The sequence below is a fragment of the Pseudomonas sp. B26(2017) genome (assembly GCF_002113045.1).
Classification (GTDB): domain Bacteria; phylum Pseudomonadota; class Gammaproteobacteria; order Pseudomonadales; family Pseudomonadaceae; genus Aquipseudomonas.
Window position 1 is genome coordinate 1 of record NZ_NEJJ01000006.1, and the last position, 115,343, is coordinate 115,343.

The 115,343-nt window shown below is 60.5% G+C and carries 101 protein-coding genes, 1 tRNA gene and 1 pseudogene (1 of these 103 running past the window's edge); 57 read left to right on the top strand and 46 right to left on the bottom strand.

The annotated features are described in order from the left end of the window. Positions 1 to 198, top strand: a pseudogene (locus tag CAF79_RS29320) (hypothetical protein); the annotation flags it as partial. A gap of 126 nt (positions 199 to 324) precedes the next feature. Here the strand turns inward: CAF79_RS29320 and tyrS are convergent. Further along, positions 325 to 1,524, bottom strand: a complete 1,200-nt coding sequence (gene tyrS, locus CAF79_RS10325; protein ID WP_085697692.1) for a tyrosine--tRNA ligase — start codon at positions 1,522 to 1,524, stop codon at positions 325 to 327. 210 nt (positions 1,525 to 1,734) lie between these two features. On the opposite strand from tyrS, the gene CAF79_RS10330 reads away from it, so the two are divergent. Continuing rightward, the gene (locus CAF79_RS10330; protein WP_085697693.1) at positions 1,735 to 3,159 is read left to right on the top strand and encodes a peptidoglycan DD-metalloendopeptidase family protein; all 1,425 of its coding nucleotides are present in this window, start codon (positions 1,735 to 1,737) and stop codon (positions 3,157 to 3,159) included. A gap of 3 nt (positions 3,160 to 3,162) precedes the next feature. After that, positions 3,163 to 4,254 (top strand): anhydro-N-acetylmuramic acid kinase, encoded by a 1,092-nt coding sequence (locus tag CAF79_RS10335; protein WP_085697694.1) that lies wholly within the window; start codon positions 3,163 to 3,165, stop codon positions 4,252 to 4,254. Between the two features lie 72 nt (positions 4,255 to 4,326). On the opposite strand, the gene erpA is transcribed toward CAF79_RS10335, so the two are convergent. Beyond that, a complete protein-coding gene (erpA, locus tag CAF79_RS10340) occupies positions 4,327 to 4,677 on the bottom strand; it encodes an iron-sulfur cluster insertion protein ErpA (RefSeq protein WP_003228776.1) in 351 nt (116 codons plus the stop codon). A 168-nt stretch (positions 4,678 to 4,845) separates the two neighbouring features. After that, a complete protein-coding gene (argC, locus tag CAF79_RS10345) occupies positions 4,846 to 5,880 on the bottom strand; it encodes an N-acetyl-gamma-glutamyl-phosphate reductase (RefSeq protein ID WP_011336183.1) in 1,035 nt (344 codons plus the stop codon). A gap of 135 nt (positions 5,881 to 6,015) precedes the next feature. Between argC and hemJ the strand changes: the two genes are divergently transcribed. From hemJ to coq7, 6 genes are all read left to right on the top strand, one after another. After that, positions 6,016 to 6,444: a protoporphyrinogen oxidase HemJ gene (gene hemJ, locus CAF79_RS10350; protein ID WP_085688426.1), complete on the top strand. Its 429-nt coding sequence runs from the start codon at positions 6,016 to 6,018 to the stop codon at positions 6,442 to 6,444. A 33-nt stretch (positions 6,445 to 6,477) separates the two neighbouring features. Beyond that, entirely contained in the window at positions 6,478 to 7,446 is a 969-nt protein-coding gene (locus tag CAF79_RS10355; RefSeq protein WP_085697695.1) for a nitronate monooxygenase family protein, read from the top strand. Between the two features lie 83 nt (positions 7,447 to 7,529). Further along, a complete protein-coding gene (locus CAF79_RS10360; RefSeq protein ID WP_085697696.1) occupies positions 7,530 to 8,480 on the top strand; it encodes a DUF805 domain-containing protein in 951 nt (316 codons plus the stop codon). Between the two features lie 61 nt (positions 8,481 to 8,541). Next, a complete protein-coding gene (locus CAF79_RS10365; protein ID WP_085697697.1) occupies positions 8,542 to 9,330 on the top strand; it encodes an SDR family oxidoreductase in 789 nt (262 codons plus the stop codon). Between the two features lie 80 nt (positions 9,331 to 9,410). Further along, entirely contained in the window at positions 9,411 to 9,749 is a 339-nt protein-coding gene (locus tag CAF79_RS10370) for a histidine triad nucleotide-binding protein (protein ID WP_007956318.1), read from the top strand. A gap of 107 nt (positions 9,750 to 9,856) precedes the next feature. Further along, a complete protein-coding gene (coq7, locus tag CAF79_RS10375) occupies positions 9,857 to 10,504 on the top strand; it encodes a 2-polyprenyl-3-methyl-6-methoxy-1,4-benzoquinone monooxygenase (protein ID WP_007956317.1) in 648 nt (215 codons plus the stop codon). Between the two features lie 61 nt (positions 10,505 to 10,565). Here coq7 and speD read toward each other — a convergent pair whose 3' ends face one another. Then, positions 10,566 to 11,360 carry an adenosylmethionine decarboxylase gene (gene speD, locus CAF79_RS10380; RefSeq protein WP_007956315.1) on the bottom strand — a complete coding sequence of 265 codons (795 nt, stop codon included), beginning with the start codon at positions 11,358 to 11,360 and terminating at the stop codon, positions 10,566 to 10,568. 237 nt (positions 11,361 to 11,597) lie between these two features. Then, entirely contained in the window at positions 11,598 to 12,020 is a 423-nt protein-coding gene (locus tag CAF79_RS10385) for an OsmC family protein (RefSeq protein WP_003228794.1), read from the bottom strand. Positions 12,021 to 12,256: 236 nt separating this feature from the next. Here CAF79_RS10385 and crp point away from each other — a divergent pair, with 236 nt between their 5' ends. Further along, positions 12,257 to 12,901, top strand: a complete 645-nt coding sequence (gene crp / locus CAF79_RS10390) for a cAMP-activated global transcriptional regulator CRP (RefSeq protein WP_011336190.1) — start codon at positions 12,257 to 12,259, stop codon at positions 12,899 to 12,901. A gap of 10 nt (positions 12,902 to 12,911) precedes the next feature. On the opposite strand, the gene CAF79_RS10395 is transcribed toward crp, so the two are convergent. The 4 genes from CAF79_RS10395 to CAF79_RS10410 all read right to left on the bottom strand — a co-directional run bounded on the left by CAF79_RS10395 (position 12,912) and on the right by CAF79_RS10410 (position 16,191). Further along, positions 12,912 to 13,610, bottom strand: coding sequence for a lipoate--protein ligase family protein (locus tag CAF79_RS10395; protein ID WP_085697698.1), 699 nt, complete (start codon positions 13,608 to 13,610; stop codon positions 12,912 to 12,914). 95 nt (positions 13,611 to 13,705) lie between these two features. Beyond that, positions 13,706 to 14,542, bottom strand: coding sequence for an indole-3-glycerol phosphate synthase TrpC (gene trpC, locus CAF79_RS10400; RefSeq protein WP_085697699.1), 837 nt, complete (start codon positions 14,540 to 14,542; stop codon positions 13,706 to 13,708). Continuing rightward, positions 14,539 to 15,588 (bottom strand): anthranilate phosphoribosyltransferase, encoded by a 1,050-nt coding sequence (trpD, locus tag CAF79_RS10405; RefSeq protein ID WP_085697700.1) that lies wholly within the window; start codon positions 15,586 to 15,588, stop codon positions 14,539 to 14,541. The genes trpC and trpD overlap by 4 nt, the downstream gene beginning before the upstream one ends. 9 nt (positions 15,589 to 15,597) lie before the next feature. Then, complete coding sequence (locus CAF79_RS10410) at positions 15,598 to 16,191, bottom strand: aminodeoxychorismate/anthranilate synthase component II (RefSeq protein WP_007956309.1); 594 nt, start codon at positions 16,189 to 16,191, stop codon at positions 15,598 to 15,600. Between the two features lie 402 nt (positions 16,192 to 16,593). On the opposite strand from CAF79_RS10410, the gene estP reads away from it, so the two are divergent. Then, positions 16,594 to 18,504, top strand: coding sequence for an esterase EstP (gene estP / locus CAF79_RS10415; protein ID WP_085697701.1), 1,911 nt, complete (start codon positions 16,594 to 16,596; stop codon positions 18,502 to 18,504). A gap of 70 nt (positions 18,505 to 18,574) precedes the next feature. On the opposite strand, the gene trpE is transcribed toward estP, so the two are convergent. The 10 genes from trpE to CAF79_RS10465 form a co-directional block, all read right to left on the bottom strand. Then, a complete protein-coding gene (gene trpE, locus CAF79_RS10420; protein ID WP_085688441.1) occupies positions 18,575 to 20,053 on the bottom strand; it encodes an anthranilate synthase component I in 1,479 nt (492 codons plus the stop codon). Between the two features lie 71 nt (positions 20,054 to 20,124). Then, on the bottom strand, positions 20,125 to 20,943 hold the full coding sequence (locus CAF79_RS10425) for a phosphoglycolate phosphatase (RefSeq protein ID WP_085697702.1): 819 nt from the start codon (positions 20,941 to 20,943) through the stop codon (positions 20,125 to 20,127). Next, a complete protein-coding gene (gene rpe, locus CAF79_RS10430) occupies positions 20,940 to 21,614 on the bottom strand; it encodes a ribulose-phosphate 3-epimerase (RefSeq protein WP_003228808.1) in 675 nt (224 codons plus the stop codon). Before rpe ends, CAF79_RS10425 begins: the two co-directional genes overlap by 4 nt. A 114-nt stretch (positions 21,615 to 21,728) precedes the next feature. Next, a complete protein-coding gene (locus tag CAF79_RS10435; RefSeq protein WP_085697703.1) occupies positions 21,729 to 22,877 on the bottom strand; it encodes an iron-containing alcohol dehydrogenase in 1,149 nt (382 codons plus the stop codon). Positions 22,878 to 23,082: 205 nt separating this feature from the next. Then, the gene (locus CAF79_RS10440) at positions 23,083 to 23,907 is read right to left on the bottom strand and encodes an ABC transporter permease (protein WP_085697704.1); all 825 of its coding nucleotides are present in this window, start codon (positions 23,905 to 23,907) and stop codon (positions 23,083 to 23,085) included. Positions 23,908 to 23,919: 12 nt separating this feature from the next. Continuing rightward, positions 23,920 to 25,167 carry an ABC transporter permease gene (locus tag CAF79_RS10445; RefSeq protein ID WP_085697705.1) on the bottom strand — a complete coding sequence of 416 codons (1,248 nt, stop codon included), beginning with the start codon at positions 25,165 to 25,167 and terminating at the stop codon, positions 23,920 to 23,922. A gap of 200 nt (positions 25,168 to 25,367) precedes the next feature. After that, positions 25,368 to 26,411 carry an ABC transporter substrate-binding protein gene (locus CAF79_RS10450; protein WP_007959933.1) on the bottom strand — a complete coding sequence of 348 codons (1,044 nt, stop codon included), beginning with the start codon at positions 26,409 to 26,411 and terminating at the stop codon, positions 25,368 to 25,370. Positions 26,412 to 26,459: 48 nt separating this feature from the next. Next, positions 26,460 to 27,584 (bottom strand): ABC transporter ATP-binding protein, encoded by a 1,125-nt coding sequence (locus tag CAF79_RS10455; protein ID WP_007959931.1) that lies wholly within the window; start codon positions 27,582 to 27,584, stop codon positions 26,460 to 26,462. A 284-nt stretch (positions 27,585 to 27,868) separates the two neighbouring features. Beyond that, a complete protein-coding gene (locus CAF79_RS10460; protein ID WP_085697706.1) occupies positions 27,869 to 28,498 on the bottom strand; it encodes a response regulator transcription factor in 630 nt (209 codons plus the stop codon). Beyond that, entirely contained in the window at positions 28,499 to 30,898 is a 2,400-nt protein-coding gene (locus CAF79_RS10465; RefSeq protein ID WP_085697707.1) for a PAS domain S-box protein, read from the bottom strand. Positions 30,899 to 30,971: 73 nt separating this feature from the next. Here CAF79_RS10465 and CAF79_RS10470 point away from each other — a divergent pair, with 73 nt between their 5' ends. Continuing rightward, positions 30,972 to 31,961: an alpha/beta hydrolase family protein gene (locus CAF79_RS10470; protein WP_085697708.1), complete on the top strand. Its 990-nt coding sequence runs from the start codon at positions 30,972 to 30,974 to the stop codon at positions 31,959 to 31,961. 62 nt (positions 31,962 to 32,023) lie between these two features. Here CAF79_RS10470 and CAF79_RS10475 read toward each other — a convergent pair whose 3' ends face one another. From CAF79_RS10475 to CAF79_RS10485, 3 genes are read right to left on the bottom strand one after another with little or no spacing between them, the layout of a single operon-like run. Continuing rightward, positions 32,024 to 32,791, bottom strand: coding sequence for a TerB family tellurite resistance protein (locus CAF79_RS10475; protein WP_085697709.1), 768 nt, complete (start codon positions 32,789 to 32,791; stop codon positions 32,024 to 32,026). 1 nt (position 32,792) lies between these two features. After that, positions 32,793 to 33,464 (bottom strand): N-acetylmuramate alpha-1-phosphate uridylyltransferase MurU, encoded by a 672-nt coding sequence (gene murU, locus CAF79_RS10480; RefSeq protein ID WP_085697710.1) that lies wholly within the window; start codon positions 33,462 to 33,464, stop codon positions 32,793 to 32,795. After that, entirely contained in the window at positions 33,461 to 34,480 is a 1,020-nt protein-coding gene (locus tag CAF79_RS10485; protein ID WP_085697711.1) for an aminoglycoside phosphotransferase family protein, read from the bottom strand. The genes murU and CAF79_RS10485 overlap by 4 nt, the downstream gene beginning before the upstream one ends. A gap of 130 nt (positions 34,481 to 34,610) precedes the next feature. Between CAF79_RS10485 and CAF79_RS10490 the strand changes: the two genes are divergently transcribed. The 11 genes from CAF79_RS10490 to CAF79_RS10540 all read left to right on the top strand — a co-directional run bounded on the left by CAF79_RS10490 (position 34,611) and on the right by CAF79_RS10540 (position 48,782). Continuing rightward, the gene (locus tag CAF79_RS10490; RefSeq protein ID WP_085697712.1) at positions 34,611 to 37,385 is read left to right on the top strand and encodes an LPS-assembly protein LptD; all 2,775 of its coding nucleotides are present in this window, start codon (positions 34,611 to 34,613) and stop codon (positions 37,383 to 37,385) included. Beyond that, positions 37,366 to 38,682: a peptidylprolyl isomerase gene (locus CAF79_RS10495; protein ID WP_139832581.1), complete on the top strand. Its 1,317-nt coding sequence runs from the start codon at positions 37,366 to 37,368 to the stop codon at positions 38,680 to 38,682. Before CAF79_RS10490 ends, CAF79_RS10495 begins: the two co-directional genes overlap by 20 nt. Beyond that, complete coding sequence (gene pdxA / locus CAF79_RS10500; RefSeq protein WP_085697713.1) at positions 38,679 to 39,668, top strand: 4-hydroxythreonine-4-phosphate dehydrogenase PdxA; 990 nt, start codon at positions 38,679 to 38,681, stop codon at positions 39,666 to 39,668. Before CAF79_RS10495 ends, pdxA begins: the two co-directional genes overlap by 4 nt. Further along, positions 39,665 to 40,483 (top strand): 16S rRNA (adenine(1518)-N(6)/adenine(1519)-N(6))-dimethyltransferase RsmA, encoded by an 819-nt coding sequence (gene rsmA / locus CAF79_RS10505; RefSeq protein ID WP_085697714.1) that lies wholly within the window; start codon positions 39,665 to 39,667, stop codon positions 40,481 to 40,483. The genes pdxA and rsmA overlap by 4 nt, the downstream gene beginning before the upstream one ends. Before the next feature lie 116 nt (positions 40,484 to 40,599). Beyond that, complete coding sequence (gene apaG, locus CAF79_RS10510) at positions 40,600 to 40,980, top strand: Co2+/Mg2+ efflux protein ApaG (protein WP_011336209.1); 381 nt, start codon at positions 40,600 to 40,602, stop codon at positions 40,978 to 40,980. Beyond that, positions 40,980 to 41,861, top strand: coding sequence for a symmetrical bis(5'-nucleosyl)-tetraphosphatase (locus CAF79_RS10515; protein WP_085697715.1), 882 nt, complete (start codon positions 40,980 to 40,982; stop codon positions 41,859 to 41,861). The genes apaG and CAF79_RS10515 overlap by 1 nt, the downstream gene beginning before the upstream one ends. 33 nt (positions 41,862 to 41,894) lie before the next feature. Further along, positions 41,895 to 42,224, top strand: coding sequence for a thiosulfate sulfurtransferase GlpE (glpE, locus tag CAF79_RS10520; protein ID WP_085697716.1), 330 nt, complete (start codon positions 41,895 to 41,897; stop codon positions 42,222 to 42,224). Between the two features lie 297 nt (positions 42,225 to 42,521). Next, positions 42,522 to 44,444, top strand: coding sequence for a PrkA family serine protein kinase (locus tag CAF79_RS10525; RefSeq protein ID WP_064599839.1), 1,923 nt, complete (start codon positions 42,522 to 42,524; stop codon positions 44,442 to 44,444). A 205-nt stretch (positions 44,445 to 44,649) separates the two neighbouring features. Continuing rightward, on the top strand, positions 44,650 to 45,921 hold the full coding sequence (locus CAF79_RS10530) for a YeaH/YhbH family protein (RefSeq protein WP_007959907.1): 1,272 nt from the start codon (positions 44,650 to 44,652) through the stop codon (positions 45,919 to 45,921). After that, entirely contained in the window at positions 45,918 to 47,489 is a 1,572-nt protein-coding gene (locus CAF79_RS10535) for a SpoVR family protein (protein WP_085688468.1), read from the top strand. The genes CAF79_RS10530 and CAF79_RS10535 overlap by 4 nt, the downstream gene beginning before the upstream one ends. Before the next feature lie 63 nt (positions 47,490 to 47,552). Continuing rightward, complete coding sequence (locus CAF79_RS10540; RefSeq protein ID WP_085697717.1) at positions 47,553 to 48,782, top strand: multifunctional CCA addition/repair protein; 1,230 nt, start codon at positions 47,553 to 47,555, stop codon at positions 48,780 to 48,782. A 39-nt stretch (positions 48,783 to 48,821) separates the two neighbouring features. On the opposite strand, the gene folK is transcribed toward CAF79_RS10540, so the two are convergent. After that, the gene (gene folK / locus CAF79_RS10545) at positions 48,822 to 49,340 is read right to left on the bottom strand and encodes a 2-amino-4-hydroxy-6-hydroxymethyldihydropteridine diphosphokinase (RefSeq protein WP_085697718.1); all 519 of its coding nucleotides are present in this window, start codon (positions 49,338 to 49,340) and stop codon (positions 48,822 to 48,824) included. After that, positions 49,331 to 49,687: a dihydroneopterin aldolase gene (gene folB / locus CAF79_RS10550; RefSeq protein ID WP_085697719.1), complete on the bottom strand. Its 357-nt coding sequence runs from the start codon at positions 49,685 to 49,687 to the stop codon at positions 49,331 to 49,333. Before folB ends, folK begins: the two co-directional genes overlap by 10 nt. Before the next feature lie 74 nt (positions 49,688 to 49,761). On the opposite strand from folB, the gene plsY reads away from it, so the two are divergent. Next, positions 49,762 to 50,331, top strand: a complete 570-nt coding sequence (plsY, locus tag CAF79_RS10555; protein WP_085697720.1) for a glycerol-3-phosphate 1-O-acyltransferase PlsY — start codon at positions 49,762 to 49,764, stop codon at positions 50,329 to 50,331. A gap of 23 nt (positions 50,332 to 50,354) precedes the next feature. Here the strand turns inward: plsY and tsaD are convergent, their stop codons facing one another. Beyond that, positions 50,355 to 51,380, bottom strand: a complete 1,026-nt coding sequence (gene tsaD, locus CAF79_RS10560; RefSeq protein WP_085697721.1) for a tRNA (adenosine(37)-N6)-threonylcarbamoyltransferase complex transferase subunit TsaD — start codon at positions 51,378 to 51,380, stop codon at positions 50,355 to 50,357. 199 nt (positions 51,381 to 51,579) lie between these two features. On the opposite strand from tsaD, the gene rpsU reads away from it, so the two are divergent. From rpsU to CAF79_RS10635, 15 genes are all read left to right on the top strand, one after another. After that, positions 51,580 to 51,795, top strand: coding sequence for a 30S ribosomal protein S21 (gene rpsU / locus CAF79_RS10565; RefSeq protein WP_002551877.1), 216 nt, complete (start codon positions 51,580 to 51,582; stop codon positions 51,793 to 51,795). A gap of 479 nt (positions 51,796 to 52,274) precedes the next feature. Further along, positions 52,275 to 54,242, top strand: coding sequence for a DNA primase (dnaG, locus tag CAF79_RS10570; protein WP_085697722.1), 1,968 nt, complete (start codon positions 52,275 to 52,277; stop codon positions 54,240 to 54,242). Positions 54,243 to 54,309: 67 nt separating this feature from the next. Beyond that, positions 54,310 to 56,157 carry an RNA polymerase sigma factor RpoD gene (gene rpoD, locus CAF79_RS10575; RefSeq protein WP_085697723.1) on the top strand — a complete coding sequence of 616 codons (1,848 nt, stop codon included), beginning with the start codon at positions 54,310 to 54,312 and terminating at the stop codon, positions 56,155 to 56,157. A gap of 127 nt (positions 56,158 to 56,284) precedes the next feature. Continuing rightward, the gene (locus CAF79_RS10580; RefSeq protein WP_085697724.1) at positions 56,285 to 60,031 is read left to right on the top strand and encodes a bifunctional diguanylate cyclase/phosphodiesterase; all 3,747 of its coding nucleotides are present in this window, start codon (positions 56,285 to 56,287) and stop codon (positions 60,029 to 60,031) included. Between the two features lie 15 nt (positions 60,032 to 60,046). Then, a tRNA-Ile gene (locus CAF79_RS10585) sits at positions 60,047 to 60,123 on the top strand. 56 nt (positions 60,124 to 60,179) lie between these two features. After that, positions 60,180 to 60,641, top strand: a complete 462-nt coding sequence (locus CAF79_RS10590; protein ID WP_007959884.1) for an Lrp/AsnC family transcriptional regulator — start codon at positions 60,180 to 60,182, stop codon at positions 60,639 to 60,641. 146 nt (positions 60,642 to 60,787) lie between these two features. Continuing rightward, complete coding sequence (locus tag CAF79_RS10595) at positions 60,788 to 62,470, top strand: NAD(P)/FAD-dependent oxidoreductase (protein WP_085697725.1); 1,683 nt, start codon at positions 60,788 to 60,790, stop codon at positions 62,468 to 62,470. A gap of 12 nt (positions 62,471 to 62,482) precedes the next feature. Next, positions 62,483 to 63,277, top strand: a complete 795-nt coding sequence (locus tag CAF79_RS10600; protein WP_085697726.1) for a carbon-nitrogen hydrolase family protein — start codon at positions 62,483 to 62,485, stop codon at positions 63,275 to 63,277. Between the two features lie 38 nt (positions 63,278 to 63,315). Continuing rightward, entirely contained in the window at positions 63,316 to 65,742 is a 2,427-nt protein-coding gene (gene pqqF / locus CAF79_RS10605; protein WP_085697727.1) for a pyrroloquinoline quinone biosynthesis protein PqqF, read from the top strand. 159 nt (positions 65,743 to 65,901) lie between these two features. After that, the gene (gene pqqA / locus CAF79_RS10610; protein ID WP_003444522.1) at positions 65,902 to 65,976 is read left to right on the top strand and encodes a pyrroloquinoline quinone precursor peptide PqqA; all 75 of its coding nucleotides are present in this window, start codon (positions 65,902 to 65,904) and stop codon (positions 65,974 to 65,976) included. Between the two features lie 84 nt (positions 65,977 to 66,060). After that, entirely contained in the window at positions 66,061 to 66,972 is a 912-nt protein-coding gene (pqqB, locus tag CAF79_RS10615; protein ID WP_007959878.1) for a pyrroloquinoline quinone biosynthesis protein PqqB, read from the top strand. A gap of 79 nt (positions 66,973 to 67,051) precedes the next feature. Beyond that, on the top strand, positions 67,052 to 67,804 hold the full coding sequence (pqqC, locus tag CAF79_RS10620; RefSeq protein WP_085697728.1) for a pyrroloquinoline-quinone synthase PqqC: 753 nt from the start codon (positions 67,052 to 67,054) through the stop codon (positions 67,802 to 67,804). Then, positions 67,801 to 68,076 carry a pyrroloquinoline quinone biosynthesis peptide chaperone PqqD gene (pqqD, locus tag CAF79_RS10625; protein ID WP_085688496.1) on the top strand — a complete coding sequence of 92 codons (276 nt, stop codon included), beginning with the start codon at positions 67,801 to 67,803 and terminating at the stop codon, positions 68,074 to 68,076. The genes pqqC and pqqD overlap by 4 nt, the downstream gene beginning before the upstream one ends. Positions 68,077 to 68,083: 7 nt before the next feature. Continuing rightward, positions 68,084 to 69,220, top strand: a complete 1,137-nt coding sequence (gene pqqE / locus CAF79_RS10630) for a pyrroloquinoline quinone biosynthesis protein PqqE (protein ID WP_371917918.1) — start codon at positions 68,084 to 68,086, stop codon at positions 69,218 to 69,220. Then, complete coding sequence (locus CAF79_RS10635) at positions 69,186 to 70,994, top strand: S9 family peptidase (RefSeq protein WP_085697730.1); 1,809 nt, start codon at positions 69,186 to 69,188, stop codon at positions 70,992 to 70,994. Before pqqE ends, CAF79_RS10635 begins: the two co-directional genes overlap by 35 nt. Before the next feature lie 3 nt (positions 70,995 to 70,997). Here the strand turns inward: CAF79_RS10635 and CAF79_RS10640 are convergent, their stop codons facing one another. Then, positions 70,998 to 71,156, bottom strand: a complete 159-nt coding sequence (locus tag CAF79_RS10640; protein ID WP_003228885.1) for a YqaE/Pmp3 family membrane protein — start codon at positions 71,154 to 71,156, stop codon at positions 70,998 to 71,000. A gap of 206 nt (positions 71,157 to 71,362) precedes the next feature. Beyond that, complete coding sequence (locus tag CAF79_RS10645) at positions 71,363 to 72,646, bottom strand: aspartate aminotransferase family protein (RefSeq protein ID WP_085697731.1); 1,284 nt, start codon at positions 72,644 to 72,646, stop codon at positions 71,363 to 71,365. Positions 72,647 to 72,815: 169 nt separating this feature from the next. On the opposite strand from CAF79_RS10645, the gene CAF79_RS10650 reads away from it, so the two are divergent. Further along, the gene (locus CAF79_RS10650; protein ID WP_085697732.1) at positions 72,816 to 73,745 is read left to right on the top strand and encodes a LysR family transcriptional regulator; all 930 of its coding nucleotides are present in this window, start codon (positions 72,816 to 72,818) and stop codon (positions 73,743 to 73,745) included. 227 nt (positions 73,746 to 73,972) lie between these two features. Here the strand turns inward: CAF79_RS10650 and CAF79_RS10655 are convergent, their stop codons facing one another. The 11 genes from CAF79_RS10655 to bioB form a co-directional block, all read right to left on the bottom strand. Further along, positions 73,973 to 75,751, bottom strand: a complete 1,779-nt coding sequence (locus CAF79_RS10655; RefSeq protein WP_085697733.1) for an acyl-CoA dehydrogenase C-terminal domain-containing protein — start codon at positions 75,749 to 75,751, stop codon at positions 73,973 to 73,975. Positions 75,752 to 75,935: 184 nt separating this feature from the next. Continuing rightward, the gene (locus CAF79_RS10660; protein WP_085697734.1) at positions 75,936 to 77,732 is read right to left on the bottom strand and encodes an acyl-CoA dehydrogenase C-terminal domain-containing protein; all 1,797 of its coding nucleotides are present in this window, start codon (positions 77,730 to 77,732) and stop codon (positions 75,936 to 75,938) included. Between the two features lie 90 nt (positions 77,733 to 77,822). Beyond that, entirely contained in the window at positions 77,823 to 79,112 is a 1,290-nt protein-coding gene (locus CAF79_RS10665) for a GGDEF domain-containing protein (RefSeq protein ID WP_085697735.1), read from the bottom strand. 209 nt (positions 79,113 to 79,321) lie between these two features. Next, the gene (locus tag CAF79_RS10670) at positions 79,322 to 81,436 is read right to left on the bottom strand and encodes a cytochrome-c peroxidase (RefSeq protein ID WP_085697736.1); all 2,115 of its coding nucleotides are present in this window, start codon (positions 81,434 to 81,436) and stop codon (positions 79,322 to 79,324) included. Positions 81,437 to 81,696: 260 nt separating this feature from the next. Then, the gene (locus tag CAF79_RS10675; protein ID WP_074692190.1) at positions 81,697 to 83,502 is read right to left on the bottom strand and encodes a phenylacyl-CoA dehydrogenase; all 1,806 of its coding nucleotides are present in this window, start codon (positions 83,500 to 83,502) and stop codon (positions 81,697 to 81,699) included. Between the two features lie 275 nt (positions 83,503 to 83,777). Next, entirely contained in the window at positions 83,778 to 84,074 is a 297-nt protein-coding gene (locus CAF79_RS10680) for a pyrroloquinoline quinone biosynthesis protein PqqE (RefSeq protein WP_085697737.1), read from the bottom strand. A gap of 106 nt (positions 84,075 to 84,180) precedes the next feature. Next, the gene (bioD, locus tag CAF79_RS10685; RefSeq protein ID WP_085697738.1) at positions 84,181 to 84,861 is read right to left on the bottom strand and encodes a dethiobiotin synthase; all 681 of its coding nucleotides are present in this window, start codon (positions 84,859 to 84,861) and stop codon (positions 84,181 to 84,183) included. Beyond that, entirely contained in the window at positions 84,858 to 85,664 is an 807-nt protein-coding gene (gene bioC, locus CAF79_RS10690; protein WP_085697739.1) for a malonyl-ACP O-methyltransferase BioC, read from the bottom strand. The genes bioD and bioC overlap by 4 nt, the downstream gene beginning before the upstream one ends. Then, entirely contained in the window at positions 85,657 to 86,388 is a 732-nt protein-coding gene (locus CAF79_RS10695; protein WP_085697740.1) for an alpha/beta fold hydrolase, read from the bottom strand. The genes bioC and CAF79_RS10695 overlap by 8 nt, the downstream gene beginning before the upstream one ends. Beyond that, positions 86,381 to 87,559 (bottom strand): 8-amino-7-oxononanoate synthase, encoded by a 1,179-nt coding sequence (gene bioF, locus CAF79_RS10700; RefSeq protein WP_085697741.1) that lies wholly within the window; start codon positions 87,557 to 87,559, stop codon positions 86,381 to 86,383. Before bioF ends, CAF79_RS10695 begins: the two co-directional genes overlap by 8 nt. A 161-nt stretch (positions 87,560 to 87,720) precedes the next feature. Further along, complete coding sequence (gene bioB, locus CAF79_RS10705) at positions 87,721 to 88,776, bottom strand: biotin synthase BioB (protein WP_007959840.1); 1,056 nt, start codon at positions 88,774 to 88,776, stop codon at positions 87,721 to 87,723. A gap of 91 nt (positions 88,777 to 88,867) precedes the next feature. On the opposite strand from bioB, the gene CAF79_RS10710 reads away from it, so the two are divergent. The 5 genes from CAF79_RS10710 to rarD all read left to right on the top strand — a co-directional run bounded on the left by CAF79_RS10710 (position 88,868) and on the right by rarD (position 94,441). Then, positions 88,868 to 89,605: a ComF family protein gene (locus CAF79_RS10710; protein ID WP_085697742.1), complete on the top strand. Its 738-nt coding sequence runs from the start codon at positions 88,868 to 88,870 to the stop codon at positions 89,603 to 89,605. Between the two features lie 56 nt (positions 89,606 to 89,661). Next, entirely contained in the window at positions 89,662 to 90,426 is a 765-nt protein-coding gene (locus CAF79_RS10715) for a TOBE domain-containing protein (RefSeq protein WP_085697743.1), read from the top strand. Between the two features lie 68 nt (positions 90,427 to 90,494). Then, positions 90,495 to 92,396: a PhoX family phosphatase gene (locus CAF79_RS10720; RefSeq protein WP_085697744.1), complete on the top strand. Its 1,902-nt coding sequence runs from the start codon at positions 90,495 to 90,497 to the stop codon at positions 92,394 to 92,396. 116 nt (positions 92,397 to 92,512) lie between these two features. After that, a complete protein-coding gene (locus CAF79_RS10725) occupies positions 92,513 to 93,487 on the top strand; it encodes a serine/threonine protein kinase (RefSeq protein ID WP_085697745.1) in 975 nt (324 codons plus the stop codon). A 66-nt stretch (positions 93,488 to 93,553) separates the two neighbouring features. Next, positions 93,554 to 94,441, top strand: a complete 888-nt coding sequence (gene rarD, locus CAF79_RS10730) for an EamA family transporter RarD (RefSeq protein ID WP_085697746.1) — start codon at positions 93,554 to 93,556, stop codon at positions 94,439 to 94,441. A 223-nt stretch (positions 94,442 to 94,664) separates the two neighbouring features. Here rarD and CAF79_RS10735 read toward each other — a convergent pair whose 3' ends face one another. Then, positions 94,665 to 95,183 carry a glycine cleavage system protein R gene (locus CAF79_RS10735; protein WP_007959830.1) on the bottom strand — a complete coding sequence of 173 codons (519 nt, stop codon included), beginning with the start codon at positions 95,181 to 95,183 and terminating at the stop codon, positions 94,665 to 94,667. 453 nt (positions 95,184 to 95,636) lie between these two features. On the opposite strand from CAF79_RS10735, the gene CAF79_RS10740 reads away from it, so the two are divergent. Next, positions 95,637 to 97,814, top strand: coding sequence for a malate synthase G (locus tag CAF79_RS10740; RefSeq protein ID WP_085697747.1), 2,178 nt, complete (start codon positions 95,637 to 95,639; stop codon positions 97,812 to 97,814). Between the two features lie 70 nt (positions 97,815 to 97,884). Here the strand turns inward: CAF79_RS10740 and CAF79_RS10745 are convergent, their stop codons facing one another. Further along, positions 97,885 to 98,331: a response regulator gene (locus CAF79_RS10745; protein ID WP_085609066.1), complete on the bottom strand. Its 447-nt coding sequence runs from the start codon at positions 98,329 to 98,331 to the stop codon at positions 97,885 to 97,887. A gap of 254 nt (positions 98,332 to 98,585) precedes the next feature. Here CAF79_RS10745 and CAF79_RS10750 point away from each other — a divergent pair, with 254 nt between their 5' ends. From CAF79_RS10750 to CAF79_RS10785, 8 genes are all read left to right on the top strand, one after another. After that, the gene (locus CAF79_RS10750; protein ID WP_085697748.1) at positions 98,586 to 100,526 is read left to right on the top strand and encodes a putative nucleotidyltransferase substrate binding domain-containing protein; all 1,941 of its coding nucleotides are present in this window, start codon (positions 98,586 to 98,588) and stop codon (positions 100,524 to 100,526) included. Further along, complete coding sequence (locus CAF79_RS10755) at positions 100,523 to 101,230, top strand: PolC-type DNA polymerase III (RefSeq protein WP_085697749.1); 708 nt, start codon at positions 100,523 to 100,525, stop codon at positions 101,228 to 101,230. Before CAF79_RS10750 ends, CAF79_RS10755 begins: the two co-directional genes overlap by 4 nt. 110 nt (positions 101,231 to 101,340) lie before the next feature. Then, entirely contained in the window at positions 101,341 to 101,859 is a 519-nt protein-coding gene (locus tag CAF79_RS10760) for an RNA polymerase sigma factor (RefSeq protein WP_085697750.1), read from the top strand. Continuing rightward, positions 101,856 to 102,827, top strand: a complete 972-nt coding sequence (locus tag CAF79_RS10765) for a FecR family protein (protein ID WP_085697751.1) — start codon at positions 101,856 to 101,858, stop codon at positions 102,825 to 102,827. Before CAF79_RS10760 ends, CAF79_RS10765 begins: the two co-directional genes overlap by 4 nt. A gap of 162 nt (positions 102,828 to 102,989) precedes the next feature. After that, entirely contained in the window at positions 102,990 to 105,428 is a 2,439-nt protein-coding gene (locus CAF79_RS10770; RefSeq protein WP_085697752.1) for a TonB-dependent siderophore receptor, read from the top strand. A 74-nt stretch (positions 105,429 to 105,502) separates the two neighbouring features. After that, positions 105,503 to 106,633: a PepSY domain-containing protein gene (locus tag CAF79_RS10775; protein WP_085697753.1), complete on the top strand. Its 1,131-nt coding sequence runs from the start codon at positions 105,503 to 105,505 to the stop codon at positions 106,631 to 106,633. Next, entirely contained in the window at positions 106,630 to 106,809 is a 180-nt protein-coding gene (locus CAF79_RS10780; RefSeq protein WP_085697754.1) for a hypothetical protein, read from the top strand. The genes CAF79_RS10775 and CAF79_RS10780 overlap by 4 nt, the downstream gene beginning before the upstream one ends. Before the next feature lie 65 nt (positions 106,810 to 106,874). Beyond that, entirely contained in the window at positions 106,875 to 107,504 is a 630-nt protein-coding gene (locus CAF79_RS10785) for a glutathione S-transferase (protein WP_085697755.1), read from the top strand. Positions 107,505 to 107,706: 202 nt separating this feature from the next. On the opposite strand, the gene creD is transcribed toward CAF79_RS10785, so the two are convergent. From creD to CAF79_RS10810, 4 genes are all read right to left on the bottom strand, one after another. Beyond that, on the bottom strand, positions 107,707 to 109,077 hold the full coding sequence (gene creD / locus CAF79_RS10795) for a cell envelope integrity protein CreD (protein WP_085697756.1): 1,371 nt from the start codon (positions 109,075 to 109,077) through the stop codon (positions 107,707 to 107,709). Between the two features lie 82 nt (positions 109,078 to 109,159). Further along, complete coding sequence (gene creC / locus CAF79_RS10800) at positions 109,160 to 110,575, bottom strand: two-component system sensor histidine kinase CreC (protein ID WP_085697757.1); 1,416 nt, start codon at positions 110,573 to 110,575, stop codon at positions 109,160 to 109,162. Further along, positions 110,575 to 111,255 (bottom strand): two-component system response regulator CreB, encoded by a 681-nt coding sequence (gene creB, locus CAF79_RS10805; RefSeq protein WP_085697758.1) that lies wholly within the window; start codon positions 111,253 to 111,255, stop codon positions 110,575 to 110,577. Before creB ends, creC begins: the two co-directional genes overlap by 1 nt. A 232-nt stretch (positions 111,256 to 111,487) precedes the next feature. After that, positions 111,488 to 111,991, bottom strand: coding sequence for an ATP-dependent zinc protease (locus tag CAF79_RS10810; protein ID WP_085697759.1), 504 nt, complete (start codon positions 111,989 to 111,991; stop codon positions 111,488 to 111,490). A 238-nt stretch (positions 111,992 to 112,229) separates the two neighbouring features. Here CAF79_RS10810 and CAF79_RS10815 point away from each other — a divergent pair, with 238 nt between their 5' ends. After that, the gene (locus tag CAF79_RS10815; RefSeq protein ID WP_085697760.1) at positions 112,230 to 113,117 is read left to right on the top strand and encodes an acyltransferase; all 888 of its coding nucleotides are present in this window, start codon (positions 112,230 to 112,232) and stop codon (positions 113,115 to 113,117) included. 1 nt (position 113,118) lies between these two features. On the opposite strand, the gene CAF79_RS10820 is transcribed toward CAF79_RS10815, so the two are convergent. After that, positions 113,119 to 113,676 carry a DUF2780 domain-containing protein gene (locus CAF79_RS10820; RefSeq protein WP_039768021.1) on the bottom strand — a complete coding sequence of 186 codons (558 nt, stop codon included), beginning with the start codon at positions 113,674 to 113,676 and terminating at the stop codon, positions 113,119 to 113,121. 513 nt (positions 113,677 to 114,189) lie between these two features. On the opposite strand from CAF79_RS10820, the gene CAF79_RS10825 reads away from it, so the two are divergent. Next, complete coding sequence (locus CAF79_RS10825) at positions 114,190 to 114,402, top strand: cold-shock protein (protein WP_085697761.1); 213 nt, start codon at positions 114,190 to 114,192, stop codon at positions 114,400 to 114,402. 198 nt (positions 114,403 to 114,600) lie between these two features. Then, a complete protein-coding gene (locus CAF79_RS10830) occupies positions 114,601 to 115,107 on the top strand; it encodes a DUF3757 domain-containing protein (RefSeq protein WP_170929722.1) in 507 nt (168 codons plus the stop codon). Between the two features lie 54 nt (positions 115,108 to 115,161). Here CAF79_RS10830 and fdhA read toward each other — a convergent pair whose 3' ends face one another. Continuing rightward, a protein-coding gene (fdhA, locus tag CAF79_RS10835) for a formaldehyde dehydrogenase, glutathione-independent (protein ID WP_085688554.1) crosses the window boundary here: on the bottom strand, positions 115,162 to 115,343 show its end. It continues 1,018 nt past the right edge of the window; 182 of the gene's 1,200 nt are visible here — the last part of the coding sequence; its start codon lies beyond the right edge, outside the window; it ends in the stop codon at positions 115,162 to 115,164.

The window sequence follows — 115,343 nt, forward strand, 5'->3', positions numbered from 1 at the left end:
GATTATTTTCAGAAGTTTTCGAAGATTTCTTCAACAACTTCAACCACTTGCGCTTCCGATCTCTCGTTAGCGGGAGGCGAATTCTACAGCGTTACACGCTGCTGTCAACACCTCTTTTTCTTCGCTTTCGACCGAGAAGATCGAACCGCTGAAGGCGCCAGCAAACCGGCATTTCCAACGCCTTCCAGGCTTCGATGAACTGAAGCGAGCCACCGTCGAAACTTACTTAACTCATTGAATTTAAAGGAGTTTTCCGTTTCGACTGCGCCGGAAGTGGGCGAATTATACACATCTAAAATTCGCCGTCAACCCCTTATTTCAACTTTACTCAGATTTCAGCGTAATCCGTGCAAAAGCTTTCTTGCCCGCCTGACAAACGTGCGTCGCACCCAGTACGTATATAAAGGAACGATCAACCACCTCGCCATCTACACGCACACCACCGGAAGCCAGCAGATCACGAGCAGCCGCCGAGTTCTTCACCAGACCCGCCTTATTAAGAACAGCAGCAATCGGCATATCCTCAACCGCAGTCAACTCGACCTCTGGCAGGTCATCCGGCAGCTCGCCATCCTTCATACGGTTACCCGCACCACGGTGAGCATTGACTGCAGCCTCTTCACCATGGAAGCGCGCAACAATCTCTTCAGCCAGCTTGATCTTGATATCACGCGGATTAGCACCCGCTTCAACATCGGCGCGGAAAGCGTTTATCTCATCCATCGAACGGAAGCTGAGCAATTCGAAGTAGCGCCACATCAACGCATCGGGAATCGAAACCAGCTTGCTGTACATGACACCCGGTGCTTCCTGGATACCGACGTAGTTGCCCAGCGACTTGGACATCTTCTTCACGCCATCCAGACCTTCAAGCAATGGCATCGTCAGAATGCACTGCGCTTCCTGCCCATAACCACGCTGCAGCTCACGCCCCATCAGCAGGTTGAACTTCTGATCGGTACCACCCAGCTCAACGTCAGCGCGCAATGCTACAGAGTCATAACCCTGAACCAGCGGATAGAGGAATTCATGAATGGCGATCGGCTGGTTAGTGGTGTAGCGCTTGTCAAAGTCATCACGCTCGAGCATACGAGCGACGGTGTATTGCGAAGTCAGACGAATAAAGTCCGCAGGCCCCATCTGATCCATCCAGGTGGAGTTGAACGCGACTTCGGTTTTCGCCGGATCAAGAATCTTGAACACCTGAGTCTTGTAGGTCTCGGCGTTTTCCAGAACCTGCTCACGGGTCAACGGAGGACGCGTGGCGCTCTTGCCGCTCGGGTCACCAATCATCCCGGTGAAATCACCAATAAGGAAAATCACCTGATGCCCCAATTCCTGGAACTGGCGCAGCTTATTAATAAGCACAGTGTGACCAAGGTGCAGATCAGGCGCAGTTGGATCGAAGCCGGCCTTGATTCGCAGCGGCTGGCCACGCTTGAGCTTTTCGATAAGCTCGGACTCGACCAACAGTTCTTCCGCACCACGTTTAATCAGCGCTAGCTGCTCTTCAACCGACTTCATAACAGACCCGCAAGGCTCAGATTCAAAGGGAACCAACCATACAAGATCGCGCACCAAATACAAGTTTTGCCCGGCGCACGGACGTCAATCCACAGACAGGGCGTCCGCAGACTTGCTTCAGAGATGATTTGGTTATATTTTATACAGTTATTTCATCTTCATCATGTCATTCATCTTTTCCAATTCATCTTTTTCAAAGTCAAATTACTTATGACCACTGAACCGTCTAAAGCGCCACCGCTTTACCCGAAGACCCACCTGCTCGCCGCAAGTGGGATCGCCGCCCTTCTCAGTCTGGCGCTCCTGGTGTTTCCATCCAGTGATGTCGAAGCCAAAAAGACAACGCTGAGCCTTGAACTGGAAAGTCCTGCTGAACAACTGACACAAGATCAAGACGCTGCCGACGCAATTCAAGCCACAAATGAGTCCGTAGCTTCCCCTTTCGCTCAGATCGAAAACAGCGCCGAAGAGACCCAGGAAACCGCTCAGGCCGCACCTGCGCCTACGCCGGCCGTCGAAGAAAAGAAGGCTCCAAATCACAGGGAAGTGCTCGTTTCCAAGGGCGATACGCTTTCTACACTGTTCGAGAAAGTCGGCCTTCCGGCCGCGACCGTCCATGAAGTGCTGGCCAGCGATAAACAAGCCAAGCAATTCAGTCAGCTCAAACATGGCCAGAAACTCGAATTCGAATTGAATCCACAGGGCCAACTGACCAACCTGCACACCAAGGTCAGCGACGTTGAAACCATCACCCTGACCAAGAACGACAAGGGTTATGTATTCAACCGCGTTACTGCCAAACCGACTGTCCGCACTGCTTATGTACACGGCGTGATCAACAGCTCGCTGTCGCAGTCCGCCGCCCGCGCAGGTCTGTCCCACAGCCTGACCATGGACATGGCCAGTGTCTTTGGTTACGACGTCGATTTCGCCCAGGATATCCGCCAGGGCGATGAGTTCGATGTGATCTATGAACAGAAAGTGGTCAACGGCAAAGCTGTTGGCAACGGTCCGATCCTGTCCGCCCGCTTCACCAACCGCGGCAAGACTTACACTGCGGTGCGTTACACCAACAAACAGGGCAACAGCAGCTACTACACGGCCGACGGCAACAGCATGCGCAAGGCGTTCATCCGCACACCGGTAGATTTCGCCCGCATCAGCTCGAAATTTTCCATGGGTCGCAAACACCCGATCCTCAACAAGATCCGCGCTCACAAAGGCGTTGACTACGCCGCGCCGCGCGGTACACCAATCAAGGCTGCCGGTGACGGCAAAGTGCTGCTGGCCGGCCGTCGCGGCGGTTACGGCAACACCGTGATCATCCAGCATGGAAACACGTACCGTACGCTGTATGGCCACATGCAGGGTTTCGCCAAGGGCGTGAAGACCGGCGGGACTGTCAAACAAGGCCAGGTGATCGGTTACATCGGCACCACTGGCCTGTCCACCGGTCCGCATCTGCACTATGAGTTCCAGGTCAACGGTGTTCACGTCGATCCATTGGGCCAGAAACTGCCGATGGCCGACCCGATCGCCAAATCCGAACGCGCTCGCTTCCTGGCGCAGAGCCAGCCATTGATGGCTCGCATGGACCAGGAAAAGGCCACCATGCTGGCTTCGAGCAAACGTTAAGTCATGGCTCTGTATATCGGCGTGATGTCCGGCACCAGTCTCGACGGGCTGGACATCGCCCTGATCGAGCAATCCTCGGCGATCAACCTGGTCGCCACGCACTACATCCCTATGCCTGACACCCTGCGCGCCGAGCTGCTTGGCTTGTGCGCCAGCGGCCCTGACGAGATCGCCCGCTCGGCGATTGCCCAGCAAAACTGGGTAAAGCTCGCCGCGCAAGGGATCCACACCCTGCTCGAACAACAACAGCTCAAGCCTGAAGCCATTCGCGCGATCGGCAGCCACGGCCAGACCATTCGCCATGAGCCGGCGCGTGGTTTCACCGTACAGATCGGCAACCCCGCCCTCCTCACTGAACTGACCGGTATCACCGTCGTCAGCGACTTCCGCAGCCGCGATGTGGCCGCGGGCGGCCAGGGCGCTCCTTTGGTGCCAGCCTTTCATGAAGCGTTGTTCGAAGAGCGTACCGGTAACCGCGCAGTCCTGAATGTCGGCGGTTTCAGCAATCTCAGTCTGATCGAGCCGAACAAGCCTGTAGCCGGTTTCGACTGTGGGCCGGGGAATGTGCTGATGGATGCCTGGATTCATCAGCAACGGGGTGAGAACTACGACCGCAACGGGCAGTGGGCAGCCAGCGGCAAGGTTGAACCGACCCTGCTGAAAGCCTTGCTCAGCGATCCGTTTTTCGTGACCCAAGGCCCCAAGAGTACCGGTCGTGAGGTCTTCAACTTGCCCTGGCTGGAGCAGCATCTTTCGCGCCTGCCAGCGTTTCCGGCGGAGAACGTACAAGCAACGCTGCTGGAACTCACCGCACTGACAATCGTCGACTCACTGCAAAGCGCTCAATCCGATACTCGGGAATTGCTGGTCTGCGGTGGCGGTGCTCACAACGCCACACTGATGAATCGCCTGGCCGGGCTGCTACCGAACGCCAAAGTCGCCAGCACATCGACCCACGGCGTCGATCCGGACTGGGTCGAGGCCATGGCCTTCGCCTGGCTGGCCCACTGCTGTCTGGAAGGGATCGCCGGCAATCGCCCGAGCGTTACCGGTGCCAAAGGCCTTCGCGTACTCGGCGCCATCTACCCCAACTGACAAAACCCAGACAACAAAACGCCGCAGAACCGTGAGGCTCTGCGGCGTTTTATTGTGTAGGGTGAAACGCTATCAGATCGAGAACGAGGATCCGCAACCACAAGTAGTGGTGGCATTCGGGTTCTTGATCACGAAACGCGAACCTTCCAGACCTTCCTGGTAATCCACCTCGGCACCCGCCAGGTACTGGAAGCTCATCGGATCGACTACCAGACTGACGCCTTCGCGCTCGACAATGGTATCGTCCTCGGCCACATCTTCATCGAAGGTGAAGCCGTACTGAAACCCTGAACAACCGCCGCCCGTAACGAATACGCGCAGCTTCAAGCGATCATTCCCCTCTTCATCGACCAGGCTCTTCACCTTGTGCGCGGCACCTTGAGTGAATTGCAAAGCCGTGGGGGTGAAGGATTCGACGCTCATGCTGACTATCTCCCGGCGTTACGCCGCCATAATGCGTGATGACGCGCATTATCCGCTTGTCCTAGAAAATCGGTCAACTATTGTTACGGTATATCAATAAACCTGATCAACCGATCAGAATGCAAAAAGGCCCGTCAAACGGGCCTTTTTACCGAGCAAGATCAGCTGTTACGGCAGCATGCCCGCGTGGGACAGACCCAGACGCTCATCCAGCCCGAACAGAATGTTCATGTTCTGCACTGCCTGACCCGACGCACCCTTGACCAGATTGTCGATCACGGAAAGCACCACCACCAGATCGCCATCCTGCGGACGATGAACCGCGATACGGCAGACGTTCGCACCACGCACACTGCGCGTTTCCGGGTGGCTACCAGCCGGCATCACGTCGACGAACGGCTCATTGGCGTAACGCTTTTCGAACAACGCCTGCAGATCCACCGAGCGATCCACCACGGTCGCGTAGAGCGTGGAGTGAATGCCACGGATCATCGGAGTCAGGTGCGGCACAAAGGTCAGACCGACATCCTTGCCTGCGGCACGACGCAGTCCCTGGCGAATTTCCGGCAGGTGGCGGTGACCTTTCACCGCATAAGCCTTCATGCTTTCCGACGTCTCGGAGTACAGCGAGCCTACGGCAGCACCGCGACCGGCACCGCTGACGCCAGACTTGCAGTCGGCGATCAGGTGCGAAGCGTCGGCAATGCCCGCCTCAAGCAACGGCAGGAAACCCAGCTGCGTCGCGGTCGGATAGCAACCCGGCACCGCAATCAGACGCGCCTTCCTGATCTGCTCGCGATTGACTTCCGGCAAGCCGTAAACCGCCTCGTCCAGCAACTCCGGCGCGCCGTGCGGCTGGCCGTACCACTTGGCCCACTCATCGGCGTCCTGCAGACGGAAGTCCGCCGACAGATCTATGACCTTGGTGCCGGCCGCCAGCAATTCACCGGCCAGTGCGTGGGCAACGCCGTGCGGAGTGGCGAAGAACACCACGTCGCAAGCGCCCAGGGTCTTGATGTCCGGCACGCTGAATGCCAGACCGTCATAGTGACCGCGCAGGTTCGGGTACATATCAGCCACGGCCAGACCGGCCTCGGATCGGGAAGTGATTACCACCACTTCTGCCTGCGGATGCTGTGCCAACAGACGCAGCAGTTCGACACCGGTGTAACCCGTGCCGCCGACGATACCGACCTTGACCATAAACCTGCCCTCAACGAACCCACTGGAAAGCCGTCGATAATAGGGGCCGCGCGCCCCTGCGACAACCGTCAAGGTGACGTGCGGACGCTCAAGCCTCTACTATCCGGCCTACCGTGAATTGGGGAATAACCAAAAATGCTCTATCTATGGATCAAAGCGCTTCATATCGTCAGCATCGTGTGCTGGTTTGCCGGCCTCTTCTATCTTCCGCGACTGTTCGTTTATCACGCGCAAAGTGAAGACACGATCAGCAAGGAACGCTTCAGCATCATGGAGCGCAAGCTGTATCGCGGCATCATGGGCCCGGCGATGATCGCCGCGCTGATCTTCGGCGGCTGGCTGATCTACCTGAACCCGGGCATCTTCAGCAGCGGTGGCTGGATCCACGCCAAACTGACCCTGGTCGTGCTGTTGATTGGTTACCACCACATGTGCGGCGCGCAGGTAAAACGTTTTGCCCGTGGCGAGAACACCCGCAGCCATGTCTTTTATCGCTGGTTCAATGAAGTGCCGGTTCTGATATTGCTGGCTATCGTAATTCTGGTCGTGGTCAAGCCGTTCTAACTTCAACAAATACAACTTTCCGGGGTACTTCCGATGTCGCTGCCCGCTCTGCTCGAACAACGTCTGCGTCTGCCTGTGGTGGCAGCGCCGATGTTCCTGATCTCCAATCCTGAACTGGTGCTGGCTTGTTGCCGCAACGGCGTGGTTGGCAGCTTCCCGGCGCTGAACCAACGCGAAAGCAGCGGGTTCAAGGCCTGGCTGGAGCAGATCGAAGCGGGACTGGCGACACTCGAGAACCCGGCGCCTTATGCCGTGAATCTGATTGTTCACAAGAGCAATCCACGCCTTGAGGCGGATCTGAACATCTGCGTCGAGCACAAGGTACCTATCGTCATCACCAGCCTCGGCGCGGTGAAGGAAGTGGTAGACGCCGTGCACAGTTACGGCGGCCTGGTCTTCCATGACGTGACGACCCGCCGCCACGCAGAAAAAGCCGCCGAGGCCGGTGTGGATGGTTTGATCGCCGTCGCAGCCGGCGCCGGTGGGCACGCCGGCACCTGGAGCCCGTTCTCGCTGATCGCCGAGATCCGCGAGTTCTTCGACAAGACCCTGTTGCTTGCAGGATGTTTGAACCATGGGCATGAGATTCTCGCCGCACAACTGCTCGGCGCGGATCTGGCCTACCTCGGCACGCGATTTATCGGCACCACTGAAAGTCATGCGCCTGACGCCTACAAGGAGATGCTGCTGACTGCCAAAGCAGCCGACATCATTCATACTCCTGCCGTGTCCGGTGTTCCGGCCAGTTTCATGCGCCAAAGCCTGGAGGCCGCCGGTTTCGACATGGCAGCCCTGCAAGGCAAGGGTGAAGTCAATTTCGGCGACAAGCTCAAGCCGATCAACGACGAAGCCAAGGCCTGGAAAACCGTGTGGTCAGCGGGCCAGGGCGTAGGGCAGATCGATGATCTGCCAGGCGTGGATCAACTGGTGACGCGTCTCGATGCTGAATACCGCCAGGCCCTGGAGCACGCAGCGCAACTGCCGAAACGCTGGCCGCGCTGAATGAAACCCGGCCGGTCGCTGCCTGACCGGCCTCACACTGACTGCCCCCCTTCAATTTATCTCGCGACAAGGATGCCTCGGCCATGAGCGAACCCCGTTACAAGATCGTTTTCGACGGCGCGCTCCAGCCTGGCGTCGACATCACCACGGCCAAGCTCAACCTGGCCAATCTGTTCAAAAGCGATGTCGCCGCCATCGAGCGCCTGTTCAATGGCCGCACCGTCGCGCTCAAGCGTGATCTTTCGCATAGCGATGCGCAGACTTATCTGCAAGCGCTGAGCAAGACCGGGATCGATGCCCGGATCGAAGCGGAAACGCCCATCGAACTGAATCTGTCGGATGTCCACGAGCAAAGCGCTGCCGTCGCGGAGCCTGATTCGCCTTATGCGCCCCCTCGCGCCGCCGTCGGCGAAAACCTGCCGGCATTTGCGCCGCTGAAGCCGTTCGGTGCTGAAGGCAGGATCGGCCGCTTGCGTTATCTGGCATGGTCGATGGTGTTGAGCCTGGTAACCCTGCCAATCGTCAGCGTGTTCGCGCTAATCGGCCTGGGCCTGGTCAGCGCCGACTCGACGACCGGCCTGATCATCGGCGGTCTCCTCGCCTTCTTCCTGTTTCTGGCCTTCGCGATCATTGGCATCCTGTTCAGCATTCAGCGCTTGCACGATATCGGCTGGTCGGGATGGCTGTGGCTGCTGACCCTCGTTCCATTCGTGGGCAGTTTCTTCCCGCTGGTGATCATGGTCGTGCCGGGCAATACCGGCGCCAACCGCTATGGCCCGCCGCCGCCGCCGAACAGCACGGCAGTCAAAGTGCTGTGTTCGCTGTGGATCGTGTTTATCGGGTTGTTCTTTGTGGGTGGCATGCTGGGCGGGATCACTGCCATCCAGCAGGAATATGAAAGCAGCCTTGAAAGCAGCTACGAGAGCGGTTCGGTGAACACCGATGAAATCGATGTCGAAGTCGAGCCCGCCGCGAATTCGGCAGACGATGCAGCCGAAGCCGCCCTCGCCCCTGTAGACTCTGCGAAAGAATGAACAACGCTCCCCGCCGTGACACCTGCGTCCACGGCGCGGCGCTGTTGCGATGGAGATTTGCATGACCCGTTACGCTCTGATCACCGGCGCCTCCAGTGGCATCGGCCTGGCCATGGCCGAAGCCCTGGCGCGCCGTGGCCGCAGCCTGATTCTGGTGGCCCGACAGCGTGATCAGCTGGAAAGCATCGCGATTGAACTGACTCAACGCTTCGGCGTGGAAGTGCTGTTCCGCGCCTGTGATCTCGGTGAGCCGCTGCGCCTGTCCGGTTTTCTGCTGGAGCTCGAAGAAGGCGACCGGCAGATCGATCTATTGGTCAACTGTGCCGGCATCGGTACTTGCGGCCCGTTCCTTGCCCAGGACTGGATGACCGAACAGGACCTGATCGAAGTGAACATCCTCGCCCTTACCCGCCTCTGCCATGCCATCGGCAACAGCATGGCGTTGCAGGGCGGCGGGCAGATTCTCAATGTCGCGTCGGTGGCGGCTTTCAACCCCGGGCCGTGGATGAGCACCTACTACGCCAGCAAGGCGTATGTCCTGCACTTCTCGGAAGCACTTCGAGTGGAACTGAAGAAATGCGCGGTCAAGGTGTCGGTTCTCTGCCCCGGCCCGACTCGCACCGCGTTCTTCAGCACGGCACAACTGAACAACGACAAGCTCAACGCCAGCAAATTGCTGATGAGTCCCGAGGAAGTCGCGCTGTATACCGTGCGCGCCCTGGAGAAAAACCGCGCGATCATCATTCCCGGACGCCGAAACCGCTGGTTCGCCTTTCTGCCCCGGCTCGGTTCGCGCTGGCTCAATCGCACAATTGTCGGCATGGTCAACAAGGCTTACTGCCCGCGCTGAAGGGCCGGCAGGCAAATGACTGGGCGCGGTGTGCCCTCGTGGGTACACTCAGGCCAGCTTAAACAACGGAGAAAACAGCTGTGGATACTCTGTTCACCAAGATCATCAACCGGGAAATCCCGGCGAAGATCATCTACGAGGACGACCAGGTTCTGGCGTTCCACGACATCGCCCCACAGGCACCGGTGCATTTTCTGGTGATCCCGAAGAAACCGGTGCGCACTCTCAACGACCTGACCGAAGACGACAAGGCACTGGCCGGGCACATCCTGTTTACCGCTCAGCGTCTGGCGCTGGAGCTGGGTTGCGAGGAAGGCTTCCGGGTGGTGATGAACTGCAATGAAATGGGCGGGCAGACTGTCTACCACATTCACATGCACGTGCTCGGTCAACGCCAGATGAACTGGCCTCCGGGCTGATTGAACCCAGAGATCGGTGGGAGCGCCCTGCTCCCACATGACCCAGCGCAAACCTTCCCCGGCCGATTCAGTTAAACTGGCCGCCGAGATTCCTCCCGGAGGTCAGCATGACTACCCAACGTCACTACTCGCCCATTGATCGTCTTCTGCTGCAAGCCGATGCCGCGATGCGTACCTTGCTGCCATTCAGCGGCCAGCCGTACCGTCCGTCGCCGGCAATCGTGCAGCCCGATGTGCAGATGAGCGATGAAGACACCCGCCACGTCGCCGGCCTGATGCGCATCAACCACACCGGTGAAGTCTGCGCCCAGGCGCTGTATCAGGGCCAGGCCCTGACCGCCAAGTTGCCGCAGGTGCGCGAGGCCATGGAGCATGCGGCTGAAGAAGAGATCGATCATCTGGTCTGGTGCGAACAGCGCATTCACCAGTTGGGCAGCCACACCAGCGTGCTCAATCCGCTGTTCTATGGCATGTCGTTCGGCATCGGCGCAGTCGCCGGGTTGATCAGCGACAAGGTCAGCCTCGGATTTGTCGCCGCCACCGAGCATCAAGTCTGCAAACATCTGAACGAGCATCTTGAGCAACTGCCGGCCGAGGACGAAAAATCCCGGGCGATTCTGGAGCAGATGCGTATAGATGAAGAACATCATGCGGAGAGTGCACTGGAGGCCGGTGGTTTCCGTTTCCCGGCGCCGGTGAAGTTCGGCATGAGCCTGCTGGCCAAAGTGATGACCAAGAGCACTTACCGGATCTGAAAAACGCCCACAAAAAAGGCGACTGCCGCAAAGCAGTCGCCTTTTTTTGTGCCCGGATTTCTTAGCTCGGCATATTGCGCGCGTAGAAGATTTCCAGCATTTCGTGTTTCACACGCTCGGTCACCTGAGCGCGTTGCTCGGAAGACAGGTTGCTGGTGGCATCGCCGAACAGGTAGTTGTCCAGTTCGAAGTTCTTCAGCAGCATTTTGGTGTGGAACAGGTTTTCCTGATACACGTTCACGTCGGTCATCTGGTACGCGTCGCGGGTGTCTTCGGAGAGGTAGTTCTGGATCGAGTTGATCTCGTGGTCGATGAAATGCTTGTTGCCTTCAACGTCACGGGTGAAGCCGCGCACACGGTAATCCACGGTCACGATGTCCGAATCGAACTGGTGAATGAGGAAATTGAGTGCTTTGAGCGGTGAAATGACACCACAGGTCGACACGTCGATGTCCACACGGAAAGTCGCGATACCGGCGTCCGGATGGATTTCCGGGTAGGTGTGCACCGTGATGTGGCTCTTGTCGAGGTGGGCCAGGATGATTTCGGGCAACGGGCCCGGGGACTCTTCGATCTGGCTTTCGGTCGGGGTCACCGGCTCTTCCGAGATCAGAATCGTGACGCTGGCACCCTGAGGCTCATAGTTCTGACTCGCAATGTTCAGAATGTTGGCACCAATGATTTCGACAACTTCCGTGAGGATCTGCGTCAGGCGTTCGGCGTTGTACTCTTGATTGATGTACTCGACGTAAGCCTGCTGGTCTTGCGGGGTTTCCGCGTAGCAGATGTCATAGATGTTGAAGCTCAAGGTCTTTGTCAGGTTATTGAACCCGTGGAGCTTGAGTTTGCTTTTCACCGTTAAAAACTCTCTATGTATGCGGCACGGCCGCGTGATCAAGCATGCCCGTCAAGTGCGAACAACGCACCTGCGTAGGACGGTTAACACCTCTTCGCGATGGCGATTTTGGTTATCTGTTCAGGCGGATGACCCGTCGGTTGACTGATCACTGCCCTGAAAAAAGTGGCGCATTATGCAGACGTCAGCGGGGGATCGCCAGAGTCTGCACTGCTTTTATGATAGTTGAGTGTCGGCTCAGCCGAGTTCGACGATTTCGTAGTCGTGGGTGATCGCTACACCGGCCGCGCCGAGCATGATCGAGGCCGAGCAATACTTCTCGGCAGACAGTTCGATAGCGCGCTTGACCTGGGCTTCTTTCAGACCACGCCCCTTGACCACAAAGTGCATGTGGATCTTGGTGAACACTTTCGGATCTTCGGTCGCGCGCTCGGCTTCCAGAAAGGCCTCGCAGCTTTCAACGGCCTGACGGGACTTCTTCAGAATGCTGACCACGTCGAAATTACTGCAACCGCCGACACCCAGCAGGAGCATTTCCATCGGGCGGACACCCAGGTTACGACCACCGGCGTCCGGCGGACCGTCCATGACCACGACATGACCGCTGCCGGATTCGCCGAGGAACATGGCTTCGCCAGCCCATTGGATGCGTGCCTTCATCGCCAAGACTCCACTGTAGAAAAAAGGGTCGCCAGCTTAGCACAGGGCCCAGCCCGGACAGCGAGCAGGTTCCTAGGACAAATGCACCTTTGACGTAGGTGATTTCTCGAAATTTCGACGAAGTGTCTGGTAAGCTGGCGCCAATTCGCTGGCGCCCTAGCCAGACTGTGGAGCGACCGCCTCAGCGCCTCATATAAAAACCAAATATAACCGTGCAGTCTTTTCGGGATACAACCATGGTTGGTATTACCCCCACACCCAAAATCAAGAACCTCGACAAGTTGCTGATGCATTGCCAGCGCCGACGTCATGCGGCCAAGAGCAACATCATCTGCGCCGGGGATCGCTCCGACACGCTGTACTTCATCATCCGCGGCTCGGTCACGATCCTGATCGAGGATGACGACGGCCGCGAGATGATCATCGCGTACCTGAACGCCGGGGACTTCTTCGGTGAGCTGGGCTTGTTCGAAGAAGCCGGCCAGGAACAACAGCGCAGCGCCTGGGTGCGGGCCAAGGTTGAATGCGAAGTCGCGGAAATCAGCTACGCCAAGTTCCGCGAACTGTCGCAACAGGATCCAGACATTCTTTACGTCCTCAGCGGACAAATCGCACAACGCCTGCGCAATACCACGCGCAAGGTCGGCGACCTGGCGTTCTTCGACGTCACCGGCCGTGTCGCTCGCTGTTTGCTCGAGCTGTGCAAACAACCGGACGCCATGACCCACCCCGACGGCATGCAGATCAAGGTGACCCGTCAGGAAATCGGCCGGATTGTCGGTTGCTCGCGAGAGATGGTCGGTCGCGTGCTCAAGGATCTTGAGGAGCGCAACCTGGTGGATGTGAAAGGCAAGACCATGGTGGTCTTCGGCACTCGCTGAGTTCCAAAGCTCAGCCGGCGTAGATCTGCGCCAGCATCAAACGAAAGAGTTCATCGAGACGTGCCAAGGCATGGGGCGCGGGGAATTTTTCATGCAGAGCGATGTGGCTGGCGGCACGTACCCGATGCTCCAGACCACACGCTTCGTTGAAGCGGTTGACCGCCGCGACCATCGACTCACGCTCGTCATCCACCAGCATCGCACCGTGAACCAACCCCACCGGACGCTGACCGCCCTGACTCTGACGCCAGCGCTGGGCGGTGCCGACCATCTTGCGACCGTCGAGATTGACGTTGAAGCGCCCATCGCAGAACGCCCCGTCGATTTCACCCAACGACGAAGTGCCACCCAACTCATCCAGCAACTCGCAGATCGGGTCGCACAACCGCCGATAACCGGTTTCGATGCGGTTCAGATCGCCTTCGCTGCGAGGCGGCGCATAGACCAGTGCAATGTTGATGGTGGAAGCCGATTGCGGAACAGGTTCGCCGCCGGTTTCACGCAACAGCACCGGCCAACCGGCAGCAGCGGAGACTTCGCAGGCGTGATCGAATCCGGGCAAGCGATTCAAACGGCGCGGCATGACCAAAGCACGGTCGCTGGGTTGCCAAAAAAGCAGACCAGATTCGGCATCACCAGCGCAGACTGAGGCCAGAAGATCCTGTTCGGCTTGCAGACCGGCTTCGATGGTCAGGGAGGTGGGGATCATAAGGTTTCCATAGGACGCTGAGTCTGAGGTGAATCTTATGCCGCCTTCGCGGGCAAGCCCGCTCCATCAAGGGCCGGGCGCCTGCGAAGACTCGATCAGTCGAGGGTCGAACCGCTCACCGGGACGCCGCGTTCCGGGAAGAACAGACGCTGCAGTTCGATGCCCGGGCTTTCGGCGCGCATGAACGCTTCGCCGACCAGGAACGCGTAAACATCGCTGATTTCCATCAGTTCGACATCGGCACGATTGAGGATCCCGCTCTCGGTGACCACCAGCCGATCGCGCGGAATGCGTGGCAGCAGGTCGAGGGTGGTTTCCAGACTGACATCAAAGGTGTGCAGATTGCGGTTGTTGACCCCGACCAGTGGCGTGTCGAGGGTTTTCAACGCGCGCTCCAGCTCGTCGCCGTCGTGCACTTCCACCAACACGTCGAGGCCGACGTCTTTGGCGACTGACGCCAGTTCAGCCATTTTCACGTCATCCAGCGCAGCGACGATCAACAGCACGCAATCGGCGCCAAGGGCACGGGCTTCGACGATCTGATACGGATCGATCATGAAGTCCTTGCGGATCACCGGCAGCGAGCACGCGGCGCGGGCCTGTTGCAGGTAAACATCGGCGCCCTGGAAGTAGTCGATATCGGTCAGCACCGACAGGCAGGTCGCCCCGCCCTTCTCGTAACTTTTGGCGATGTCGGCGGGAACGAAGTCCTCGCGGATCACGCCCTTGCTCGGCGATGCCTTCTTGATTTCGGCAATCACTGCCGGTTGTTTCTTCTTGGCCTGCGCCAGCAATGCCTGGGCAAAACCACGGGGTGCATCGGCCGCCTTGGCCAGACTTTCCAGCTCGCTCAGGCTCACACGGGCGCTACGCTCGGCGACTTCCTGAACCTTGCGGGCCAGAATGTTTTCCAGAACCGTCGGTACACTCATCCCTCATTCTCCACTTTGAATACCGCGGTAAAGGCACCCAACTCCTCGAGTTTTTCCCGAGCAAGACCGGTGTGCAGAGCGTCGTGGGCCAGAGCCACGCCCTCTTTCAGACTTGTCGCCAGATCGGCTGCATACAGCGCCGCACCGGCATTGAGCACGATCATTTCGGCAGCCTTCTGACCGTTCTCGGTCTTGCGCTTGCCCAGTGCATCGCGGATCAGCGCCAGCGAGGCTTCCGGGCCTTCGACCGACAGACCGTGCAGGCTCTGGCTCTTCATGCCCAGATCTTCCGGTTCGACCCAATATTCGGTGATTTGATCGTCCTTCAACTCGGCAACAAAGGTGGGTGCCGCCAGACTGAATTCGTCCAGACCATCCTTCGAATGCACCACCAGCACGTGTTTACTGCCAAGACGCTGCAAGACTTCAGCCAACGGCCGGCACAGCGCAGGCGTGAACACGCCCACCACCTGATGTTTCACACCGGCCGGATTCGTAAGCGGGCCGAGCATGTTGAACAAGGTACGCAGGCCGAGATCGCGACGCGGGCCGGCAGCGTACTTCATGGCTTTGTGGTGAGTCTGGGCAAACATGAAACCGATGCCGACGTTGTCGATGCAGCGCGCCACCTGAACCGGGGTCAGGTTGAGGTAGATGCCGGCGGCCTCCAGCAGATCGGCGCTGCCGCTCTTGCCCGACACTGCACGGTTACCGTGTTTGGCCACGGTGCAACCCGCCGCGGCGACCACAAAGGACGATGCGGTCGACACGTTGAAAATGTTCGCGCCGTCACCGCCGGTGCCGACCACGTCGACCACGCGGTCGAGGGTCTGGAGTTCGACCTTGTCCGCCAGCTCGCGCATCACCGACACAGCACCGACGATTTCGTCGATGCTTTCGCTCTTCATGCGCATGGCCATCATGAACGCGCCGATCTGCGCGTCCGTGCATTGGCCGGTCATGATTTCGCGCATCACGTCGCGCATTTCCTCGGTGCTGAGGTCGAGGTGATCGACGATACGGCTCAGGGCTGTCTTGATATTCATGGAAAGTCCTTAGCGCGTGCCGCCAGTTTGTTTGAGGAAGTTGGCGAACAGTTCATGGCCCTGTTCGGTGAGGATCGATTCCGGGTGGAACTGTACGCCCTCGATGTTCAGGGTTTTGTGACGCAGGCCCATGATTTCGTCGACCGAGCCGTCATCGTGCTGAGTCCACGCGGTCAGCTCCAGGCAATCGGGCAACGTTTCGTGTTTGACGATCAGGGAATGATAGCGGGTGACGGTCAGCGGGCGGTTCAGACCGGCAAACACGCCCTTGTCCTCGTGAAATACCGGGCTAGTCTTACCGTGCATCACCTGTCGGGCGCGGACGACATCCCCGCCAAAGGCCTGGCCGATGGACTGGTGGCCGAGGCAGACGCCGAGGATCGGCAGTTTGCCGGCAAAGTGCTTGATGGCTTCGATGGAAATGCCGGCTTCGGTCGGCGTACACGGGCCTGGGGACACAACGATCCGCTCAGGGTTGAGCGCTTCGATTTCGGCGATGGTCAATTCGTCGTTGCGCACCACTTTGACCTCGGCTCCCAGCTCGCCGAGGTATTGCACAACGTTGTAAGTAAAGGAGTCGTAGTTGTCGATCATCAGCAACATGGCGTTTCGAACCTCTTGAATTCTGACTTGAAAACAGCCTTCGGATGACTTGCCAGAGCGCTGCACACTGGCGGACGCGCAGGTCGCATCGGCACAGCGGCATTTCAAAGGGGCAAGGAAGGCAAAGCGATACAGATCCGGCGGGGCCGGCAGAAAAGATTCAGGCGCGCCAACGCCAGCGGGCGTGTGCCTTGATGACTTGATCCAGAAGTTTGCTGGTGATCAACACGGGGAAGGTCTCGTTCATACGTTTCGGCACAGTAACTTAGCTGGGCGGAGCGTGCAATATGGCCGGGGCCGCGGGGGATAAAACAATGGGAGGGTTGACGACCGATGGCAAAACGCCGGAAGTTTTTGGTACTGTCGTTTCGTTCACTACAACAATAAATAAACGGACTGCTCATGATCAAACAGACATTGTTTGTACCGCTCGCCGGATGCCTGCTCGCAATCGCCTGCGCCCAGGCGAACGCCGCACCCAATCCTTATTCGAATTTCGTGGTTTTCGGCGACAGCCTCAGCGACGCGGGAACCTTCACCGACAGCGGCGGCCCCGCCGGATCGGGCAAACGCTTCACCAACCGCACGGGGCCGAACTATCAGGACGGCAGCGGTGAGTTCTATTCGCTCAACGCCACCCAATTGCTCGGCGGCCGCCTCGGCTTCACACCGGACCAGACCGCCGCCTCGTCGTCTACCGTACGTCCCGACCAAGGCTTGCCGGATGGCAATAACTGGGCCGTGGGCGGCTACCGCACCGACCAGATTCTCGACTCGATCACCAGCCAGTCCGCCACTGGCGAACGCACCCGCGCCGGTTACCTGCCGTCGAACGGCTTCCGTGCCGACCCGAATGCCCTGTATTACCTGACCGGGGGCGGCAACGACTTCCTTCAGGGTCGCGTCACCAGTCTTCCTCAGGCGAATGCCGCCGCCGATCGACTGGTCGACAGCGTACGCACACTGCAAGGTGCCGGCGCCCGTTACATCATGGTCTGGCTGTTGCCGGACATCGGCCTGACACCGGCCATCAACGGCTCGCCGCTGCAAGCCTTCACCTCGCAACTCAGCGCCCAGTTCAATACCGAACTGGTCAGCCAGTTGCAGAGCGTCAACGCCAACGTCATTCCGCTGAACGTTCCGGTTCTGCTCAAAGAGGCATTCGCCAATCCGGCGCAGTTCGGCCTGGCCACTGACCAGAACCTGGTCGGCACCTGCTTCAGCGGCAGCGGCTGTACCGAGAACGCCCGATACGGGATCAACAGCGCCACCCCGGACCCGACCAAGCTGATCTACAACGACGCCGTCCACCCGACCGAGGCCGGGCAGCGCCTGATTGCCGATTACGCTTATTCGCTGCTGGCCGCGCCATGGGAAGCAACCCTGTTACCGCAAATGGCTCAAGGCACCTTGCGTTCGCATCAGGACGAATTGCGTAACCAGTGGCTGGCGGATTGGGAAAACTGGCAGGCCGTTGGCCAATGGCGGGCGATTGTCGCCGGTGGCGGCCAGCATCAGGATTTCGATAGCCAGCGCAGCGGCGCCAGCGCCGACGGCAACGGTTACAACCTGAACATCGGCGGCAGCTACCGTCTCAACGACGCGTGGCGCGTGGGCGTGGCGGCGGGTTTCTACAACCAGAAACTCGAGGCCGGCGACAATGATTCGGACTACAAGCTGAACACTTATCTGGGCACCGCGTTCGCCCAGTATCAGCAGAACCGCTGGTGGGGTGATGCCGCAGTGACCGCCGGGCATCTGGATTACGACAGCCTCAAACGCAAATTCCAGCTGGGGGTCAACGAGCGCGGCGAGAAAGGCGATACCGACGGTTATGTTCTGGCCTTCAGCGGACGCGTGGGTTACGACATTGCGCCGCAAGCGAGCAGCCCATGGCATCTGTCTCCGTTCGTCAGTGCCGACTTTGCCAAGGTTGAAGTCGATGGATATTCGGAAAACGGCGCCGACTCCACCGCACTGACGTTCGATGACCAGTCGCGCATTTCCCGGCGTCTCGGCCTCGGGATCCAGGGCAAGTATCAGATCACCTCGCAGACCCAGGTGTTCGGCGAATTCGCCCATGAGCGCGAGTACAACGACGACACCCAGAATGTGACGATGAACCTCAACAGCCTGCCGAACAACCGCTACACCCTGGCCGGCTACGCCCCTCAAACCAACCTGAACCGCCTGAACCTGGGCGTGAGCCACAACCTCACCAAGGACCTGGCATTGCGCGCCAGCTACGACATCCGCAAGGATGACGACTTCACCCAGCAAGGGATCAACGTCGGCGTAGCGCTCGACTTCTGATTCGCAGGCCACAAAAAAACGCGACGCCCTCACAGGCGCCGCGTTTTTTTGTGGCTGAATCATCAATCACTCAGTCCGGGGTTTGCTCGGCCAGCGCAACAGCGCGGAACATTGCCCGGCGCTTGTTGATGGTTTCTTCCCATTCCAGCGCCGGCACCGAGTCAGCGACGATACCGCCACCGGCCTGCACGTGCAGTTCGCCGTTCTTGATCACGGCGGTACGGATCGCAATCGCAGTGTCCATGTTGCCGTTCCAGGCGAAGTAGCCGACCGCACCGCCATACACACCACGCTTGACCGGCTCCAGCTCGTCGATGATTTCCATCGCGCGGATCTTCGGTGCGCCGGACAAGGTACCCGCCGGCAGGATAGCCCGCAGCGCGTCCATCGCCGTCAGCCCGGTTTTCAACTGACCGGTCACGTTGGACACGATGTGCATCACGTTGGAATAACGCTCGATGACCATCTTCTCGGTGAGCTTCACCGAACCGATTTCCGAAACGCGACCGGTGTCGTTGCGTCCGAGGTCGATCAGCATCAGGTGCTCGGCAATCTCCTTGTCGTCCGACAGCAGGTCTTCTTCCAGCGCCACGTCCGCCTCTTCGGTAGCCCCGCGAGGACGGGTGCCGGCAATCGGGCGTACGGTGATCAGGTTGTCTTCGACCCGCACCAGCACTTCCGGCGAACTGCCGACGACATGGAAATCGCCGAAGTTGAAGAAGTACATGTAGGGGGTCGGGTTGAAGCAACGCAGCGCGCGGTACAGATCGATGGGTGCCGCCTTGAAGTCGATCGACATGCGCTGGGACGGCACGACCTGCATGCAGTCACCGGCGAGGATGTATTCCTTGATGGTGTCGACGGCTTTTTCGTAGTCGTCCTGAGTGAAACTGGAGCGGAACACCGGCTCGGCGGCCTGCTGCTTGCTGAAGTCCAGGCCACGGCGCGGGGTGATCGGCTGACGCAGTTTTTCCAGCAGTTGCTGCAATTGCGCCTGGCCCTGCTCGTAGGCATCGGCCTGCGCCGGATCGGCCAGCACGATCGCGTGCATCTTGCCGGCGAGGTTGTCGAACACCACCACCGCATCGGAAACCATCAGCAGGATGTCCGGCACGCCCAGCGGATCCGGGTTCGGGCATTTGCCGAGGCGCTTCTCTACATAGCGCACGCAGTCGTAACCGAAGTAACCCACAAGGCCACCGTTGAAACGCGGCAGACCGGCGATGGTCGGCACGTTGTAGCGGGCCTTGAAGGTTTCAACGAAAGCCAACGGGTCTTCGACGTCGTGGCTTTCGGTCTCGACGCCATCGACGGTGATGCTGACGTGATGATCGTGAACCCGCAGCACGGTGCGGCACGGCAGGCCGATGATCGAGTAACGGCCCCATTTCTCGCCGCCCTGCACCGATTCGAGCAGGTAGGAGTTGGGCTGGTCGGCCAGTTTCAGGTAGATCGACAGCGGCGTGTCGAAGTCGGCCAGGGTTTCACAGGCCAGCGGGATGCGGTTGTAGCCGTCAGCGGCCAGACGCAGGAATTCTTCGCGAATCATAGGGTGCCTCGTGGTGTGAGGTGCAAATCAGTCAGGTGTGCAAACGCGCCGGCAGGCCGGCCAGGAACAAGTCAGGCGCGCCAACGCCAGCGGGCCAGGGCCTTGATGACTTTCATCCAGAGTTTGCGGGTGACCACCACGATGGCGTTTCCAGAAGGGGATTGAGAAGCGTCGGGCAACGTTATCTCAGCGGCCGTATCCAGGCAACCGGGAATTAGCTTGCGCAGATCGTCGATGACCAGCGCCGGGGATTCCTCGGCGATCGGCCGGCCATGGTTGTAGCCGTAACTCAGCGCAACACATTTGACCCCCGCCGCTTTCGCCGCCAGCACGTCGCTGCGCGAATCGCCGACGAACAGCGATTGCGAGGCCGGAATGCCGGACATCTTCATGACAAAGAACAGCGCTGCCGGGTCAGGCTTTTTCTGCGGCAGCGTATCGCCGCCGATGATCCACTTGAAGTAGCGGCCGATCTTCATCTGATCCAGCAGCGGCGCGACGAAGCGCTCCGGCTTGTTGGTGATCAGCGCCATGGCCACGCCCTGCTTGTGCAGCCATTTCAGGGTGTCACGCACGCCGGGATAGACCACGGTCAGTTCATGGCTGGCGCCGTAGGCTTCCATGAATACCTCCAGCGCATGCTCGGCTTCGACGTCATCCACGGTGGAATGATCGATGCCGCCGGCCAAGGCGCGGCGCACCAGCACCGGCGCGCCGTTGCCGACCCACTCGCGCACCGACTCGATACCGGCAGGCTTGCGCCCGAGGGAGAGCAGCATGTTATCCACCGCCGCCGCCAGGTCGGGTACCGAATCGATCAGCGTGCCATCCAGATCGAACATCACCAACCGCGGCAGTTGCCCCGGGAACAGCTGCTCAAAACCGCTCATGGGCGAGCCAGCGCCAGTTCGGAACGCATCTTGTCGATGACTTCCTGATAGTTCGGCGCATTGAAGATCGCCGAGCCGGCCACAAAGGTGTCGGCGCCAGCGGCAGCGATTTCACGGATATTGTTGACGTTGACGCCGCCGTCGATTTCCAGGCGGATGTCACGGCCCGAGGCATCGATGATCGCGCGCGCTTCGCGCAGCTTGTCGAGGGTGCCCGGGATGAATTTCTGCCCGCCGAAGCCCGGGTTGACGCTCATCAACAGGACCATGTCGACTTTGTCGATCACGTACTTGAGCACGTCCAGCGGGGTCGCCGGGTTGAACACCAGGCCGGACTTGCAGCCGCCTTCACGGATCAGTTGCAGCGAACGATCGACGTGCAACGTGGCTTCCGGGTGGAAGGTGATGTAAGTGGCGCCGGCTTCGATGAAGTCGCCGACGATGCGATCCACCGGGCTGACCATCAGGTGCGCGTCGATCGGCGCGGTAATGCCGTACTTGCGCAGTGCGGCGCAGACCATCGGGCCGATGGTCAGGTTCGGCACGTAGTGGTTGTCCATGACATCGAAGTGGACGAAGTCGGCACCGGCGGCCAGAACGTTGTCCACTTCCTCGCCGAGGCGGGCGAAGTCGGCGGAGAGAATCGACGGAGCAATAACGAAGGGCTGCATGACGCACCTTTTCTGAGCTAAATCACGATGGCGCGCATTGTATACCTCAAGTTTCCGCGCGCGCACCGTGACCGCGATGATTGGGTTGTGCCATGACCGGCGGCCGGGCGGTTCTCAGTACGCCGCCCGGTAGATCTTCTCGATGTCGGCGGCGCTGAGCTTGCGCGGGTTGTTGCGCATCAGGCGCTCGATCCCCGCGGCCTCTACGGCCATGGCCGGTATCGCCTCTTCGGGCACGCCGAAACTGCGCAGACCCAGCGGAATTTCTACCGCCGCGCACAGTTCGGTCATCGCCGCGACGGCGCTGTCGGCCGCTTCATTGAAACTCAGATGAGCGGTCTTTACCCCCATGGCTTCGGCAATATCCTGCATCCGTTCGACGCAGGCCATCTTGTTCCAGGTCATCACATACGGCAGCAACAGCGCATTACTGACGCCATGGGCAATGTTGAAACGCCCGCCCAGCGGATACGCCAGCGCATGCACCGCGCCGACCCCGGCGTTGCCGAACGCCATGCCGGCCATCAGGCTGGCGGTGGCCATGTCTTCCCGGGCCTGCAGGTTGGACGGATTGGCGTAGGCCTTGGGTAAGGAGCGGGCGATCAACCTGATGGCGCCGATGGCCAGCGAATCGGTAATCGGCGAGGCATTCAGCGACAGATAGGACTCGATGGCATGCACCAGCGCATCGACGCCACTGGCGGCGGTGACACTGCGCGGGCAGGTCAGGGTCATCTGCGGGCTGACCAGCGCCACGTCCGGCAACAGGTAGTCGCTGACAATGCCCTTCTTCAACTGAGCGACCTTGTCCGAAAGAATCGCTACGTTGGTCACCTCAGAACCTGTGCCGGCCGTGGTCGGGATGGCGATCAGCGGCGGGCCCTTGCGCGGCACCTGATCGACGCCGAACAGATCCTCCAGCGCACCGTGATAACCGGCATACGCCGCGACACTCTTGGCGATGTCGATGGCACTGCCGCCGCCCAGACCGATCAGCCCGTCATGCCCGCCTTCGCGATAGACGCGCATGCAATCCTCGACGATGGCGATTTCCGGATCCGGCAGCACCCGGTCGAAGATTTCGTACTCGCGCTCGCCGATCTGCGCCAGCGCCAGCTCCACCGTGCCGGATTTCACCAGCGCGGCATCGGTGACGATCAGCGGGTTGTCGATGTCCAGCCGCGCGAGCTCGGCCGCCAGCTGCTCGATGGCCCCGGCGCCGGTGATCAGTTTGTGAGCGATCTTGAACGAGGAAAGACTCATCGTGCGCAGCCTCTTATAAATGTGGGAGCTGAGCACAAGCGTAGCTGGGGAATCGGGGTTGTCTGTCATTCAGCGCATGAATGACCAGAGCAGCACTTGTGGGAGCGAGCTTGCTCGCGAAGGCGGCGCCACATGCGCAATCTGTATCGCCTGACACATCGCTTTCGCGAGCAAGCTCGCTCCCACAGGTTTTGGTAGCGGACTCTTAGACTTGAGCAGTACGCAATTTCTCACTCCGCCCACGCAACCACTCCAGCGTCAGCAGCAGAATCACCGAGAAGGCGATCAGCAACGTAGCAGCGGCGGCGATGGTCGGGCTCAGGTTCTCGCGAATCCCGCTGAACATCTGCCGAGGCAACGTCGCCTGCTCGGGACCTGCGAGGAACAGCGTCACCACCACTTCATCGAACGAGGTCGCAAAGGCAAACAGCGCCCCGGAAATCACCCCCGGCGCAATCAGCGGCAAGGTCACCCGACGGAATGTCACCAGCGGCGAGGCTCCGAGACTGGCCGCCGCCCGCACCAGATTGTGGTTGAAGCCCTGCAAGGTCGCCGACACCGTGATGATCACGAACGGCACACCGAGCACCGCGTGCACTACGATCAGCGAGAAGAAACTGTTGCCCAGCCCCAGCGGCGCGAAGAACAGGTAACTGGCCACACCGATGATCACCACCGGCACCACCATCGGCGAAATCACCAGCGCCATCACCAACGGCTTGCCGGGGAAGTCGCCACGGGTCAGGCCGATCGCCGCCAGCGTGCCGAACACCATTGCCAGCACGGTCGCGACCGGGGCCACGATGATGCTGTTCTTCAGCGAACGCATCCATTCCGCCGAAGCGAAGAAGTCCTGATACCACTGCAGCGAAAAGCCCTGCAGCGGATACACCAGAAAACTGCCCGAGTTGAACGACAGCGGCACGATCACCAGCACCGGCAGGATCAGGAACAACAGGATCAAGCCGCAGAGGATCCGCAAGCTGTAGAACCACACCCGCTCGACGGGCGACATATAAGGACTCAGCATTTCAAATTCCCCTTAGCTCAGGCGCAGGCGACTGGCGCCCACCAGCCAGCTGTAGATCAGATAAAGCACCACGGTCGCCAGCAGCAACAGCCCGCCGAGCGCGGTGGCCATGCCCCAGTTGATGCTGGTGTTGGTGTAGAACGCGACGAAGTAGCTGACCATCTGATCGTTCGGGCTGCCCAGCAGCGCCGGGGTGATGTAGTAGCCGATGGCGAGGATGAACACCAGCAGGCAACCGGCGCCGACACCGGCGTAGGTCTGCGGGAAGTACACCCGCCAGAAGCTGGCGAACGGATGACAGCCGAGGGAAATCGCGGCACGCATGTAGGTCGGCGAGATGCCTTTCATCACGCTGTAGATCGGCAGGATCATGAACGGCAGCAGGATGTGCACCATCGAGATGTAGACCCCGGTGCGGTTGAACACCAGTTCCAGCGGTTTATCGATGATGCCCATTGCCATCAGCGCGCTGTTGATCAAACCGCCGGATTGCAGCAACACGATCCACGCGGCGACTCGCACCAGAATCGAAGTCCAGAACGGCAGCAGCACCAGAATCATCAGCAGGTTGCTCTGACGCGACGGCAGGTTGGCCAGCAAGTAGGCCAGCGGATAGGCCAGCACCAGGCAGATCACGGTGATAATCAGGCCCATCCAGAACGTCCGGGCGAAGATATCGAGGTAGATCGCCTGATCCGGGGTCGCCGGGGCAATTTCACCGAGGTCGTCGATGCGGTGGTCCACCGCTGCCAACAGATAGAACGGGGTGATGTTGCTGGTGTTACGCTTCACCGCTTGCCAATAGGCCGGATCGCCCCAACGCTCGTCGAGGCCTTCCAGCGCTTCTTTATAAGAGGCCGGTTCGCTGGCGAATGGCAGCGAGCGGGCAGTTTTGGTCAGCAGGCTGCGATAGCCGGCCAACTCCATGTTCAGGCGCTTGGACAGATCGCCCAGGGTCTGGTTTTTGCGCGCTTCGGCGAGGTCCTCGCTGGCGGCTTTGTAGACCGGTTCTGCGGGCAGGCCTCGGCCGTCCCAGGCAGCAATCGCGGTCACGGTGCGCGGCATGCCGCCGACCACTTCCGGGTTGCCGACGCTTTTATAGAGCAGCGCCACGATCGGCACCAGGAACACCAGCAACAGAAACAGCACCAGCGGCGCGATCAGCGCCTGGGCCTTCCAGCGGTTGACCCGCTCGGCGTGCTTGAGCCGCTGCTTCAAGGTGGGGCTGTTGCCCTCGTTCAGGGGAACGGCGATGGCCATGACGTACTCCGCAAATCTTTGATCGTTACAGAGGCGGTAAACCGTCTCTGTTGTGTTGGAACACCGCAACCTGACTGATCGTTCCCACGCTCTGCGTGGGAATGCCGCCCGGGACGCTCCGCGTCCCTGTGACGCAGAGCGTCACTGGATGCGTTCCCACGCAGAGCGTGGGAACGATCACAGGAGGGCGAGCCCTCTGGTTACTTCGCAGCCCAGGAATTGAAGCGCTGCTCCAGTTGCTCGCCGTTGTCAGCCCAGAAGCTGACGTCGATCTGCACCTGGTTGGCGATGTTTTCCGGGGTGGTCGGCATGTCTTTCAGGATCGCCTTGTCCAGCAACGGCACGGCCTGGGAGTTGGCCGGTCCGTAGGCGATGTTTTCCGAGTAGGTCTTCTGCTGTTGCGGCTGCACCGAGAACGCGATGAACTTCTTCGCCGCTTCGGCGCGCTTGGCGTCCAGACCTTTCGGGATGGCCCAGGCGTCGAAGTCGTAAATGCCGCCGTTCCACACCACTTTCAGGTTGGATTCTTTCTGTACGGCGGCGATACGACCGTTGTAGGCCGAGCTCATGACCACGTCACCGGAGGCGAGGTACTGCGGCGGCTGGGCGCCGGCTTCCCACCACTGAATGTTCGGTTTCAGCTCGTCGAGCTTCTTGAACGCGCGATCCTGACCGCCCTTGCTGGCCAGTTCCTTGTACACGTCTTTAGGCGCAACGCCGTCGGCCATCAGTGCAAATTCGAGGGTGTATTTGGCGCCTTTGCGCAGGCCGCGCTTGCCCGGGAATTTTTTGGTGTCCCAGAAATCCGCCCAGCTGGTCGGTGCGGTTTTCAGCTTGTCGGCGTTGTAGGCCAGCACGGTCGACCACACGAAGAAGCCCACGCCGCATGGCTGGATCGCGCCTTTGACGTAATCTTCGGACTTGCCGAACAGCGCAGGATCCAGTTGCTCGAACATGTCTTCGTCGCAGCCACGGGACAGCTCCGGCGATTCAACCTCTACCAGATCCCAGGACACGCTTTTGGTGTCGACCATGGCTTTGACCTTGGCCATCTCACCGTTGTACTCGCCGGCGACGATCTTGCCGTTGCCCGCCGCTTCCCACGGTGCGTAGAAGGCTTTGACTTGCGCCGCCTTGTTCGCCCCGCCAAACGACACCACGGTCAGATCCGGCCCAGCGGCCATTGCGCTTGCCGCACCCATCAGGCCCAGGGTCAGGGCTGTGAACTTCAGGGATCTCAACATTTATTGTTCTCTCCACGTGCAGGGTTGGTGTTGGTATTGCCGGGGCGCTTAATGCGCCTCTAGAAGAGGATCTAGCGCGCGAACGTGCTCGACCTGCCAGCCAAGCGGAACCACGTCACCGACCGCGAGCGCAGGATCGAGCTCGGCAATCGGTTGTTTCACGAAGAAGTCGGTCTTGCCGCAGACTTCCAGGCGCACCCGGACGTGGTCGCCCAGATAGATGAATTCGGCCACCCGCCCGGAGAAGCGGTTGACGCATTGGTCGCTCGAACCGTTGAGGCTGACGCGCTCCGGACGAATCGACAGGGTGACCGGTTCGCCGGTCTGGCCGATGTTGACCGCCAGTGCCTCGACCTTTTCCCCACGCCCCAGCTCGACCACGCAGCGCTCGCCGTTCTGGCTGAGCAGGCGACCGTTGAGACGGTTGTTCTCGCCGATGAAGTTGGCGACGAAAGTGTTTTTCGGTTCTTCGTAGAGGGTACGCGGCGGAGCGATCTGCTGGATCTCGCCCTGGTGGAACACGGCAACGCGATCGGACATGGTCAGGGCTTCGCCCTGGTCGTGGGTCACGTAGACCACGGTCACGCCGAGGCGCTGGTGCAGGTGTTTGATTTCCATCTGCATGTGTTCGCGCAGTTGTTTATCGAGAGCGCCAAGCGGTTCGTCCATCAGCACCAGTTGCGGCTCGAACACCAGCGCGCGGGCCAATGCCACACGCTGTTGCTGACCGCCGGACAGTTGCGCCGGGTAACGCGATGCGAAGGCATCGAGCTGGACCATGCTCAGGACTTTCTTGACCTTGTCGCTGACGTCGCTCTTGTTCAGGCCACGCACGGTCAGCGGGAACGCCAGGTTCTCGGCGACGGTCATGTGCGGAAACAGCGCGTAGTTCTGGAACACCATGCCGATGTCGCGCTTGTGCGGCGGCACGTTGTTGATCGCGCGCCCGGCCAGGAGAATTTCACCGGCGGTCGGTGTTTCGAAACCGGCGAGCATCATCAGGCTGGTGGTCTTGCCGGAGCCGGACGGCCCGAGCAGGGTGAGGAATTCGCCCTTGCGGATGTCCAGGTTGAGGTCTTTGACGATCAGGTTCTCGCCGTCGTAGCTCTTCTGCACTCCACGAAAGCTGACCAGCACATCGCTGGCCCCTGCGTTTGATTCGACCTGGCTCATACCCACACCTTTGTTATTGATGACTGCTGTGGGATTAAGCCTAGTGGCTGCTCACAGTCACGCAAATCGGGGCGCAGGAGAGAATCGCCTCAGCCGGATGGAAGGCCGGGGGTAGGGATTGCCCTACAAGGATGGCGTTAATGAATAAAGCAGGGACGAGCGCGGAGCTGCAAGCTTCAATAACAAGCAAAAGCGCGTGTCGCTAACAGATATGCCCAATATCGCAGGATCGATGAAGAAACCTGTGGGAGCACACTCGCTCCCACAGTGGATAGAGGTGTGGTTCAGAGCAGCTTGTGTTCCATCGCGTACTTCACCAGCTCGGCGAGGGAGGTGATATTGAGTTTCTGCATCAGCCGCGCCTTGTGGGTGCTGATGGTCTTGCTGCTCAGGGCCAGTTGCTGGGCGATGTCGTTGACGTTGGCGCCTTGCGCCAGACGTTCGAACACCGAGAACTCGCGCTCGGACAGTAATGAGTGCAGTGGTCGCGCATCGGTCAGGCCGACTTCAAACACCATTCGGTCGGCCAGTTCGGGATCAATGTAGCGCCCACCCGCCGCGACCTTGCGGATCGCCGTCAGCAGCAGCGCCGGATCGCTGTCCTTGGTCGCATACCCGGCGGCACCGACCTTCAGCGCCCGGGCGGCCATCTGCGCTTCGTCGTGCATCGACAGCACCAGAATCGCCGGCGGACTGCTCAGTGCGCGGATCCGTGGAATCGCTTCGAGCCCGTTGACGCCGGGCATCGAGATATCCAGCAACACCACTTCGCAGGGCACATTGCGCAGGGTTTCCAGCAACTGCTCGCCATTGCTCGCCTCCCCCACCACCTGCAGATCCCTGGCCAGGCCGATCAATTGCTTGATGCCTTCGCGAACGATGGTGTGGTCTTCGGCTACCAGTACACGGATCACTTACTTCTCCTCATCCAGTGGCACCCGCACGCTCAGTGTGGTGCCCTCGCCTGGCTCGCTGTCGAGTGACAACTGCCCGCCCATGATCAACACCCGCTCGCGCATGCCCACCAGTCCAAAGGACGTCGGCCTGCAGGCAGCGGCGACAAATCCTACGCCATCATCGCTGACCGTTAGACACAATTCGTCGCCTTCCTGGGTCAGCGTCAGCTCCACAGTATGCGCCTGGGCATGGCGCATGACGTTGGTCAGCGCCTCCTGAAGAATGCGGAACAGACCGATGGCCTTGGCGTCGCTGAGCGGCGGCAGATTGTCCGGTACCTGCACCAGACACGGAATGTGCGTGCGCGCCTCGAACCGCCGCGCCTGCCACTCGATCGCCGAAGCGATCCCGGCATCGAGGATCGGCGGGCGCAATGCCGTCGCCACATCCCGCACCAGCTGGAACAACTGGGCGATCAGACGCTTCATGCTGTTCAGCCGTTCGTTCAGACCCGGGTCGAGTTGCGCGTAGGCCAGTTCGCACATCGACGTCTCCAGTTTCAACACCGTCAGCATCTGTCCCAGCTCATCGTGAACCTCGCGGGCAATCCGCGCCTTTTCTTCTTCCCGCACGCTTTCCAGATGCGCCGACAACTCGCGCAGTTGCTCGCGGGAGGCCGCCAGCTCCAGTTCGATACGTTTGCTTTCGGTGATGTCCCAGACGATGCCGTCCCAGACATAGGACCCGCCCTCAAGCTGGCGGGTAATCGCCTTGATCTCGGCCCAGCGCTGCTCGCCCTGGCGCGTAAGGATCCGGCCCTGCCACGACCAGTCGCTGTCGGTGTCCAGCGCCTGGTCCTGGGTCTGGTGATAACCGGCCCGGTCATCCGGATGCACCAGACTGCGCAGGCCCATGTCGCGATGGGCGATGGCGGCCGGCGCATAACCGACCAGACTTTCGCTGCCCTCGCTGATGTAGGCAAAGTCGATCTGCCCGGTCACCGGTGCTCGCTCGAGACGAAATACCAGCCCCGGCACGTTGGCCGCGATACCTTGCAGCCGCGCCTCGCTTTCCTGCAACGCAGCCAGGGCACGACGACGCTCGGTGACATCGGTGAGGTAAACCACCAGGTACTCGCCATCGCGAAAACGCAGGAAGCTCAGCGACACGTCGGCCGGCAGCACACTGCCATCGGCCCGAACACAATTGGTTTCAAAACTCAGCGGCCCCTCTTCGCTGGCCCGGGCGCGCTTCCACAGGTTGAGCCAGCGATCCATGTGCAGGCCCGGTTCGAAGTCGATCAACGGCCGGTCGATGATGGCGCCCTGTGGATAACCGAGCATGTTTTCTGCCGCTCGATTGGCGTAACGCACATGGCTGTCCCAGTTGACCCAGAGAATGCCGACGGTGCTCTGATCGATGGAAAACTGGGTCAGGCGCAGGGCTTCTTCGCTGGCGGCGCGCAGGGCAATGTCTTCCCGCGCATCGAGCAGGCGTTGCTCAAGACTGCGTTGCTGGCGGCGTTGCCAGAACACGATGGCCACGCAACTGAGCAACAGCACCGCGAACAACAGACTCAGGTTCTGCCAAAAGCCCGGCGACTCGGAAAGCCTTGGATACTTGGGTTGCAGCCATTGCGCATGCAGGCGCTCCAGATCCTTGGCCGGGATGGCTCGCAGGGCGCTTTCGACGATTCCGGCCAGCTCTGGCCAGTCGCGGCGGGTGCCGATGCGCAGCAACTGCGGCAAACCGATGTCTCCGACTACCACCAGCCCGGCAAACTCCGGTTCCGCCGACAGCCGCCCGAGTTGCGCCTCATCGACCACCGCGTAGGACGCCTGCTGAGTCAGCAGCAGTTGCAGCGCCTGGCGCTCCATCGGTACGCCTTGCAGATTCAGGTGCGGATAATTGCCGCGCAGGTAATCGGCGGTGACGCCGGGCATGCGCACGGCGACGCGGGTCTGGCTGTCGAGTTTTTCCAGCTCCACGGTCGCGCTGCCCTTCTGGTCGCTGACCACCAATTGCGGCACACGCATGTACGGGTCGGAAAACTGCCACAGACGCAGCCCGCCCGGGGTCTGGGTCAGGCCCGGGGCGATGTCGATTTCGCCATCCCGGGCAGCGGCCTCCAGTTGTGCCAGATCCTGAAAATTGCGCCAGCTCAGCTCGACATTCAGCGCCCTGGCCAATGCCTTCATCACTTCAACGTTGGCCCCCGACAGCCGCTGCAAGCGTCGGTCGTATTGCGCGTATGGCGCCTGCAACACCAGGCCGACGCGCAATTCGTTGTGCTGTGCGAGCCACTGTTGCTCACTCGCCGACAACCGGGCGAGGTGACTCGGTGGCGCAGGCGCCGCCCAACCCATCAAGGGAAACGCCAGACAGCCGATAACCCACAGGCAGCAAAAACGCATCATTGAAGTCTCATACACTGACAAATTCTGACCAACCCATTAGGCTGCCGGGATAACTTCTGGCCTGGAATAACCGATGCCCCCTGTCTATCGCCTGGCAATGCCAGCATTGTGCCTGTCGCTGATCCTGCCTTGCGCGTTTTCCGTCGAAGCTGCAGATCCGACGCCCACTCCCGCCGCAGAAAAAGCCGCCGAAGAAAAACCGGTCGAACGCCAGCCACTGCTTGAGCGTAGTCAGGAAGAAGCCGCGGCACTCGAGCGCATGGTTCCGGCCCAGGAACAACAGCAACTGCAAGCCGGCAGCGACACCTTCCTCGCCCTGTGGAAACCGGCCAACACCGCCGACCCCAAAGGCGCGGTGATCCTCGTTCCCGGTGCCGGCGAAACCGCTGACTGGCCCCAGGCGATCGGCCCGTTGCGCCGCAAGCTGCCGGATGTCGAGTGGAGCAGCCTGAGTATCACCCTGCCCGATCTGCAAAGCGATACCATCGCACCGCGCGTAGCCGAAGCCCCCGCTGCACCGAAAACCGCCGATCCGGGCAGCAAGGATTCGACCACCGCCGAGCCGATTGAACAAGCCGCCGGCGGCGAAGCCGAGGTGGCCGACAAGGTCGTTGCTGAATCCACCGAGGAACAGTCCAAGGCCGACGCCGAGCGAATCTTCGCTCGCATTGACGCTGCACTGGCCTACGCCGAGCAACAGAGCGCGCGCAGTATCGTCGTCCTCGGTCATGGCACCGGCGCTTATTGGGCCGCACGTTACTTGAGTGAGCGCCAGACCTCACAGGTCGAGAAGCTGGTGCTGGTGGCCGCGCAGACCCCGGCCAAGGCCAAACCGGAACTGGTGGAACTGACACCGACCCTGAAGCTGCCAACAGCGGATATTTTCTACATGGACAAACCGCTGGACCGCAACGCGGCACTGGAGCGCATGCAGGCGAGCAAGCGGCTGAAGACGTCTGCGTTCAGTCAGGTCGCGCTCAAGGCCTTGCCAAACAACAAGGCTGAGCAGGAACAATTGTTCCGTCGAGTGCGTGGCTGGTTGAATCCGCAGAGCCCTGACTAAAAGCCCCGACTGTCAAAACGCAGACAAAAAAAATCGCAGCCCAACGCTGCGATTTTTTTCGCCTAGCGAAAATCCCGCCGTTCGCGAATCAACCTGTAGGCATTGTGCAATTCGCGGGTCCTCTCGGTGGCCTCGCGCACCTGCGCCGGCGTGGCGCCGGTCCCGGCCACCTTGTCCGGGTGATGCCGGCTGAGCAGGCGTCGATAGGCACGCTTGATCTGCGCCGGTTCGCTGGTGGCCGATACGCCGAGCAGGCGCATCGCCTCCTGATAACTCACCGCGGCGCTGACGATCGGACGCTTGTGCGGCTCATAATCCGCCGCCAACGCCTGGATCTGGTGCGTCGTCCAGCCCAGCCACTTGCCCCACTGCGCCAGCAATTCACGCTCGCTGACACCGGCCCGGCCATCAGCCCAGACCATTCGCCAGCAGGCGCGCAACACGCCTTCAGCCGCATGGGGTTGAGCGCTCAACCGACGCAGATAACCGCGCAGATTGTCGTTGCCGGACTTGCCGCGATTGAACGCGGCAATCGCCCGGCGCTGTGCCGGCTCGCTCATTTCCAGCGAGCGCATCTCCTGACGCGCCTGCTGGATGTGACCGTCCGTGACCCGCCCGTCGCTCTTGGCCAGACGCCCGAGCAACACGAACAACAGTTCGTCGTTGCGCAGCATCGGCCGACCGCCGAGTTTTTCCCGCAAATGCCCCCAGCTCTGCAAATGAAGGCGCCGATCCAGCGCCTGCCCCAACAAAGCACCCAGCATGGCCCCCGGAATACTGGCGATAGCAAAACCCGCTCCGGCTCCAATCAGAGTCCCTGGCCACAACATATCAGCGACTCGCTTCTATCAAGGCTTCAGCTTCGGCCAGACGCTGGTGCGTTCCGACATCAACCCAGTGACCTTTCAGCCGCTCGCCGGTCACCTGCCCGTCCGCCATGGCTTTACGCAGCAGCGGCGCCAGTTTGAAGGCACCGTCGCTGCAACCGTCGAACAACTGCGGATGCAATACAGCGATGCCGCTGTAGGTCAGGGTTGCCGCATCGGCCTGGCCATCACTCACCTGGCCATCGGTCAGGGTGAAATCGCCTGTCGGGTGATGGTCCGGGTTGTCTGCCAGCACCAGATGCGCCAGGCCGGTGATCGGCTGATGCAGCACGCTGAAGTCGTAATCGGTCCAGATGTCACCGTTGACCACCAGGAACGCGTCGTCGCCCAACAGCGGCAATGCGCGGAAAATGCCGCCGCCGGTTTCCAGTGGCTCGCCCTCCGGCGAGTACTGGATCGACACGCCGAATCGCGAGCCATCGCCCAAGTGATCTTCGATCTGCTGTCCGAGCCAGGCATGGTTGATCACGATTTCATTGAAACCGGCCGCGGCCAGGGCTCGCAGGTGATATTCAATCAGCGGCACGCCCCCGGCTCGCACCAGCGGCTTGGGAGTGGTCAGGGTCAGCGGGCGCATGCGCTCGCCTTTGCCTGCCGCCAGAATCATTGCCTTCATGCCGTCACTCCACCACGCAGGCTGGCGAGCAGTGCCTGCAGATCCGCCAGCTCGGGACGGCGCGCGATGACCGCTTCTATATAAGAGAAGAAACGCGGCACATCACTCAGGTAACGCGGCTTGCCGTCGCGATGGCAGATGCGGGCGAAGATGCCGATGACTTTCAGATGGCGCTGCACGCCCATCAGATCGCTGGCGCGCAGGAACTCTTCGAAGTCCGGCTGCACCGGGATGTTCAGCGCCGACGCCTGCTGCCAGTAGCTTTCCAGCCAGCCGCGCACACGTTCTTCCGGCCAGCTGAGGAATGCGTCCTTGAACAGGCAAGTCACGTCATAGGTCACCGGACCATACACGGCGTCCTGGAAATCCAGCACGCCGGGATTCGGTTCGCTGAGCATCAGGTTGCGCGGCATGTAGTCGCGGTGCACCAGCACTTTCGGCTGGGCCAGGGCGCTGTCGATCAGCAGCTCGCTGACCTTCTGCCACTGCTGCTGTTGGGTGGCATCGAACTCGACGCCCAGCTCGCGCTTCACGTACCACTCGGGGAACAGCTCCAGCTCGCGGCGCAACAACGCGACGTCATAGCTCGGCAGCGGCGCAACCATCGGCAACTGCTGAAAAGCCAGCAGCGCTTGCAAGGCATCGTTGAATAATGCGTCGGCATTTTCACTGTCGATAGCGTCCAGATAGGTCTTGTTGCCCAGGTCATTGAGCAAAAGAAACCCGCGTTCGAGGTCTTCGGCATAAATTTTCGGCACGTTGATGCCGGATTTCGCCAGCAAAAAGGCGATATCCACGAACGGTTTGCAGTTTTCCTGCGGCGGCGGTGCGTCCATCACGACGAAGCTGCGACCCGCGCCTTCCCAGCGGAAATAGCGGCGGAAACTCGCGTCGCTGCTGGCCGCGGTCAATGTGGCCGGGGGTACGGCTCCCCAGCCCTGATCTGCGAAAAGGATTGCCAACTGTTCATCGAGCCAAACTTTCAGGTGTTGCAAGCGTACATCTTGATCAGGCATTGCAAGGGTCTCCGACGGCGCTAGCCGTCAAGCGGGTCATGCTTTATTATCCAGCATCTTTTTCAGACCATCGAGAGGCGTGCGGCCCACACCGCGGGCAGATGGCACGCAGGAAGCCCGGACTAATAAGATGGCATTGAAATCCCCCGCGTTTCGTAAAAAATTTCCGTTGTTGGTAACCGGCAGTCTGCTGGCTATGCAACCTCTGGCCAGTTCATTCGTTGTTGCCGCCGAGCAGTATGACTGCGCCGTCTCGGCAACGGGTGGCTGGGCCTGCTCGCCGAAGACACCGGCCGCTGCCTTGCCGCCGCGTCCCGTGCATGACGGCAGTGCCGTCAGCGCCGCCGGCGAAGCACCGGCCGAGAGCGGTTCCACCGCCGAGTCCGGGCCCAAGCCGGTACTGGTTACCGAATCCAAGGGCCGTGGCCTGAAATCCCGTAGCGAAGACTACAGTCACCTCGACTGGGTTCCGCGCGAGAAGCTCACCGCCGCCCAATTGGCCGAGACCGGTCCTTACTGCTCTGGTTCCTATATCGAACCGATTCGTCCTGGCATGAATGACAAGACGAATAAAAGTGACGCGCCGACCTTCATCGGTGCCAAGGCGTCGCGTTATCAGCAGGATTCGCAGGTCGCGAGTCTGGCCGGTGACGTGGTCATGCGTCAGGGCAGCATGCAGGTCGAAGCCGACGAGGCCAACCTGTATCAGGCCGAGAGCCGTGGCGAACTGGCCGGCAACGTGCGCATTCGCGACAACGGCGCGCTGATCGTCGGCGACCACGCCGACGTGCAGCTCGACACCGGTGAAGCCAAGGTCGATAACGCCGAATACGTGATGCACAAGTCGCGCATCCGCGGTAACGCGCTGTACGCCAAGCGTGCCGAAAACGCGATCATCCGTCTGAAGGACGGCACGTACACCACGTGCGAACCGAACAGCAACGCCTGGCAGCTCAAGGGCAACAACATCACCCTGAACCCTGCCACCGGCTTCGGTACCGCGACCAACGTGACGCTGCGGGTCAAGGACATTCCGGTTCTGTACACGCCGTACATCTACTTCCCGATCGACGATCGTCGTCAGTCGGGTTTCCTGCCGCCGACCATCGGCTCCGGCAGCGATACTGGCTTCATGCTGGTGACCCCGTACTACTTCAACCTGGCACCGAACTACGATGCCACGTTGTACCCGCGCTACATGAGCAAGCGCGGCATGCTGATGGAAGGCGAGTTCCGCTATCTGACCAAGTCGAGCGAAGGCCAGTTCGGTGCGGCGTACCTCAACGACGAGGACGACGAACGCAAGGGCCAGACCGACTACGACAAGACTCGCTACATGTACAACTGGCAACACAAGGGTGGTCTGGACTCCCGCGTGTTCACCCAGGTGGATTACACCAAGATCAGCGATCCGTATTACTTCCAGGATCTGCAGACCGACCAGATCGGCGTGAAAAGCGCCGACTACGTGAACCAGCAGGGCTCGGTTACCTACCGTGGCGACAGCTACACCGCCCGCTTGAATGCCCAGGCGTACCAGCTGGCGACCGTATCGAACATCACGCCGTATGACCGCCTGCCGCAGATCACCTTCAATGGTCAGCTGCCGTATCACCCGGAAGGCCTGAATTTCGATTACGAGACCGAGATCGTCCGGTTTGATCGCGATCTGAAAAACGGCGACTTCGTGAATGAAGACGGCACTGTCGAGCCTCGCCTCGACAACAACGTGGTCGGCCTCGCTCGCGCCAATGGCGATCGTCTGAATCTGAAACCAGGTGTCAGCCTGCCGATGAACTGGACTTATGGGTTCTTGAAGCCATCGCTCAAGTACCAATACACCCAGTATCAGCTTGATCTGGATCAGCGAGGTAAAAGTACGTTGCTGGCCGATGAAAAGTTCGGCAGCAGCCAGAGCCGTGGCGTGCCAATTGCCAGTATCGACGGCGGCCTCTACTTCGACCGCAACACCCAATGGTTCGGCAAGGACTACCGTCAGACTCTAGAGCCACGCCTGTTCTATCTCTATGTACCAGAGAAAGACCAGTCGGACATTCCGGTATTCGACACCAGCGAGTACACCTTTAACTACGCCTCGTTGTTCCGCGACAACCGCTTCTCCGGCTCCGACCGTGTCGGCGACGAGAACAAGCTGTCGCTGGGCGTGACCAGTCGCTGGATCGAAGATGACGGCTTCGAACGTCAACGCATCAGCGTCGGCCAGGCGCTGTACTTCAAGGATCGCAAGGTTCAATTGCCAGGCATCGCGTTCAATGATCGCGACGACGCAAAATCCAGCGTTTCCCCGTACGCCCTGGAATACGAATACCGCTGGAACCGCGACTGGCGCACCACGGCCGATTACAACTGGGATCCGGACAGCCGCAGCCCTCGTTCAGGCAGCGCGATGTTCCACTACCAGCCTGAAGACAACCCGAACAAGGTGGTCAACGTCGGCTATCGCTATCGCAACGACCAGGTCCGTTACGACCAGAACACCGGTAAATGGTCGGTGGGTGGTGGTGACTATGGCACTCCGGGCCAGCCTGGCTACGTGAAGGACTACTACAAGATCCAGCAGCATGATTTCTCGGTCATCTGGCCGATCGTTCCGCAGTGGAGCGCGATCAGCCGCTGGCAGTACGACTACAACCGCAATCGCACGCTGGAAGCCTTCGGTGGTTTCGAATATGACAACTGCTGCTGGAAACTGCGCCTGATCAACCGTTACTGGGTCAGCTATGACGAGTTCAGTCAGAACGCCCCGGAAAACGAAAAAGGCGACCACGGCGTCTTCCTCCAAATTGTTCTGAAGGGACTCGGCGGCCTCACTGGCGCCAAGGTAGAGAGCTTCCTCGACAAAGGCATCCAAGGTTATCGTCAACGTGAAGACCAAGCTTTCTGATTGTCTGCGCCCGCTGATGCTGGGCGCGCTGTTCCTGGGTACCGCGGCCAACGCCGCGGTACAGCCCATCGACAAAGTGGTGGCCATCGTCGACAACGACGTGGTCATGCAGAGCCAGCTGGACCAGCGTGTCCACGAAGTTCAGCAAACCATCGCCAAGCGTGGCGGCGGCTTGCCGCCTCCGGGCGTACTGGATCAGCAGGTGCTCGAGCGCCTGATTATCGAAAATCTGCAACTGCAGATCGGCGAACGTTCCGGTATTCGCATCACCGATGAAGAGCTGAACCAGGCAGTCGGCACCATTGCCCAGCGCAACAACATGACCCCGGAGCAGTTCCGCGTCGCGCTGTCCCGTGATGGCCTGTCCTATGAGGATGCTCGCGAGCAGATCCGCCGCGAAATGGTCATTAGCCGTGTGCGTCAGCGCCGCGTGGCCGAGCGCATTCAGGTATCGGAACAGGAAGTGAAGAACTTCCTCGCCTCCGACCTGGGCAAGATGCAACTGTCCGAAGAGCTGCACCTGGCCAACATCCTGATCCCGACCCCGGAAAGCGCCAACTCCGAAGCGATTCAGAGTGCAGCACGCAAGGCGATGGAGGTTTACCAGCAGCTCAAGCAAGGTGCTGATTTCGGCCAGATGGCCGTGGCCAACTCCGCCAGTGACAACGCGCTGGAAGGCGGCGATATGGGCTGGCGTAAAGCCGCTCAATTGCCACCGCCGTTCGATCGCGAACTGAGCGCCATGTCGCCGGGTGACATCACTCAACCGGCACGCACTCCGGGCGGTTTCATCATCCTGAAGCTGCTGGAAAAACGCGGCGGTGGCAGCCAGATGCGCGACGAAGTGCATGTGCGTCACATTCTGGTCAAGCCAAGTCCGGTTCGCGACGAAGCCAAGACCAAGGAACTGGCTCAGTCGCTCTATAACCGCATCGAAGCTGGCGAAGACTTCGCTGAACTGGCGAAAAAATATTCGGAAGACCCGGGGTCCGCTCTTAACGGCGGCGACCTGAACTGGATCGACCCGAACGCACTGGTACCGGAATTCCGCGCTGTGATGGCCAAGTCCCCGCAGGGTCAGCTGTCCAAGCCGTTCCAGACCCAGTACGGCTGGCACGTTCTGGAAGTCCTTGGCCGTCGCGCCACCGACAGCACCGAACAGGCCCGCGAGCAGCAGGCGATGACCGTATTGCGTAACCGCAAATACGACGAAGAGCTGCAAACCTGGCTGCGTCAGATCCGTGACGAAGCGTACGTAGAGATCAAACTCCCTGGTGCAGACCAGGCAGCGCAGTGAAACCCAAGCGTTTCGCGCTGACACCCGGCGAACCAGCCGGCATCGGTCCCGACCTGTGCCTGCTGCTCGCCTCGCAAGCCCAGCCACATCCCCTGATTGCCATCACCAGCCGCGACCTGCTCCAGGAGCGGGCCACGCAGCTGGGGCTGGCCGTCAGCTTGCTGGAAGTGACACCTGACAACTGGCCGGACGCTCCGGCGCCCGCCAACAGCCTGTACGTCTGGGATACTCCGCTCAGCGCCCCCGTGGTCGCCGGGCAACTGGACAAGGCCAACGCTGCATTCGTCCTCGAAACCCTGACCCGCGCCGGCAATGGTTGCCTGAACGGTGACTTCGCCGGGATGATCACTGCTCCGGTTCACAAGGGTGTAATCAACGAGTCGGGCATCGCGTTTTCCGGTCACACCGAATTTCTCGCCGACCTGACCCACACCGCCCAAGTGGTGATGATGCTCGCCACCCGCGGTTTGCGCGTGGCGCTGGTCACCACTCACCTGCCCTTGCGCGACATCGCCGATGCGATCACGCCGGAGCGGCTGGAACGGGTCACGCGGATTCTGCACGCCGATCTGCAACAAAAATTCGGCATCGCCCAACCGCGCATCCTGGTCTGCGGACTCAACCCGCACGCCGGTGAAGGCGGTCACCTGGGCCATGAAGAAATCGACATCATCGAACCCACATTGGAGCGCCTGCGCGGCGAGGGCATGGACCTTCGTGGCCCGCTGCCTGCCGACACTCTGTTTACCCCCAAATATCTGGAGCACTGCGACGCGGTGCTGGCGATGTACCACGACCAGGGCCTGCCCGTGCTGAAATACAAAGGCTTCGGCGCCGCGGTCAATGTGACCCTGGGCCTGCCGATCATTCGCACCTCGGTCGACCATGGCACCGCCCTGGATCTGGCCGGCAGCGGCAAGATCGACACCGGCAGCCTGCAAGTCGCCCTGGAAACCGCCTACCAGATGGCCGAGACCCGTTTATGACCGAGCAATACCAACACAAGGCGCGCAAACGCTTTGGCCAGAACTTCCTGCACGATGCCGGCGTCATCGACCGCATCCTGCGCTCCATCAGTGCCAAGGCCGGCGACCGCATGCTGGAAATCGGACCGGGCCAGGGCGCATTGACCGCCGGCATCCTCAACTCCGGTGCCCAGCTGGACGTGGTGGAGCTGGACAAGGACCTGATCCCGATCCTCAACCAGCAGTTCGCCGGCAAGAGCAATTTCAACCTGCATCAGGGCGATGCGCTGAAGTTCGACTTCAACAGCCTGAACGCTGCGCCGAACAGCCTGCGCGTAGTCGGCAACCTGCCGTACAACATCTCCACGCCGCTGATTTTCCACCTGCTGAACAACGCCGGCATCATCCGCGACATGCACTTCATGTTGCAGAAGGAAGTGGTCGAACGTCTGGCCGCAGGTCCTGGCGGCGGCGATTGGGGCCGTCTGTCGATCATGGTTCAGTACCACTGCCGGGTCGAACACCTGTTTAACGTCGGCCCGGGCGCATTCAATCCGCCGCCGAAAGTCGACTCGGCGATCGTCCGCCTGGTACCGCACGCGGTGCTGCCGCATCCCGCCAAGGATCATCGCCTGCTCGAGCGCGTGGTACGCGAAGCCTTCAACCAGCGTCGCAAGACCTTGCGCAACACCCTCAAGCAGTTACTGAGCAACGCCGAGATCGAAGCCGCTGGCGTCGATGGCAGCCTGCGCCCCGAGCAACTCGACCTGGCCGCGTTTGTGCGTTTGGCCGACAAGCTCGCCGAACAGCCGGGGAAAACGCCTGAAGCCGACTGACCGGTAATCATCGCTATCGGGCGGAACCCCGACTCTGGTCTACTGCCCGATACTTGCCTAGACTGAACCCCAATCAGCTACGCCCCGCGTCCCGCTTCGTTTTTAAGGCCTTTTGCATGTCCGATCCTCGCTACCAGGTCGATGTCAGTGTCGTTACCCACTATCTGGCAGATCAATCGCAACCCGAGCACGAGCGCTTTGCCTTCGCCTACACCATCACCGTGCAGAACAATGGCGAGCAACCGGCCCGCCTGATGTCGCGCCATTGGGTCATCACCGATGGCGACGGGCATGTCGAAGAAGTGCGCGGCGCCGGTGTGGTCGGCCAGCAACCGCTGATCGGCGCTGGCAAAAGCCACACCTACAGCAGTGGCACGGTGATGACCACCAAGGTCGGCACCATGCAAGGCAGCTACGAAATGGTCGCCGACGACGGCAAGCATTTCGATGCGATCATCAAGCCCTTTCGCCTCGCCGTTCCCGGAGCCCTGCACTGATGGCGACGTATGCCGTCGGCGACCTTCAAGGCTGCCTCGAACCGCTCAAGTGCCTGCTCAAACAGGTCGCGTTCGACCCGGCCCTGGATCGCCTGTGGCTGGTCGGCGATCTGGTCAACCGCGGCCCGCAGTCACTGGAAACCCTGCGCTTCCTTTATGGCATGCGCGACTCCCTGGTCTGCGTCCTCGGCAATCACGATCTGCACCTGCTTGCAGCGGCGAAGAACATCGAGCGGATGAAAAAATCCGACACGCTGCGTGAAATCCTTGAAGCGCCCGACTGCGCCGACCTGATGGAATGGCTGCGCCAGCAGAAACTCATGCACTACGACGAGCAGCGCGAAGTGGCCATGGTGCACGCGGGCATTGCGCCGCAATGGTCGCTGCGCAAGGCGCTCAAGTACGCTGAAGAAGTCGAGACTGCGCTGCGTGATGACAACCTGCTTCCGCTCTTCCTCGACGGCATGTACGGCAATGAGCCGGCGAAATGGGACAGCGGCCTGAAAGGCGTGACACGCCTGCGAGTCATCACCAATTACTTCACCCGCATGCGTTTCTGCACAGCCGAAGGCAAGCTCGACCTCAAGACCAAGGAAGGCCTCGACACCGCGCCAGCGGGCTACAAACCCTGGTTCCAGCACAAGGAGCGCAAGACCCGCGGCCTGCGGATCATCTTCGGTCACTGGGCGGCGCTGGAAGGCAACGTGCTCGAGCCAGGCATTTCAGCCCTGGACACCGGTTGCGTGTGGGGCGGCAGCCTGACCCTGATGAACGTCGACAGCGGCGAACGCCTGTCATGCAAATGCGACGACCACGGGGCCGTCCTGCCCACCGTCGCGCCACTGATCACCGAATCTTCTCCCGTCAGCGCCCCGCGCTAGACTGCGATTTCAGCCGAGCCACAGGAGCCCGCCATGAGCGAATTCAAACGTATCCCACCGGAACAGGCCCAGGCCCTGCGCGAGCAAGGCGCGGTGGTCGTCGACGTCCGTGACCCGGCAACATTTGCCGCACTGCACATCAGCGGCTCGAAGCATCTGGACAATCATTCCCTCCATGCTTTCATTCAGGGCGCCGACCTCGATGCCCCCACCGTCGTAGTCTGCTACCACGGCAACTCGAGCCAGAGTGCCGCCGCGTATCTTGTGAGCCAGGGCTTCTCCGACGTCTACAGCATGGACGGCGGCTTCGAACTGTGGCGTACGACTTTTCCGGCGGAAACCGCGCAAGGCACCTCCGAATAATTTTTTTGTAACGTGCAAGCCCCGGCTCCCGTGGGCTCGCGCGGTGGCAGACGAACGGTCTGCCACAACTAATTACGTATCTCGCCTTTACCTCCCGAATTCCCAACTATCCTTAAGCCCAGGCCATCCAAAACAGGGGAGAGCCGGTACACCGGCGCACGGGTCATCGGGAGTGACTTTCGCGATTTTCGATCGTGGAAGGGTTCTGGGGGGTAAACAACAGCTGCCATTGCAGCTGCTTGCCAGCATCGACTGAGTGATCCGGCGTCGGCTCCACGTATCGAGCGAGGTGACGTCATGAGTATCTTTAGCCACTTCCAACAACGCTTCGAGTCCACACGCCAGGAAGAATTCTCCCTGCAGGAGTACCTGGAACTGTGCAAAAAGGATCGCAGTGCCTACGTTTCCGCCGCCGAGCGTCTGTTAATGGCCATCGGCGAACCGGAATTGCTCGACACCTCGACCAATTCGAGGCTGTCGCGAATCTTTTCCAACAAGGTGATCCGTCGCTATCCGGCCTTTGAAGACTTCCACGGGATGGAAGAATGCATTGACCAGATCGTGTCGTATTTCCGCCATGCGGCCCAAGGCCTGGAAGAGAAGAAACAGATCCTCTATCTGCTCGGCCCCGTCGGCGGCGGTAAATCGTCCCTGGCCGAGAAGCTGAAACAACTGATGGAAAAAGTGCCCTTCTATGCCATCAAGGGCTCGCCGGTATTCGAATCGCCACTGGGTCTGTTCAACGCCACCGAAGATGGCGCGATCCTCGAAGAGGACTTCGGCATTCCACGGCGCTACCTGAACACCATCATGTCGCCTTGGGCCACCAAGCGTCTGGCCGAATTCGGCGGCGACATCAGCCAGTTCCGCGTGGTCAAGCTGTACCCGTCGATCCTCAACCAGATCGCCGTCGCCAAGACCGAACCGGGTGACGAAAACAACCAGGACATCTCCGCGCTGGTGGGCAAGGTCGATATCCGCAAACTCGAAGAATTCCCGCAGAACGACGCCGACGCCTACAGCTACTCCGGTGCGCTGTGCCGGGCCAACCAGGGCCTGATGGAATTCGTCGAAATGTTCAAGGCACCGATCAAGGTGCTCCATCCATTGCTGACCGCCACGCAAGAAGGCAACTACAACAGTACCGAAGGCCTCGGCGCGATTCCGTTCACCGGGATTCTGCTGGCCCACTCCAACGAATCGGAGTGGCACACCTTCCGCAACAACAAGAACAACGAAGCCTTCATCGACCGGATCTACATCGTCAAGGTGCCGTACTGCCTGCGGGTCAGTGACGAGGTGAAGATCTACGACAAGCTGCTGTTCAACAGCTCACTGTCCAAGGCGCATTGCGCGCCGGATACCCTGAAGATGCTCGCGCAGTTCACCGTACTGTCGCGCTTGAAAGAGCCGGAAAACTCCAACATCTACTCCAAGATGCGCGTGTATGACGGCGAAAACCTCAAGGACACCGATCCGAAGGCCAAGTCGATCCAGGAATACCGCGATGCAGCGGGCGTCGATGAAGGCATGAACGGTCTGTCGACCCGGTTTGCGTTCAAGATCCTGTCCAAGGTATTCAACTTCGATCCGCATGAAATCGCTGCCAACCCGGTACACCTGCTCTATGTGCTGGAACAGCAGATCGAACAGGAACAGTTCCAGGCCGAAACCCGCGAACGCTATCTGCGCTACCTGAAAGAGTACCTGGCGCCGCGTTATATCGAATTCATCGGCAAGGAGATCCAGACCGCCTACCTCGAGTCCTACAGCGAGTACGGCCAGAACATCTTCGACCGCTACGTGCTGTATGCGGACTTCTGGATTCAGGATCAGGAATACCGCGATCCGGAAACCGGCGAGATCCTCAACCGCGTCGCCCTCAACGAGGAGCTGGAAAAAATCGAGAAACCGGCCGGTATCAGCAATCCGAAGGATTTCCGCAACGAAATCGTCAACTTCGTATTGCGCGCCCGGGCCAACAACAACGGCAAGAACCCGACCTGGCTCAGCTACGAAAAACTGCGAGTGGTCATCGAGAAGAAAATGTTCTCGAACACCGAGGACCTGCTGCCAGTCATCAGCTTCAATGCCAAGGCCAGCAAAGAGGATCAACAGAAACACAACGACTTCGTTACACGAATGGTCGAACGCGGCTACACCGACAAACAGGTACGACTGCTTTCCGAGTGGTATCTGCGGGTCAGAAAGTCACAGTAAACCGCGGCCGGTCAGACCGGTTGTCGTCAGCCCGAGGCCTGTGCCCGCATTTTCTGCTACACAGGCCTCTGGAAGGTGTTCGAAAGGCGGTAGCGAGGTTCAGGCAGCACCCAAAGCGCTTGGGGGAGCGTGTACGTCCCTTGGCATTCGGTTCAATGCTGCATGACCGCTCGCCCCTTTGCAGGACAGCTTCTAAGGAGCAGTCATGAGCTATGTGATCGACCGACGTCTCAATGGCAAGAACAAGAGCACGGTGAACCGTCAGCGGTTCCTGCGGCGTTACCGTGACCACATCAAGAAGGCTGTCGAAGAGGCGGTCAGCCGGCGTTCCATTACCGATATGGAGCACGGCGAGCAAATCAGCATTCCCGGTCGCGATATCGACGAACCGGTGCTTCACCATGGTCGCGGCGGCAAGCAGACCGTGGTTCACCCCGGCAACAAGGAATTCACCGCTGGCGAACACATCGCCCGTCCGCCCGGAGGCGGAGGTGGCCGTGGGCCGGGCAAGGCCGGTAACTCCGGCGAAGGCATGGACGAGTTCGTCTTCCAGATCACCCAGGAAGAATTCCTCGAATTCATGTTCGAGGATCTCGAACTGCCGAACCTGGTCAAGCGCAACCTGACCGGTACCGACACCTTCAAGACCGTACGCGCAGGGATCAGTAACGAAGGCAATCCGTCGCGGATCAACATCATTCGCACCCTGCGTTCTGCTCATGCGCGGCGCATTGCCCTGTCGGGCAGCAGCCGCGCCAAACTGCGTGAAGTCAAAGAGGAACTGGCGCGACTCAAACGCGAAGAGCCGGATAACTTCGGCGATATTCAGGATCTCGAGGCGGAAATCGAAAAACTCAGCGCGCGCATCCACCGCGTGCCATTCCTCGATACTTTCGACCTCAAGTACAACCTGTTGATCAAGCAGCCAAACCCCAGTTCGAAAGCCGTGATGTTCTGCCTGATGGACGTTTCCGGCTCCATGACCCAGGCGACCAAGGACATCGCCAAACGGTTTTTCATTCTGTTGTACCTGTTCCTCAAGCGGAACTACGACAAGATCGACGTGGTGTTCATCCGCCACCACACCAGCGCCCGTGAAGTGGATGAAGAGGAGTTTTTCTACTCCCGCGAAACCGGCGGCACCATCGTCTCCAGTGCCCTGAAACTGATGCAGGAGATCATGGCCGAGCGCTATCCGAGCAACGAGTGGAACATCTACGCCGCCCAGGCTTCCGACGGCGATAACTGGAACGATGACTCGCCGATCTGCCGCGACATCCTGATCAACCAGATCATGCCGTTCGTGCAGTACTACACTTACGTGGAGATCACCCCGCGCGAACATCAGGCCTTGTGGTACGAGTACGAACGCATCGCCGAAGCCTTTTCCGACACTTTTGCCCAGCAACAACTGGTCTCGGCCGGGGATATCTATCCGGTCTTCCGTGAACTCTTCCAGCGCAGGTTAGTGACATGACCGCCAAGACCGCCAAAGAGCAGAAGCGCCAACCCATATCCACCGGCTCGGAATGGACCTTCGAGCTGATCCAGGCGTACGACCGCGAAATCGCCCGCATCGCGGCCGGCTACGCCCTGGATACCTACCCTAACCAGATAGAAGTGATCACCGCCGAACAGATGATGGACGCCTACGCTTCGGTCGGCATGCCGCTGGGCTATCACCATTGGTCCTATGGCAAGCATTTCCTCAGCACCGAGAAATCCTACAGTCGCGGGCAGATGGGGCTGGCGTACGAGATCGTGATCAACTCGGACCCGTGCATCGCTTACCTGATGGAAGAAAACACCATCTGCATGCAGGCACTGGTGGTTGCGCATGCCTGCTACGGCCACAACAGTTTCTTCAAGGGCAACTATCTGTTCCGCACCTGGACCGATGCCAGTTCGATCATCGATTACCTGGTGTTCGCCAAGCAGTACATCATGCAGTGCGAGGAGCGCCACGGGATCGACGCCGTGGAAGATCTGCTCGACTCCTGCCACGCCCTGATGAACTACGGTGTCGACCGCTACAAACGTCCGTATCCGATTTCCGCCGAGGAAGAACGGCGTCGGCAGAAGGATCGCGAAGAGCATCTGCAGAAGCAGATCAACGACCTGTGGCGCACCATTCCCAAAGGCGCAGACAAGTACAGCGACAAGGACAACGCACGCTTCCCGGCCGAACCGCAGGAAAACATTCTGTATTTCATCGAGAAACACGCCCCGCTGCTGGAGCCCTGGCAACGCGAGATCGTGCGGATCGTGCGCAAGATCGCTCAGTATTTCTATCCACAGCGCCAGACCCAGGTGATGAACGAAGGCTGGGCGACGTTCTGGCACTACACGCTGATGAATGACCTGTATGACGAGGGCCTGGTGACGGACGGCTTCATGATGGAGTTCTTGACGTCCCACACCAGCGTGGTGTTCCAGCCTGGGTTCGACAGCCCTTATTACAACGGCATCAACCCGTATGCGCTGGGATTTGCGATGTATCGCGACATCCGTCGCATGTGCGAAGAGCCCACGGAAGAAGACCGCCGCTGGTTCCCGGAAATCGCCGGCAGCGACTGGCTGTCGACCATCAAGTTCGCCATGAGCAGCTTCAAGGATGAGAGCTTCATCCTGCAGTACCTGTCACCCAAGGTGATCCGCGACCTTAAGCTGTTCAGCATTCTCGATGACGATCAGAAAGACGACTTGCTGGTGCCCGCCATTCATGACGAGGGCGGTTACCGGATCATTCGCGAGACCCTGGCCGCGCAATACAACCTGGGCAACCGCGAACCGAACGTGCAGATCTACAGCATCGACCGCCGCGGCGACCGCTCGCTGACCCTGCGCCACCAGCAGCACGACCGCAAACCGCTGGGTGATTCCACTGAGGAGGTCCTGAAACACCTGCATCGGCTGTGGGGCTTCGACATTCATCTGGAAACCCTGCAGGGCGACCAGATCATGAAGACCCATCACGTTCCACCCCGCAGCGAACATAGCGAGGGGGATTACGGTCGCCTCGACCTGGCCGTCATTCATCTTTGATCCCGTTCAGGCCTCCGAAAGTCCGGCGCAAGGGTTATCCTGTCGGGCCAACGGAGGTTTTTTATGCAGATTTACAAGGTCGGCGGTGCGGTTCGTGATCGCCTGCTGGGCAAACCGGTCACGGATATCGATTGGGTGGTGGTCGGCGCGACGACAGAAGAAATGCTTGCCAAGGGGTTTCGCCCGGTCGGCGCGGACTTCCCGGTTTTCCTTCATCCGAAAAGCGGCGAGGAGTACGCCCTCGCCCGCACCGAGCGCAAGAGCGGTCGCGGTTATGGTGGTTTCACCTTTCACGCCAGCCCCGAAGTCACGCTTGAAGAAGACCTGATCCGCCGCGACCTGACGATCAATGCCATGGCCGAAGACGATCAGCAAAACCTGACTGATCCCTATCACGGCCAGCGCGATCTCGAAGAGCGGATTTTGCGCCACGTTTCCCCCGCATTTGCCGAAGATCCGCTCAGGGTTCTGCGCGTTGCGCGCTTTGCCGCCCGTTACGCGGCGCTCGGCTTCAAGGTCGCGCCCGAAACCCTGGAGCTGATGCGTCAGCTCAGCGAATCGGGTGAACTGGAAGCCCTTACGGCCGAACGCAGCTGGAAAGAGATTTCCCGCGCACTGATGGAAGATCAACCCCAAGTGTTCATTCAGGTGTTGCGCGATTGCGGCGCCTTGAAGGTACTGATGCCGGAGGTCGATGCCTTGTTCGGCGTACCGCAGCCGCAAGCCCATCACCCGGAAATCGACAGCGGCATTCACACCCTCAGCGTGCTTGAGCAGTCAGCCTTGCACAAACAGCCGCTGACCGTGCGCTGGGCCTGCCTGCTGCACGATCTCGGCAAAGGTCTGACCCCGCAAGAAGAATGGCCACGGCATATCGCCCATGAGCACAAAGGCCTGAAGTTGATCAAAGCGGTCAACGAGCGCTTCAAGGCACCGAAAGACTGTCAGGAACTGGCCTTGCTGGTCGGCCAATATCACACCCATGGGCATCGTGCCCTGGAATTGAAGGCTTCGACCTTGCTTGAGTTGCTGCAAAGCTTTGACGTTTACCGTCGACCACAGCGGTTCGAGGAATTCATCAGCGCGTGCGAAATGGATGCCCGAGGCCGCAAAGGGCTTGAACAGCGTAGTTATCCACAAGCGGATTACCTGCGCGGCGCGGCCAATGTGGCGCGCGGCGTGGCAGTGCAGCCGTTGCTGGAGAAGGGATTCAAGGGCCCGGAACTGGGCGAGGCACTCAAGCGCGAACGGCTCAAGGCATTGAAGGCTTACAAGGAGTCGGCGTCGTCCTGAAAACATTTGATCCGCCCCCCCGAGGGCGGATCAAAATGTTCAAGACAAGTGTGAAGGCGTGAGTTGAGTACCACGCCACTCAAATCCGACCGGCGCCAGCACCTGATCGATCTGCGCTTCGGCCCACAATGTGGCGAAGCTTTTTCCCACACCCGGATGTACCCGATCCGGCGCAATCAAAGACAGCGGCCACAGCACAAAGGCATTTTTAAGAATTTCCGCACGGGGCAGAATCAGCCCGTCGAAGTTGCCCGTCAAATCGCCGTACAGCAATACGTCAATATCCAGAGGCAAGCCCTTGCGATCCGGCGCATAGCGACCGTTGTCCGCTTCTATGAATTTCAAGCGGCGATCCAGCTCGATCAACGGCAGATCGGTGAACGCCGATACCACGAAGTTGAAGAACGGCCCGCTCTTGATTCCCACCGGCTGGCTTTCGAATACAGGCGAGCAGCGGATATCCACCAGAAACGTGGACAAGGCATCCAGACCGGCCTGCAAATGGGTTTCGCGCTCGATATTGCTACCGAGCCCGAGGTAGACCTGGGTCAGCGGCATCCGCGCTCGATCTCCACTCCCACACCACCCTTGGCGGCCGGCACGGCGCCGGGCTTGGTCAGTTTGAGGCGCACCCAGGTGATCTTGAATTCGTTCATCAGCACTTCGACCAGACGCTCGGCGAAGGTCTCGACCAGTTGATACCGGGACTGCTCGGCAAAGGCCTGGATCCGCGTAGACACACTGGCGTAATCGAGCGCCAGGGTCAGGTCGTCACCGGCAGCGGCCGGGCGATTGTCCCAGGCGAAGCTCAAATCAAGACGCAGGCACTGTCGGATGCCGCGCTCCCAGTCGTAGGCACCGATAACGGTGTCGACTTCCAGGCCCTCGATAAACACTCTGTCCAAGCACTTCTCTCCGCTGCACGACAAGGGCGCAATGCGCCGTTAGAATCAGGGCGTCCTCGCCCGGAATAGTTAGCATGTTTTGGTTACTGGCGATCCTCGCCTACCTGCTCGGCTCTCTGTCCTTCGCCATTTTGCTCAGCCGCCTGACCGGAAATCCGGATCCGCGAATGAGTGGCTCGGGTAATGCCGGCGCCACCAACATGCTGCGCCTGGCCGGACGCAAACTCGCAATCCTGACCCTGCTGGGTGACCTGTGCAAAGGCCTGTTGCCGGTGCTGATTGCCTCGGCTGTGGGCCTTTCGCTGCAGGATCAGGCGTGGATCGGCGTCTGCGCCGTGATCGGTCACCTGTTCCCGTTGTACTTCCGCTTTCGCGGTGGCAAGGGCGTTGCCACGGCAGCCGGCATGCTGCTGGCCCTGTATCCACCCGCCGCGCTGCTGGCCGTATGCACCTGGCTGCTGACGTTCTACCTGACCCGCACCAGCTCGCTGGCGGCGCTGATCGCCACTCCGCTGACCCTGCCGTTGCTGGCCTGGCAGGAACCGGCAGCGCTATTGCCGATGAGCACGCTGACTCTGCTGATCGTCTGGCGCCACCGGGGCAATCTACGCGACCTGTTCGCCGGGCGCGAACGGCATTTTTAAATACCGCAAGTGAGCACCGCTCATCACAGCGCCGACAGCTGCTCCATCGGCCAGCGCGCCTGCACACTGATCGCCAGGCTTTCCTGCTGACCGGCCTGCAAACGCTGGCAACCGGCAAACGCGATCATCGCGCCGTTATCGGTGCAAAACTGGGGACGGGCATAGAACACATCGCCCTTCATGTCGCCGAGCATTTTCTCCAGCGAAACACGCAACGCCTTGTTGGCACTGACGCCGCCGGCGATCACCAGGCGCTTCATGCCGGCCTGCTTAAGGGCACGCTTGCACTTGATGGTCAAAGTCTCCACCACGGCCTGCTGGAACGCCAGCGCGATGTCGCAACGGGCTTGCTCGCTGTCGTCCCCGGCGCTGACGCACTGCTGCCAGGTGTTGAGGGCGAAGGTCTTCAGGCCGCTGAAGCTGAAATCCAGACCCGGGCGATCACACATCGGACGCGGAAAGGTGAAACGTCCTGCGACGCCCTTCTCTGCCAGCTTGGCGATTTCCGGTCCGCCCGGATAATTCAGGCCCATCATTTTTGCGGTCTTGTCGAACGCTTCGCCCGCCGCATCGTCCAGCGTCTCGCCAAGCAGGCTGTATTGGCCGATACCATCGACCTGAACCAACTGCGTATGACCACCGGAGACCAACAAAGCGACGAACGGGAACTCCGGCGGCTTTGGCTCAAGCATCGGCGCCAGCAAGTGGCCTTCCATGTGGTGCACGCCGAGCGCCGGAATGCCCCAGGCAAAAGCCAGCGCCTGGGCGCAGGAAGCCCCCACCAGCAACGCCCCGACCAGGCCGGGACCCGCGGTGTAGGCGATGGCGTCGATCTCGGTCGGTACGCAATCGGACTCGGCCAGCACCTGACGAATCAGGGGCAGCATGCGCTTGACGTGATCGCGCGAAGCCAGCTCCGGCACGACGCCGCCATAGACGCGATGCAGGTCGATCTGACTGAACAGCGCGTCGGCCAGCAGGCCGCGCTCGCTGTCGTACAAAGCGACGCCGGTTTCGTCGCAGGAAGTTTCTAATCCCAGTACTAGCATGGGTTTGCGCCTTGTTTAGGCTGAATTCGAAGGCGCGCATAATAGTCGCCGCGTGATGCCCCGACCAGCGGTTTTCGATCAGAGGCTTTGCATTCCGAGCGATGAGGGGTTAACATCCGCAACCCTTAAAAACCGACGTCTTCAAGTGCTCTTTTGCCGCGAGGATGTTGACCCCGGTAATGAATGAAGGTAGCTCTGGATGCCAGCCGTCAAAGTTAAAGAGAACGAACCCTTCGACGTAGCTCTGCGTCGTTTCAAGCGCTCCTGCGAAAAAGCCGGTGTACTGGCTGAAGTTCGTAGCCGCGAATTTTACGAGAAGCCAACTTCTGAGCGTAAACGCAAGGCAGCTGCTGCTGTTAAGCGTCACGCCAAGAAAGTTCAGCGCGAACAGCGCCGCGCCGTTCGTCTGTACTAATACACAGACGATCGTAGCAAGCTTCTGCCAAGCCCGGCCCTCAGCCGGGCTAATGGCATTTGCGTAAAACGCTTGATGCTTCACCGTCGAAGCCGCAGATGCGACCGAGACAAACCCGCTTCACCGCGTCAGGCCTGGCTCTTTTGCCAGCGGTGCACGTCTTTTCTGACGAGCCTTTCAAGGCTACTGACGAGCACACCCACTGATTCCTCTTACGACGATCAGCCCAAGGCACCTGCTGCGTGCCCGCTTCATGAGCTATCCGAGGCCGATTACAGGCCGTCAGCGGATTCAGCGCAACATTTTCGAATAGTCGAAGACTGATGAGTACTAACGTCAGTGAATTTTCGGCAGATACACTTCCCGACAGCGATTACGCAAACGACACCGGTCGAGCCGCCCCATGTGCGCGCATCACTCAATGACCCGCGTCCGGCGCCCTTTCGCATCGGATCCTTTACAGCGCAGACGAGAACGCCATGGCCGGGCTGATTCCCCAGAGCTTCATTGACGACCTTCTGAACCGCACCGACATCGTCGATGTGGTCAGCTCGCGCGTGCAATTGAAGAAGGCCGGCAAGAACTACACCGCCTGCTGCCCGTTCCATAAAGAGAAAACCCCGTCGTTCAGCGTCAGCCCCGACAAGCAGTTCTATTACTGCTTTGGCTGCGGCGCCGGCGGCAACGCCCTCGGCTTTCTCATGGATCACGACAACCTGGACTTCCCCCAGGCCGTCGAGGATCTGGCCAAAGCCGCCGGCATGGAAGTCCCGCGTGAAGAAGGCGGCCGCTCGAACAAACCGCGCCAACCGACCGACTCTCCGCTGTACCCGCTACTCACCGCCGCGGCCGACTTTTACCGGCAGGCTCTAAAGAGCCATCCGGCACGCAAGGCGGCGGTGGATTACCTCAAGGGACGCGGCCTGACCGGCGAGATCGCCCGAGACTTCGGCCTCGGATTTGCACCGCCGGGCTGGGACAACCTGCTCAAACACTTGAGCAGCGACACCTTGCAGCAGAAGGCCATGATCGAAGCCGGCCTGCTGATCGAGAATGCCGAAACCGGCAAACGCTATGACCGCTTCCGCGATCGCGTGATGTTCCCGATACGCGACACCCGCGGGCGGATCATCGCTTTCGGCGGCCGGGTGCTCGGCGACGACAAACCCAAATACCTGAACTCGCCGGAAACTCCGGTTTTCCATAAAGGCCAGGAACTCTATGGCCTTTACGAAGCCCGCAAAAACAATCGCAACCTCGACGAAATCATCGTCGTCGAGGGCTATATGGACGTCATCGCCCTCGCCCAGCAAGGCCTGCGCAATGCTGTGGCGACACTGGGCACCGCGACCAGCGAAGAACACCTCAAACGCCTGTTTCGCGTCGTGCCGAACGTGCTGTTTTGCTTTGACGGCGACCAGGCCGGCCGCAACGCCGCCTGGCGTGCGCTGGAAGCAACACTGTCCAGCCTGCAGGACGGGCGTCGTGCACGCTTTCTGTTTCTGCCTGAAGGCGAAGACCCGGATACGCTGATTCGTGCCGAGGGCACTGATGCCTTCCGCGCCCGGATCAATCAGCATGCTCAGCCGCTGGCGGACTACTTTTTCCAACATCTGACCGAAGAAGCCGACCCGCGCTCGCTGGAGGGCAAGGCCCACATGGCCACGCTCGCAGCACCGTTGATCGACAAGATCCCCGGCGCCAACCTGCGCATCCTGATGCGCCAGCGCCTGACCGAGATCACCGGCCTGAGCAGCGAAAGCGTCAGCCAGTTGGCCCAGAGCGCTCCGCAGGAAGCGCCGCCGGCCTACGACCCCGGCATCGATTACGACGCCATGCCGGACTACAGCGACTACCATCAGCCGCAGGCACAGGACATGTATGTGCCGCAGCAGGAATGGACGCCGAAGAAACCCGGCGCCGGCGGCAAGAAATGGGACAAGAAGCCATGGGACAAAAATGGCAAGCGTGGCGGTGATCGTGATCAACCACGTGCCCCACGCGTGCCGGCCGCCGTCGAACCACCGACACTGGCCGCCCTGAGAACCTTGCTGCATCACCCGCAACTGGCGGAAAAAGTCGAGAATGCCGGGCACTTCGCGGACGAGAACCAGACCAACGCACAACTTCTGGTGGCACTGCTTGAAGCCGTACAGAAGAATCCCAAGCTAAACTCATTTCAGTTGATCGCGCGATGGCACGGAACCGAACAGGGCCGCCTGCTCAAGGCGCTGGCGGAAAAGGAATGGTTGATTGACGGAGACAACCTTGAACAACAGTTTTTCGACACCATTACTAGCTTGTCAGCCCGCCAACGCGAGCGAAATCTGGAACAACTGCTCAGGAAAGCGCGTCAAAGCGAACTGAGCACTGATGAGAAAAATCAACTGCGCGACCTTTTAAGTCGCAATGTTTCCGCATCAAACCCGACCTCAACTGGCGCGTGAGGTCATAGCTCAGGTATAATCCTCGGCTTGTTTTTTGCCCGCCAAGACCTTCAGTGGATAGGGTGTTATGTCCGGAAAAGCGCAACAGCAGTCTCGTATTATTGAGTTGATCAAACTGGGTCGTGAGCAGAAGTATCTGACTTACGCCGAGGTCAACGACCACCTGCCCGAGGATATTTCAGATCCGGAGCAGGTGGAAGACATCATCCGCATGATTAACGACATGGGGATCCCCGTACACGAGAGTGCTCCGGATGCGGACGCCCTTATGCTGGCCGACGCCGATACCGACGAGGCCGCTGCGGAAGAAGCAGCCGCTGCGTTGGCGGCGGTGGAGACCGATATCGGTCGCACCACAGACCCGGTGCGCATGTACATGCGTGAAATGGGTACGGTCGAGCTTCTGACTCGTGAAGGCGAAATCGAAATCGCCAAGCGTATCGAAGAAGGCATCCGCGAAGTGATGAGCGCCATCGCGCACTTCCCTGGCACGGTTGACCATATTCTCTCCGAGTACACTCGCGTTACCACCGAAGGTGGTCGCCTGTCCGACGTTCTGAGCGGCTACATCGACCCGGACGACGGCATTACGCCGCCTGCCGCCGAAGTACCGCCGCCGATCGACGCGAAAGCGGCGAAAGCGGAAGAGTCCGACGACGATGACGATACCGAAGCTTCCGATGACGAAGAAGAAGCCGAAAGCGGTCCGGATCCGGTCATTGCTGCCCAGCGTTTCGGCGCCGTGGCCGACCAGATGGAAATCACCCGCAAGGCCCTGAAAAAGCACGGTCGTCACAACAAGGCGGCGATTGCTGAACTGTTGGCCCTGGCCGATCTGTTCATGCCGATCAAACTGGTGCCGAAGCAATTCGAAGCCCTGGTCGAGCGTGTTCGCAGTGCCCTGGATCGTCTGCGTCAGCAAGAGCGCGCGATCATGCAGCTGTGCGTACGTGATGCACGTATGCCGCGTGCCGACTTCCTGCGCCAGTTCCCGGGCAACGAAGTCGACGAAAGCTGGTCCGATGCCCTGGCCAAAGGCAAAAGCAAGTACGCCGAAGCCATCGCTCGCGTGCAACCGGACATCATCCGTTGCCAGCAGAAGCTGACCGCGTTGGAAACCGAGACCGGCCTGACCATCGCCGAGATCAAGGACATCAACCGCCGCATGTCGATCGGTGAGGCGAAAGCCCGCCGCGCGAAGAAAGAGATGGTTGAAGCGAACTTGCGTCTGGTGATCTCGATTGCCAAGAAGTACACCAACCGTGGCCTGCAATTCCTCGATCTGATCCAGGAAGGCAACATCGGTCTGATGAAAGCGGTGGACAAGTTCGAATACCGTCGTGGTTACAAGTTCTCGACTTATGCCACCTGGTGGATCCGTCAGGCGATCACTCGCTCGATCGCCGACCAGGCCCGCACCATCCGTATTCCGGTGCACATGATCGAGACGATCAACAAGCTCAACCGCATTTCCCGTCAGATGCTGCAGGAAATGGGTCGCGAACCGACCCCGGAAGAGCTGGGTGAACGCATGGAAATGCCTGAGGACAAGATCCGCAAGGTATTGAAGATCGCCAAAGAGCCGATCTCCATGGAAACCCCGATCGGTGATGACGAAGACTCCCATCTGGGTGACTTCATCGAAGACTCGACCATGCAGTCGCCAATCGATGTCGCCACTGTTGAGAGCCTGAAAGAAGCGACCCGCGAAGTGCTGTCCGGCCTTACTGCCCGTGAAGCCAAGGTACTGCGCATGCGTTTCGGTATCGACATGAACACCGACCATACGCTCGAAGAAGTCGGCAAACAGTTTGACGTGACCCGCGAGCGGATCCGTCAGATCGAAGCCAAGGCGCTGCGCAAGCTGCGCCACCCGACGCGAAGCGAGCATCTGCGCTCCTTCCTCGACGAGTGACACCATAACCCCCGACCCAGGCCGGGGGTTTTGTTTATATGGCAGATTAAATACCCAGCTCCGCCCTCCCCCCCGCGCACAGCCCGTCTACACTCGAAACATTCCCCCGAGCCATAACGAGACCGTTATGCCCAGACTGGCGTCCGTGCTTTTTTTGCTGTCACTGATGATCTGGACCGCAACGGCTGACGCGCTGACTCTGACCGATGAAGAACGTAGCTGGCTGGCGGCTCACCCGGACTTGCGACTGGGTGTCGATGCGTCGTGGCCGCCCTTCGAGTTCCGCGACGACCAGAACCGCTATCAGGGTCTGGCGGCGGACTATATCGATGTGATTCGCCAACGCCTGGCGGTCAAACTTACCCCCATCGAGCCGGTGAGCTGGACAGTCGTGCTCGAACAGGCGAAAAACGGCACGATCGACCTGCTGCCGGGCATCATGTCCACCCCGGAGCGCCAGAGCTACCTGTCTTTCACTCGCCCCTATCTCGACTTTCCGATCGTCATCCTCGCCCATGTCGGCGGCCCGCAACCGCGCAAGCTCGAGGAGCTTTACGGTCTGAAAATCGCCGTGGTCGAGAACTACGCGCCCCATGAGCTGCTGCGCACACATCATCCCGACCTGAATCTGGTGGCGATGCCCAATGTCAGCTCCGCGTTGCAGGCCTTGGCCACCGATGAAGTGGACGCGGTGGTCGGCGATCTGGCCTCCAGCGTCTGGAGCCTGCGTCAGCTCAAACTGGATGGTTTGTATGTCAGCGGCGAAACCCCTTACCGCTATCAACTGGCGATGGGCGTCCCGCGTGACAACAAGGTGCTGGTGGGGATTCTGGACAAGGTGCTGGCCGACATGTCCCCGGAGGAAATCAGCAGCATTCAGGAACATTGGGTCGGCAACGTCCTCGATCACCGGACATTCTGGTCGGATCTGCTGGTTTACGGTTTACCGGGGCTATTGCTTTTGGTCATCGTCCTGGCGATGGTGATCCGCATCAACCGTCGCCTGAGCTCGGAGATCGCCCGACGTATCGATCTCGAACAGGAACTGCGCAGCAGCGAATACCACTATCGCGGACTGGTTGAGAGTCTTTCGGCCATCGCCTGGGAAGCGCGGATCAGTGACTTCACCTACAGCTATGTTTCGCCCCACGCCGAGGATCTGCTCGGCTATCCGCTGTCCCATTGGCTGATTCCAGGCTTCTGGCGCAACATCATTCACCCCGCCGATCTGACTCGCGCCCAGAGCTTCTGCGATCACGAAGTGCTGGCCGGGCGCGATCACAGTCTCGATTACCGGGTGATCACCGCTGACGGCCGTTGTTTGTGGGTGCGTGACATTGTCAGCCTGATCGAACACGGCCACGAACCGGTGATGCGCGGCCTGATGATCGACATCAGCGAAACCAAGCGCACCGAAGAGGCGTTGCGCCTGTCGGAACAGAAATTCGCTTCGGTATTCCAGCAATGCCCGGACATTCTGGTCATCGCCCGGCTATCCGACGGCTGCCTGCTGGAGGTCAACGAAGCCTTCGAAGAACAGATAGGGCTCAAGGCCGAAGAGGTGATTGGCCAGACCGCTACCGAACTCAACATCTGGGGCATTCCCGGAGTCGGCCCTGGCCTGCTTCAGCGGCTGCAGGCCGGCAGCATTCGCAACCTGGAGATGCCCTTTCGCCGCAACAATGGCCAGGTGTTCACCGGGCTGATTTCCGCCGAACCCTTCGAGCTCGACACCACACCCGCGCTGGTTGTGGTGGTCCGCGACATTACCCAGCTCAAGGAAACCCAACAGCAACTGCAAACTTCCGAAGAGAAGTTCGCCAAGGCCTTCCACGCCTCGCCAGACGGTCTGCTGCTGTCGCGCCAGAGCGATGGTCTGCTGCTGGAAGTCAACGAAGGTTTCAGTCGTATCACCGGTTTCAACAGCGCCATGTCGGTGGATCGCTCGACGCTGGACCTGGGAATCTGGGTCAACCTTAACGAACGCAAGCAAATGCTCGACCTGCTTCACCGCGACGGGTTCGTTCGCGACTTCAGCTGCCATATCCGCCGCAGTGACGGGCAGATCCGCCTCTGCGAGGTATCCAGCCGTCCGCTGCCGATCGGCGATGAAGATTGCATGCTGACCATCGCCCGGGACATTACCGAACGCCACCTGATGCAGGAAAAACTGCAACAGGCCGCGACCGTGTTCGAAAGCACTGCCGAGGGCGTGCTGATCACCGACACCCAGCAACACATCAGCGCGGTGAACCGGGCCTTCACCGAAATCACCGGCTACAGCGAAAGCGAAGCGCTCGGTCACACTCCGCGCCTGCTTGCATCTGGCCTGCACGACAGCGCGTTCTACGCGGCGATGTGGCATCAATTGACTGCCGAAGGTCATTGGCAGGGCGAAATCTCCAACCGGCGCAAGAACGGCGAGCTGTACCCGAGCTGGCTGACCATCAGCGCCGTGCGTAACCGCGACAAATTCATCACCCACTTCGTTGCTGTGTTCGCCGATATCTCCAGCCTCAAGCACGCCCAGGCCAAACTCGACTATCAGGCGCATCACGACCCGCTGACCGGCCTGCCGAACCGCACGCTGTTCGAAAGTCGCCTGTTGATGGCTCTCAATAGCCAGCAGGAAAACGGTGGTCAAGGTGCGGTGCTGTTTCTCGACCTCGACCGCTTCAAGCACATCAACGACAGCCTCGGTCACCCGGTCGGCGATCTGCTGCTCAAGGGGATCGCCGTGCGCCTGAAGGAGCAGCTGCGTGATATCGACACCGTCGCGCGCCTGGGGGGCGATGAATTCATCATTCTGTTGCCCGGCCTGCAACAGCCCGGCGATGCCGACAACATCGCCACCAAACTGCTGAACTGCTTTGGCGCACCCTTCCAGGCCGGCGAGCATGAGTTCTTCATCAGCGCCAGCATCGGCACCAGCCTCTACCCGCGCGACGGCTGCGATGTTGCGACCCTGATCAAGAACGCGGACGCGGCGATGTATCGCTCCAAGGCCAAGGGCCGCAACCGGGTCGAAAGCTACACCCGCGATCTCACCGCCCAGGCCAGCGAGCGTGTGGCGCTGGAGCACGAACTTCGCCGAGCCATCGAGCGCGAGGAGTTGTACCTCTATTACCAACCGAAAATCAGCCTCGACGATCACAGTCTGGTCGGCGCCGAAGCCCTGATCCGCTGGCGCCACCCGAACTTCGGCGAAGTGCCGCCAGAGCACTTCATCCCGCTGGCGGAAGAGAACGGGATGATCCTGCAAATCGGCGACTGGGTGCTGGAAACCGCCTGCCGGCAGATGTTCGAGTGGGGCCAGATCTACGAATCTCTCGGCCCGCTGTCGGTGAACCTCGCCGGCGCGCAACTGCGACAGCCAAACCTGCTGGGACGCATCGAGCAACTGCTCAAGGACAACCGCCTGCGGCCGGAATTACTGCAACTGGAAATTACCGAAAACTTCATCATGAGCCAGGCCGAAGAAGCGCTGGCGGTGTTGCACCAGCTCAAACACCTGGGCGTGCAACTGGCCATCGACGACTTCGGCACCGGTTATTCTTCACTGAGTTATCTCAAACGCCTGCCACTGGACATCCTCAAGATCGACCAGTCTTTCGTCCGCGGCCTGCCCGACGACCCGCACGACGCGGCAATCGTGCGCGCAATCATCGCCCTGGGCCGCAGCATGCAATTCACCGTGATCGCCGAAGGCGTGGAAACCCAGGCCCAGCAACAATTCCTCACCGCCGAAGGCTGCGAACAGATCCAGGGCTACATCGTCAGCCTGCCGCTGCCACCTGAAGAGTTCGCCGCGACGTTTCTTCGTATAGCCGTATCAGATTTTTCGGATAGCACAGCCGAGAAACCGTCGCTATAATCCGCGGCCTACTGAGGGCCTATAGCTCAGTTGGTTAGAGCAGAGGACTCATAATCCTTTGGTCCACGGTTCAAGTCCGTGTGGGCCCACCAAACATGAAAAAGCCGCGCTTATGTGCGGCTTTTTCGTACCTGCGTGGAGAAGTCTCTTGCCCGACATCCGCCCACCCGTGCTCGATGAAATCGACCGCCAGCTGATCGCCGCCCTGCAAATCAATGCCCGTGAGAGCGTGGCGATGCTGGCCCGGCAATTGGGGATCGCCCGTACCACCGTGACTTCGCGACTGGCGCGACTGGAAAAGGCCAAGGTCATCACCGGTTATGGCGTACGCCTGGGCCAACGCGTGGTGGATGGCGGGTTGCAGGCGTATGTCGGGATCAAAGTGCAGCCACGCTCCGGCAAAGAGGTTCTGCGCCGCTTGAGCGCGATGGCTCAGGTACAGCAATTGTGCGCAGTGAGTGGCGAATTCGATTACGTGGCGTGGCTGCGTACCGATTCACCGGAACAGCTCGATCAGCTTCTGGATCAGATCGGCAGTGTAGACGGGGTAGAGAAGACCACGACGTCGATCATCCTCAGCAGCAAGATTGATCGCGGACATCCAGTCTGATCACTGCCTTCGTCATATTGCAGCATCAATGCTCAAAACGACGACACATTGCGTCTTATTAACGTGTTCTACGCTCCCTAGAATGGCTGGCATCTTTTCCTATACTCAGACGCGCATCCAGCGTCGGGTCGCCAGCAAGGTCAGCCATGAACAAGAACAATCGCCATCCTGCAGACGGTAAGAAACCAGTCACCATTTTTGGCCCGGACTTCCCTTTCGCCTTCGACGACTGGATTGAACACCCGGCTGGCCTCGGCAGCATTCCCGAGCACAATCACGGTGCCGAAGTGGCAATCGTCGGGGCCGGTATCGCCGGTCTGGTGGCGGCTTATGAGCTGATGAAACTCGGCTTGAAACCCGTCGTGTATGAGGCCTCGAAGCTCGGCGGCCGTCTGCGTTCGCAAGCGTTCAATGGCACTGACGGCATCGTCGCCGAACTTGGCGGCATGCGTTTTCCGGTGTCATCCACCGCGTTCTATCACTACGTCGACAAACTCGGTCTGGAAACCAAGCCCTTCCCCAACCCGCTGACGGCGGCGTCCGGCAGTACCGTGATCGACCTGGAAGGCAAAACTCATTACGCACAAAGCCTGAAGGATCTTCCTGCACTGTTCCAGGAAGTTGCCGATGCCTGGGCTGACGCTCTGGAGGCCGGCTCGCAGTTTTCGGATATCCAGCAAGCGATTCGTGACCGTGACGTGCCACGCCTCAAAGCATTGTGGAACACCCTGGTGCCGCTATGGGACGACCGCACGTTCTACGACTTCGTCGCCACCTCCAAAGCTTTCGCCAAATTGTCGTTCCATCACCGCGAAGTGTTCGGTCAGGTCGGTTTCGGCACCGGCGGCTGGGATTCGGACTTCCCCAACTCGATGCTGGAAATTTTCCGCGTGGTGATGACCAACTGCGACGATCACCAACATCTGGTGGTCGGCGGTGTGGAACAAGTGCCACAGGGCATCTGGCGTCATGCGCCGGAGCGCTGCGTCCACTGGCCACAGGGCACCAGCCTGAAATCGCTACACCACGGCGCACCGCGCTCCGGGGTAAAGAAAATTGCTCACGCACCCGACGGGCGTTTCGCAGTCACCGACAACAACGGCGACACCCGCGAATATGCGGCCGTACTGACCACCTGCCAGAGCTGGCTGCTGACCACCCAGATCGAATGCGACGAAACCCTGTTCTCGCAAAAGATGTGGATGGCACTGGACCGCACGCGCTACATGCAATCATCGAAAACGTTCGTGATGGTCGACCGCCCGTTCTGGAAGGACAAGGACCCGGAAACCGGTCGCGATCTGATGAGCATGACCCTCACCGATCGCCTGACCCGTGGTACTTACCTGTTCGACAACGGCGACGATAAACCGGGCGTGATCTGCCTGTCGTACTCGTGGATGAGCGATGCGCTGAAGATGCTCCCGCACCCGGTGGAAAAACGCGTGAAGCTGGCGCTGGATGCGTTGAAGAAGATCTACCCGAAAGTCGACATCGCCGCGCGAATCATCGGCGATCCGATCACCGTATCGTGGGAAGCCGATCCGCACTTCCTCGGCGCGTTCAAGGGCGCCCTGCCCGGCCACTATCGCTATAACCAGCGCATGTACGCGCACTTCATGCAGGACGACATGCCGCCGGAGCAGCGCGGGATTTTCATCGCCGGCGACGACGTGTCGTGGACGCCAGCGTGGGTCGAGGGCGCGGTGCAGACTTCGCTCAACGCGGTATGGGGAATCATGAAGCACTTCGGCGGGTCCACACATAAAGAGAACCCCGGCCCGGGAGATGTGTTCAACGACATCGGCCCGATCGCCCTGCCCGAGTAAGAGGAATCCCTGATGCGTGTAGCCCTTTACCAATGTCCACCGCTGCCACTGGCACCTGCTGCCAACCTCCAGCGCCTGCATCAACTGGCGATGGAGGCCAAAGGCGCCGATCTGCTGGTGGTGCCGGAAATGTTCCTGACCGGCTACAACATCGGCAAGGAGGCGGTTGCGACATTGGCCGAGGTCCACAACGGTGAATGGGCGCAGCAGATTGGACGAATCGCCAAGGCTGCCGGCCTGGCGATCCTTTACGGTTACCCGGAGCGAACCGCCGAAGGACAGATCTATAACGCCGTGCAACTGATCGACTCGAACGGCGAGCGCCTGTGCAATTACCGCAAGACGCATCTGTTCGGTGATCTGGACCGTTCGATGTTCAGCCCCGGCGATGGCGACTTTCCCATCGTCGAGCTCAACGGCTGGAAGCTCGGTTTTCTGATCTGCTACGACCTGGAATTCCCGGAAAACGCCCGGCGCCTGGCCCTCGAAGGCGCCGAGCTGATTCTGGTACCGACAGCCAACATGATTCCTTTCGACTTCATTGCCGATGTTTCCGTCCGCTCCCGCGCCTTCGAAAACCAGTGCTACGTGGCTTACGCCAACTACTGCGGCCACGAAGGCGACATCCATTACTGCGGACAAAGCAGCATTGCCGCGCCGGATGGCAGCCGCATCGCCCAGGCCGGACTGGACGAAGCACTGATCGTCGGCGAGCTGGATCGCCAGCTGATGGCCGACTCCCGTAGCGCCAACCGCTACTTCAACGACCGCCGCCCCGAACTTTACGACGCGCTCAGCAAGCGCTAATCCGCTAGCATTGGCACTTCACTGTTCTGGAAGTGCCCATGCCTGCGCCGACTCACCCCCGCCCCCACACCGAAACCCTGGCCAACGGCTTGCGCGTGACCCTGCGTCACGTGCCCGGCCTGAAGCGCAGCGCCGCTGCGTTGCGGGTGGCTGCCGGCAGTCATGACGTGCCATTGGCGTGGCCGGGGCTGGCGCATTTCCTTGAGCATTTGCTGTTCCTCGGCACCGAGCGCTTTCCTGCACAGCAAGGGCTGATGGCCTATGTACAAGGTCACGGCGGCCAGGTGAATGCCAGCACCCGCGAGCGCACCACCGATTTCTTCTTTGAGTTGCCGCCAGCGTCCTTCAGCGGTGGGCTGGAGCGCCTGTCAGACATGCTCGCCCATCCGCGTATGAATCCGGACGATCAGTTGCGGGAACGGGAAGTATTGCAGGCAGAGTTTATTGCGTGGTCGCAGGATGCGGCGGCTCAGCAGAAAGAGGCGCTGTTCGAGGGGCTGGCGGCAGCACATCCTTTGCGCGGCTTTCATGCCGGAAACCGCGAAAGCCTGCCGGTAGATCAAGCGGATTTTCAGCAGGCGTTGAAAGACTTTCATCAGCAGTTTTACCGCACCGGGCAGATGAGCCTGAGCCTGGTCGGGCCGCAGAGTGTTGAAGAACTGCGAGCGCTGGCCGAACAGTTTGCCGCCATGCTGACGCCAGGGGATAAAACTGCCCAGGCAGCGCCCGTTCGCTTGATGAATAATCCACAGGCAAGTTATCAACAGGCCGGCGATTGGCACGGCAACCTGCTGTTTGCGTTGGAGGAGTTGCCGGAGTCGTCGGCCGAAGCGCTGGCGTTTCTCTGTCACTGGTTGAACAGCGCCAAACCCGGCGGGTTGCTCGCGCATTTGCAGCAGATGGGGCTTGCGGAAGCTTTACAGGCCTGTGTGCTGTATCAGTTTGCTGAGCAGGCGTTGCTGCATCTTCAATTCACGGCGGCATCCGGATCACTCGACGCCATCCAGGCACAGTTTCTCGACGGGCTGAGCTTCTTCGCAGCGCAGCAAGACTGGCTGGCACTTCGCGAGGAATATTCAGCACAGCATCAACGCCAGCAGCAGGTCAGCGGTGCATTGCAGCTTGCGCGACTAGACAGCGAACAACTCGAAAGAGGGCTTTCTGAATCAGCCGTTGCGGCGCTCAAAGTGATTCTCGGCAAAATCGGCACTGTGGATAACTTCAGCAATCACTGGCACCTACCCGCTGCCAATCCGTTTCTGCGCGCAGCCGAGCCGCTGGCCAACGCCGGCCTTATTCGCGGCCAGACCAGCGCCCACCGAGGCCTGCGCACGTTTGCTCAGGATCGCTCGCGCAGCCGCCGCGAACGTTCGCCGATGCAATTCAGCCAGGCGCTGCCGGACAACGGCGACGAAGGGGCGGTGTATGTGCGCTGGCAGACAGAGGCGGCGGCCACGGCCGAGCTGCAGGCGAAACTGCAACGCAGTCTGCGGGAGGTTTCCGGCGACGCACGTCAGGCCGGGGTCGAGTTGTCCTTCAGTGCCACAGGTAATCAGTGGCTGTTGAGACTCAACGGCCTGCAGGACACGCTGCCTGTTGTGCTGGAACACGCGCTGAATTCTCTGACACAAGTGGGCGTCGATTGCGCAAAAGGCGAACCGAAAACGGCGCTGATACCGATCCGCCAGCTGCTCAAAGTACTGCCCGAACTGTACCTGCCAGCGGTAGGTGAATCCGATGACGCCGCGCACCTGTGGGCAACTTCTCGCTGGGACGGTCTGGCTTTGGGGCTAAACCCACAGACCCAGTCAGCCATGGGCCTGGCCCTGAGCCGCATCCCGGGCATCCCGGACAATCAAATCCCCTCACCGTCGGCAATCCATAACGGATACCGGTGGAGTCAGATCGACAGCGCGTCCAGCGAACACGCCTTGCTGCTGTTCTGTCCGACCGCCAGCCGTGAAATCGACGACGAAGCCGCGTGGCGCCTGCTCGCCCACCTGTGCCAGACACCGTTTTACCAACGCCTGAGAGTCGAACTGCAATTGGGTTATGCGGTGTTCAGCGGCCTGCGTCAGCTACACGGCCAGACCGGATTACTGTTCGGTGTGCAATCGCCCTCGGCCACCGCCGCGCAATTGCTCGAGCACATTCAGCAGTTTCTCGAAGGACTGCCAGCCCTTGTCGAACAACTCGACGACGCCGGCCTCGCCCGGCAACGCCAGACACTTTCCGATCAATTCGATGACAGCGTCCTGTCCGGCAAAGATGCGGCCGAGATCCTGTGGCAGGCTCGACTCGCCGGCCACTCGTCGGATTATCGGGTGCAATTGCGCAGCGCCATCGCTCGACTGGATCGCCCGGCATTGCTGAACGCCGCACAACGTCTGATCCGCGCCGAAGGCGGCTGGCACGGTCTGGCCAACGGCCCTGCGCCAGGCGCGCCATGGCAATCGGCAAAATGATCATTACCGGGGCTGCAAGGAGCTTTCTCAAAGATTCACGGGCCAACCTTCTGAAATTTTGAGTAACATAGCCACCTAACTATTTGGAACATCCCTGCGCTGCCGTGGACTATACCTATGGATAGCGCTATCTCACCCACCTGAAAAAGGAGTCACCCGATGGCTTGGACCAAACCTGCTTACACCGACCTGCGCATCGGCTTCGAAGTCACCATGTACTTCGCCAGCCGCTGAGTCCTGCCTCAAGCAGAACACTGCAGTGCAACGCCTCGGCTCGCCGGGGCGTTTTATTTTCAGCGTTGAAATGATGGAGCGTTCATGTTCGTCCAGATTCTGGGTTCGGCCGCCGGTGGCGGTTTTCCGCAGTGGAACTGCAACTGCGTCAATTGCGCCGGTTTTCGCGACGGCAGCCTGAATGCCCAGGCCCGTACCCAATCGTCCATCGCGATTTCCGATGACGGCGTGAATTGGGTGCTGTGCAATGCCTCGCCGGACATCCGCGCGCAGCTCCAGAGCTTCGCCCCGATGCAACCGGGCCGTGCCCTGCGTGACACCGGCATCAGCGCGATCATCTTGATGGACAGCCAGATCGACCACACCACCGGCCTGCTCAGCCTGCGCGAAGGCTGCCCGCATCAGGTCTGGTGCACGGACATGGTTCACGAAGACCTGAGCACCGGTTTCCCGCTGTTCACCATGCTCAAGCACTGGAACGGCGGGCTCGACTGGAACCGCATCGAACTCGACCAAAGCTTCACCGTCGCCGCCTGCCCGAACCTGCGCTTCACCCCGCTGCCGCTGCGCAGCGCCGCGCCGCCCTACTCGCCGCACCGCTTCGACCCGCACCCGGGCGACAACATCGGCCTGATCGTCGAAGACCTCAGCACCGGCGGCAAACTGTTCTATGCGCCAGGCCTGGGCAAGGTCGACGCGCCGCTGCTGGAAATCATGGCCGGCAGCGATTGCGTACTGGTGGACGGGACGATGTGGGACGACGATGAAATGCAGCGCCGTGGTGTCGGCACCCGCACCGGCCGCGAAATGGGCCACCTGGCGCAGAACGGCCCCGGCGGCATGCTCGAAGTGCTGGAACAGCTTCCCGAGCAGCGCAAGGTGCTTATCCACATCAACAACACCAACCCGATTCTCGACGAGGACTCCCCGGAGCGCGCGGAGCTGGTTCGGCGCAATGTTGAAGTGGCGTATGACGGCATGAGTATTGTGCTGTAGCTGAGGGCCTCATCGCTGGCCAGTCGAAGGCGTCCTGACAGACACCAAAGAATCCAATGGTTGTTCCCGGAGAACAGACATGACTGACACTCCAATGTCCCCCGCCGAATTCGAAGCGGCCCTGCGCGCCAAGGGCGCCTACTACCACATACATCACCCGTATCACGTGGCGATGTATGAAGGCCGGGCCACCCGCGAGCAGATCCAGGGCTGGGTCGCCAACCGCTTCTACTATCAGGTGAACATTCCCCTGAAAGACGCAGCGATCCTCGCCAACTGCCCGGATCGCGAGATCCGCCGCGAGTGGATCCAGCGGCTGCTCGACCACGACGGCGCTCCCGGTGAAGACGGCGGCATCGAGGCCTGGCTGCGACTGGGCCAGGCCGTCGGTCTCGATCCGGATCAATTGCGCTCCCAGGAACTGGTGCTGCCCGGCGTGCGGTTCGCCGTCGATGCCTACGTCAACTTCGCCCGCCGCGCCAGTTGGCAGGAAGCCGCCAGCAGCTCGTTGACCGAACTGTTCGCGCCGCAGATTCACCAGTCGCGGCTCGACAGCTGGCCGCAGCATTACCCGTGGATCGACCCGGCCGGCTACGAATATTTCCGCACCCGTCTCGGTCAGGCCCGGCGCGATGTCGAGCATGGTCTGGCGATCACGCTGGAGCACTACAAGACTCGCGAAGGCCAGGAACGCATGCTGGAAATTCTCCAGTTCAAACTGGACATCCTTTGGAGCATGCTCGATGCCATGAGCATGGCCTACGAACTGAACCGCCCGCCGTATCACAGCGTCACCGATCAACGGGTCTGGCATAAAGGAATCGCCTTATGAGTTTCGACCGCAGCAAGACCCCGAACTGGCGTCCCGGCTACCGTTTCCAGTACGAACCGGCCCAGAAAGGCCATGTGCTGCTGTACCCGGAGGGCATGATCAAGCTCAACGAAAGTGCCGCGCTGATCGGCGGCCTGATCGACGGTGAGCGGGATGTCGCGGCGATCATCGCCGAACTCGACAAACAGTTTCCCGGCGTACCCGAGCTCGGTGACGACATCGAGCAATTCATGGAGGTTGCCCGTGCGCAGCACTGGATCGAACTTGCCTGAGTCCTCGGTGCAAGTCCCGGCCAAACCGGAAATCGGCCTGCCGCTATGGCTGCTCGCCGAGCTGACTTATCGCTGCCCGCTGCAATGCCCGTACTGCTCCAATCCGCTGGATTTTGCCGAGCAGGGCAAAGAGCTGAGCACCGAGCAGTGGATCAAGGTGTTCCGTGAAGCGCGGGAGATGGGCGCCGCGCAACTGGGCTTTTCCGGCGGTGAACCGCTGGTGCGCCAGGACCTTGCCGAGCTGATCCGTGAAGCGCGCCAGTTGGGTTTCTACACCAACCTGATCACCTCCGGCATCGGCCTGACCGAGCAGAAGATCAGCGACTTCAAGAAGGCCGGGCTCGATCACATCCAGATCAGTTTCCAGGCCAGCGACGAGCAAGTGAACAACCTGCTCGCCGGCTCGAAAAAAGCCTTCGCGCAGAAACTGGAAATGGCCCGCGCCGTGAAAGCCCACGGCTATCCGATGGTGCTGAACTTCGTCACTCATCGGCACAACATCGACAAGATCGACCGCATCATCGAGCTGTGCATCGCGCTGGAAGCGGACTTCGTCGAACTCGCCACGTGCCAGTTCTACGGCTGGGCGCAGCTCAATCGTGTCGGCCTGTTGCCGACCAGGGACCAACTGGTCCGCGCCGAACGCATCACCAACGAATACCGCGCCAAGCTGGAGGCCGAAGGGCATCCGTGCAAACTGATTTTCGTCACCCCGGACTATTACGAAGAGCGCCCGAAAGCCTGCATGAACGGCTGGGGCAGTCTGTTTCTGACGGTCACACCGGACGGCACCGCCCTGCCCTGTCATGGCGCCCGACAGCTGCCGGTGCAATTTCCCAATGTGCGCGACCACAGCATGCAGCACATCTGGTACGACTCGTTCGGCTTCAACCGTTTCCGCGGTTATGACTGGATGCCCGAGCCGTGCCGCTCCTGCGATGAAAAGGAACAGGATTTCGGCGGCTGCCGCTGCCAGGCCTTCATGCTCACCGGCGATGCCAGCAATGCCGATCCGGTGTGCAGCAAGTCCGAACATCACGGTGTGATTCTCAAGGCCCGCGAAGAGGCCGAGCACGCCACCCAGACCATCGAACAACTGGCCTTTCGCAATGAACGAAACTCGCGCCTCATCGCCAAAGGCTGAGCCTTTCAGCGCCACCGCCGCTGTTGCTGCCGGCGTGGATTTCGCCGAATTGCAACTCGGCGCCCATGGTTTGTTCTGGAATGAGTACCGCCCGACAGACGCCGCGTGCCGGATCTGGCACTGGCGCGATGGCTCGGCGAAATGTCTGACACCTGCGGGATTCAGCGTGCGCAGCCGTGTGTACGAATATGGCGGTGGGGCGTTTTGTCTGACGCCGGATGGCGTGGTTTTCGTCAACGAGGCGGATCAGCAGCTGTATCGCCAGACGCTGGATGGCGAACCCGTGGCATTGACGTCCGGGGAATGCCGATATGGTGATCTGCATTTTGCCAACGGGCAGGTGCTGGCTGTTGAAGAGAACGGTGATCGGCATCGGCTGGTGGTTATTGATCTGGCGAGTGGCGAACGCCACAGGCTGGTTGAAGGCGCGGATTTTTACGCGTCGCCCATTATCAGCCCGGACGGCCAACGCCTTGCATGGATCGAGTGGAGCCGCCCGCATCAGCCGTGGACCTCCACCCGACTGATGCTCGCCGAACGCTCGGACAACGCATTTTCCGCGCCGCGTTGCGTGGCCGGTGAAGCACTTGAAGAGTCGATCCAGCAACCGCGTTTCGATGCCAACGGCCGACTGGGCTGTCTGACCGATCGTGGTGGTTATTGGCAACCGTGGGTCGAGTCGGCAGACGGCTTGCAGCCGTTAGCCAGCGCCGAAGCCGATCACGCACCAGCCCCATGGCAACTCGGCGGCTGCACCTGGCTGCCCACCGACGACAGCTTTATGGCGAGTTGGAGCGAAGGCGGTTTCGGGCGTCTGGCACTCAACGGTGAAGACTTCACCGGCAACTACAGCCGTTTCCGTCATCTGGCTGTCGATGATCAATTCATTTACTGCATTGCCGCCTCACCGATCAGCCCTTCAGCGGTGATCGCCATTGACCGCGATTCGCGCAGAGTGAACATCCTGGCCGGCGGTGTCGCACCGCTGCCCGCCGAGCACATCAGCCGCCCGCAAACCCTGCGCTACCCCAGCGGTTCGGGTGAAGCGCACGGTTTCTTTTACCCGGCCACGAATGGTGATGTGAAACCGCCGCTGGTGGTGTTCATCCACGGCGGCCCGACGTCGGCGTGCTACCCGATGCTCGACCCGCGCATCCAGTACTGGACGCAACGCGGCTTCGCCGTCGCGGACCTCAATTACCGAGGCAGCAGCGGCTATGGCCGGGAGTATCGACAGGCGCTGCATCTGAGTTGGGGCGCGGTGGATGTCGAGGATGCCTGTGCGGTGGTGGCCTACCTGAATGATCGCGGCATGATCGATGGCGACCGTGCATTCATCCGTGGCGGCAGCGCCGGTGGTTACACGACGCTATGTGCCCTGGCGTTCCATCAGGTATTCCGCGCCGGTGCCAGCCTTTATGGCGTCAGTGACCCGGTTGCTCTCGGTCGCGCGACACACAAGTTCGAAGGCGATTACCTGGACTGGCTGATCGGCGATCCGGAGCAGGACGCCGAGCGCTACGCCGCCCGCACGCCATTGCTGCACGCAGACAACATTCGCGTACCGATGATTTTCTTTCAGGGCGAACTGGATGCCGTCGTCGTACCGCAACAGACCCGCGACATGGTCGCGGCCCTGGAGCAAAACGGCATTGAGGTCCAAGCGCATTACTACGCCGATGAGCGCCACGGCTTCCGCCGGGCCGCCAATCAGGCCCATGCGCTGGAGCAGGAATGGCGGTTCTATCGGCGAGTAATGGGTTTGACGGTCTGAGACTCAGCGCTTGGCGATGATGTACACCGCGTGCACGATCCCCGGGATATAACCGCACAGCGTCAGCAGAATGTTCAGCCAGAACGCGCCGCCGAACCCGACTTGCAGAAACACGCCCAGTGGCGGCAACAGAATGGCGATGATGATGCGGATAAAGTCCATGGGGCAGCTCCTGATTGGGGGTTGGCTCACCTGAGCCATACAAGCTAATCGACCTTTGCCGTTTGTCAGGGTTCAGTGCAAACCGCGGTCTCGCCATCTGATGGCCATTACCGACCACAAAAAAAACGCCCCACGCCAAAAGAATCAGGCGTGGGGCGTGCGTTATACCGCGAGACGGTTCTTGAATTCGGGTGGGAAACTTCAGCTCAGACGGCAATCCCTTTTCGGCATTGCAGTTGCGCCGTGCGTACCCGGGAGAAGGCGCGGGTCAGGCGCAGGAGCATTTCGTCGATGTTGGCCTTGCTGACGTTGAGCGCCGGGGTGAAGCGCAGGCAGTCGGCTTGTGGGGCGTTGAGCAGTAAGCCCTCGTGAAGCGCGGCTTTTACCACGGCTTCGGCGGAGTCTTCCGACAGGGTCAGTCCCCAGAACAACCCTTGTCCACGCAACTCGCCATGTTCATAACGATGGGCCAAACGGGCGAGCCCTTCGCGCAGGTGCTGGCCGTTGTCCCGGATTTGTTCGAGGAATGCGCGGTCCTGCACGCTGTCGAGCACCACCAGCCCTGCGGCGGTCATTAACGCGTTGCCGTGATGAGTGCCGCCCAACTCGCCGGAATCGAAACAGCAGGCCTTGCCTCGCGCCAGCAACGCCGCCAAGGGAACACCACCGCCAAGGCCTTTGCCGAGCACGACGATATCGGCGCGCACGCCGTAGGATTGTTCGGCGAGCAAGGTGCCGCAGCGGCCGATGCCGGTCTGAACCTCGTCCACGATCAGCAAAATCCCCAGCTCACGGCACAGACGCTCGACACCCTTGAGGTAATGCTCGGTGGCAGGAATCACACCGGCATCGCTCTGGATCGGTTCGAGCATGATTGCCACGGTCTGCGCATCGACCGCGGCATGCAACGCCGGCAGATCGTTGAACGGCACCAGATCGAAACCCGGCAGCAACGGTGCGAAGCGGTTGTGCAGGTTGCAACTGTCCGACGCCGAAATCGTCGCCAGACTACGTCCGTGACAGCCTTGTCTGGCGACAATGATCCGCGAGGCGCCGCCGCGATGCAGTTGGCCCCACTTGCGCGCCAGTTTGATTGCCGCTTCACAAGCTTCACTGCCACTGTTGAGCAGATACGCTTGATCGCTGGCAGTGCTGGCACACAGGCGTTCGGCCAGGCTGAGCATGCCGCGGTTATGCAGATTGAAACCGGGATTGATTAACGCTTGAGCCTGGTTGGCGATCGCCTTGACCAGCGCCGAAGGGCTGTGGCCGAGGCTGTTGGCACCACCGGCCTGGGAAAAGTCCAGGTAGGCGCGATCATTGCTGTCCCACAGCCAGGAGCCCTGACCACGAACGAATACCTGCTGCGGGCGCTCGACGCTGGGCATCAGGCGCTCGGCATTCAAGCCATCAGCGGCGTCCGATTCCCGGGTTTCAAAAGCCAGGTCATCGAGGCTCGGCGTCTGGCGCCGCAAACTGAACAGATTCATTGAAAAAAACCTCGATCGAGGTTTTTTGAACTGCCTATGTAAACACTTTCAAAACAAACGCTGGTCATCGCGCTTTCCGGCCCTGCAAGCCTTGTGAATGCGGTTAGACTAGGCCCGTTTACGGCGTCGAGCCATTTCGATTTCCCAGCATTTTCAATAAGTGTTACTTATGGATTTCAAACAACTGCGTTATTTCGTCGCGGTCTACGAAGAAGGTCATGTCGGACGCGCCGCCGAGCGCCTGTCGATCTCTCAACCCGCGTTGTCCCAGCAGATTCGCCACCTGGAACAAAACCTCGACGTCACCCTGTTCGAACGCAGCAGCAAACGCCTGTTGCCGACGCTCGCCGCCCACACCTTGTACAACCACGCCCTGCCGCTGCTCGACGGCATGCAGCGGGCGCGTGAGGCGCTGGGCAACTTCAAGGGTCAGGCATTGCGGACACTGGCGATCGGCGTTCTGCAGACCGTGCACACCAGCCTGGTGCCGCAAATGCTCGAGCGCGTGCGCAAGGCCCAGCCGCATCTGGTGGTGCAGATTTATGAATTGACGGGGCTGGAGATCGAACGGCGTCTGCTCAATGGCCTGCTGGATATCGGCATCAGCTATCTGCCGCCACGGCAGCCCGGTCTGCACGGCGTAATGTTGTACGAAGATGAACTGACACTGGTCATTCCAGCGGATCATCCGCTGCGGGAATTCAAGAAAGTCTCGATGAGTCAGGCGGCCGAATTACCGATGTTGCTATTGGGTGAAGAGTTTCAGATCCGCCAGATCTGGCAGGCGCAATTGGCCAATCTCGGACGACGCCCGCAAGTGCAGGCGGAACTGAACAATATGGTGGGGATTCTCGACAGCCTGCCGCACACACGTCTGGCGACGGTGCTGCCCGGTCGTTCGCAAAAGGAGTACGACGATCAGGATCTGCTGTGGAAACCGTTGAGTGAGCCGCGTGTGCCGTTGAAGGTCGGGCTGGTGTGTCGCGATGTGCAACGCCAACAGGCACCATTGGCCTTGCTGCGAACGTTGCTTGAAGAGGTGATGCAGCGTGAGGACAAACCGCTGAAAGGTACGCCGCCACTGGATGCGCTGAACTGAAAACTTTTTTGCGGGCATAAGAAAACCCCGCCGAAGCGGGGCTTTGCAGACTGTTTCCCTGACATCCATTTCACTCCGCCACCCTGGCAGAATCCTACGTGTCCGTGTTGTTACTTTGCGCTTCCTGCGCGACGTCCATGGAAAGTAGATTAGCTCTGGATCCAATCTTCGCCTATGGGAGAACAGCAGCACGTCATGTAAGAGATCGCTTACATGACGTTACATCATCAAAACTGCGCAGCGTCCAGCAGGAACAGCGACTCGCTGCCGGCCTTGACCGACGCGTTCAGCGAGTGAATCCGCGGCAGCAGACGGGCGAAATAGAACCGCGCCGTACCGAGTTTGCTCGCGTAGAAATCGTCCTGCGCTTCTTTGCCCAGCGATGCCTTGGCCATCAGCGCCCACATGTAGGCGTAAGCGGTGTAGCCGAACACCTGCAGGTACTCGACCGACGCCGCGCCGATTTCGTTCGGGTTGGTTTTCGCCCGGTCCAGCAGCCACGAGGTCAGCTCGTCGAGGATGTCGACGGCATCATTCAGCGGTTTGGTGAACTCGCCCAGATCGGCACTGGCAGTCGCGGTGAAATGGCGGATCTCGTCGGCGAACAGCTTGTAGAACGCGCCGCCGCTGCCGACGATCTTGCGACCCACCAGATCCAGCGCCTGAATGCCGTTGGTGCCTTCGTAGATCTGGGTGATGCGCACGTCACGCACCAGTTGTTCCTGACCCCACTCGCGGATGTAGCCGTGGCCGCCGAAAATCTGCTGGCCGTGGACGGTGGTTTCCAGACCCAGATCCGTCAGGAACGCCTTGGCCACTGGCGTCAGCAAGGCCACCAGATCTTCCGCACGTTTGCGGGTGGCGGCGTCTTCGCTGAACTTGGCGGTATCGAGTTGCATCGCCACGTAGGTGGAGAACGCACGACCGCCTTCGTTCGAGGCTTTCATGGTCAGCAACATGCGACGCACGTCCGGGTGGACGATGATCGGGTCAGCAACCTTGTCTTTGTTCTGCGCGCCGGTCGGCGAACGGCTTTGCAGACGGTCACGGGCGTATTCGATGGCGTTCTGGTACGAACGCTCGCCGGTGGCCAGACCCTGGATGCCGACGCCCAGACGCTCGTAGTTCATCATGGTGAACATCGCGGCCAGGCCTTTGTTCGGCTCGCCGACCAGATAACCCACGGCTTCGTCGAAGTTCATCACGCAGGTGGCGGACGCCTGAATACCCATCTTGTGTTCGATCGAACCGCAGTTCGCCGGGTTGCGCGCACCCAGGCTGCCATCGGCATTGACCATGAACTTCGGCACCAGGAACAGCGATATGCCTTTCGGCCCAGCCGGAGCGTCCGGCAGTTTGGCCAGCACCAGGTGGATGATGTTTTCGGTCAGGTCGTGCTCACCGCCGGTGATGAAGATCTTGGTGCCGCTGACCTTGTAGGAACCGTCGGCCTGAGGCTCGGCCTTGGTGCGGATAATGCCCAGGTCGGTACCGGCGTGCGGTTCGGTCAGGCACATGGAACCGGCCCAGACACCGGCGTACATGTTCGGCAAGTACGCGGCTTTCAGCTCTTCGCTGGCGTGGGCGTTGATCGACAGGCAGGCACCGGCGGTCAGCATCGGGTACAGACCGAAAGCCAGACTGGCGGAGTTGACCATTTCTTCGACCTGAGCCGACACGGCTTTTGGCATGCCCATGCCGCCGTAGGCCGGATCACCGCCCACACCGACCCAGCCACCTTCGGCATAAGTCTGATAGGCCTGTGGGAAACCGGCCGGCGTGGTGACGGCACCGTCGGCCCAGTGGCAGCCTTCTTCGTCGGCGGCCCGGCTCAGGGGCGCGATGCTTTTACTGGTGACCTTGCCGGCCTCTTCGAGAATGGCTTCAACGGTTTCCGCGTCCACGGATTCGGCCAGGGCCGGCAGTTCGGCCCAGAGTTTGGCGACTTCGAACACTTCATTGAGGACGAAGCGCATATCGCGCAGCGGCGCTTTGTAGTCAGCCATGGCAAACCTCGCAAAGATCTAAACAGGTGATTCGTGGAAGGGTGTTTTCGTTGAGCTGGAGTGTAACCCAACAACTTTTGCGACACATAGGGTCAGGCAGTGACTGTCTTGTTATTTTTAGTCATCAGCGATCAACCATAAAGAAGCCCGCAATCAGCGGGCTCTTTTGTTTAACAGGGGCGTGTTACAGCGAGAACAACTGGGCCGGCAGTTTCATCAGGCAATCGCTGCCCGCCTCGATCGCCGAACGATGCGCCTCCGTACGCGGCAACAGACGCTTGAAGTAGAACTCGCACGTCGCCAGTTTGCCCTGGCAGAAATCGCCATCACCCTCGCCCGACTCCAGCTGCGCCTGGGCGACCAGGGCCATACGCAGCCACAGGTAGCCCAGAACGATGTAACCGCTGTACATCAGGTAGTCCACCGACGCGGCGCCAACTTCATCGGGATTTTTCATCGCGGCCATGCCGACCTTCATGGTCAGTTCGCCCCACTGCTGATTGAGGCCATCGAGCTGCGCGACAAACCCGCCCAATTGCGCGTGCCCGGCGTTGGCGGCGCAGAACTTGTGGACGATTTTGGTGAAGTTGCGCAGCAGCTTGCCCTGGCTGCCCAGCACCTTGCGTCCGAGCAGATCCAGCGCCTGAATGCCGTTGGTGCCCTCGTAGATCGGCGCGATCCGGCAATCTCGAACCAGTTGTTCCATGCCCCACTCGCGGATGAATCCGTGGCCGCCGAACACCTGCATGCCGTGGTTAGTCACCTCCAGCCCGGTATCGGTCATGAAGGCTTTGCAGATCGGAGTCAGGAACGCCAGAAGGTCTTCGGCCTCCTGACGCGCCTCGGCGTCCGAGCTCAGATGCGCGACATCGAGCATTTGCGCGGTGAAATAGGTCAGCGCACGGTTGCCTTCGTTAAAGGCCTTCATGGTCAGCAGCATGCGTCGCACGTCCGGGTGGACGATGATCGGGTCGGCCGGTTTGTCCGGGGCTTTGGCGCCGGTCAGGGCACGCATCTGCAGACGGTCGTTGGCGTATTTGATGGCGCCCTGGAAACTTGCCTCGCCCAGACACAGGCCCTGCATCCCGGTACCGAGACGCGCATGGTTCATCATGGTGAACATGCAGTTCAGGCCCTTGTTCGGCTCGCCGATCAGGAAGCCTTTGGCGTCGTCGAAGTTCAGCACGCAGGTGGCCGAGGCCTTGATACCCATTTTGTGTTCGATCGAACCGCAGGAAACGCCGTTGCGCTCGCCGGCCTCACCGGAGGCGTCCGGAAGAAATTTCGGCACGATGAACAGCGAGATGCCTTTGGTCCCCGCTGGCGCGTCCGGCAGTTTGGCCAACACCAGATGAATGATGTTGTCGCTCATGTCGTGCTCGCCGGCGGAGATGAAAATCTTGCTGCCGGTCACTGCATAACTGCCGTCGGCATGAGGCACGGCTCGGGTCTTGATGATGCCCAGATCAGTCCCGCAATGGGCTTCGGTCAGGCACATGGTGCCGGTCCACTGGCCAGCGGTGAGTTTGCGCAGATAGGTGTTTTTCTGTTCGTCGGTGCCGTGGGCGTGGATCGCCGACATGGCGCCGTGAGTCAGGCCCGGGTACATGCCCCACGACGTGTTGCTGGAGGCGACCATTTCGCTGATCACCAGCCCCAGCGAACTCGGCAGGCCCTGGCCGCCGTAGGTCGGATCTGCCGCCAGACCGTGCCAGCCACCTTCCACGTATTGTGCGAAGGCCTGCTTGAAACCTGTAGGCGTTGTCACCACGCCATTGTCGAAATGGCAGCCCTCTTCGTCACCGCTGCGATTGAGCGGTGCCAGAACGTTCTCACAGAACTTCGCACCTTCGTCGAGGATCGCGTTGATCATGTCCGGGCTGGCGTCGTGGGCGCCGAGGGCCGCGTACTGAGTGTGGAAGTCAAAGACGTGGTCGATCAGAAAGCGCATGTCGCGCAGGGGAGCTTTGTACTCGGGCATGGTGGCTTCTCCTTCAGCAGATTGCTTCAACCTACTGCCGGCCACCCTGCCCCACAATCACTGTCCAGACGCTGAATGCGCCGTCATCACTCAACCTGCGGCGCTGTCCATGCGCACCGCGCCACGGCGGTTTTGACCGAACGCCATCACACAGTTTCGCCCTGCGCCCTTGGCGCTGTAGAGCGCCTGGTCGGCGGATTTCAGCACTTCCTCCGGGGTGCGCTGTTCCAGACGTTCGGCTACGCCGATACTGACCGTGACCGACACGCTGGACGCGCCCGAACCCGAGCGACGCTGACGTCCCTGCTGATCATCCTGCGGGCGGCTTTCCTGATTACGTAACTGGATGTTGTAGGACGCAATCGACTCGCGGATGACCTCAAGGTGCGGCATGCACTCCTCGAGGGTCTTGCCCGCAAACACCAGAGCAAATTCCTCACCGCCATAGCGATAAGCCCTACCGCCGCCGCTGATTTTGGACAGTTTGCTGGCGACCAGGCGCAAGACCTGATCCCCCACGTCGTGGCCGTGGGTGTCGTTGAATTTCTTGAAGTGATCGACGTCGCTCATCGCCAGCACATAGTTGCGCCCCAGACGCTGCATGCGCTCGTTGAGTGCGCGGCGCCCGGGCAGGCCGGTGAGCTCGTCGCGGAAGGCCATTTGATAAGCCTCGTGCGCCACCGCCGCGGCAATCATCAACATCACCTGGCTGCACATGATGTTCAGGGTGAACGGCAGGATGAAGGTTTTCGGCAGCATCCAGAACACACCGAGCAAACCCACCAGTTGCGCCGCATGCAGCGGACGCGGGTTGCGCCAGTATTGCCAGGCCAGCAGCAGGAACGCCGAGATGAACACCGGATACGACAACTGGATCAGGCTCATCCACGCGCCGTGCAGCGCCGGCCAGCGGATTTCGGAAAGCCACATCAGCAACGCCTGCGGATAACTTTGCTCAAGCCCCAGCGCCACGCTGCCAAAGGCCAGCAGCACGGCGAAGCGCGCGACCATGTCCTGAAACAGGTGCGTGCGCTCTTGCCACGCGGCGAACAGACCGAACAGCAGCGGCAACAGCAGACACACCAGATGGAACACCACGGCCGCGTCGTCGCGGACCTTGCCGTTGTCGCGGTAATAGTCGGTCTGGGTATCGAGCAGGAAGTAGGCGATGTAGACCGTGACCATCAGAAACAGCTCGCGCTGACGTCGGTAAACCGCACAGTACGAACCGCCCAACAGCAGCACCAAGGTCGGCAACACGTTGAACAGCGAAGTGAAGAACACGTTGAGGTCTTTGACGTACGCAGCCGCCAACCCCGCGAGCAACAACAGCAGTGAAGGTAGGAAATGACTGAAACGTACAGCTGAAGAACGCGGCAAGGGTAAAGCTCCGACCCGTCATGGCAAAGAGATGGCATTGTGCCTGCAATATGGCCAGTTAAGCACACACAATGTGATCCAGATCACAGGCTGTCTCTTTAACGGCCGAAATCGTCGGTAGCTGAGGGATTCAGTAAGGTTTTTTGCGGAATGGCCGCTAGACGGCCACCATGGCCATCATTCTTGATGGCCATGGTCTGTTTTTCTTTTCAGAGATCGTTGTAGAACGGCTGTAATGGCCCTTCGGACGCGGGCCTGCCTTCAGCACCGTAAGGCTTGAGATTGAGCGATGCGTCCATCGCCTGACGGGTGGTGACTTTCGGACTGGCCGGGCGCTGGGTCACGGCATTTTCATCGCCGATATGGCCTTGCGGGATCACCAGCGACGGATGATCGAACGGTGCGCGCTCCCACGCCACGCGCGGATCGGTCAGGCCGACTTCCATGAATTTCACCACGGCATCGATTTCATCGGGCGTCAGGTTCAGCGCCGTCATGTCCGGATCGAGGTTGGAAGTGTTGTGCTGGTTCACCGACGGATGCTCGAAACCGCTGGTGTTGTTAGCGTCTTCCCCGCGCCGGTCACCGCCACGGTTGTAGAACTCCATCACCTGTTTGAGCGTCGAGCGGCTGCCGTTGTGGAAGTACGGCCCGGTCAGCGCGATGTTGCGCAGAGTAGGCGTCTTGAACGCGCCGTCGACCGAATCGCGGAAACCGACATTCGGCTTGAGCGTGGCATCGCATGGAATGGCCGCGCTCAACGGCGCCTCGAACGTGCAGACATCGACGTCCAGCGGATCGACCGATTTTCCGCCCTGCAACACCGTGTTGTACTGCCGAGTGAACGACCACGGGTTACCCCACGCATCCGCGCCGCCGAGGGCCAGGTCTTCCGAGGTCGGACGCACGCCGGTGTTGTAGAAGCCGTTGTCGTAAAGGGTGGTCAGGTTGTCGGCCATCACCATCCGTTCGATGCGTTCGCGCGGATGCATCAGCAGGCGGCTGGCGGCGTTGGTCAGCTCCGGACCGCCGTGGCAATTGACGCATTTACCCTTGCCGAGAAACAGATTCATGCCCTCGACCTGTTGCGCGTTCATCGCGGTGTGATCGCCTTGCAGGTAGGCGTCGATCGGCGCCTGATCGGACACCAGCGTCGCCTCATACATCTGGATCGCCAGGCCGAAGAACAGCGGGAAGTTGGCCTCCATCTGGGTGTACGGCGCACCGCCCACCAGAACGTTTTGCGTGGCGTTCCACAGCCGGGGCTGGAAGGCGTTCTTGATCAGCTCGCGATAGGTCGGCCGTCGTGCGCCGGACACAGGACCCAGTACCGAATCGGTGGATGAGATCCGCTGCTGCTTGAGCATCAACGTGTCGAGCATCCTGCGGCCGATGTCGGCAAAGGTGCGACCGCCGCAGGACATTTCCACCGGGCTACCGGGCGGGCCGACCGCTTGCGAGGCGGCTGACGCATCGTTGAGCGCCAGCCGCACTTTGGTCGCGATTGTGCTGCGCTCGCTGGTCACGTAGATCCCGGCATCCGGATCGCGATTACCGAACGGCGAGAAGCCGTTGAACACGTTGTTGGCCCGACCGTCCCAGAAGTTGCGCACGTTGAACGCGGCGTTGATCACCGACGGCGCATTGCGCCCGGTGCTGCGGCGAACGTTGATGCCACCGACCTGGAAAATACCGTCCGGCTGCTGAGTACATTTGTCGAAACGCGCCTGATTGGGTTTGACGAAGTTGGCGTCGAACACGCCTTGCGAGCCGACCACATCGTCCGTCGAGTACACGATGGGCGAGTTGCGCTCCAGCGGATTGCTCAGCACGTGAGTCGGGAAGTCGGTTTTCTTCAGCGTGTAGTTCGGGCCACCCTTGCCGCCGGACAACGTTGCGTAGGACGCCACGTCACCCGGAATGTCCGAGGCCACAAACGGCTTGTTGAAGATCGACGCGACGTTGGCGTTGGTGTGTGCCTGGCCGGGGTTGAGCTGGTTGGTGATGCGGTGATCGACGCCGGCGTGGTAGTGGCAGGAGGCGCAGGCGGTGGCGCCATCGCTGCCGATCTCCATGTCCCAGAACAGCGCCTTGCCCAGCAGGATCGCGGCCTGGCGATTGAGCACGTAGTCGGTCATCAGGTCGACCTTGCGTCCGCCCTCGGTCCCGGACGGATCGGGGGGCACCATCCCGCGCAACGATTGTAGCGAGGGAACCTCCGGCACGGGAGGATCGACTTCGGCGGGGTCGGCGGCCCATGCGCTGTGGACTGCCAGCGCGACGGGTAACCAGAAGGTCAAACGAGCGAGTCGACTGATGTTCATAGGCTTCACCCTGACTGTTGTTGTTAAGTGCCGGGCGTCTTGCTTCTTTGAGCAGGCAGTTCTGATAAGCACCGGTAAATCGGGCGGTGCAATTAATTGGCCACTCTTCTGGAAACATTTTGAATCAATAAGCGCAAGGGTTCGGCTGAGCAGCGCCCTTATCCATGCTGGGGAATGAGCCCCGGGATTGGGGAAATCCGGGTACAAAAAAAACCGCTGCCCCGAAGGAGCAGCGGTTTTTTGAAGGACTGCGTTAAGGCTTAGTAGCCCAGTGCGAAGTCTTCTTCTTTCATGTCCATCAGGTTGTTGGCGCCCGACAGCATGGTGGCCACGTGCGTACGGGTACGCGGCAGGATGCGCTGGAAGTAGAAGCGCGCGGTTTGCAGCTTGGCGGTGTAGAACGCCTCGTCGGTGGTACCGGCAGCCAGTTTTTCAGCAGCCAGACGCGCCATGTCAGCCCAGAAGTAGGCCAGGCAGGCGTAACCGGAGTACATCAGGTAGTCCACGGAGGCCGCGCCGACTTCTTCGCGATCTTTCATGGCGGCCATACCGACCTTCATGGTCAGCTCGCCCCACTCTTTGTTCAGTGCAGCCAACGGTGCGACGAATTCTTTGACGGCTTCGTTGCCTTCGTTGTTCTGGCAGAACTTGTGGACGATCTTGGTGAAGCCCTTCAAAGCCTCGCCCTGAGTCATCAGCACCTTACGGCCCAGCAGGTCGAGTGCCTGGATGCCGGTGGTGCCTTCGTACAGCATCGAAATGCGGCTGTCGCGAACGTTCTGCTCCATGCCCCACTCGGCGATGAAGCCGTGGCCGCCGTAGATTTGTACGCCGTGGTTGGCGGATTCGAAACCGACTTCGGTCATGAACGCTTTGGCGATCGGAGTCATGAAGGCCAGCAGTGCGTCGGCTTTCTTCTTCTCTTCTTCGTCCACGCCGTATTTGACGATGTCGACCTGTTTGGCGGTGAAGTACACCATCGCACGGTTGCCTTCGGCGAATGCCTTCATGGTCAACAGCATGCGGCGTACGTCCGGGTGAACGATGATCGGGTCAGCCGCTTTGTCCGGCGCTTTCGGGCCAGTCAGGGAACGCATTTGCAGACGATCGCGAGCGTATTTCAAGCCGCCCTGGAAGCCGATTTCGGCGTGGGCCAGACCTTGCAGCGCGGTACCCAGACGTGCGGTGTTCATGAAGGTGAACATGCAGTTCAGGCCTTTGTTCGCCGGGCCGATCAGGAAACCGGTCGCGCCGTCGAAGTTCATCACGCAGGTCGCATTGCCGTGGATGCCCATCTTGTGTTCGATCGAACCGCAAGTCACAGCATTGCGTGCACCGACGGTGCCATCAGCATTCGGCAGGAACTTGGGAACGATGAACAGCGAGATGCCTTTGGTGCCGGCCGGTGCGTCCGGCAGGCGGGCCAGCACGATGTGGACGATGTTGTCGGCCATGTCGTGTTCACCGGCCGAGATGAAGATCTTGGTACCGGAGACTTTGTAGGAACCGTCGGCCTGAGGTTCGGCCTTGGTGCGCAGCATGCCCAGGTCGGTGCCGCAGTGCGGTTCGGTCAGGCACATGGTGCCGGTCCATTCGCCGGAGACCAGTTTGGTCAGATAGGCTTCTTGCTGCTCTGGGGTGCCGTGTTCGGAGATGGTGTTCATCGCGCCATGCGACAGGCCAGGGTACATGCCCCACGACCAGTTGGCTTCGCCGACCATCTCGCTGACGGCCAGACCCAACGACTCAGGCAGGCCCTGACCGCCGTGCTCGACGTCATGCGCCAGGCTTGGCCAGCCGCCTTCCACGAATTGCTTGTAGGCCTCTTTGAAGCCGGTCGGGGTTTTCACGCCGGACTCGCTCCAGGTGCAGCCTTCGGTGTCACCCACGCGGTTCAGCGGTGCCAGCACCTGCTCACAAAACTTGGCGCCCTCTTCGAGAATGGCGTCAACCATGTCCGGCGTTGCTTCTGCGCACGCTGGAAGGCTCTGATAGTGCGCTTCGTAGCCGAGCAGTTCGTCACGAACGAAGCGAATATCACGCAAGGGGGCCTTGTAGTCAGGCATAGCGATAAACCTCTGCTGATGTAACCGGGAATGAACGACCGCGTTGATTTGTTGTGACGGTCAAACAGTTGTTTGAAACATACGTTTACGCCGAAATCTTGTCAAGCGTCGTTCTTTTGCCATTCGTCATCACATTTTCCGAACGCCGGACAGAGCAATACGACATGCGCCCGACCGAGGCATGTGCACTGAAAAAAGATTAGTTGAGGGAGAAGGACTTACAACGAAAAACGCCGCGAACAGTCGCGGCGTCTGGCAAAGCGCAGGTCAGAAAATCAGGCGAAGGTATCGATGATCGTACCGAGCACTTCGTCGGAAGCCTTGGCGACTTTCACACCCAGTTCCGCTTGAAACTTGCCTTGGGCCATCTCGACCATGTTGCTGGCCAGGTCCGATTGCTGGGCGCGGTCCACAGAACGCAGACGATCGACCTGCACTTCCGAAGACTGACTGGTGACCGAACGCTCGATGGTGCTGCTGGCGATCTGGCTGGCGGCCTGGTCGACGCGGTTCTGTCCGGTCTGAATGGTGCTCAGACCTGCATAAAAAGCTGTGTTTCCAGAGATTTCCATGGGAGCTCTCATCCTTGGGAAGGATCAATGGATGCCATTGAACCAGAGGCGCCAGAAAAACACCCGTCAAAAACACTAATGGCACAGTGCCTTGCCATAGCCAAAATCAGTCGAGCAGATCCAGTTGCAAGTGATCGGCAACCGCTTCGGCGCTGACCGCCTTGAGTTTCGGCACTCGCCCCAGGCACGGCGCCGGAATTCGCTCGGCGAGTGTCGCGAGGTTTTCTTCAAGCCGCGACGTCTTCGGATCAATGATGTTCGCCACCCAACCGGCCAGTTGCAGGCCGTCCCGGGCAATCGCCTCGGCAGTCAGCAATGCATGGCTGATGCATCCCAGACGCACACCGACCACCAGAATCACCGGCAGCTTCAGCGCGATGGCCAGATCCGAGAGATTGTCCTGATCCGCCAACGGCACCCGCCAACCGCCCGCGCCTTCGATCAGCGTGAAGTCGGCGTTCATGGCCAGAATCTCGCGCATCGGCGCCAGCAACGATTGCACGGTCAGCGCCACACCGGCCTCACGCGCTGCCAGATGCGGCGCGATCGCCGGCTCGAACGCCACCGGGTTGACCTGTTGATACGTCAGCGGCAACGAGCATTCGGCCTGCAACGCCAGCGCATCGGAGTTGCGCAAACCTTTGGGCGTCACTACACAACCGGACGCCACCGGTTTGCCCGCCGCCGTACTCAGCCCCGCCGACCGCGCAGCGTGCAGCAACCCGGCGGCCACGGTGGTCTTGCCAACGTCGGTGTCGGTTCCGGTGATGAAATAGGCTGCGCTCATAAGGGTTTCTCCAACACGGCGTAGACCACCTGATAGGTCGCCGGCAGTCCCGCAGGCTGGCGGAACTGCTCGTAAGCCTCGACCAAGCCCAGAATCCGCGCCCGCCCGGTCAATCCACCCGGCCGACCGGGGTTCAGGTTATGCGCGCCCAAGGCCTTGAGTTCATGAGTCAGGCTGCGCACATCCGGGTAATGCAGCACATGCGGCCGGTTCTCCAGACAAACACTGCGCAAGCCACTGGCCGCGCACAATTGCTCATAACGTGCGAACTCGCGGAAACGGTTGACGTGCACCAGGCCGTCTACCTGACGCCAACTGTCGCGCAGTTCGTACAGCGTCCCTGCACAAAGACTAGCAAACGCGAAAATCCCCCCAGGTTTCAGCACTCGAAACGCTTCGCCGAGCACCGCTCCAAAGTCCGCGCACCATTGCACGGCGAGGCTGGAGAAGATCAGATCACACGTTGAATCCTGCAACGGCAAACGCTCGGCATCGCCAGCGATGAAGTGCGTGGCGCCGCCCAACGGCCGGGCGTGATTGAGCATGCCCTCAGCGATATCCAGCGCCAGCCCCTCACCAAATCGCTCGGCCAGCGCCCGTGTGAAATACCCTGTGCCACAGCCGAGATCCAGCCAGCGTGACGACCGAAAACCCACCGGCAAGCGATTCATCAACTGTGTACCGACATCGCGCTGTAACTCGGCGACGCTGTCATAACTGGCTGCCGCGCGAGAAAAAGAAGCCGCGACCTGGCGCTTGTCAGGCAAGCCGCCGGGCAACGCAGCAACAGACAAATCAGTCATCACCACACTCACTTAAAAACGCCTGGATCGCACCCGCCACACCGTGGGGGTCTTCCAGAAGAAACGCATGGCTGGCCTGCTCGATCAGACCCACTTCGACATCCGCCAGCAACGCGAACAACTCGCCCGCAGACTCCGCCGGCACCAACCCGTCCAGCCCACCAAACAAATGCAGTTGCGGGCCACGAAACGCCTGCAAGGCTTCCCGCGTATCGATCTGCGCCAACAATTCCAGACCCGCCATCAAAGCGGCCGGCGAGGTATTCGGCGCGCCGCCGAGCAACAACCGCGACAAGCCGCGCGCATCTTGCGCGCCTTGGGCGCAGAGCAAAGAAAATCGCTTCAGGGTCGCCCGCGGATCAGCGCTGCAACCGGCAAGAAACGCATCGAAGGTCTCGCCGGGCATCGCACAAGGCCACTGTTCATGAGCGACAAACGAAGGATTACTCGCCAGGGTCAGCAAGCCGCAGCAATGTTCGCCACGCCGCGCCGCCAGCTCCGAAGCGAGCATGCCGCCCAGCGACCAGCCGCCGAGCCAGGCATCTTCGGGGATGCGCTCATCGAGTTCGTCGAGCCAGTCTTGCAGATCGCTGGAATCCAGCTCCGGCAACGGTTCGATGTCGACCTGCAGGTGTTCATCGAGTCCACGCAACGCAGCGGCCAGCGGCTCCAGCGGCGAAACGCCGAGCCCCCAACCCGGTAGCAGAATCAGACGATCACGCATGGCTTGGCTCCGACTTGAGTTTGGCAAAGCAATCGGCCAGTCCTTCCAACAATAGCTGCACCTGCGCCTCGCTGTGGGCGGCGGTCAGCGTCACCCGCAACCGCGCACTGCCGGCAGGCACGGTCGGCGGGCGGATCGCAGTGACCATCAGCCCACGCTCGCGCAGCATCTGCGACAGATGCACGGCGCGACCGGCATCGCCGATCAGGATCGGCTGGATCGGCGTGAAGCTGTCCATCAGTTCCAGACCAATCTGCTCGGCGCCGTGGCGGAACTGGCGGATCAGCGTGCGCAGATGCTCGCGACGCCAGTGTTCGCTGCGCAGCAGTTCCAGACTTTTCAATGTTGCACAGGCCAGCGCCGGCGGCTGGCTGGTGGTGTAGATGTACGGACGGGCGAACTGGATCAGGCTTTCGATCAGCTCTTCACTGCCCGCGACGAACGCACCCGCCGTGCCGAACGCTTTGCCAAGAGTCCCGACCAATACCGGCACATCCTCCTGGCTCAAACCGAAATGCTCGACGATCCCGCCACCATTCGCGCCCAAAGGCCCGAAGCCGTGGGCGTCATCGACCATCAACCACGCGCCTTTGGCCTTGGTTTCCCGGGCCAGGGCCGACAGATCGGCAAGGTCGCCGTCCATGCTGAACACGCCGTCAGTGACCACCAGGGTATTGCCGGTGGCTTTCTCCAGACGCTTGGCCAGACTGTCGGCGTCGTTGTGCAGATAACGATTGAAGCGCGCGCCGGACAACAATCCGGCATCCAGCAACGAGGCATGATTGAGCCGGTCTTCCAGCACCGTATCGCCCTGCCCGACCAATGCGGTGACCGCGCCGAGGTTGGCCATGTAACCGGTGGTGAACAACAGCGCGCGGGGCCGTCCGGTGAGATCCGCCAAAGCCTCTTCCAGCGCGTGATGCGGGCCACTGTGGCCGATCACCAGATGCGAGGCTCCACCGCCGACGCCCCACTTCGAAGCACCGGCGCGCCAGGCTTCGATCACTTGCGGGTGATTGGCCAGGCCCAGGTAATCGTTGTTGCAGAACGCCAGCAATGGCTGGCCGTCGACCACCACTTGCGGCCCTTGTGGGCTTTCAAGCAATGGCCGCTGGCGATAAAGATTTTCGGCACGACGGGCAGCAAGGCGTGCGGCGAGATCGAAAGACATGCAAGCCTCGACATTCAAGTGACACAGATCCCCTTGTGGGAGCGGGCCTGCTCGCGAGGAGGCCTTCACATCCGACATCAATGTCGACTGAAGCACCGCTATCGCGAGCAAGCTCGCTCCCACAGGGGTTTGCATTCCTTCAGAGGAATCCGCGCAGGTTTTTACACCGCCGCGTTGTAGAACTGCTCGCTGCTCTTCTGCTCCACCAGCGCCTGCTCGATGGCGGCCTGATGCACTTCGTCGGCATGCTCTTCGCGGGCTTCCGGCTGAATGCCCAGACGCGCAAACAGCTGCATGTCCTTGTCGGCCTGCGGGTTGGCGGTGGTCAGCAGTTTGTCGCCGTAGAAGATCGAGTTGGCGCCGGCGAAAAACGCCAGGGCCTGCATCTGCTCGTTCATTGCTTCGCGGCCGGCGGACAGGCGCACGTGAGATTGCGGCATCAGGATGCGCGCCACGGCAAGCATGCGGATGAAATCGAACGGATCGACGTCGTCGGCGTTTTCCAGCGGCGTGCCGGCGACTTTCACCAGCATGTTGATCGGCACCGACTCCGGATGCTCCGGCAGGTTGGCCAACTGGATCAGCAGGTTGGCGCGGTCATCGAGGGACTCGCCCATGCCGAGAATGCCGCCGGAACAGATTTTCATCCCCGCATCGCGCACGTACGCCAGGGTTTGCAGGCGCTCGCTGTAAGTGCGGGTGGTGATGATGCTGCCGTAGAACTCCGGCGAGGTGTCGAGGTTGTGGTTGTAGTAGTCGAGCCCGGCCTTGGCCAGCGCTTCGGTCTGATCCTGATCGAGACGACCGAGGGTCATGCAGGTTTCCAGGCCCATGGCCTTCACGCCTTCGACCATCTTCAGTACGTAAGGCATGTCCTTGGCCGACGGGTGTTTCCACGCCGCGCCCATGCAGAAGCGGGTTGAGCCGATAGCTTTGGCGCGGGCAGCCTCTTCGAGGACTTTCTGCACTTCCATCAACTTTTCTTTTTCCAGCCCGGTGTTGTAGTGACCGGACTGCGGACAATATTTGCAATCTTCCGGACAGGCGCCGGTCTTGATCGACAACAGGGTGGAAACCTGGACGCGGTTGGCGTCGAAATGCGCGCGGTGCACCGTCTGCGCCTGGAACAGCAAGTCGTTGAATGGCTGAACGAAGAGTGCTTTGACTTCGGCCAAAGTCCAGTCGTGACGCAGGGTGGCAGTGGTGCTGGCGCTCATGGGCGTTTCCTTGGTTATGCTTGGCTGGCGCCTGGGGAAACGGAATACCCACAGGCACGACACGGATGTTCGGCATATTTAAGGAAGAGTCATGCGCTGTCAACCACACTACAAAAGGCCGGTTTACATCTGGTTAAAAAACAAACAGCACTGTTTATTGTGCGACGAACCGGCAGACGGGCAAATCCCGATCTGCACTGCCTGTGAAACCGATCTGCCGTGGCTGGGCGATCAATGCATGACCTGCGCCCTGCCCCTCGCCGCCAGCCTGACCTGTGGTGCCTGCCTGCAGGATCCACCGGCCTTTGAACAAGTCGCCGTGCCATGGACTTACAGCTTTCCCATGGACACGCTGATCACCCGCTTCAAGCACAACGGCAAATGGCCGCTTGGCCACTTGCTCGCCGACGTTCTCGGCGAGTTCCTGCAACATCGCTTCGAAGAAGACCTGCCTCGCCCGGACGCCCTGTTGCCGGTGCCGCTTGCACCGAAACGCCTGCGCCAGCGCGGCTTCAATCAAGCGGCGATGCTGGCGCAGTGGCTGGGCAAGTCACTCGACCTGCCTTGCGAGGAGCACAACCTCTTGCGCGTGCAGGATACCGACGCCCAGCAAGCCCTCAATGCCAAGGCACGTAAAAGCAACCTGCGACACGCCTTCGCCCTCAGTCCCGATGCCCAGGTGAAAGGCCGGCACCTGGCCCTGGTCGACGACGTGCTGACCACTGGCGCCACCGCCCAGGCGCTGGCCCGTTTGCTGATGAACGCCGGCGCCGCGCGGGTGGATGTGTACTGCCTGGCCCGCACGCCAAAACCCGGCGACCCGGCTTGACGGATACGCCTCGAGCCGCCAACGTCCTCCCTCAACCCTTCAGCAAAGCGTCCGCCATGTCCTTGCCCACCCTGTTGTCCCAGCACATCGTCCGCCGTCCACAGCGCATCGCCTTGCTGCAACACATCGCCGAGCAGGGTTCGATCACCCGCGCCGCGAAAAGCGCCGGCCTGAGTTACAAGGCGGCGTGGGATGCCATCGATGAGCTGAACAACCTCGCGCAAAAGCCTCTGGTCGAGCGCGCGGTCGGCGGCAAGGGCGGCGGTGGCGCCAAACTGTCGAGCGAGGGCGAGCGAGTGCTGCGCCTCTATCAGAAGCTGCAAGCCTTGCAGGCCCAGGTACTTGAAGCCGCCGAGGATGCCAGCGATCTGGACCTGCTCGGTCGGCTGATGCTCAGGACCAGCGCGCGCAATCAACTGCACGGCAAAGTCGTGCAGATCGAAGGTCAGGGCCGCAACGATCTGATCCGCCTTGAGCTGGCCGAAGGTCTGTCGATCGACGCGCAGATCACCCACGACAGCACTGTGCACCTGGAGCTGCAACCGGGCACGGAAGTGGTGGCGCTGATCAAGGCCGGCTGGCTCGAACTGCTCGCGCCCGAGGCCACGCCTGCCGTCGGACACAACCTTTTGAACGGTCGGATCGAGGCGATTCTCGACGCCGAAGACGGCCCCAGCGAAGTACGCATCGCCCTGCCCAATGGCCAGACCCTTTGCGCGCTGGCCGAACCGCTGGACTTGCGCAGCCGTGGTCTGAAGCTCGAGCAACCGGTGCAGGTGCAGTTTTCCCCATCGAATGTGCTGCTGGGCACACCGCTCTGACAGCGCTGCAACGAAAGCGTCATCGACCCGCATTAAGGTGGCTGCCAAAACCATGCAGGGAGCCTGATGTGAGCCTATTAGAAGAAAACCAATCCACAGACCTGGAAAAAATGGTCGGCCTGAGCCGTCGCGGTTTCATCAGCGCTGGCGCGCTGTGCGGCGCGGCGATGTTCCTCGGCGGCAACCTGCTGAGTCGCAGCGTTCTGGCCGCCAGTGTCAGCGCCGGCAACAGCCGTTTGCTCGGTTTCGACAGCATTCCGGCCGCCACCACCGACACCATCAGCCTGCCCAAGGGCTACAAGTCGTCGGTGCTGATCAGCTGGGGTCAACCGCTGCACAAGAACGGCCCGGCCTTCGACCCGAGCGGCAATGGCACCGCGGCTGCGCAGGAAGTGCAGTTCGGCGACAACAACGACGGCATGAGCCTGTTCGAATTCCCGGGCGAGAAAAACCGCGCGTTGATGGCGATCAACAATGAATACACCAACTACCGCTACCTCTATCCGCACGGCGGCCTGCCGCAATCGGCCGAGGACGTGCGCAAGGCCCTGGCCTGCGAAGGTGTGTCGGTAATCGAAGTCCAGCGCAAGAACGGCCAATGGCAGTTCGTTCAGGGCTCGCGCTACAACCGGCGGATTCACGGTAACTCGCCGCTGCGGATCAGCGGCCCGGCCGCCGGCCACGAGCTGATGAAAACCAGCGCCGACAAGCATGGCAAGAAAGTCCTCGGCACCTTCCAGAACTGCGCCAACGGCAAGACGCCGTGGGGCACTTACCTGACCTGCGAAGAGAACTTCACCGACTGCTTCGGCAGCAGCAACGCCCAGCAGCAGTTCGACCCGGCGCAGAAACGCTACGGCGTGACAGCCGCCAGCCGCGAGATCAACTGGCATCCATTCGATCCGCGCTTCGACCTGGCGAAGAACCCGAACGAGCTGAACCGTCACGGCTGGGTCGTGGAAATCGACCCGTTCGACCCGCAATCGACCCCGGTCAAACGCACCGCCCTCGGTCGCTTCAAACATGAAAACGCCGCACTGGCCGAGACCGACGACGGTCGCGCCGTGGTCTACATGGGCGACGACGAACGCGGCGAGTTCATCTACAAATTCGTCAGCCGCGACAAGATCAATCATCGCAACGCCAAGGCCAACCGCGACATCCTCGATCACGGCACGCTGTATGTGGCCAGGTTCGATGCCGGCGACGGCAATCCGGATCACCCGAAAGGCCAGGGCCAGTGGATCGAGCTGACCCACGGCAAGAACGGCATCGACGCCAGCAGCGGTTTCGCCGATCAGGCCGAAGTGCTGATTCACGCGCGTCTCGCCGCCAGCGTGGTCGGCGCCACGCGCATGGACCGTCCGGAATGGATCGTGGTCAGCCCGAAAGACGGCCAGGTTTATTGCACCCTGACCAACAACGCCAAACGCGGCGAGGACGGGCAACCGGTGGGCGGGCCGAACCCGCGCGAGAAGAACGTCTACGGGCAGATCCTGCGCTGGCGCACCGACCGCGACGATCACGGTTCGAAAACCTTCGCCTGGGATCTGTTCGTGGTGGCCGGCAACCCGAGCGTGCACGCCGGTACACCGAAGGGCGGCTCGTCGAATATCACCCCGCAAAACATGTTCAACAGCCCCGACGGTCTCGGTTTCGACAAGGCTGGCCGACTGTGGATTCTTACCGACGGCGACTCGAGCAACACCGGTGATTTCGCCGGGATGGGCAACAACCAGATGCTCTGCGCCGATCCTGCGACCGGTGAGATTCGCCGGTTCATGGTCGGACCGATCGGTTGCGAAGTCACCGGGATCAGCTTCTCGCCGGATCAGAAAACCCTGTTCGTCGGGATTCAGCACCCGGGCGAAAACGGCGGTTCGACCTTCCCCGAGCATTTGCCGAACGGCAAGCCGCGCTCGTCGGTGATGGCAATTACCCGTGAGGATGGCGGGATCGTCGGCGCCTGATCGGGCGACGTTCTGATCGTTCCTGTGCGCTGCACGGGAACGATCCCACTCAAGACAGCCCGTCTGCGCTACCATGCCGAGCCGGACGCAGCAGCCTGCTGCGCGCAGGAGTCAGCATGGCCCACCCGTTTGAAACCCTCACCCCAGACCTCGTGCTCGATGCCGTCGAAAGCATCGGTTTCCTGAGCGACGCGCGCATTCTGGCGCTCAACAGTTACGAAAACCGCGTCTATCAGGTCGGCATCGAAGACTCCGAACCGCTGATCGCCAAGTTCTATCGCCCGCAGCGCTGGACCAACGAAGCGATTCTGGAAGAGCACCAGTTCACCTTCGAACTGGCTGACGTCGAAATTCCGGTGGTGGCGCCATTGATCCATAACGGTAAAACCCTGCACGAACACGCCGGCTTTCGTTTTACCCTGTTTCCCCGTCGCGGCGGCCGGGCGCCGGAGCCGGGCAATCTCGATCAGCTGTATCGCCTCGGCCAGTTGCTCGGGCGCATGCACGCAGTCGGCGGGACCCAACCGTTCGAGCACCGCGAAGCGTTGGCCGTGCAGAACTTCGGCCATGACTCGCTGACCACGTTGCTGGAAGGCAACTTCATCCCCAGGAGTCTGCTGCCGGCCTATGAGTCCGTCGCCCGCGACTTGCTCAAGCGTGTGGAAGACGTCTACGCCAACACCCCGCACCGGAACATCCGCATGCATGGCGACTGCCACCCCGGCAACATGATGTGCCGCGACGAGATATTCCACATCGTCGACCTTGACGACTGCCGCATGGGCCCGGCGGTGCAGGACATCTGGATGATGCTCGCCGGCGATCGTCAGGATTGTCTGGGACAGTTGTCGGAATTGATGGACGGCTACAACGAATTTCATGACTTCGACCCGCGCGAACTGGCGCTGATCGAACCGCTGCGCGCCTTGCGCCTGATGCATTACAGCGCCTGGCTGGCACGGCGCTGGGACGATCCGGCGTTCCCTCGCAGCTTTCCATGGTTCGGCAGCGAGCGGTATTGGGGCGATCAGGTATTGGCGTTGCGTGAGCAACTGTCGGCGCTGAACGAAGAGCCGTTGAAGCTTTTCTGACACGACACGTCTATACAACTGCCCGTACAATCGCTGCTTTGTTAGCTGCCTAAGCAAGGACTCTGCATGCAAGCCGCCAACCCGCGTCGCGGGTACATTCTGGGCCTCAGTGCCTACATCATCTGGGGATTGTTCCCGCTTTACTTCAAAGCCATCGCCGAAGTGCCGGCAGTGGAAATCATCATTCACCGGGTGCTGTGGTCGGCGCTGTTCGGCGCGCTGCTGTTGATGGTGTGGAAGCATCCCGGCTGGTGGCAGGAACTGCGCGACAACCCGAAACGCCTGGCGATTCTCGCGCTCAGCGGCACCTTGATCGCGGCCAACTGGCTGACCTACGTCTGGTCGGTGAACAACGGCCGGATGCTGGAAGCGAGCCTCGGTTACTACATCAACCCGCTGGTGAATGTGTTGCTGGGCATGCTGATTCTGGGCGAACGCCTGCGGCGCATGCAGTGGCTGGCGGTCGGTCTGGCAACGGTCGGCGTGGCTCAGCAGGTCTGGCAGGTGGGAAGTCTGCCGTGGGTGTCGCTGGTGCTGGCGCTGACTTTTGGTTTCTATGGACTGATCCGCAAGCAGGCACCGGTCAAGGCGTTGCCGGGGCTGGTGGTGGAAACCTGGATGCTGGTGCCGATCGCCCTCGCGTGGCTGCTGTTCAATCCGACCGCGACCAGCGCCCAGGCCGAGTTCTGGACGACATCCGAAGCCTGGTGGCTGGTGGCGGCCGGCCCGGTGACACTGGTGCCGCTGGTGTGCTTCAACGCAGCGGCACGGCACCTGCCCTACACCACCCTCGGTTTCCTGCAATACCTGGCGCCGACGTTGGTACTGCTGCAAGCCGTATTGCTGTTCGGCGAACACCTGTCGTCCAGCACGCTGATCGCCTTCATGTTTATCTGGGCCGGCCTTGCGGTGTACAGCGTCGATGCGTGGATGAGCCTGCGCCGACGCAGCTGATCAAAAAACGTACAAACCTCCACAGGCCACGGTTCTCGTGGCCTGTATCGTTCCTTCCCAAGGTTATCCACAGCGTGATCCCCGCCGTTTGTGCGCAAGTCACTGAATGTTGGCGGTTTTTTGATCAGTCCTCGCCAAGCCACGGCTGACGTGGCCTGACGCGCGGTCTCTACAGGTTATCCACAGGCAGGTGCACGCTAAAACTGGATAACCCTTCCCGAGCTCACGGATCGGTGCGCAGCACCAGTTCCACCATCAAGTCATCGGCGAGGGTTTCCAGCCGCGATTGCAGAACATCCAGCGACAGGGTCAGCGGCACCGCGAGAATCGCCTCGGCGTGGAACAGCGGTTCGCTGCTCATCGGCGCCGGGCGCACTTCAGTCACCAGTCGTTCGAGGTTGACGCCCTGCTCGCTCAGCAACCGGGTAATGTCGCGCACGATGCCCGGACGATCATTGCCCACCAGTTCCATCGCGATCGGTTTCCAGGTGCAGGCCTGCTCGATACCGCTTTCGGCCACCAGCACGCGAATGCCCTGCGCCGACAAAGCTTGTAGGGCATCGACTAATTCGTCGTAAGCCTCTGCCGGCACTCCCACCCGCAGAATCCCGGCGAACTGCCCGGCCATCCGCGACATGCGGCTTTCCAGCCAGTTACCGCCGTGTTCGGCGATGCATTGGGCGATGCGCTCGACCTGCCCGGGCTTGTCCGGTGCGAAAACGGTGAGTACGAGGTGATCCATGGCGCAGCCCTCTGTCATGACTTTTGTTATAGAAAAGCAAGTATAGGCAAGCGTTCGACAGACGCCTCAGACGCTCGAAATCACAAATCGTGTACAACTTTTTATATTTAGCTGGAACAATCCATTGGTTTTTTGAGAACATCCCGTTCCGCGCCGTGACCGCAATGCGTCATGGGGTCGCAGAACGACGTAATTAGTCTGATTTTCACAACCGCAACTCATCATGTAGTATGCCGCAGCGCGCACTACATAACGCTGGATCGATGTCTGCCCAAGGCACGTTCGCAACCCTGAAAGCCCCGTCAGCAAGGCCCCCAAGCCGTTGATTGGTCCCAACCCAGCCGCCAGCGATGGCATGTACTGGTCGAGGGGTTTGTGGTTTAAATGGCCAGAGGCTTCATTGTTAAATTGAAGAGCTGAAAAGCGAAATAGCTGAGCAGAGTGAGGCAAGCAATGACTGAACACGTTCAAGTCGGTGGCCTGCAGGTCGCCAAAGTCCTGTTCGACTTCGTGAACAACGAAGCCATTCCCGGTACCGGCCTCACCGCCGAAAAATTCTGGGAAGGTGCCGACAAGGTCATTCACGACCTGGCGCCGAAGAACAAAGCCCTACTCGCCAAACGCGATGACTTCCAGGCTCGTATCGATGGCTGGCACCAGAGCCGTGCCGGTCAGCCGCACGACGCCGTGGCCTATAAAGCCTTCCTCCAAGAGATCGGTTATCTGCTGCCAGAAGCGGCTGATTTCCAGGCAACGACGCAAAACGTCGATGACGAAATCGCCCGTACCGCCGGCCCGCAACTCGTGGTTCCGGTGATGAACGCCCGCTTCGCCCTCAACGCCTCGAACGCCCGCTGGGGTTCGCTGTACGACGCCCTGTATGGCACCGACGCCATCAGCGAAGCCGGCGGCGCGGAAAAAGGCAAAGGCTACAACAAGGTGCGTGGCGACAAAGTCATCGCCTTCGCCCGTGAGTTCCTCGACGAAGCCGCGCCACTGGCGACCGGCTCCCACGTCGACTCCACCGGCTACAAGATCGCTGACGGCAAACTGGTCGTCACCCTCAAGGGCGGCAGCACCAGCGGCCTGCGCAACGACGCACAGCTGATCGGCTTCCAGGGCGACGCCAATGCGCCGATCGCGATCCTGCTGAAGAACAATGGCCTGCATTTCGAAATCCAGATCGATGCCAGCACCCCGGTCGGCCAGACCGATGCCGCCGGCGTCAAAGACATCCTGATGGAAGCGGCACTGACCACCATCATGGACTGCGAAGACTCCGTGGCTGCCGTCGATGCCGACGACAAGGTGGTGATCTACCGCAACTGGCTGGGCCTGATGAAGGGCGACCTGGCGGAATCCGTCACCAAGGGCGGCCAGACCTTCACCCGCACCATGAATCCGGATCGCACCTACACCAAGGTCGACGGCAGCGAACTGACCCTGCACGGCCGCTCGCTGTTGTTCGTGCGCAACGTCGGCCACCTGATGACCATCGACGCGATCCTCGACAAGCACGGCAACGAAGTGCCGGAAGGCATCCTCGACGGTCTGGTGACTTGCCTGGCGGCGATGCACAACCTCAACGGCAACACTTCGCGCAAGAACACCCGCACCGGTTCCGTCTACATCGTTAAACCGAAGATGCACGGCCCGGAAGAAGCGGCGTTCACCAACGAGCTGTTCGGTCGCATCGAAGACGTGCTGGGTCTCAAGCGCAACACCCTGAAAGTCGGGATCATGGACGAGGAACGCCGCACCACGGTCAACCTCAAGGCCTGCATCCAGGCGGCCAGCGAGCGTGTGGTGTTCATCAATACCGGTTTCCTCGACCGCACCGGCGACGAAATCCACACCTCCATGGAAGCCGGCCCGATGGTGCGCAAGGCTGACATGAAGGCCGAGAAGTGGATTGGCGCCTACGAGAACTGGAACGTCGATATCGGTCTGAGCACCGGCCTGCAAGGTCGTGCACAAATCGGTAAAGGCATGTGGGCGATGCCCGACCTGATGGCAGCGATGCTGGAACAGAAAATCGCTCACCCGATGGCCGGCGCCAACACTGCCTGGGTTCCATCGCCGACCGCCGCTGCGCTGCACGCGCTGCACTACCACAAAGTCGACGTGTTCGCCCGTCAGGCCGAGCTGGCCAAACGTGCCCGCGCTTCGGTCGATGACATCCTGACCATTCCGCTGGCGGTCAACCCGAACTGGACTCCGGAGCAGATCAAGAACGAACTGGACAACAACGCCCAGGGCATTCTCGGTTACGTGGTGCGCTGGATCGACCAGGGCGTGGGTTGCTCGAAAGTGCCGGACATCAACGACGTCGGCCTTATGGAAGACCGTGCGACGCTGCGTATCTCCAGCCAGCACATCGCCAACTGGCTGCGCCACGGCATCGTGACCGAAGCGCAAGTGATGGAAAGCCTCAAGCGCATGGCGCCGGTGGTGGACCGTCAGAACGCCAACGACCCGCTGTACCGTCCGCTGGCCCCGAACTTCGACAGCAACATCGCCTTCCAGGCGGCGGTCGAACTGGTGATCGAGGGCACCAAACAGCCGAACGGCTACACCGAGCCGGTCCTGCACCGTCGTCGTCGCGAGTTCAAGGCTGCCAACGGCCTGTAACCTGCGCTGATGCCGGACATGAAAAAGCCCTGATCTTTCGATCAGGGCTTTTTTGTTTGCGCCGCACTGGCTAAGGCTCGATGCCCAGCTCATGCCTGACCAGTCCAAGCAACTTGGCCGTATCGATCGGCTTGAGCAGAAAGTCCACCACGCTCAAATGCATCGCCGCAATCGCATCCTTCACGTCCGCATCGCCCGAGACGATGATGATCGGCATCGCTGCCCGTACCGATTCACGCACCTGCCGAATCAAGTCCAGCCCACCGACATTGCCCATCCGCAGATCAGTGATTACCAGGCCAATGGAAGGTTTTTCTTCAAGCATCTTCAGTGCGGACTCGCCGCTGGCCGCAGTCAGGCAGCGAATGCCATCCAGTGCCAGGATCTCCGACAACAACTCGCGGGCATCCTTGTCGTCGTCGACGATCAGTACCCGCTGCGGCGGCAGATCGGGTTCCAGCATGACGGCGCTGAGTGCTTCGCGCTCGGCGTCGCTCAAAATATCGTGGTCGGACATGGCGTTCTCTACGTTTTCAAAATCGATCCCCTGGCACAGTGGTCAGACATCGCTGGGCAGAGCTTAAATGTGCACTTCGTCGGATTTTTTTCCAAGGGGCGAACCGAAGAATTTCCGACTGATTTTGTAGGGCATATCCGAAAACTCCCCAATGGCATGCCAAACCTAGACTTACGTCCAATGGGCACCCCGCGCGATGGGGTCGACCATGGCTGCAACGATCCGACAACAACAATTCGAAAAAGACTGCGGTAATGGTTATGAGTAAAGCGGACGCCTTCACCCAGGCAGGGAAAACCGCGGTGTTGCAGAACATTCAGGGCACTTTGCAATTTCTCCAGCGCTTCCCCCCATTCAATCAAATGGAACATGCCCACCTGGCCTACCTGGTGGAGCAATGTCAGCTGCGCTTCTACGGTCAGGGCGAGAGCATCATCAAACCTGCCGACGGGCCGGTCGAACACTTCTACATCGTCAAGCAGGGCCGGGTGGTCGGCGAGCGTCCGCATACGGCCAAGGGCGGCACCGAAACCACGTTTGAAATCACTACCGGCGAGTGTTTTCCCCTCGCCGCGCTGCTCGGCGAACGGGCGACCCGCACCGAACACCTGGCCGGCGAAGACACCTTCTGCCTGCAACTGAACAAACTGGCATTCATCAAACTGTTCGCCCTCTCCGGCACCTTCCGTGATTTCGCCCTGCGCGGGGTCAGCAGCCTGCTCGATCAGGTCAATCAGCAAGTCCAGCAAAAAGCCGTGGAAACCCTCGGCACCCAATACTCGCTGAACACCCGTCTCGGCGAATTGGCCATGCGCCATCCGGTGATTTGCAGCCCTGCCACCCCACTGCGCGAAGCAGTGAAGCTGATGCACGAACAACAGGTCGGCAGCATCGTCGCGGTGGACGAACACAAGGCGCCGCTGGGGATTTTCACCCTGCGCGACCTGCGGCATGTCGTGGCTGAAGGGGTTGGCGATTTCAGCGAGCCGATCGAACGGCACATGACCCGCTCGCCGTTCTATCTGTCGCCGGATCACAGCGCCTTCGACGCGGCGATTGCCATGACCGAAAGGCACATCGCTCACGTATGTCTGGTCAAGGATCGACGTCTGTGCGGCGTGGTTTCCGAGCGGGACCTGTTCTCGCTGCAACGGGTCGATCTGGTGCACCTGGCACGGACCATTCGCAGCGCCCAACGGGTTGAACAACTGGTGACCCTGCGCGGCGAAATCGGCCAACTGGTGGAGCGCATGCTCGCTCACGGCGCATCTTCCACCCAGATCACCCACATCATCACCCTGCTCAACGATCACACCGTGAGCCGGGTTATCGAACTGACCCTTGCCGAAAAAGGCGATCCCGGCGTGCCATTCAGTTGGCTGTGCTTCGGCAGCGAAGGCCGGCGCGAGCAGACCCTGCACACCGATCAGGACAACGGCATTCTGTTCGACGCGCGGGATGCAGCCCATGCGGCGGAGATTCGCGGCAAGTTGCTGCCGATCGCCCAGCAGATCAATAACAGCCTGGCGCAATGCGGCTTCACCCTGTGCAAAGGCAATGTCATGGCCGGCAATCCGCAGCTGTGCCTGTCCCGCGCCGAATGGGCCCGACGCTTTGCCGCGTTCATTCGCGAGGCGACGCCGGAGAACCTGCTGGGCTCCAGCATTTATTTCGACCTGCGGGTGGTCTGGGGTGATGAACAGGGCTGCGAGCAATTGCGCCGGGGAATTCTCGATCAGGTTGGCGACAACCGGCTGTTCCAGCGGATGATGGCCGAGAACGCCTTGCGCAACCGTCCGCCGGTCGGCCGCTTCCGTGAGTTCGTGCTGACGAAAAAGAACGGCGAGAAAGCCACGCTGGACCTGAAAATCCAGGGCCTGACCCCCTTTGTCGACGGTGCCCGTCTGCTGGCGCTGGCCCATGGCATCGACGCCAACAACACCCTCGAACGCTTCAGCCAGCTGGTGGATAAACAAGTCATCGACCGGCTGGATGGCGCCGCGTACGAAGAGGCCTACCATTTCATCCAGCAAACGCGCATGCAGCAGCATCAACTGCAGAGCCGGGAAAACCTGCCGTACTCGAACCGGGTCGATCCCGACAGCCTCAATCATCTGGACCGGCGCATCCTGCGTGAATCCCTGCGCCAGGCCCAGCGCCTGCAAAGCAGCCTGACCTTGCGGTATCAGCTATGAGCCTGTTTTCGTGGATGCGCCCGGCCAGCCCCGTTGTGCCGGTCGACTTGCAACAACGCCTGACGAAACTCCCGGCCATCGGCGAACTGCGCGAATGCAGCCTGCGCGAACAGCGCTGGGTGGTACTGGATCTGGAAACCACCGGGCTGAACCTGAACAAGGATCGGGTGCTGTCGATCGGCGCGGTGGTGATCGAGGACGGTGCGATCGACTTCAGCCAGCAGTTCGAACGCACCCTGCAATGTCGCGAGCTGAAACTCGGCCCGAGCGTGTTGATTCACGGCCTGGCCCCGAGCGCGATTGCCGCCGGCAGCGAGCCCTCCGAAGCTCTGGTCGAGTTGCTGGAGTTTATCGGCGACAGTCCGGTGCTGGCGTTTCACGCCTCGTTTGACCAGCACATGCTCGGCCGCGCATTGAAGGAACATCTGGGGCACAAGTTGCAGACGGTGTTCCTCGATGTGGCGCAGATCGCTCCGCTGCTATGCCCGCAGGCACACATTCGCGAGGCGGGGCTGGACGAGTGGATCGACTGGTTCAAGCTCGAAGTGTTCGAGCGTCACCATGCAAGTGCCGATGCGCTGGCTACGGCGGAACTGGCGCTGATCCTGTTCAGCCGGGCACGCCAACAGCAGATCCACAGCCCGCTGAATCTGCAGCAACGCCTGAGTCAGTGGAAACGCCGCCAACAGACTCATTCGTTCTGAATCCGGGTTGTCGCCCGACAACCCGACCGGTGGCCAATTGCTAACCATTCCCACCTCTGCCACAATCGCGAACAATTCTCGTTAGTTAACACTTCCCAGTCGGTGTCGTCGTGTCTTCAGCCCAAAGCCCTCACAGTGAGCTCGTCGGTGCGTTGTATCGCGACCACCGCGGCTGGCTGCTGGCCTGGCTACGCCGCAACGTGGCTTGCCCGCAACGCGCCGAAGACCTGAGCCAGGACACCTTCGTGCGCCTGCTCGGCCGCGACGAGTTGCTGACGCCCCGCGAGCCCCGGGCGTTTCTGGTGGCAATCGCCAAAGGCCTGCTGTTCGACTACTTCCGCCGTGCAGCGTTGGAACAGGCGTATCTGGCCGAACTGATGCTGATCCCCGAGGGCGAACAGCCCTCTGTCGAAGAACAGCAACTGATCCTCGAAGACCTCAAGGCCATCGACCGCATGCTTGGCAAGCTGTCGACCAAGGCCCGCGCCGCTTTCCTCTATAACCGTCTCGATGGCCTGACTCATGCCGAGATCGCCGACAAACTCGGCGTGTCGGTCCCGCGCGTGCGCCAGTACCTGGCCCAGGGCATCCGCCAGTGCTACATCGCGCTGTACGGTGAGCCGACATGAACCCGGCCAGTTCCCGACCGGTTCCGGCCCATGTGCTGGACGCGGCGATTGCCTGGCAATTGACCCTCGATTCCAGCACGCCACTGGAACGCGAAGAGTTCGCCAAATGGCACGCGGCCAACGAAGAACACGCACGCGCCTGGCGCCAGCTGGGCATGCTCGACCAGCGTTTGAGCGTGGCCAATGGCCCGGCGCGCAGCGCATTGCTGCAATCGCGCGAAGGCATTCGCCGTCGGGTGCGCAAGCTGGGCAGCGGGCTGGCCAGTGTTGTCGCGGTGATCGGTCTGGCGTTGTTTGCCGGCGAACGTTATCTGCCGCTGGATTACTGGCTCGCCGACCAACGCACCGCCACCGGCGAACAGCGCACCGTGCGCCTGGCCGACGGCACCGTGCTCAACCTGAATACCCACAGCGCGGTGGATGTCCGCTTCAATGAAAAGCAGCGGCTGATCGTGTTGCAGGAAGGCGAAATCCTCGTCGAAACCGGGCACGGCGATGCGCGGCCGTTCATCGTTGAAACTGCCGAGGGCAGCATGCGCGCCCTGGGCACGCGGTTCCTGGTCAAGCGCGAAGACGCCGGCACCCGTCTGAGCGTGCTGCAATCAGCGGTCGCGGCGCATCCGCAATTCGATCCGAAGGAGCAGATCCTGCGCGAAGGCCAGCAAGTGCTGATCCGCCACAACGGTCTGGATTCGGTGCTGGCGCTCAACCCCGGCGCCGATGCCTGGACCCGCGGCATGCTGGTGGTGGACAACGCGCGCCTGGAAGACCTGGTGCATGAACTCGGTCGTTATCGTCGCGGCCATCTGGGTATTGCGCCGGACGTTGCCGACCTGCGCATCACCGGCAGCTTCCCCCTGCACGACACCGACAAGGCGCTGAACGCCTTGCTGCCGACCCTGCCGGTGCAGATCGAGCAGCACACACCGTGGTGGGTGACCGTGGCCAAGGCTGATCCGAAGCCCTGACACACCGCGTTGCCTGCTCGCCCCCCATGAAAACGGACTTTCTGCTGACTCGCGCAGCGATGCCGTTCGTTAATCGAAATTATTTTCATCCAGCCCTATCACTTTTCGAATCTCGTCCGGCACACAGGCAATTGAGAAATATTTCCATTCAGGAGCCGCCGTATGTCCCGTTCGCTAGACACCTTGTTGCGCCCCAGTTTGCTGGTGGTCGCCATCGCCCTTTGCACCCCGCTGACCAGCAGCCAACTGATCGCCGCTGAACAGGCGTCGAGCATGCGCGCCTACAACCTGCCGGCGGCCCCGCTGTCGACCACCCTGAACCAGATCGCCAGCCAGGGCGGCCTCACCCTGTCGCTGAACCCCTCGCTGGCGGCGGGCAAGACCTCGGCGCCGGTCAACGGCCAATATGACGCGGCCGGCGCCCTGCGCGCGGCCCTGCGTGGCACCGGTCTGCAACTGGAACAGAGCAGCGCCGGTACTTACACCCTGGTCGCCGTGCCGGAAGGCGTGATGGCTCTGCCGGAAACCTCGGTGATCGGCGTGGAAAACTATGAAAGCGCCTGGGGCCCGGTCGAAGGCTACACCGCCACTCGCACCGCCGCCGGCACCAAGACCGACACCGCGCTGGTCGAGGCGCCGCGTTCGATTTCGGTCGCCACTCGCCAGCAAATGGAAGACCGTGGCGTACACAGCCTCGATGACGCCGTGCGCTACATGCCGGGCATCACCGCCAGCAGCTACGGCAGCGACACCCGGATCGACTGGCTGCGCGTGCGCGGTTTCGAACCGACCCAATTCCTCGACGGCCTGCCGCTGCCTCGCGGTATTTATGCCAACCCGAAACCGGAAACCTGGAACCTCGACCGCCTCGCCCTGCTGCGCGGCCCGGCTTCTTCGGTATACGGCCAGACTCCGCCGGGCGGACTGCTGGACATGGTCAGCCGTCGTCCAAGCGATGTGCAAAGCAGCGAAATCCAGTTGCAGTACGGCAGCGACAACCACCGTCAGATCAACTTCGCCAGCACCGGCAAGATCGACGACGCCGGTCAGTTCCTGTATGGCATCAGCGGCGTGGTGCGTGACAGCGACACACAGATCGACCACATCGAAAACAAGCGCTACAACATCGCCCCGAGCCTGACCTGGAACATCGACGAAGACACCAGGCTGACCTTGCTCTCGCAGTTCACCCGCGACGATACCGGCGTCACCAGCCAGTTCTACCCGATCCAGGGCACCAAGATTGGCATGCCGTTCGGCAAGATCTCCCATCACAAGAACCTGGGCGATCCTGACTATGACTTCTACGACCGCACTTACTACGCGCTCGGCTATGCCTTCGAACACCGCATCAACGACATTTGGCAGTTCAAACAGAATCTGCGTTACACCAAGTCCGACCTGTCGTTCCAGACGGTGACCGTCAACAGCTACAACCCATCCTTCGCCGGTTTCACCGTCGACGATCAGGGCAATGTCGGCCGCGGTACCACCAACGTCGATGAGGACATCAGCCAGTTCGCCGTGGACAACAACTTCCAGGCGGACTTCGCCACCGGCGATATCCGTCACACCTTGCTGCTCGGTCTCGACCATCAGCGCAGCAACGACAACTACACCTCGATCTTCGGCTCCGCACCGGACATCAACGTCAACAACCCGGTCTACGGCCAGACGATCATTCGTCCACCGCGCTCCTCGGCGTTCTATGACTACAACCAGAAAACCTACCAGAGCGGCCTCTACGTGCAGGACCAGATGGCCCTGGACCAGTGGCGCCTGACCTTGGGTGGCCGCGAAGACTGGGTGCACACCAGCACCAGGTTCTTCAACAAGGGCGACGCCACCAACACCCAGCGTGACAAGGCGTTCAGCGGTAACGCGGCGATCAGCTATGTGTTCGACTCGGGTTTCGTGCCGTACCTGTCGTACGCCGAATCCTTCCAGCCAACCAGCGGCGCCGATGCCACTGCCACCGACTCGTTCAAGCCGACCGAGGGCAAGCAGTGGGAACTGGGCATCAAGTACCAACCACCGGGCAGCAAGACTCTGCTCAGCGCAGCGGTGTATGACCTGACCCAGAAGAACGTCTCGGTCAACTCCATCGTCAACAACGTGACCATCACCAGCCAGACCGGTGAAGTGAAAGTCAAAGGCCTGGAGCTGGAAGCCGTCTCCGACGTTACCGATAACCTGAAAGTCATCGCCGCCTACACCCTGGCCAAATCCGAAGTGCAGAAAGGTGTCGACAAGGGCAACCGTCTGCAACTGATGCCGAACCAGCAAGCCTCGCTGTGGACCGACTACACCTGGCACAGCGGCGTGCTCGACGGCTTCGGCATCGGCGGCGGTGTGCGCTACACCGGCAACACCTACGGCGACAAGGCCAACACCTGGCTGGGCAAGGCGGACGCCTACACCGTGTTCGACGCCGCTGTGCATTACGACCTCGGCCGTCTGGACAACAGCCTCAAAGGCGCGTCGCTGGCACTCAACGCGACCAACCTGTTCGACAAGGACTACATCTCCACCTGCGACGGCTTCTATTGCTACTACGGTGACCAGCGCAGCGTCATCGCCAGCGCCACCTACAAGTGGTAAGCGCCTGAACTGAAACAGGCCCTGCAACCAGGCCGTTCCTCGTGGACGGCCTGAGTGTTTTTGAAGGTCATGAAATGAAAAGTAAAACAATCCGTCGCTGGTCCTTCGTCCACACCTGGACCAGCCTCATTTGCACCGTGTTTTTGCTGCTGTTGGCCCTGACCGGCCTGCCGCTGATTTTCCATCACGAAATCGACCACCTGTTGGGCGATGCGCCCGAGTTGCGGGTGATGCCGGCGGACACGCCGCATCTGAACCTGGCGCAACTGGTCGAAGCGGCGGAGAAGCATCGGCCCGGTGAAGTCGTACAGTATTTCGGCTTCGAAGACGACGAGCCGAATGCAGTGCTGACCATCATGGCCAAGACCGCCGGCACCGAGCCCAACTCCTCGCACACCTTCATGCTCGATGCGCGTACCGGCGAAGCGCTGGAGATGCCATCGGCCAACGGGGGGCTGATGCTGTTCATCCTGCGTCTGCACGTCGACATGTTCGCCGGGCTGCCGGGCAAGCTGCTGCTGGCGTTCATGGGTTTGCTGTTCGTAGTCGCGATCGTGTCCGGCACGGTGTTGTACCTGCCGTTCATGCGCCGTTTGAAGTTCGGCACGGTGCGCCAGGACAAATCCACCCGCCTGCGCTGGCTCGACCTGCACAACCTGATCGGCGTGGTGACCCTGACCTGGGCGCTGGTGGTGGGTGTGACCGGCGTGATCAGCGCCTGCGCCGATCTGCTGATCGCCGCATGGCGCGCCGATGCGCTGACCACCCTGATCGCGCCCTACCGCGATGCCCCGCCGCTGACGCAACTGGCCCCGGCAACCCGGGTGCTGGACATCGCCGCAAGCGTCACACCGGAGATGAAGCCGGACTTCATCGCATTCCCCGGCACCCGCTTCTCCAGCGAGCACCATTACTCGGTGTTCATGAAAGGCGGCACTCACCTGACCTCGCACCTGCTGACCCCGGTACTGATCGACGCCAGCACCCTGCAAGTCACGGTGGTGGCAGAACGACCGTGGTACATGGACGCCATGGGCATGTCGCAGCCGCTGCACTTCGGTGACTACGGTGGCATGCCGATGAAAATCCTCTGGGCCACGCTGGACGTGCTGACCATCATCGTCCTCGCCAGTGGCGTGTATTTGTGGGTGGTACGGCGCAAGGCTGCGAAACCGGTACTGGAAGCGGCGGAGGCCTCTGCATGAAGCCGCGTCAGTCGAATTTCTGGAAGGTCTTCAGCACGCCGCTGGTGATCGCGCTGCTGAGTGCGGCGGGCCTGTTCGCGGCGCTGCTGGGCGACGGGATCTGGGATGGCTTGAGCTGGATTGGCCTGGGCGTTCCGGCCGCCATTGCCCTGCGCGGATTGCTGCAACGTCGCTGAACGGCTTGAGCCTGACGGGCAACGCGCTATGCTGCCCGTCATTGCCCCTGACCGAGACCCTGCCGATGTCCGCTCCCAGCATGACCCTGTTCCACAACACCCTGTCCCCGTTCGTGCGCAAAGTCATGGTGCTGCTGCACGAGACCGGCCAGCAGGATCGCGTCGCGCTGCAGGACTGCGTGCTCAGCCCTGTCAGCCCGGACGCCGCCCTCAACGAAGACAACCCGCTGGGCAAGATCCCGGCCCTGCGCCTGGCCGACGGCAACGTCATCCATGACAGTCGGGTGATCCTCGATTACCTCGACCACCAGCACGTCGGCAACCCGTTGATCCCCCGCGACGGCTCGGCCCGCTGGCGGCGCCTGACCCTGGCCTCGATGGCCGACGGAATCATGGACGCCTCGGTCATGGTGCGTTACGAGCAAGCGCTGCGTGCCCCGGAAAAACACTGGGACGAATGGCTCGAGGCCCAGCGCGAGAAAATCCGCCGCGCCCTCGCCCTGCTGGAGCGCGACGCGATTGCCGAGCTGACCTGCCACTTCGACGTCGCCTCGATCAGCGTGGCCTGTGCGCTGGGTTATCTGGATCTGCGCTTCCCGGATCTGGGCTGGCGTGACGCCAACCCGCAACTGGCCAACTGGTTCTTTGAAGTGAGCCAGCGGCCGTCGATGATTGCGACCATGCCGAAAGTCTAGGCCGACTGTTCCGGCCCCTTCGCGAGCAAGCTCGCTCCCACACTGGTCCTGGATGCGACGGAGCAATCTGAAGCAACACCCTTCCTGTGGGAGCGAGCTTGCTCGCGAATGCACCAGCGCGGTCCAACTGGCAGAAACCCGATAATCCGCGTCATCAACACCTCGGCCTCCCGCTGCTCCTCACGCAAGCCCACAAACCGGCTCATTGCACCGCTCCGATATCGAATTCCAGCGGTTTGGCCGGTTTCTGCCCGATCCCGTACCAGTCCAGATTGCGGGTCAGCACCATGAACACACCGAGCAGACCGAACAGCAGCAACGAGCCCATCAGCAGCGCGTAATCCTCGGCACTCAGCAGGCCATAGAGCAAGCCGTACAACGCCGCCAACCCCGCCGAAAAACTCAAGCCATGCCGCACGCTGCGCAGTACGTGGCAGACATAGAAGCCGATCAACAACACACAACCGCTGGCCGACAACAGATACGCCAGGGCAAATCCGATGTGCTCGGACAACGACAGCAACAACAGATAAAAGAACGCCAGCGCTACACCTACCAACGCGTACTGCACCGGGTGCACCGCCAGGCTTTTCAGCACTTCGAACAGGAAGAAACCGGCGAACGTCAGGACGATGAACAGCAACGCATATTTGATCGCCCGGTCACTCTTCAGATATTGATCCACCGGATCGATGAAGCTCACGCCGAAACTGCGCCCGTTGAACGCCTCGCAATCATTGCCCGACACGCAACGGCTCATCGCTTCTTGCAAGTTGGTGGAGAAAAACGAGGTCTGCCAATCGGCGGTGAACCCCTGATCCGTGATCTCGCGCCTGGCCGGGAGGAAGTTGCCGATGAAGCTTGGGTGCGGCCAGTTGGCAGCGAGGTTAACCCGGCTGGTCTTGCCCACCGGCAGCACCTGCAACGAGCCGGTGCCTTGCAGGCGCAGGTCGAAGCCGAAGGCCAGTTCCGTGGTCCTGCCGGTGTCCAGCGCCGGCAGCGTCACTCGCACCCCCTCGCCCAGCCAGCCGACCTGAGTGCCGGGCACGAAGTCCAGGCGTTGCGCACCCAGTTCCAGCTTCAGCGCGTTTTCGATCCCGCGAATGTCGCTGATGCCGACCGCCAGGAATGGCGCATCGAAGGTGTAATCGACGAAGTCTTCCTTGATCCCCAACTGTGCCGGCAGCGAAAAATGCCCGCTGATGCGGTTGTCGGCATGGAACAGCCGCGCCTCATAAATGCCCCGGGCGCGCAGCTCGGTCTGCACCTGGCCGTCGAGCTCAAAACGCTCCGGCAGGAAATACAGGCGCCCACGTTCTTCGCCGATTTCCTGGTATCGCTCGTCGCTCTTCTCTTTGGTCTTCCAGGTGCGCACCACTTTGCGATACGGCACAACCATCACCGGCCCGCTGAGTTGCTGGCTGTAGCTCGAGCTTCTGGCGATGTCTTCCAGCACACCGTCACGCAGTTGCTGGCGATCATCGATGATGCCGTCGATCATCAGCAGCGGCACCAGCAACACCAGGATCAGCAGGGCAATGGCCCCGAGTTTTATCGTCAGACTTTTGTTCATGGGACTCTCCCTGTTTCGATGGGCAGAGTCTGCAAAGGGGATGTGGGGGTTTTGTGGGAGGAATGTGGAGTTTGTGTGGAGACTACAACTGCAGAACGACTTCCACCCCGCCTTCAACGTTGCCGATGCGCAGCGAACCACCGTGCAACTTGACCACCTCTTCGACGAAGTTGAGCCCGAGACCGGTGCTTTTACGTCCGCTGTCCGGACGGGGCAAAGAGTAGAAGCGCTCGCTCAAGCGGGGTAAGGCATAGTCGGGAATCGGCGTGGTTTCGTTGAACAGTCGAAGCACGACCTGCTCGCCAACCCGCTCGGCACTGAAGCGCAGCGAACCGTTTTGCGGCGTGAAATCCAGCGCGTTTTCCAGCAGATTGGCCAGCGCCTGACGCAGCAGAAACGGCTCGCCGATCAACGCCAGATCCGGCGCGATGGTTTGCTCGATCCGCAGTTGCCGGCCTTCGATACGCGCCATTTGTGCCTGTAGCAACTCATTCACCAGCGCCGCCAACGGCACGGCGACGCGCTCCTCAAGGCCCTGCCGCTGCTCGACCTGGGCAAGGTTCAGCAGGCGTTCGATCAACTGCTGCATGCGGGCACTTTCATTGTCGATATTGCCGACGAAACGCAGGCGCTGATCCGTCGGCATCTCGCCCTGCAACAACTCGGCGGCACCGCGAATCGCCGCCAGCGGGCTCTTCAATTCATGGGTCAGGGTGTGCACATAGCGTTCGACGTAGGCCTTGCCTTCGAGCTGGGTGCGCATCTGTTCCACGGCGGTCGCCAACTGCTCCAGCTCGCCACCGCGATAGTGCGGCACCGCCACCCGACGGCCCTCGCTCACCGCCTGGGCGTACACGGTCAAGCGGTGCAGCGCGCGGCTCAGCCACCACGACAGCACGGCGCCCAACAGCAGGCCGAGGCCGATCAACCCAGCGCCGTAACCGAGCAAACGCCGTTCCGTGCGATCGACATAGGGTTGCAGTGAACTGTTGGGTTTGGCCACGGTGACCACGCCGATGATCGCGCCGTTGTCGCGGATCGGTGCGCCGACGTGCATCACCGAAGAGTTCGGGTCATTCGGGTCGCTGCGGCTGGAGCGTGCGCCGTACTCGCCGCGCAGGGTCAGGTAGACGTCGTTCCAGCGCGAGTAGTCCTGACCGACGGCCAGACCACTGGAGTCCAGCACCACAATGCCCTTGGCGTCGGTGACGTAGATGCGGTGGTTGACCTGGTTCTTCGCCAGGCCCCAGATTGTCGCCTTCGGCTGGCGCTCACCATAGGCGCGGAGCAATTCGGGCCAGCGGTTCTGATTGAGCGTGCCGGCCTTGAAATCGTCCCGCAGGATTTCCGCCATCAGGTTGGCGGTATCGACCAGGGTTTCTTCGGTGGACTGGCGCACGCCGGGGCGGATTTCTTCCATCACGGTGTTGAGCACGAAATACCCGGTCAGGCCGATGAACAGCACGTACACCAGGAAAATCCGCAGCCCCAGCGACATCAGCTGTGCCCCGGGCTGTAGCTGTAACCGAGGCCGCGATGGGTCTGGATCGGCTCGGCCTCGGCGCGCACCAGACGCAATTTGGCGCGCACGCTTTTTATATGGCTGTCGATGCTGCGCTCGTAACCGGCATCCGCCGCCACGCCCAGCGCATCAAGCAGTTGCTCGCGGCTGAACACCCGCTCGGGCTGTTCGAGTAGGCATTGCAGCAGGCGGAATTCGTGGCGGGTCAGGCTCAGGGGTTGGCCGCGATAGCTGATCTGTACGCGCTCGGGATCGATGCGAAACACTCCCGACCAGGCATCAGCTGGCGGACGTGGCGCCATGCGTTTGAGAATCGCCCGGACCCGGGCCGCCACTTCACGGGGGCTGAACGGCTTGACCACGTAATCGTCGGCACCGATCTCCAGCCCCACCACGCGATCGATTTCGGCGTTGCGCGCGCTGAGAAACAGCACCGGCACTTCACTGAAACGACGCAACTGCTTGCAGGTTTCAAAGCCGCTGATGTCCGGCAGACCGATGTCGAGGATGATCAGATCCGCCGGGGTCTGGCGCTGATGCTCCAGCGCCGCCGCACCCAGATTCAGCCAGGTCGTGGTGAAGCCCTCGCCCTGCAAGGCAAAAATCAGCGTGTCGGCAATCGCCGCTTCGTCATCGACAATCAGGATATGAGGCATGGCGTCCGAGCCTGTGGATTAAGTGCGCGAACGGTGCCCCAAGCCCGGCGTTACGTCAATGAGACCACCAGCGTCGCGTCTCACAAATGCGTTCCTTTTTTGACGAGTGGCTGTTGTCGTCAGGCAAGGCGCCGCGACGAGTCATAGCCCGCTATGGCGAGGAGCGGCAACGCAGCATGACGGCAACAGACACCATCAAAAAGGAACAGCATTTGCGAGACACGACGCTCGATCAGCAATCAGGTTTGTCCGCCGTGAAGCGCCGCGCCGGGTTCACCGCCGCGCCAAACTCACGCAGAGCCTTGGCGCCGATCAGCAACGGGTAGTTGAAGTTGCTGCGGTCGGTCAGGTTGACCTCCACGGTACGCTTGATGTCGCCCAGGCACAGCTCCAGATCGACCACCGGGCGCTTGGCCACTTCGGTGCTTTCGCCCTCGTCTTCTTCATCCGAGCGGCTCTTGATCTTGCTGATCCGCGCGACCTTGTGTTCGTACACCTTGTTGCTCGCGTCCTTGGTGGCCAGGCGGAAACGCACCCAGTCTTCGCCGTCGCGTTTGAACGTCTCGATGTCCTTGGCCGACAGCGAGGCGGTCAGCGCGCCGGTGTCCATCTTGGCCTTGAGCACTTCACCGCCGATTTCCGGCAGCGCGATGTATTCGTAACGACCGTACAGGGTCGGCTCGGCGGCGAGAACCGGCAGGGCTACGAGGGAAAGCAATGCAAGGAGGGATTTCACGTAAGGGGCTTCCTTGGGAAATGGGGGCGTCAGACGCGAGATTTTAGACCGTTGTTTACTTGATCGTTCCCACGCTCCGCGTGGGAATGCATCAGGTGACGCTCCGCGTCACAGGGACGCAGAGCGTGGGGACGATCAGGCTAACGCGCCAAAGGTGAAACATTCGTCACCGGACGATTTGGCCTGCTGGCCGAAGCCACTTATCATGGCGCGCCCATCCGTTTTCCAAGAGTTGCTTATGCGCCGCTTGCTCACCGGCTGTCTCGTCACCCTGCTGCTGTTGTCCAACACCCTCGTGCTCTTCGGCCCGCTGATGGTGTTCGCCCTGCTCAAGCTGGTCCTGCCGGGGCGCTTTCGCGACTACGCCTCGTGGGCGGTGATGTGGATCGCCGAAACCTGGGCAGAAATCGACAAGCTGATCTTTCGCCTGTGCATCCCCACCCAATGGGACATTCGCGGCGGCGAAGACCTGCGCAGCGACACTTCCTACCTGGTGATCAGCAACCATCAGTCCTGGGTCGATATTCCGGCGCTGATCCAGACCCTCAACCGGCGCACGCCGTTCTTCAAGTTCTTCCTCAAGAAAGAACTGATCTGGGTACCGTTCCTGGGCCTGGCCTGGTGGGCGCTGGATTACCCGTTCATGAAGCGCTACACCAAGGCGTTCCTGGCGAAGAACCCGGAGCTGGCCGGCAAGGATCTGGAAATCACCAAGGCTGCGTGCGAGCTGTTCAAGCGCCAGCCGGTGACGGTGGTGAATTATCTGGAAGGCACGCGTTACACGGCTGCCAAAAGCACTCAGCAGCAGTCACCGTTCAGCCACCTGCTCAAGCCCAAGGCGGGCGGCGTGGCGTTCGTACTGGCGGCGATGGGCGAACAGCTGGACGCGATTCTCGATGTGACCGTGGTTTATCCACAGCAGAAGATTCCGGGGTTCTGGGACCTGATCAGCGGCAACGTGCCGCGCGTGATCATCGACATCCAGACCCGCGAGCTGGATCCGGCCTTGTGGCAGGGCGATTACGAAAACGATCCGGTGTTTCGCGAGAAGGTCCAGAACTGGGTCAATCAGCTCTGGACCCTCAAGGATCAGCGCATCAACGAACTCAAGGACGAGCGCCGCTGAGTCAACCGTTGGTGCCGGTGCCCCAGATGCTGCCCAGGCTTTGCAGCAACGAACCACCGACACCCTGCTGACCAAGGTATTGCAGGAGGATCGGGGCAAACTGGCCGACCATCCCGCTGTCCATGCCCAACGCACCGAAGGCGTTGTTCAGGTCATTGGTGTCTTTGACGTTGCCCAGCGCATTTTCCAGCCCGGCTGACTTGCCGGACGAGCCGAGCAAGCCGCTCAACGCCGCCAGACTGCCAGCGCCGCCCGACAATTGGTCGATACCGGGCACTTCCTTGGCCAGTTCGGAATAATCAGTGCTGCTCAATTGGTTCTTCGCCAGGCCCAACATGGCACTGGTGCCACCCACGGCTTGTTGGGGCGTCAGGTCCAGCGCGCTCAGCGCACTCAACAAGCCAGCGGTTTCCGAGGTCGGCGCTGCGGTTGCAGCCTTGTCCCCGCCCTGCATGCCCGATACCACGCCGGCCACGTCGTTCAAACTGAAACCGGCAAACACCGGTCCTGCCGCCAGGGTCAGGAGCGATGCCAGGGCAAAACCGCGTGAAATCTTCATTCAGACATCCTCTTGAAAAACGGCCACCGGACAACGGCGGCGAAACTTCCGATTTGACCGGGGATATGGCGGCGCGTTCCGGTCATTCCAATTCGAAGTCTGAGTTATTCCAAATGGTTTCGAAAAACTGTCAAACCTGACAGTTACCAGCTGAATTCAAGTGAATTACATTGAATTCGAGACAAGTTTGCCGCGGATTTCTAGGGAGATGCTGCGATGGAGAAGCGATTGGCAGACCGCGACGACTCGATCATCCCGCCGGCGAAGAATCCGTCGAAGGACGATACAAGGAAGATGATGCCCAACCCTCACCAATCGTCTTTTGCATTGATTCTGACGATCCAATCATTGGAAAAATCAGGGCCGGAGGAAAGGTCAGTCATGAAGTGATGAAAAGTGATACAGGGCAGGATTACGCAATCAACGTTCAACTGGTTCGCGACAAAACTACAGGGAAATCCTGGTCGTGAACGGTGAAACCGTGGCTTCGGACAGCAAACAGGATGCATGGAAATGTCAAACAGACAAAACGGCACTGTAAAGTGGTTTAACGAGGCAAAAGGCTACGGCTTTATTACCCCTGATGGCGGCGGCGGCGATCTTTTCGTCCACTTCCAATCCATTCAATCGGCTGGATTTAAAACTTTGCAAGAAGGACAGTCTGTGACCTTCATTGCTGTGAAAGGAGAGAAGGGAATGCAAGCGGAACAAGTTCAGTACGTATAGAAATCCGTTCAAAAAGTACGGCGCCTCAATGGCGTCGTTTTCGTACTGCGTAAGCCCTGCGCTGCATTTATTCCAATCAGTGCTAAATAAATACGGGAGCATAGTGAAGCAACATAATCAACTGTCACTTCTGACAGGTGCCAAAACAACCGCCACTTCATAGCATGAATGCTCCATTTATCAAAAAAGGAACTTCCCATGCCACTTTCCAATGATAAAAAGAGTGCATTGAAAGGCACAACGCTGAGCATCTTCGCCATGTTCACAATGGTGATCAGCACTTATACGCTTGCTGAGAGCTGCCCCCCATTAAGTTCGATATCCTCGCAAGACGTCAACGGCACCTTTCACTACTCCGCTGGTGCATTCAAGGGCTCAAATGCGGATACGGGCGTGGAACCAGAAAATGTCGACTACTCAAAGAAAAGTGGAGTCAAGTTCACAACGGCTACCCTCGCACAGCGTAAAGTAGGATCAGAGGGAGAAGATCCGGCAGATAAGCCTGGTAGCATTATCAGTTATGTCAAATGTGATTACGAAGGCTCTGGGGCCGACGACCGTGTACGTCTTTCCCAAAGAACGACAGCATTTGCTACCGAAGCCAAAGGCACTTGGGAAAAAGACACACAAGAAAACAGTGCTAATACTCATAACAAAAAGTGTAGTGCATCTGATGTAACCGACTGCGAGTTCAACCTTCCTTAATCACCACTGGAAATAAAAAACGGCGCCTGACCAGGCGCCGTTTTTTTTGTTGGCTTACGCCGCACTGAACAACTTGTGCGGATCAATCACAAACTTCTTAGGTACACCCGCATCGAATTCGCCGTAGCCTTCCGGCGCCTGGTCGAGGCTGATGACCTGCACGCCCACCACTTCGGCGATGTTGATGCGGTCCCACATGATCGCCTGCATCAGCTGGCGGTTGTACTTCATCACCG

Excerpts from the sequence above, each read along its gene's own strand:
- CAF79_RS10710 (WP_085697742.1), top strand. The coding sequence starts at position 88,868 with ATGCGCTGTCAACCACACTACAAAAGGCCGGTTTACATCTGGTTAAAA.
- argC (WP_011336183.1), bottom strand. The coding sequence starts at position 5,880 with ATGGTCAAGGTCGGTATCGTCGGCGGCACGGGTTACACCGGTGTCGAA.
- CAF79_RS10530 (WP_007959907.1), top strand. The coding sequence starts at position 44,650 with ATGAGCTATGTGATCGACCGACGTCTCAATGGCAAGAACAAGAGCACG.
- CAF79_RS10540 (WP_085697717.1), top strand. The coding sequence starts at position 47,553 with ATGCAGATTTACAAGGTCGGCGGTGCGGTTCGTGATCGCCTGCTGGGC.
- CAF79_RS10780 (WP_085697754.1), top strand. The coding sequence starts at position 106,630 with ATGAAGCCGCGTCAGTCGAATTTCTGGAAGGTCTTCAGCACGCCGCTG.
- pqqB (WP_007959878.1), top strand. The coding sequence starts at position 66,061 with ATGTTCGTCCAGATTCTGGGTTCGGCCGCCGGTGGCGGTTTTCCGCAG.
- CAF79_RS10770 (WP_085697752.1), top strand. The coding sequence starts at position 102,990 with ATGTCCCGTTCGCTAGACACCTTGTTGCGCCCCAGTTTGCTGGTGGTC.
- bioB (WP_007959840.1), bottom strand. The coding sequence starts at position 88,776 with ATGAGCGCCAGCACCACTGCCACCCTGCGTCACGACTGGACTTTGGCC.
- CAF79_RS10735 (WP_007959830.1), bottom strand. The coding sequence starts at position 95,183 with ATGGATCACCTCGTACTCACCGTTTTCGCACCGGACAAGCCCGGGCAG.
- CAF79_RS10650 (WP_085697732.1), top strand. The coding sequence starts at position 72,816 with ATGGATTTCAAACAACTGCGTTATTTCGTCGCGGTCTACGAAGAAGGT.
- CAF79_RS10815 (WP_085697760.1), top strand. The coding sequence starts at position 112,230 with ATGCGCCGCTTGCTCACCGGCTGTCTCGTCACCCTGCTGCTGTTGTCC.
- CAF79_RS10740 (WP_085697747.1), top strand. The coding sequence starts at position 95,637 with ATGACTGAACACGTTCAAGTCGGTGGCCTGCAGGTCGCCAAAGTCCTG.
- trpD (WP_085697700.1), bottom strand. The coding sequence starts at position 15,588 with ATGAATATCAAGACAGCCCTGAGCCGTATCGTCGATCACCTCGACCTC.
- CAF79_RS10595 (WP_085697725.1), top strand. The coding sequence starts at position 60,788 with ATGAACAAGAACAATCGCCATCCTGCAGACGGTAAGAAACCAGTCACC.
- rpe (WP_003228808.1), bottom strand. The coding sequence starts at position 21,614 with ATGCAGCCCTTCGTTATTGCTCCGTCGATTCTCTCCGCCGACTTCGCC.
- CAF79_RS10660 (WP_085697734.1), bottom strand. The coding sequence starts at position 77,732 with ATGCCCGAGTACAAAGCTCCCCTGCGCGACATGCGCTTTCTGATCGAC.
- CAF79_RS10600 (WP_085697726.1), top strand. The coding sequence starts at position 62,483 with ATGCGTGTAGCCCTTTACCAATGTCCACCGCTGCCACTGGCACCTGCT.
- CAF79_RS10410 (WP_007956309.1), bottom strand. The coding sequence starts at position 16,191 with ATGTTGCTGATGATCGACAACTACGACTCCTTTACTTACAACGTTGTG.
- bioC (WP_085697739.1), bottom strand. The coding sequence starts at position 85,664 with ATGACTGATTTGTCTGTTGCTGCGTTGCCCGGCGGCTTGCCTGACAAG.
- estP (WP_085697701.1), top strand. The coding sequence starts at position 16,594 with ATGATCAAACAGACATTGTTTGTACCGCTCGCCGGATGCCTGCTCGCA.
- CAF79_RS10635 (WP_085697730.1), top strand. The coding sequence starts at position 69,186 with ATGAACGAAACTCGCGCCTCATCGCCAAAGGCTGAGCCTTTCAGCGCC.
- apaG (WP_011336209.1), top strand. The coding sequence starts at position 40,600 with ATGTCCGATCCTCGCTACCAGGTCGATGTCAGTGTCGTTACCCACTAT.
- CAF79_RS10640 (WP_003228885.1), bottom strand. The coding sequence starts at position 71,156 with ATGGACTTTATCCGCATCATCATCGCCATTCTGTTGCCGCCACTGGGC.
- CAF79_RS10445 (WP_085697705.1), bottom strand. The coding sequence starts at position 25,167 with ATGGCCATCGCCGTTCCCCTGAACGAGGGCAACAGCCCCACCTTGAAG.
- CAF79_RS10475 (WP_085697709.1), bottom strand. The coding sequence starts at position 32,791 with ATGTTGTGGCCAGGGACTCTGATTGGAGCCGGAGCGGGTTTTGCTATC.
- CAF79_RS10440 (WP_085697704.1), bottom strand. The coding sequence starts at position 23,907 with ATGCTGAGTCCTTATATGTCGCCCGTCGAGCGGGTGTGGTTCTACAGC.
- murU (WP_085697710.1), bottom strand. The coding sequence starts at position 33,464 with ATGAAGGCAATGATTCTGGCGGCAGGCAAAGGCGAGCGCATGCGCCCG.
- folK (WP_085697718.1), bottom strand. The coding sequence starts at position 49,340 with ATGCCGCTGACCCAGGTCTACCTCGGGCTCGGTAGCAATATCGAGCGC.
- CAF79_RS10435 (WP_085697703.1), bottom strand. The coding sequence starts at position 22,877 with ATGAGTCTTTCCTCGTTCAAGATCGCTCACAAACTGATCACCGGCGCC.
- CAF79_RS10775 (WP_085697753.1), top strand. The coding sequence starts at position 105,503 with ATGAAAAGTAAAACAATCCGTCGCTGGTCCTTCGTCCACACCTGGACC.
- CAF79_RS10490 (WP_085697712.1), top strand. The coding sequence starts at position 34,611 with ATGGCATTGAAATCCCCCGCGTTTCGTAAAAAATTTCCGTTGTTGGTA.
- CAF79_RS10670 (WP_085697736.1), bottom strand. The coding sequence starts at position 81,436 with ATGAACATCAGTCGACTCGCTCGTTTGACCTTCTGGTTACCCGTCGCG.
- CAF79_RS10470 (WP_085697708.1), top strand. The coding sequence starts at position 30,972 with ATGCCCCCTGTCTATCGCCTGGCAATGCCAGCATTGTGCCTGTCGCTG.
- CAF79_RS10785 (WP_085697755.1), top strand. The coding sequence starts at position 106,875 with ATGTCCGCTCCCAGCATGACCCTGTTCCACAACACCCTGTCCCCGTTC.
- bioD (WP_085697738.1), bottom strand. The coding sequence starts at position 84,861 with ATGAGCGCAGCCTATTTCATCACCGGAACCGACACCGACGTTGGCAAG.
- rarD (WP_085697746.1), top strand. The coding sequence starts at position 93,554 with ATGCAAGCCGCCAACCCGCGTCGCGGGTACATTCTGGGCCTCAGTGCC.
- CAF79_RS10330 (WP_085697693.1), top strand. The coding sequence starts at position 1,735 with ATGACCACTGAACCGTCTAAAGCGCCACCGCTTTACCCGAAGACCCAC.
- bioF (WP_085697741.1), bottom strand. The coding sequence starts at position 87,559 with ATGTCTTTCGATCTCGCCGCACGCCTTGCTGCCCGTCGTGCCGAAAAT.
- pqqD (WP_085688496.1), top strand. The coding sequence starts at position 67,801 with ATGAGTTTCGACCGCAGCAAGACCCCGAACTGGCGTCCCGGCTACCGT.
- rpoD (WP_085697723.1), top strand. The coding sequence starts at position 54,310 with ATGTCCGGAAAAGCGCAACAGCAGTCTCGTATTATTGAGTTGATCAAA.
- CAF79_RS10715 (WP_085697743.1), top strand. The coding sequence starts at position 89,662 with ATGTCCTTGCCCACCCTGTTGTCCCAGCACATCGTCCGCCGTCCACAG.
- CAF79_RS10675 (WP_074692190.1), bottom strand. The coding sequence starts at position 83,502 with ATGCCTGACTACAAGGCCCCCTTGCGTGATATTCGCTTCGTTCGTGAC.
- rpsU (WP_002551877.1), top strand. The coding sequence starts at position 51,580 with ATGCCAGCCGTCAAAGTTAAAGAGAACGAACCCTTCGACGTAGCTCTG.
- CAF79_RS10755 (WP_085697749.1), top strand. The coding sequence starts at position 100,523 with ATGAGCCTGTTTTCGTGGATGCGCCCGGCCAGCCCCGTTGTGCCGGTC.
- pqqC (WP_085697728.1), top strand. The coding sequence starts at position 67,052 with ATGACTGACACTCCAATGTCCCCCGCCGAATTCGAAGCGGCCCTGCGC.
- CAF79_RS10485 (WP_085697711.1), bottom strand. The coding sequence starts at position 34,480 with ATGCCTGATCAAGATGTACGCTTGCAACACCTGAAAGTTTGGCTCGAT.
- pqqF (WP_085697727.1), top strand. The coding sequence starts at position 63,316 with ATGCCTGCGCCGACTCACCCCCGCCCCCACACCGAAACCCTGGCCAAC.
- CAF79_RS10465 (WP_085697707.1), bottom strand. The coding sequence starts at position 30,898 with ATGATGCGTTTTTGCTGCCTGTGGGTTATCGGCTGTCTGGCGTTTCCC.
- CAF79_RS10820 (WP_039768021.1), bottom strand. The coding sequence starts at position 113,676 with ATGAAGATTTCACGCGGTTTTGCCCTGGCATCGCTCCTGACCCTGGCG.
- CAF79_RS10830 (WP_170929722.1), top strand. The coding sequence starts at position 114,601 with ATGCCACTTTCCAATGATAAAAAGAGTGCATTGAAAGGCACAACGCTG.
- CAF79_RS10655 (WP_085697733.1), bottom strand. The coding sequence starts at position 75,751 with ATGGCTGACTACAAAGCGCCGCTGCGCGATATGCGCTTCGTCCTCAAT.
- crp (WP_011336190.1), top strand. The coding sequence starts at position 12,257 with ATGGTTGGTATTACCCCCACACCCAAAATCAAGAACCTCGACAAGTTG.
- rsmA (WP_085697714.1), top strand. The coding sequence starts at position 39,665 with ATGACCGAGCAATACCAACACAAGGCGCGCAAACGCTTTGGCCAGAAC.
- creB (WP_085697758.1), bottom strand. The coding sequence starts at position 111,255 with ATGCCTCATATCCTGATTGTCGATGACGAAGCGGCGATTGCCGACACG.
- CAF79_RS10355 (WP_085697695.1), top strand. The coding sequence starts at position 6,478 with ATGTCGCTGCCCGCTCTGCTCGAACAACGTCTGCGTCTGCCTGTGGTG.
- CAF79_RS10580 (WP_085697724.1), top strand. The coding sequence starts at position 56,285 with ATGCCCAGACTGGCGTCCGTGCTTTTTTTGCTGTCACTGATGATCTGG.
- CAF79_RS10515 (WP_085697715.1), top strand. The coding sequence starts at position 40,980 with ATGGCGACGTATGCCGTCGGCGACCTTCAAGGCTGCCTCGAACCGCTC.
- hemJ (WP_085688426.1), top strand. The coding sequence starts at position 6,016 with ATGCTCTATCTATGGATCAAAGCGCTTCATATCGTCAGCATCGTGTGC.
- dnaG (WP_085697722.1), top strand. The coding sequence starts at position 52,275 with ATGGCCGGGCTGATTCCCCAGAGCTTCATTGACGACCTTCTGAACCGC.
- CAF79_RS10745 (WP_085609066.1), bottom strand. The coding sequence starts at position 98,331 with ATGTCCGACCACGATATTTTGAGCGACGCCGAGCGCGAAGCACTCAGC.
- erpA (WP_003228776.1), bottom strand. The coding sequence starts at position 4,677 with ATGAGCGTCGAATCCTTCACCCCCACGGCTTTGCAATTCACTCAAGGT.
- CAF79_RS10535 (WP_085688468.1), top strand. The coding sequence starts at position 45,918 with ATGACCGCCAAGACCGCCAAAGAGCAGAAGCGCCAACCCATATCCACC.
- CAF79_RS10750 (WP_085697748.1), top strand. The coding sequence starts at position 98,586 with ATGGTTATGAGTAAAGCGGACGCCTTCACCCAGGCAGGGAAAACCGCG.
- tsaD (WP_085697721.1), bottom strand. The coding sequence starts at position 51,380 with ATGCTAGTACTGGGATTAGAAACTTCCTGCGACGAAACCGGCGTCGCT.
- trpC (WP_085697699.1), bottom strand. The coding sequence starts at position 14,542 with ATGAGTGTACCGACGGTTCTGGAAAACATTCTGGCCCGCAAGGTTCAG.
- CAF79_RS10450 (WP_007959933.1), bottom strand. The coding sequence starts at position 26,411 with ATGTTGAGATCCCTGAAGTTCACAGCCCTGACCCTGGGCCTGATGGGT.
- CAF79_RS10360 (WP_085697696.1), top strand. The coding sequence starts at position 7,530 with ATGAGCGAACCCCGTTACAAGATCGTTTTCGACGGCGCGCTCCAGCCT.
- CAF79_RS10385 (WP_003228794.1), bottom strand. The coding sequence starts at position 12,020 with ATGAAGGCACGCATCCAATGGGCTGGCGAAGCCATGTTCCTCGGCGAA.
- CAF79_RS10425 (WP_085697702.1), bottom strand. The coding sequence starts at position 20,943 with ATGAGCGGTTTTGAGCAGCTGTTCCCGGGGCAACTGCCGCGGTTGGTG.
- CAF79_RS10695 (WP_085697740.1), bottom strand. The coding sequence starts at position 86,388 with ATGCGTGATCGTCTGATTCTGCTACCGGGTTGGGGGCTCGGCGTTTCG.
- CAF79_RS10365 (WP_085697697.1), top strand. The coding sequence starts at position 8,542 with ATGACCCGTTACGCTCTGATCACCGGCGCCTCCAGTGGCATCGGCCTG.
- CAF79_RS10395 (WP_085697698.1), bottom strand. The coding sequence starts at position 13,610 with ATGATCCCCACCTCCCTGACCATCGAAGCCGGTCTGCAAGCCGAACAG.
- creD (WP_085697756.1), bottom strand. The coding sequence starts at position 109,077 with ATGAACAAAAGTCTGACGATAAAACTCGGGGCCATTGCCCTGCTGATC.
- CAF79_RS10455 (WP_007959931.1), bottom strand. The coding sequence starts at position 27,584 with ATGAGCCAGGTCGAATCAAACGCAGGGGCCAGCGATGTGCTGGTCAGC.
- glpE (WP_085697716.1), top strand. The coding sequence starts at position 41,895 with ATGAGCGAATTCAAACGTATCCCACCGGAACAGGCCCAGGCCCTGCGC.
- CAF79_RS10680 (WP_085697737.1), bottom strand. The coding sequence starts at position 84,074 with ATGGAAATCTCTGGAAACACAGCTTTTTATGCAGGTCTGAGCACCATT.
- plsY (WP_085697720.1), top strand. The coding sequence starts at position 49,762 with ATGTTTTGGTTACTGGCGATCCTCGCCTACCTGCTCGGCTCTCTGTCC.
- trpE (WP_085688441.1), bottom strand. The coding sequence starts at position 20,053 with ATGATTCGCGAAGAATTCCTGCGTCTGGCCGCTGACGGCTACAACCGC.
- CAF79_RS10725 (WP_085697745.1), top strand. The coding sequence starts at position 92,513 with ATGGCCCACCCGTTTGAAACCCTCACCCCAGACCTCGTGCTCGATGCC.
- tyrS (WP_085697692.1), bottom strand. The coding sequence starts at position 1,524 with ATGAAGTCGGTTGAAGAGCAGCTAGCGCTGATTAAACGTGGTGCGGAA.
- CAF79_RS10645 (WP_085697731.1), bottom strand. The coding sequence starts at position 72,646 with ATGAATCTGTTCAGTTTGCGGCGCCAGACGCCGAGCCTCGATGACCTG.
- CAF79_RS10825 (WP_085697761.1), top strand. The coding sequence starts at position 114,190 with ATGTCAAACAGACAAAACGGCACTGTAAAGTGGTTTAACGAGGCAAAA.
- coq7 (WP_007956317.1), top strand. The coding sequence starts at position 9,857 with ATGACTACCCAACGTCACTACTCGCCCATTGATCGTCTTCTGCTGCAA.
- CAF79_RS10765 (WP_085697751.1), top strand. The coding sequence starts at position 101,856 with ATGAACCCGGCCAGTTCCCGACCGGTTCCGGCCCATGTGCTGGACGCG.
- CAF79_RS10525 (WP_064599839.1), top strand. The coding sequence starts at position 42,522 with ATGAGTATCTTTAGCCACTTCCAACAACGCTTCGAGTCCACACGCCAG.
- CAF79_RS10335 (WP_085697694.1), top strand. The coding sequence starts at position 3,163 with ATGGCTCTGTATATCGGCGTGATGTCCGGCACCAGTCTCGACGGGCTG.
- creC (WP_085697757.1), bottom strand. The coding sequence starts at position 110,575 with ATGTCGCTGGGGCTGCGGATTTTCCTGGTGTACGTGCTGTTCATCGGC.